This window comes from Geomicrobium sp. JSM 1781026, from assembly GCF_041949955.1.
GTDB lineage: Bacteria > Bacillota > Bacilli > Bacillales > Marinococcaceae > Geomicrobium_A.
In genome coordinates, this window is the sequence record NZ_JBHFQF010000004.1 from 230,364 (window position 1) to 345,706 (window position 115,343).

Below are 115,343 nucleotides of genomic sequence, written 5' to 3' on the forward strand. Positions count from 1 at the left end.
CTGATATAAATCGCGAGAGTCCAGTATACTCCAAGCACTACGTGTAGACGCTATGCGTCTCGGACAATTCTGGACTAACCGATACTTTAAACGTGTTAGGCGTGTGCTCAGTTAACAGTTTGTTGTTACTCTATTAGCATTTGAACCTTAGCTCGTCCTCCAGAGAAACACCGCCGTGTACGAGTTTATTCTTTTTTATGTCGCTGAACGAAGCGAGCCATTCTCTCCATCGCTGTCTGCAGGGCATCCATTGATGTCGCATAAGAGCAACGAACATGACCTTCTCCACCTTCACCGAACACAGAGCCTGGAACGACGGCTACTTTTTCTTCTCTTAACAATCGCTCTGCAAATTCGTGATCATCCATGCCTGTAATGTCTACAGATGGAAATGCGTAAAATGATCCGCCTGGCATCTCGCAAGATAACCCCAACTCATTTAATGAGTTAACGATATAGTTCCTTCGACCATGGTAGCTTTTCACCATCGTTTGTACGTCATTTTGTCCGTTACGCAAAGCTTCTAATGCACCGTGCTGCGCTTGTGTCGGTGCACACATAAGTGTATACTGATGAATCTTTAACATTGCGGCTGAAATGTCAGCAGGGGCGCAAACAAAGCCTAGTCGCCACCCTGTCATTGCAAAAGCTTTGGAAAAGCCAGAGATGAGAATCGTCCGATCTTTCATTTTTTCAAGTGCTGAAAAAGCAGTATGGTCTTGATCATAGCTCAACTCGGCATAGATTTCGTCTGAAAAGACGAGAAGATTATGCTGCTCTACAATGGACGCAATGTTCTCCAGCTCTTCACGACTCATCACCGCTCCTGTCGGATTGTTTGGAAACGATAGGATAACAGCTTTCGTCTTATCCGATATCGCAGCTTCTAACCGCTCGGGCGTCAGTTTAAAATCGGTCGATTTGTCCGTTAACACAGGAACAGCTGTGGCTCCTGCAAGCTCAATGAGTGGACTATAGGAAACAAAGGACGGTGTAACGACGAGCACTTCGTCACCGGGATCGATCGTCGCTCGGATCGCAAGATCAATCCCCTCACTCGCGCCGACAGTGACAATGATTTCTGAATGTGGTTGATAGCTTACCGAAAAAGATTGTTGCAAATACCCAGCGATTGCTGACCTTAATTCAATGAGACCCGCATTGGCCGTATAAGAAGTAAACCCTTGTTCTAAAGACGTCATACATGCCTCACGAACGTTCCACGGGGTAACAAAGTCAGGCTCACCTACACCTAATGAGATGCAATCGTCCATCGTTGAAGCAAGCTCGAAAAAACGGCGAATGCCTGAAGGCTCAATTCGAGTGACAGCTTTTGATAATCTTCCGGTTTGTTGCTGAACTTCCTGCACATCTTTCATGGAGAGACCACCATTCTATGGTCTTTTTCATCTTCACTAAAAACAACGCCGTCATGCTTATATTTTTTCAATCGAAAATGTGTTGTCGTTGATAACACTGCTTCGAGTGTTGATAACTTATCGGATACGAACCGAGCAATTTCTTCCATCGTTTGTCCTTCAACCATCACAGATAAATCGTAAGTTCCAGACATTAAGTATAGTGCACTCACTTCTGGAAAACGTTGGATGCGAGCAGCAACCTCATCGAAACCTACCCCACGCTGCGGAGCGACTTTCACATCGATCATTGCGGCCACATGGGCATCTTTTTCAATGCGGTTCCAATTCACAACCGCTCCATAACTAAGAATGATCTTGTCTTGCTCCAGACGCTTAATGGTTTTTTTGACGGTTTCTTCGTCTTCATTTAACATCTTCGCTAGTACTGATGTATCAATTCTGCCATTCTGCTCTAAAATACGTAATAATGCGGCTTCTTGCTCTTTACTCATCGTTCACTCCCCTTGTATCGTTAAGCTATCTTTAATTGTCATATTATCTTATCACAGTTCGTAAATGTCGTGTTTGGAGGGAATTATGAAACCACGTTTAGCACTGCTTATCATTGATATGATGAATGACTTCCAATTTGAAGAAGGGGATGAACTTGCTTCTTCTTCGGTCACGATCGCCAAAAAAATAGCTACTTTAAAAAAAGCAGCTAAAGAGCAAGCCATTCCTGTAATTTACGTGAATGATAATTACGGGAGGTGGCAAAGTGATTTCAATGAAGTAATCCAACATTGTAAAAATGCCAGCTCTTCTGCAGAGCAGATTATACAGTGGCTGCAGCCAGAAACTAGCGATTACTTTGTTTTAAAACCGCAGTTCTCTGGCTTTTTCTATACACCACTGGACCTATTACTACGGGAATTGGATGTCCGTTCTTTACTCATCACAGGTATTGCAGGAAACATGTGTGTGCAGTTCACAGCGAGTGACGCATACATGAGAGGGTTTGCACTGAATATTCCAGAAGACACGACCGCTTCGTCCACAGTTGACCAACATGAGCGCTCGATTGACATGTTTAAGGATGTGCTAGGGGCAGATACAACCGCTAGTGATCAATTAAATTTCATCCATCTGCTCAAACGAGCAGACGAGCACTATGCAAAAACGAATTAAAATAGCCCTGAAATAACACCGTCATCACTTAGATCAATCTGCTCGGCTGCCGGTTGTTTTGGTAAACCAGGCATGGTCATGACAGCCCCAGTAACGACGACAATAAATCCTGCACCTGCACTCAACTTCACATCTCGCACACTCACAGCAAACTGTTCCGGAGCTCCCGTTAGTGTGCGGTCATCACTAAATGAATATTGGGTTTTGGCAATGCAGACAGGTAGTTCACCAAAACCTGCGCTTTCAAATTGCTCAATCTTTTTCAAGACTTGTGCCGACCATTTTACGTCTTTGCCCCGATAAACACTCTCAACAATGGCCTGCACTTTTTCGGTCATCCGGTCTTCATTTTTGTATGTGTACGTCAGTTTCGACGTTTCTGTTTCCACAAGATTAATGACAGCTTGTGCCAATGGTTCTACACCTTTTCCTCCTTCTGCCCAACCATTTGATATTTCGACTGCGTACCCGTGATGCTTACAAAGACTGCTAACCTTCTCAAGCTCTTCATCCGTGTCGGTTGGAAAACGGTTGATTGAGACAACCGTAGGAATGCCATACACGTGCGTCATATTATCCAAATGGCGGAGAAGGTTTGGCATGCCTCGTTCAAGAGCAGAGACATCTTCTCGGTCTAAGTCAACCTTTTCTACTCCACCGTGCATCTTCAGGGCTCTGACTGTAGCGACAACCACTGCCGCTGCAGGTGTAATGCCAGACGTCCGACATTTAATATTCACAAATTTCTCTGCGCCAAGATCGGCACCAAACCCTGCTTCTGTCACCGCATAATCCCCGAGCTGCATCGCTGTCTTTGTAGCAATTACAGAGTTGCACCCATGTGCAATATTCGCAAACGGCCCTCCGTGAATAATGGCTGGGTTATTCTCAAGCGTTTGGACGAGGTTCGGTTTAAATGCATCCTTCAAAATTGCAGCCATTGCACCTGCAGCACGTAAATCACCTGCCGTCACCGGTTTACGGTCATAAGAAAAGCCAATTACAATACGTTCTAACCTCGTTTTTAAATCGTTTCGATCTGATGCTAAACAGAGAATCGCCATAATTTCTGATGCTACCGTAATTTCAAAACCGTCTTCTCTAGGGATACCATTCGTTCTGCCTTGCAACCCACTGACAACATGGCGTAGTTGCCGATCGTTCATATCTACACATCGTTTCCATGAAATTGATTGGGGTTGTATGTCCAATTCATTCCCTTGGTAAATGTGATTGTCAATCATGGCAGCGAGTAAATTGTTAGCTGCACCAATCGCATGTAAATCACCTGTAAAATGGAGATTAATATCTTCCATAGGAACCACTTGACTGTGCCCTCCGCCAGCTGCCCCACCTTTCATTCCAAAAACAGGACCAAACGATGGTTCTCTTAGCGTAATGACTGTTTTTTTGCCTAGACGATTCAGCGCATCACCTAGCCCAACTGTTGTCGTTGTTTTTCCTTCCCCTGCAGGTGTTGGCGTGAGCGCGCTGACAAGAATCAACTTGCCCGCTTTGCCTTTATGTACAAGACGATCATTAATCTTTGCTTTATGTTTTCCATATAACTCAATGTCTTCTTCTTGAAGCTGCAATTTTGCAGCAATGTTTAAAATGTTTTCCATCTTAGCATTGTAAGCGATTTCAATATCTGAGTTCCCCATCGTATCATCCTTTCTTATTGGTGTACCATTTTTAGTATAACGAAGCTGTCCTCGTTCTGAAAGGTGATTTTTCATATCGCAGTTTTCACCTTAAAGCATAATTCAGCTGCACATGGTAGGCATGCCAAAAGAAAAGACATGAAGTGAACACTTCATGTCTGCGAACTAAAATACCGTTTCTAATGTTTGACGATCTTGTTGTAACCAGTAATTCATCCACTTCTTCGCTTCGTCCAAGTCATGTAGCTTTGCTTGACCGCACTCCAGCTCCGTTGCAGCTGGAACGTAATCATATTCTAGACCCTTTTGAATCGTCTTCTCCAAAATATCAATGATTTCTGGCACCGTCGCTTTGCCGTCAACAATAAGATAAAAACCTGTCTGACAACCCATTGGTGACAAGTCAATGATCTCAATATGATCGTAGGGCTCTGCAAATTCGCGAATGTGGATAGCTAACAAATGTTCCAACGTGTGGATTTCTGGTGGATTGAGGTTGGTAATATTCGGTTGAGCGAAGCGAATATCAAATTTGTGAACAACACCATCGGTACCGACGTGCTGTACGCCTGCCTGACGGACATACGGCGCTTTCACTTTTGTATGATCAAGCTCAAAGCTTTCGACTCGTGAACTCATATTGATCATCCCTTCATAAAGTAATACGTCATTTTCATTCTACGTAACTGCACGGTCTTGCGCAATCATAAAACATTACCATAAAACAGAAGGAAGCTCTTCTTCAACTGCTAATTCTACACCGATGGCTCCGAGTACACTACCGAGTGCCTGTGTCCAAGCACCAAACGTATCCAAGCGTGACCCATCCCCACCTGCCAACTCTTTTTTTGAAGAAATAATTTGGATGACATTCCCCGTAATTTCAATTAATAAGCCGTAAAACACAAGAATGTCCGGTTTGGTTTTCTCTAAAGGCACAAGGTCAGTTAGTATAAGGCTACCGCCTAATGCTTGCAGACCATTACCTTGAATGTTGAAGACAAGATTATCTTCTTCAGACACGTCACGTAGCAATCCTTGAAGAATTGTCAAGTTCCCGATGGTTAACAGTGTCGATCCTACTTTTTCGGCCGGTTCATCTTCACTTATTAGTTCCACAGCGAGCGCATCTCCACCCGCTTGTAATGATACGCCCACCAATTCAAGTTGTTCGCGCCTCTCATCCGTTAAATCAAATCTTTCCGTACTTGCCACAGCTTCTATAATTGTACCAACTGCCACCGTCCACGCAGCAAAAACTTCAGACCTGCTAGACATTGCGAACCCCTTTTGAATCGTTTTGCCAATAGCCTATGCTCTGGACAGGATTTCCGGTGACGATTATTTCTTAAAATACTGCTGGTCTTGAATGATATTTTTGGCTAAAACGACATCGTCAGTAATGAGGCCATCCACATTTAAGTCGAGCATTTGTCGAATCGTCTTCTTTTGGTTCACCGTCCAAATGTATAATGGCACGTTGAGATGATGAAGCTTTTTAACGTAGCGATAGTGACTACATACTACATCTACATCGACTGTTTGAAGTTTCTTTATTCGCCTTCGATCTCGAAGCCAGTGCCGCTTACTCCCAACAATTAGACCGGTAGTCACCCGAGCACTAGCAAGCCTCACCTTCTTCAAAACGGATAACTGGAACGAGGATACTAGCGTGCTTTCCATCACGCCATGTGTAGCGAGCACATTGACTACCTCATGTTCCATTTTTGTTTCTTTTAATTCAAGGTTCAATCGAATTCGGCCTTTACAGAGCACAACGGTGTCTTCTAACGTCGGAACGTCAAAGCCCTCTTCCTTTGCCAATTTACGCAATGCTGAGTACGTAACGTGACGGATTTTCTTACCTTTAAATACCCGGTCATGAAAACATACCAAATGCCCGTCCGCAGTCATCTGTATATCTGTTTCGATATAATCCGCACCAACGACAATCGCTCGTTCGAATGCAAGAAGAGTATTTTCTTTAATTGTACCTTCACTGGCACCGCGATGAGCAATCACAATGGGACATTTTCCTTTCACCGATCGTGTCTCCCCTTCCATCCTTCTATAGCATACGTGTGAATTTCTTTATCGAGAAGAGTAATTCACAGTTTATACAAAAAAAGCTGTTGAATTTCAAGTAAAATCGTTGAGCAATATCTTTGACGCATTCAAAAATTAACGGTAATATTTAGATATACGAAATAAAGTGCAATCCCTCTGTTTTCTTCCTGATCGATTCTTCTTAACTCCTCACGAACGTGCACGGTTATTTTTTATGTACGACAAACGAAGGTGATCTCATTAAAACTGAAAAAAGAAATTTATTGATTATGTGGTTTGCCAACCTATTCGTTGGTGCCAGCATGACGATGGTTCTGCCATTTCTGTCTTTATACATTGATTCCTTTGGCGGATACACTCAAGAAGAGGTGCAACGTTGGGCTGGGCTTGTTTTTGGTGTCTCATTTCTTGTTGCTTTTTTAGTCTCTCCACTCTGGGGGAGGATTGGAGATCGATTTGGAAGAAAGAAGATTTTAATTGGTACAGGGTTCGGGATTGCTCTGTCAGTCTTTCTAATGGGGTATGTTCAGTCTGTTGAATCCCTCTTCATACTGCGCATCTTCATGGGGCTTGCGACTGGTTTTATTCCTGCCTCTATGGCGTTAATCTCTGCGCAAAGCGATAAGCGAACCGCTGGTCAAACGCTAGGCACACTCCAAACGGGTACTGTATCTGGCGGGTTGCTCGGCCCACTTATGGGTGGATTCATTGCCGATACTGTTGGAATGGAACTGACGTTTATTATTACTTCAACCGTACTCGCATTTGCAACATTGCTCGTCATTGTCGGTGTGAAGGAAGTTCTCTATCAGGAAAAAGGCGAATCGAACCGCAAGTACCATTGGAAAGAAGTGATTCGCCATATTAGTACGTCGCCGATGCTCATTGTCATTATGGTCGTTGCCCTGCTCGTTCAGCTCGTCAATTTTAGTGTGCAACCGCTTCTTGCCTTGTACGTTGATGCGCTAACCCAGACGGAGAACCTTGCTTTTATGGCAGGTATGGCTTTCTCTGTAACTGGCCTTGGTAACCTCGTCGCCACAAGAAAATGGGGACAAATTGGAGATCGTATTGGGCACGAAAAGATTATGTTGCTTCTCTTAATCTTATCGGGAATATTCTTCATTCCACAAGCTTTTGTTAGTGAACTATGGCATCTGATTGCGCTCCGTTTTCTCTTTGGTATTGCTGTTGGTGGCTTAATTCCTTGTACAACTGCTTACATTAGGCAAGTGTGTCCTCTTTCAATGCAAGGAGAAGTACTCGGATACAACCAAAGCTTCCGTTTTCTCGGTAACGTCATCGGCCCCGTGTCCGGTGGTTTTATCGCTGGTACCCTTGGCATTCCAGCAGTATTCATCATTACAGGCGCGCTGTTTTTCGTAGCCGCTCTTTGCTTAAAAGTTGTGCTTTCCCAAAACAAAAAATCTGTCGATATGAATGTGAAACCGTCCGGTCCAGAAAAAACGACGTAGACGCTTGCCGCACAACAGTGAAGAGCTCTCATTGTTGTGCGGCTTTTCGCCTCTCGATTGTTAACCTTTTATAAATGATGGTTGACAATTAACTTTCTACTCGCTAAGCTGAAAACAGAAAGGGAGGGTTGAGTATGCGCGCATATGACATGATTTTGGTCAGCATGTTTGTTGCCTTAATGAGCGTCGGTGCGAATATTACGAGTATGTTTCCATTTTTAGTCATATTTGGCGTTCCATTAACGTTTCAATCGTTCATTGCAATACTTACCGGTGCAATTCTAGGTAGCAAACGCGGCGCCTTAGCTATGGGCCTCTATGCACTTGTTGGACTTGCAGGCGCTCCAATATTCACACAATTCCACGGGGGGATCGGCATGCTCGTCCGCCCAACATTCGGGTTCGTACTATCCTTTATTGTGCTTGCATTTGTAGTTGGCAAGATAATTGAACGTAAGCAACATCCATCATTTCTTACATATCTCGTTGCGAGCATGGTTGGGCTTCTCATCAACTATATCATAGGAACAAACTGGATGTATGGGATGTATTCATTAGGCTTTCAAGCCCCGGACAACTTCACCTATTCCCTCGTTTGGTTATGGATGTTGTTGCCGTTTGTAAAAGACATTATTTTGACAATCATGGCCGCTTCAATTGCTTATAAGCTCGTAGCCATTCTTCCGCAAAGGACGGCATCAACCGCCAATTAATGTTTTTGATTTCCAACTTCTTTCTCATGTGTAGATGGGCATTGACTGTGTTATAATATGTAAATGCTCACCATCCAAACATTTACTTTGGCGGAGGCCGTCCATTTGTTTGAACTGGAGAAAGGACGTTGGCAAGAGTATGGAAATATTTATGAATTATCCTCTTTGGATGGCGATTTCTGCAATTGTGCTTGCACAGCTTGTTAAAGTCCCCATTGCCTTTATAGCCACTAGAAAAGTCGACCTCTCACTCATTACGAGTACGGGTGGCATGCCAAGTTCCCACTCCGCTGCCGTTACTGCACTGGCAACGACGATTGGGATTGAATATGGGTTTCATTCCAGCATGTTCGCACTATCAGCGATGTTTGCGATTATTGTGATGTACGATGCTACTGGTGTGAGACGACATGCAGGCTATCATGCCACGATGTTAAATCAACTCATGAATGACTTTAATAAACTGATCACCGAAGCAAAGAACTGGCAGAATAAAGAAGAAGTTGAGAAACGAGAAGAACTAAAAGAATTGCTCGGACACAAACCAATTGAAGTATTCTTTGGTGCCCTGCTCGGAATTATTTTAGCAATTACTGCATACAATTTCATAAATCCAACATTGTATTAAGAAAACACCCCGAAGCGAAAACCGCTTCGGGGTGTTTGTGTTAGATCGGGGGTGTGAAAACTTCTAATGCTCGATTTTCGTTAAGCGAATCAAACTCTTCTTCTGAAAGTGACCCTTCTCCGTATTGCATAATGTAGACATTAATGTCTTTTTTTCCCCACTCATTATAGACGTCATTAACGGTTTCATAATAAAGATCAATAATTTCTCCTTGGATCGCAGATCCTGTATCTGCGACAACTCCGTACCCATACCCTGGGACAAATAGAATCGTACCAATTGGAAACACATCCGGATCAGCAGCAATTGTAGAATAGACATCCCGCGAAACAGGAACACCAGAAAACGTAATGCCGTATGCCGGATGACCAGGCTCTTTTCCAGTCGATTCGCTACCTGCGGTATAGCCCGTTGCGGTTACGTTCACCGCTGGAAACTCGTCCAGGTCAATATTGGCTTCAATTTGTGCAGCTGCTTCTTGTACCGTAGCATCGTCATCAAGGACTTCAGCGGCTTGGACTTGAGATCGTATCGCCCATTGATGAATCTCATCGTCACTCGCATTCACCTGTTTTCCTTGCTCGTCTGTCCAATCTTTTGTGGATATGCCCGTTAATTGTGTATACGTTACATATAGCGCACACAATACGAGAAAGGCCATGAGAATCCTTTTTAACCCCGTAGCATACTTGGACATGCAATCACCTGCTTTCTACTTACGACAGCATGCCCAATCTAGTCTTTCGTTATTCGCTGCTTGAAACAAAAATGACCTCACGGTCTTTAAAAACCGTGAAGTCATTCCTTATCCATGCCATGATGTTTAATCTAAAACATTTGATAGCCTCGCACGCGTAACATACGGATCGCAACACCAGCAATAATGGCCCCGATAAAACCTGACAATAAAATCACGATATCAGCAATTCTAAGCGCTGCAAATTCAGCAGGAATTGCAGAAAATGACTGAATCGGAGCAGTGAAATACTCTGTAAATGTGGCAGAATTAACGATCCAAATGACAATCACCGGGTAGATGACCGCCATCATCCACGTGGATCTTAATACCATGTTTAATAGGAATCCAATTCCAAAAAACAGAATTAAAAACAACATCATGGAAATGATTAATTGCGGCAAGCTCGTTATGCCCAAGCCGCTCACCTCCAACCTTCTTTCTTAGTGTACAAAAGCCCTCGATGATCGTCAATTTGCACACTGCCTGTTCATAAATTGTGCACAAATTAGCCAAGAATAAATCCGGAAGAGATCAATTCTCCTCCGGATGAATGAGTCCTAGAATGGGTTTCTCCCTTTTGTAAGAACAAGACCGATGCCACCAAGTTTCATGAGGTAGCGATTGTCACTCATATGTTTCATGAAATAGGCAGACCTACCGTATAGTTTCTTCCCTTTTAGGAAGGAAACATTCACAGTGCCCATCGCTTCTTTTCCGCCTAATGATGCAAGTGTCCCGAGAATTTCTGGCTTGAATGCGGAAGCCGATCCTCCCTTAATGAGAGACAAAATGTTCTCGGCAACTGCACTACCTTGTTGCATAGCAATTTGAGCGGTTGGTGGGAATGGTCTTTCTGTTTCTTCGTTAATCATTAACGAGCAATCTCCAATAATAAAGACGCTTTCTTCACCAGGTGCACGAAGATCTGGGTCGACTTTCACACGACCTCTCATCGCTTCAAATCCAGCTTCTTCGATGAGTGGATTTCCACGAACTCCCGTTGCCCAAACGATCGTGCTTGCTGGGATTTCCTCACCATCTTTAAGGATGACGAGGCTATCTTTCACTTCAGAAATTGGTGTGTTAATCTTAAATTCCACGCCCCGGTGCTCAAGCAAGTTCATAGCGTATTCGACCAGCTCTGGATCAAACCCTGGAAGCGCTGTTGGTGCTGCTTCTATCACGTACATCTTAACTTTTTCACGAGGTACATCATAAAACTCACAAAGTTTTGGCACGCGCTCGCTTAATTCTCCGATAAATTCAATACCAGTAAACCCTGCACCTGCAACAACAAATGTGAGGTCTTTATCATGATGAATGGATTCGTTTCGATATTTAGAGAATTGGAACTCAATATGATCTTTGACTTCCCGTACACCATCAATTGTCCACTTGTGGTAAGAGTGATCAAACACGCCTTCAACACCAAACGTTTCGGCTTTGGCTCCAACCGCAATGACGAGATAGTCATAATCAAACACTTGACCATCTTGGAGTGTGACTTTCTTTGCTTCTTTATCAATGCTTGAAACTGTGCCTTGGACGAACGATGAACGATTCGAGTTTAACACCTTTTCAATTTCAATTCTTGCGTCATCTGGCTTCATTGTGCCTGCAGCCGGCTCATGCAACCACGTCGTTTGGTAATGATACTTATGCTTACTAATTAGCGTAATGTGCGCCTCTCCAGACCCCATCTTCTTCTGAAGCTGACTTACTGCCATCATTCCACCGTAACCTGCTCCGAGAACAACAATTTGTGGTTTTTTCGCCACGGTACTCACGTCTCCAATCCATTGGTATGTCCAGTTGTTTTTGAGTATGTGATTACTTTCACATACTCAAACAAATTAATGTCGTTAAACGTTCACATTTCTACACTCTTTATTATAGCCAGTTGCCGCACACATTTCAATACACAAATCACTTTTTTGCAGAACTTGTCGCAAATTGTCTCGTATGCTTTTATTTCCCGACACACCGATGCAATGTTATAATGGTAAAGTTGTTTCGTGTAATCATATTCTTGGAGGTGTACGCTCGTGGAAGACCATTCTGTCGAACTTTACGACATTACAATAATAGGCGGAGGCCCAGCAGGTCTTTTCGCTGCTTTTTACGGAGGTATGCGTCAAGCAAAAGTAAAGATCATTGAAAGCATGCCTCAGTTAGGCGGTCAACTGTCCGCATTGTATCCAGAAAAATACATCTATGATGTTGCCGGCTTTCCTAAAGTGGGTGCACAGGAATTAGTGGACAATTTGCTAGAACAAATGCAAATGTTTGATCAAACCATTGTGTTAGACCAAACGGTTAACATGGTCGACAAGCTAGCAGATGAATCATTTCGCATTGAAACCGACAAAGATGTCCATTACTCCAAAACCATAATCATTACCGGTGGTGTTGGTGCATTCCAACCGAGAAAACTTGCCGTTGAAGAAGCCACTCAGTATGAAGGTAGCAATTTGCACTATTTTGTGAACAATTTAAGTGCTTTTAAAGACAGAAACGTTTTAATCTGTGGGGGTGGAGATTCTGCTGTTGACTGGTCACTCATGCTTGAAAAACAAGCGAATGTGACCCTCACGCATAGACGAGATAAGTTCCGAGCACACGAACATAGTGTTTCTGAACTTCAAGACTCCAATGTAAATTTACTCACCCCTTTTGATATTCAAGAGTTGCGCGGTGATGGAAGGCGAATTGAGCAAGTCGTATTGCAAGAAGTCAAAGGTGAACGTCAAGAAATTATAGATGTAGATGATGTAATTGTTAATTACGGGTTTGTCTCTTCGCTTGGTCCAATTAAAAACTGGGGACTCGATATTACGAAAAACTCGATTCTTGTTAACACAAGAATGGAAACAAACATCCCAGGGATCTATGCTGCAGGTGACATTACTTCTTACGAAGGAAAAGTAAAGTTAATTGCCTCAGGTTTTGGTGAAGCTCCTACAGCCGTGAGCAATGCAAAAGCCTATATTGATCCAAAAGCAAGACTTCAACCTGGACATAGTTCACATATGTTTTAACAGCAAACGCCCTCGAAAATTATTTTCGAGGGCGTTTTTTCATGACAAAATACAAATTTCGGTTTATATTATTAGTACATTTGATCGATTCCTTAAGTCACCATAGATTGGAGGAGCTTCGCATCCAACACGATGATAACCATAAGCTAACATTTGTTCACACAGCACAAGCGTATTTACGTATTAGCTCAATTCAAGATGAACCGACTACGACAAGAGAAACTGTCATTTGGATTTCTTCGTTTAACTGGGACCGATTAGAATTCACCTCATCACTTCATCTTCCAGAAAGAAGTGATGTCCACTATGCCATCACCGTTCGTTTTATTGAATTGTTCACCCTGTTTGGCCATATTGAAAAGCGTTCCTTATCCAGCCCAACATACACATACACCTTTCAGTTAAAAGCCAGTACCTCACAAGCACTACTAACGAAACACCTATTAGATATTAAAAATGACCCTATCTTTAAAGCCGTTGGGTTCCACCCAGGAATTGATTGCATTGTTAACTGACCGTTTCATACCCAATACAAACAACGGCAAGATCATACCTTTTAACCTAGCATGTGGAATGAGGGGAGTACCGACAAACAGTTTCTATACATATAGTGCGCCAGCTCATTTGTTGCAAAAAAACTGTCCACACCACAATGTGTAAACAGTTTTTTTATCCTTCATTTTCGGTAATAATCTTCCGAATAAATTCCTCTTGTTCATCCTCTGTGTGCGACTCATCGAAAAAGGTCACCAAATAGCTATAACCATTAAGCGTCCATTGATAACTTCCGCGAGGATTCGTTGTACTTTCATACACTGTGTGATCAGCAATTGTATGTTCGATACGATCGGATTCATCTGACATTTGTACGTCTTGATTAAACACTTGAAGATCAATGATCGTATCGCCTTCATACGTACCGTAAATCGTCTCTGTTGCAAGCTCAATGCCCTCTTCTTCTGCTAAATCTTCAAGTTCCGTCGATGGTGTGTCCGATGTAGCAATTCCATAACTCATATATAGAATTTCTAAACCTTCAGATTCCTCTATATAAATCGATAGTAAGTCGTAGTCGTTATGCTCAGGAATTGTCATCGTAAAGGCTGTCTCGTCAAGACGTTCTTGGGCTTCACTTCCTCCACTATTAGAAGTGGAGGAGCAGCCCACTGCTAATAAACTCATCAATACAATAAGCAAAAATTTCATTTGTACACTCCTCAAAAAAAAGAGGCGAGTCACTCGCCTCTTTACATCGGTTTAGCAATTCTCTGGGTTGCCGGCATTTTGCGCCGTTCTAAACGAGGCTCCGCAACCGCAATTTGCAATCGCATTCGGATTATCAATCGTAAACCCGCCACCCATCATATTTTCTTTATAATCAATGAGTAAACCTTCGACAATCGGTTTGCTCTCTTCATCGACAATGACATCAATGCCAGATTGTTGGAAATGAACGTCGTCATCATTCGGATTAGCATCAAAACCAAGTCCGTACGAAAGACCACTACATCCGCCACCTTTTACTCCAACCCGCAGTAAAAGCCCTGGGTTTCCTTCTTCTTCTTTCATTGACTTAATTCTTGAAGCTGCCGCTTCTGTAATCGTGATCATGTGTCTTCCTCCTTCCAAGGCTCACAAATCATGAGATTACATGTATTGTAACAAAAGACGAGCATTCAATCCAAACAGACGTCTTCTCGATTAACATGTTACCCAATCGGAGCGACGTCGGGGTTGTCTGGTTTCGTCTTCATCATATTGGAATGACGTGTGTCTATTTGGCGGCTATAATGCATAACGAGAGGATGGGCAAGTCCATGCTGTTCGGCAGCAGTGACCATCTTCGCACGCAACATCTCCAGCTGTTCATAGTCGGCATGTTTCTCTTGAGCCATGCGATACTCCTTCCTGCTCAATCGCCTGAGCATATCCTTCTGTGAGATGCATTTTCTTTATTTCTTCATTCTACTAAAAAAGCTAGAGAGAAGCAAAACATTCCGCAAATCTTTCGAAAATTTTCATACATATAAATTTAGGGAGACACTGTCACTTTCCAATTCTTACTGCGGAATGTATAATAGATGAGGGAAACGACCGTATTTTTCCATCACCGCTGTTTTACGAAGGAGGTTTTTATATGGCTATACTGCTGAACGACCCAAAGCTATCTGCCATTAGTGAAAAAGTCAGAAACGGTGAACGATTGACAATTGAAGACGGCCTTACTTTATACAATACTCCCGACTTGTTATCTGTTGCCCAACTTGCCAATGAAGTAAATCAACAGAAAAATGGTGACAATGTATACTTCATCGAAAATATGTACATCAATCCAACGAACGTATGCGAAGCAAGCTGCTCCTTTTGTGGATTTAAGCGTAAACCTGGGGAAGAAGGCGCTTATACGATGGACTCAGATGAACTGCTTCGATACGTAAATGAACGTTGGAATGATAATATTAACGAATTTCACATCGTGGGTGGCCACAATGTGGATGTGCCTTTTGATTATTACTTAGACACCATTCGCACACTGAAGAAGAATTTCCCAAATACAACGGTAAAAGCCTACACAGGCGCAGAAATAGAGTTCTTTGCTCGTCATGCAGGTCTAACGATGCGTGAAGTGTTAGAAGAACTTATTAAAGCGGGTCTTGATACACTACCTGGTGGCGGTGCAGAAATTCTTACAGAGAGATATCGTGCGAAGATGAGCCCTGACAAAGCTTCAACAGATGAATGGCTAGAAGCTCATGAAATTGCACATGATCTTGGACTTCGCACGCATGCAACGATGCTTTATGGCTCGATCGACACTTATGAAGAACGACTCATTCATATGGATCGACTTCGTCAACTCCAAGATAAAACAAACGGGTTTATGGTATTCATTCCACTAGCCATGCAGCCCCGTAAGCAAAGTGCCGGTTTAACGAGGCGTACATCTGCATTTGATGATATGCGCACCATTGCAATCTCACGTCTTATGCTAGATAACTTTGATCACATTAAGGCGTATTGGATTAATATTGGACCTCAGCTTACTCAAATGGCGCTCACGTACGGCTCTAGTGATATCCACGGGACGTTAATTGAAGAAAGAATTTCACATTCAGTAGGTGCCTTAACATCCCAAGGCATTACGAGAAAAGAACTGATCCACATGATCAAGGGTGCAAACAAAACCCCTGTAGAGCGTGATACATTCTACAACGTCATCAAAACTTACTAATAATTGCTTTTCTAAACGACCGGGGAAATCTCGGTCGTTTATTATAATTGGCTTAACATCGAAAACAATGATATGATAAGGGGTAGCGACTTTACAGCCAACAACGTGTATACGTTTAGGATACATTCTACATTGAAAGGAAGATGACGCTTGATTACTTGTGAAAATGTCGGGCTAAGATACGGGGATAAGAAATTATTCCAAGAAGTAAACATCCAGTTCAACCCAGGCAATTGCTATGGTCTAATTGGCGCCAATGGCGCGGGGAAATCCACATTCCTCAAAATTCTCTCTGGAGAAATCGAATCCCAAGATGGGCATGTGCATTATGCGAAAGGCCAACGTCTTGCTGTACTAAAGCAAGACCACTTTGCCTATGAGGAATATGAAGTTTTAGAAACGGTCATTATGGGTCATAAACGCCTATACGAAATTATGAAAGAAAAAGATGCAATTTATATGAAGCCAGACTTTAATGATGAAGACGGCATGCGCGCTGCAGAGCTTGAAGGTGAATTTGCCGAGATGAATGGGTATGATGCTGATAATGAAGCAGCCCAACTTTTAAATGGTCTTGGCATTGGTGCAGAATATCATTATAAGAAAATGTCAGAGCTTGAAGGTGGAGAAAAGGTCAAAATTCTTCTCGCTCAAGCACTATTCGGCAGCCCTGACATTCTCCTTCTCGATGAGCCGACAAACCACTTGGACATTCAAGCGATTCATTGGCTTGAAGAATTCTTGATTAATTTCCAGAACACTGTCATTGTCGTATCTCACGATCGCCATTTCTTGAATAAAGTATGTACCCATATTGCTGACATTGATTACGGCAAGATCGAACTGTTTGTCGGAAACTATGATTTCTGGTATGAGTCTAGCCAGTTGGCAAGAAGAATGGCGAAGGATCAAAACCGTAAAAAAGAAGAGCAAGTGAAAGAACTGAAAGAATTTATTGCGCGCTTTAGCGCCAACGCTTCCAAATCAAAGCAAGCCACATCTCGAAAGAAAACGTTGGACAAAATTGAACTTAACGACATTAAACCGTCTTCCAGAAAAACACCATATGTCGCATTTAAGCCTGATCGCGACATTGGAAACGACTTGTTAACCGTTGAGAACTTGTCAAAGACGGTTGACGGGAAGAAAGTTTTGGATAATGTCAGCTTCACATTGCAGCCTAATGAGAAGGTCGCTTTTGTCGGAAGTGAAGAAACCGCAAAAACGACGCTGTTCCAAATTCTATCAGGTGAACTTGAACCGGATGAAGGAACGTACAAATGGGGTGTAACAACGAGCCAATCGTACTTCCCGAAAGACAACTCAGCGTTTTTTGAAGGTGTTGATCTAACACTTGTTGACTGGCTTCGGCAGTACTCGCCAGAAGATCAGACAGAGAGCTTTATTCGAAGCTTCCTCGGTCGCATGCTCTTTAGTGGTGAAGAAGCGTTGAAAAAAGCTAAAGTATTGTCAGGTGGAGAGAAAGTACGTTGTATGCTTTCAAAAATGATGCTTAGCGGGTCTAATGTTCTCATCTTAGATGAGCCAACGAACCACTTGGACCTTGAAGCGATCACAGCAGTGAACCACGCACTGATTGACTTCAAAGGATCCGTGCTGTTCTCCTCTCACGATCATCAGTTTATCCAAACTGTTGCAAACCGTATCATAGAGTTCACACCAAATGCGGTGCACGATAAGCAAATGTCTTACGATGAGTATTTGAAAGAAATGAACCTCATTGAACAATCCTAAAATGACGATAACGGCTGGCAAAGGGATAAAAAGCCCCTTCGCCAGTCGTTTTTTATTTCGATTTGCTAACTTTCTACGCTCGACGTAAAGAAGTTGACCTCCTTTTCCGTCCACCAATTGGCTTTACTTCACGAGAATACCGACTTAAAGCGACTGCCCACTTAAGGACGATCAGAGCATTTATGTGACAATGGCAATATTCCCCCACTCGGTCTTGCACGTAACTGGAAACAGATCTCCCACCTCTCCAGTACAGTAACCCTTCTTTATTACAATAATGTTACAAAATTAATATAAATGTAATATTTCGAGTTTATACATTTGGCTACCGGGTATAGATAAGTAAGGCCAGAAAGAAAAATCATTAGAAAGGGGCAATACTGATGAAACCGCTCATGCTTGTAGCAATGGGAGTAACGGCTTTTACACCGATTGCCGCTGATGACACTAACGAAGAGACGACACCATTCACTGCCGACACATTTGAAATGCAGCCTGAGGAGCTTGTCGAAGAATTATCTCTCGTTCAAGAACATACGATGGATATTCTAATGACAGATGATTACGCGTTCCCTAGATGGGAGCTTGAAAACTTCTATACACCTGAGCTTTCAGCAACGCTTCATCACCAATGGAATGAAGATGCTTATATTCAGCCGTTTCAATGGGAAGATTACACCATCGTTGACCAACTTCTTCATAATGATGTTGAAGAAGTAACTGTTACGACTCCACATTGGGTGGACGGAGAACAAGTTGCGACCGTTGACGTTACAACTTCGTCTATTGAAGATGGAGCAGGAAATCGCGCATATTTCGATGAAACGTATGAGTTTATTTATGACCAAACGACCGGGAACTTCCTTATTACTGACATTGTCATTGAACAAACGTGGTAACTAAACTTATTAAAACTAACACGATACGAAACGACCTGAACTTTATGTTCAGGTCGTTTTTACTTTTTTAACAGAGTGTTCAACATCTTATTACGAAATTTAAATCCCCTCCATTTGTACTCAACACTTGTTGTTTACAATGTAACTAGAAAACTTATTGGAGGGATGCAACGTGGTTACATTTTCAATCATTGGAGACTTACACTATTCAATTGGTGAAAGCGAATCAGAAGAAATGATGGAACTAAAGAATCGTTTTTTCCAACACTTCCTAACTGAATTTTTCTCCTTACAATCTGATTTTCACGTGTCTATTGGTGACCTCACACATCACGGGAAGCGAGAGGAAATACAAAGTATATACGCAAAAATCAATCATTTATCTGCTAGCTTTCAACATGTACTAGGAAATCATGATCTCTATGAGCTGACTAAGGATGAAATTGTACAGCTTACAGGTAAGCCACGCTATCATGCCTATTCTTGCAGTGAAGGGCGCGTTATCCGCTTGGACTCCACACGTGAGAAGCGCCCAGATAACTGGAGTGGTGTTATTGACAATGAGCAGTTTTATTGGCTGAAACAAGAAATAGACTCCCATCAAAATGAACCACTCATTATTTTCTCTCATCACCCTCTCTACAACACAACAACACGTTCAAGTGAGTTTAACGGTTCTATTATTAAAGAAGACCCCATCCACGAATTACTCCAAAATCATAAACCAGGCGGTTATTTTTTCTGTGGTCATTGCCATACCCACTCGATTTGTCGAGAAGATAATTGGTGCTACATTCAGACAGCTGCAGTTTATGATCACCCCGTTATCAGAACGGTCTCCATAAAAAATCGTACATTAAAAACCACACTCCATGAAATTGATGATATTGAACTGAAGAATAATGCTAAGAAAATACACGATAGCTTGTATGAAAAAAATACACCTTTTGATCCTTATGGGCATTTTACAGATCGTTCCCGTAAACTCGTACTCATTTAGGAGGCATCGCGCGATGGCAAAAATCACATTTCATAATATCACGAAAAAATTTGGGGATGAAACCGTCATCCCTACTATGAACATGGAGATAAAAGATGGCTCATTTACTGTGCTCGTTGGTCCTTCAGGTTGTGGAAAATCAACGACTTTACGTATGATTGCTGGTCTTGAAAAGCAGAGCAGCGGAGATATCTTCATTGGTGACCGCTGTGTAAATGATATCTCAGCAGGAAAACGAGACGTGGCCATGGTCTTTCAAAATTACGCGCTATATCCAACAATGACTGTTTGGGGAAATATAGAATTCGGATTAAAAAACAGAAAAATACCTAAATACGAAAGAAAACAACTGATTGAGGAAATCACCGAGATCGTTGGGCTGACTCCGTATTTACACAAAAAACCACAAAAATTATCTGGTGGACAACGTCAACGTGTTGCCCTTGCACGAGCGATGGTAAAAAAACCAGAAGTATTCATACTTGATGAGCCGCTTTCAAACTTAGATGCCAAACTCCGTCATCAAATGCGGGCTGAACTTGTCCAGTTACACAAGAGGCTAGGAACGACTTTCATCTATGTTACACACGATCAAGTTGAAGCGATGTCAATGGCAGACGAAATCGTTTTGCTCGATAAAGGTGAAGTCCAGCAGATTGCTGCCCCACTTACGATGTATGACTACCCTGAAAATTTATTTACCGCACAATTTATCGGTACACCCCCCATGAATATTATTGACACAACAATGCTGCCCGCAGCGACATGGAAGAAAAGCACACCTACTAAAATTGGGTTTCGGCCTGAAAAAATAATGCTTGCACCTCAACCGAGCCCTATGCACTTCTCACTGCCCTGCACCGTCCTTACTCGTGAAACACTGGGCACAGAAATCATTTACCAACTCGACACCTTTGCCGGCATCTTATTTGCAAAAACTTTTCAACAACCAATAATCAACTCGAAAAGCCTTTACTTAACTGTGAAAGAAGAAGATATTTACTCCTTCAAGAAAAACAATTCATGCATTGCACCCCCTAAAGGAGTCGATCGAGAAATAAAAGGAATCGTCCAATGAACCACTTATGGATGGCTCTCCGGCCGTATACGATGATCGCGCCCGCATTGATTGTTTTTTTGCTGTTTTTTATCTATCCAATTGGCTATATGGTATATCTAAGTTTTCATGATTGGAACTTCGTAAGTCCCGATAAAAACTTTGTAGGGATGAATAACTATCGTGAATTATACGATCATCCAGAATTTCTCCAATCTGTGGAGAACACCGTCATATTCACATTATTAAGTGTGGGGATCACTACGGTTATTGCACTTTTGCTTGCACTTTGGATCAACAAACCAACGAAGCTATATGGATTTGTACAAGGCGCAATTTTCAGCCCCCACATTATCTCTCTTGTCTCCATTGCTATGCTTTGGATGTGGTTAATGGACCCGCAATATGGGTTATTAAATTGGCTCCTTGACCTTTTTGGACTACCCCAATCAGAATGGTTAGCTTCCCCAGACACTGCACTGTATTCCTTAGTCATTGTGGCTATTTGGAAAAGCGTCGGATTTAATACACTTATTCTTATCGCCGGTCTTCAGAGCATACCTTCGTACCTTTACGAAGCTGCCGAACTTGACCAATCAAGTCCATTTACATCTTTTTTAAAGATCACATTGCCGTTAATTTCACCAACGCTCTTCTTTCTAGTAATTATTAATGTGATCAGCAGCTTTCAAGTGTTCGAAACGATCGACATTATGACGCAGGGCGGACCTTTAAATTCAACAAGCACCCTCGTTTACTTCATATATGAATATGGGTTTCGTTTCTTTCAGCTTGGCTATGCTTCTGCAGCTGGGGTCGTACTTCTTATCGTACTTTCAATCTTTACCGTTCTTTACTTCTTACTCGTTAGTCGTCGCGTTCATTATCAATAAAAGGCAGTGGTTGTCGTGAGAATCCATCAATTGTTTTTTAAACTGTTGAACGTCACTGGTCTCGTTTTGATTATTTTCATTTTCGCTACGCCCTTTGTTTGGATGGCTGTAACTTCGGTCAAGTCGCTGAGTGAAACGATTACGTTTCCACCCGTCTGGATTCCTGAAACCATTCGTTTTAAAAATTTTGCCCTAGCATGGGAGTCCGGCCCTTTTTTTAGATACTTAATCAACAGCTTAATCGTCACATTTTCCATCCTTATCCTACAATTTCTAACCATTGTCCCTGCGGCGTATGCGTTTGCTCGTTATCAATTCTTTGCAGATCGTACATTGTTCGCGCTAACAATGATTACACTTATGATTCCAACACAATTAATCTTTTTACCTGTGTATCTACAATTTAGCTCTTGGGGAATTTTAGATACTCACCTCGCACTGATTTTACCATTCGCAGCCAATGCTTTTGGAATTTTCATGCTACGGCAAAGCTTTAAACAAGTACCTGAAGAATTACTAGAAGCCGCAAGACTCGACCAAGCAAGTGAATGGAAGATTATTTATAAAATTATGGTCCCTATGGCAAAACCAACAATCATTACCCTCTTACTTTTCAGCTTCATTACGCATTGGAACGACTATTTCTGGCCACTTGTCATGACAACCTCAGATGCAAGTCGAACACTACCTGTAGGAATCTCAGCATTGACCAATGTAGAAGGGGGAGTTGCCTGGCATATTATGATGGCTGGAAATATGATTCTTGTCGTACCGATTCTAATCATGTTCTTCTTTGCTCAACGTCAAATTATTCGTGCGTTTGTCTATACGGGCGTCAAATAATACAAAAAAGGAGCTACCCTAATGTGGAAACCTAATTTTTATGTACTCGTCATTTCAATGTCAGCACTCATGCTTGCAGCTTGTGGAGAAAGCGAAGGTGATTCACCGGAGGCAACCGCATCGCTTTCAAATGATCCGATCGAGATAGAATATTGGTATGCGTTTGGCGATAAGATTGGTGAGAACAACGAAGCGCTTGTGGAACAATTTAACGAAGTCCAAGATGATATCATTGTCACTGCGCACTATCAAGGCAATTATGAAGACTTGCATTCCCAAACACAAGCAAGTATTGCAGCAGGAAATGCCCCACATGTCACCCTTAATGAAATTGCTTCAATGGGGGCCTTTGCAGAAGCTGGTATGACCGAAGACCTTACATCTTATATAGAAGAAGACAATATTGACCTTAACGACTTTGTAGAAGGATTAATGGGCAACTCTTATATTGGGGAAGGCATCTACGGGCTTCCTTATCTACGGAGTACACCAATTCTATATGTTAACAAAACGATGATGGAAGAAGCCGGACTCGACTCTTCAGGACCTGAAACGTGGGAAGAGTTTGAGGAGTATGCGCGTGCATTAACGAATGACGAAGGCGGTGTCGGAATGACCATGCCGGTAAACATTTGGTTTTACGAAGCCTTTGTCAAACAAAGCGGTGGATCGGTGTTAAATGATGATGAGACTGAAGCTACTTTCAATGAAGCTCCAGGGGTTGCAGCGGTTGAGTTTATCCAAAGAATGTACAATGAGGGTACCATTAAAGTTCCTACAGGAGACGAAGCAGGGCAAGTCGCTCTTCAAGATTTCACTAATCAAAACGCTGGCATGGTGTTCAGCTCTACAGCTGATTTAACAAACTACCTATCTATAGCTGAAGAAGCTGGCTTTGAAGTGAACACCGCGTTTATGCCTCAAAACGAACAATACGGCACACCGACAGGTGGCGCAAACCTTGTCATGGTCTCTGGACATCCTGACGAAGAAAAGAAGGCAGCTTGGGAATTTATTAAATGGATGACAGAGCCGGAACAGACGGTTACTGCTAGTACAAACACAGGTTATCTTCCAATGAGAGAGTCTGCAATTGAAAGTGAGGAAATGCAGTCCTTATACGAGCAAGTTCCTCAATATAAAGTAGCTGTTGACCAACTTGAGTATGCAGGTCCTCGTCCACTAAACGCGAATTACGCCGAAGCTCAAAATATATTGAACGATGCAATAACATCTGCATTAATTGAGGACAATCAAACACCACAAGAAGCGTTAGATGAAGCAGCAGAACGCATTAACAGCTTATTAAAGTAGGAAAAAAGGGATCATCAGCTGATGATCCCTTTTTCTACACTTTTGAACCCTTTACATCTTCATACGTTTTTCGATTGGCGACGTAGTTTTCTTCGAAGCATTTGATATCGATGAGCACGGTGCGATCTTGTTGAAGCGCTTTTTGAAAGGCCGGCAGAAACTCATCTTTCGATTTCACTTCCATGCCAATCGCGCCCATCCCTTCAGCCACTTTTGCAAAGTCTACTTCTCCTAACGCTGTACCAATCACCTTATCTGGGTAGTACATTTCTTGGTGCATGCGAATGGTTCCATAATTTTGGTTATCAAATAGCAAGATGATGATAGGAGCTTTATGCCTGACGGACGTTTCAATCTCTTGAATGGTCATCATGCCTCCACCGTCGCCGTTAAATGATACAACAGTTCGGTGTGGTTCTGCGATTTTTGCTCCAATCGCTGATGGGATGCCATAACCCATGGCTCCATTCGTTGGACCTAAAAACAGGTGTGAGTCTTTAATGACGAGTTGGTTGTGCAACCATGTGGCAAAGTTTCCAGCATCACATGTAATGACGGCATTGGGATCCAATTCCTCATTTAACGTCTCCATCACGTGGCTATAAATTGAATCATCCGTTTCTACAGCCATCAACTCACTATGAGACTTTCGACACACTTTTTGCCAATCACTCCAATCCCCCTCTACCACAACGTCAGTAAAGGCTTGCAGCGCATTGACAGCATGAGAAACAATGCCTAAATCAGGTGGATAAACTTTTCCAATTGTATTCTCGTCTATATCAATATGGATCAGCGTCTGGTCCCATCGTAACAACGTATAATCTTGAGAAGTCGCTTCTGAAAGCCTTGTTCCTATCGCAATGACAAGGTCCGCTTCTTTAAAATGATCCACAAGTGTTGGCGCTGCGGCAAGGCCCATATGGCCAATGTACGCCTCATGATCATTATCAATAATTCCTTGTCTACGAAAGCCAGCAATGAGTGGTAGTTTGAATTTCTCGACAAATTGACGTAATGCCAACTCGCCTTCTGATGAACTTACCCCACCACCTGCAATGACGATCGGCTTCTTAGCTGCTCCAAACAGGCGTTTGAATGTTTCGACTTCAATCGTTGAAGGAGAAGGAGCTGGAATGGATGTCGGGGGACCAAAATTCATCGTTGTCGTTTCTGTCAGCATATCTTCAGGTAACGAAACAATAACTGGACCTGGTCTACCTGTTTGCGCGACGCGAAAGGCTTTTTGAACGAGTTCAGGAACCCGGTGACTATCTCGAATTTCCGTCGTCCATTTGGCAATTTCATTGAAGTTATGATCAAAGTTCACTTCTTGAAATCCTTCACGGCCGAGAAATTCACGCTTTACTTGACCTAGAAAAACGACCATTGGTGTGGAATCTTGAAATGCAGTATGAACGGCGATGGATATATTCGCTGCCCCAACACCTCTTGTAGCCATAGCAACGCCGACCTTGCCTGTGGATCTTGCGTACCCTTCAGCCATAAAACCGGCACCGCCTTCATGCCTGTTCACGATCAATTCAATGCTCTCTTGTCCTTCAAGTGCATCAAGTACTGCCAAAAAACTTTCCCCAGGCACTGTAAATGCCCGTGAAACATTCTCAATCTTCATACACTCTACTACGGCTTCTCCTGCAGTCATTGTTTTTTGGTAACGCATGTGGGTTCCTCCTCTTAATAATCAAGAAAGGGGGTCACTGCACATGCATGACCCCCTTTAGATTAGAGCAATTCGTATTGCTTATGAAGATCTCTAACAGCCGCAACAAGCGCGTTCGCGGCCTTGCCTTTATAATACTCCTCGACGAGTTTCTCCGCTTCCTCTGGGCCTTCCCTAAGGCTAATCCCTTTAAGAAGGTCGTGGATGTATTGGCGGCCATGATCAGTCGCTAATGTACAAGAAGCTTCAAGGATCACGCCATACTTATAATCAACTTCCGCGGTAATGGTTAATGTGTCGAACACGCTTTTCGCTGCCATACCTTGTGGTAACTTTGCATGTCCTGCGATAAAACGAGTATGTTGAAATGCGATCGAGACCCTCTCCTTTGCGATTCGTCTACTGATCTAACGCCATTGTTGCCAATGTACGTACCATCACGCCAGTTCCACCTTTTGGCCCCATTGGCGTGACACGATCAAGGAATGATGTACCGGCAATATCCAAGTGAACCCATGGAGTGTCTTTTACAAATGATTGTATGAAAAGACCTGCCGTAATACTTCCTGCTAATCGACCTGGAGCATTATTCAAGTCAGCAACGTCTGTTTGCTTAAGCATCTCATAATAATGAGGATGTGTCGGAAAACGCCAGATCGCTTCTCCTGATTGTTTCGCTGCTGCTTCTGCTTGAGCATAAAAATCATCGTTATTCGATACCGAACCCGTAACGACGTCACCGAGGGCAACGACACATGCACCTGTAAGGGTTGCAACATCAACAATCTTCGCTGCACCGAGATGCTTTGCATAAGACACTCCGTCCGCTAGAGCAAGTCGACCTTCAGCATCGGTATTCGTCACCTCAATCGTTTGCCCATCAAAGGAGCCAATCACGTCACCGGGACGCATAGCCTGTCCATTTACCATGTTCTCTGTAGACGGGATGACGGCCATTACATTCACGTCTGGCTGAAGGTGACCCACGACTTCCATCGCACCAAGAACGGAAGCTGCACCACCCATGTCAGACTTCATCGTTTTCATACCATCCGCTGGTTTCAATGAATACCCGCCAGTATCATAAGTTAAACCTTTTCCGACAAAAGTGAGGGGTTCACTCCACGTTTCTTGCCCTTGATATCGAAGAACAATCATTTGTGCTGGCAGATCTGAACCTTTGTTCACTGAAAGTAACGCGTCCATACCCATTTCTTCAAGTTGTTCATTGCCCAACACATCAAATGAGAAATGGTCGAAACGGCTTGCCAATGCTCTTGCTTCACCAGCAAGCGCTACTGGCGTCAAATCATTGGCCGGAATGTTTACGAGTGTTCTCGCCAGATTTACCCCTTTCGCCGTCGCTGTACCAGCTACAATAGCCGCCTCATTCGCCTCACCATTCGTATAGAAAGTGATACTTTGATCTGGTTTTTCTTGTTTATTCGTTTTGTACGCATCAAAGGTGTATGTGGACACATGTCCCATCTCTGCAGCTGCCTGTGCAACATCGGTAGAATCCCAGCGATCATTCGTAAATGTATCGAGTAACACCGCTACTTTCGCATCGTCTGAAGCAGCTTGGAAACCTGCGCCTAATGCCTCTTTCAAAGATGAAATTTCCGTATCGTTCCCCTTGCCAACAAAAATTAGCGTCGTCCACTCACTTCCTGATGGGACCGTAAAGCTTGTCACTTTTCCTTTTTGCTTTTTTATGTGTGAATATTTCTTGTTAAGCAGATCATGTAAGTCCTTCGTTCCATGCGTTAATGCTTCTGGTAGCCCGGCATCTTCTGTGCCGACACCAATAATTACCGCTGATTCGCTTGTTTCTAACGACCATTCTTTTTTATACGTATACATGTTGTTTCGCCCCCAACTGAAAATTCTCTGTACGCATAAACATAAAAACAAACGAAGGCTACTCTTGCATGTTCTGCAACAGTTAGCCACGTTTGTTCAATTGCACAGAGCAAAAAGCCTCTGTCTATATGATACCCTCTTTTTTTAGATCATCAATCGTTTTTTGATCAAAATTAAACCATTCCGACAAAAATGACGTTGTATGCTCTCCGAGTGTGGGCGGTGCACTGTTGACATCTAACGCATTCCCATCAGAAAGAATCGGGTTTCTAACCCCTTTGTACATTCCAAGTGATGAATGAGAATGCTCAACGACCATGTCTCGATGTTTCACTTGGTCATGCTGGAATACTTGCTCAATGTTGTTTACTGGTCCACAAGGCACTTGATTTGCGGCCAATTTCTCCGCCCATGCATCTGCTCGTTCTGTCTTAAATACGGATTCAAGAATCGCTCTTAGTTCACCTCGATGAGCGATGCGGTCGGCATTCGTACGAAAACGGGGGTCCTCGGCTAATGACTCTTGACCAATGACGTTGCACAGTGCAGCAAACATCCGGTCGTTGCCTGCAGCGATCATGAGCGGCTTATCACGACAAAGAAAGGTTTCATATGGTGTAATATTCCCATGTGCATTTCCTGCCCGCTTTGACACATGTCCGTTCATTAAGTAGCTACTAGCGATGTTGGCTAGGGAACTCACTTGAACATCTAACAAAGAGAGATCAATGTGCTGCCCTTTTCCACTCTCGTCTCGTGAACGTAATGCCGCTAGAATGCTAATGCACACATAATGGGAAGTCATAATATCTACAACTGGTGTGCCGACACGTGTCGCCTCTCCATCTGCTTCGCCAGTGACATCCATAAGTCCAGCGACTGCTTGAATGACAGGGTCATACCCTGGCTGTTTATGATAAGGACCATCTTGACCGTACCCAGTCACAGAGCAGAGAATTATTTTCGAATTTATTGAAGTGAGATGCTCATAACTTAAGCCGAGTCGTGCGAGTGTTCCGGCTTTAAAGTTCTCAACGACCACATCGGCCTTTTGGACCATATCTTCAAACAAGCTCCGCCCTCGCTCACTTTTTAAGTTCAAAGTGATGGACTTTTTGTTGCGATTTGCCGACAAGTAGTACGTGCTTTCTTCCCCAGCGAACGGCCACCAGTGCCGAATGTCGTCACTTCCTCCAGGCTGCTCAACACGAACAACTTCTGCTCCTAAATCGGCAAGCAACATCGTGCCGAGCGGTCCTGCTAATACTCTAGAAAGATCGAGGACTTTCACACCTTTTAGTGCTCCTTGCATCATCTACCTCCTGTATGAGTTAGTCTTGTGCGACTGTTGACTTTTCAAAAGGCCACGCAGGTAACATCTTTCGGAGTGGTTTATCTTCTGTATACCCTAGCGCATATCGTGCTTGCATCAGTGTATGAATTTCACGCGTTCCTTCATAGATTACTGGAGCTTTTGAGTTACGTAAATACCGCTCAACAGGGTACTCATTGGAATAACCGTATGCTCCATGTATTTGAACAGCATCATTCGCTGCTTCGTTTGCAAAGTTACACGATTGCCATTTGGCAAGCGATGTTTCCCGAGTATTCCGAACACCTTCGTTTTTCAATTCCCCTGCCTTGAAAACGAGCAAGCGACTGATCTGTAGGTTGGCTTCCATGTTGGCAATCATCTGTTGGACGAGTTGATGCTTCCCAATCTCTGTACCAAATGTCTTTCGTTCATGGCAGTAAGACACAGATGCTTCAAGGCTTGCCATAATGAGACCACATGCGCCTGCAGCGACAGTGAAACGACCATTATCCAACGCCGACATTGCAATTTTGAACCCTTCTCCTTCTTCACCTAACAGATTTTCTTTTGGAATCTTTACGTTGTCAAAGAAGATTTCGCCTGTATTTCCTGCACGAATGCCAAGCTTGCCTTTAATCGCTTTCGAGCTGAAGCCTTCAAAATCACGTTCCACGATGAATGCCGATATGCTGGAATGCTTTTTGTCTTTCTCGCCGGTATACGCAAATACGATAAATGTGTCTGCTACATCACAAAGGGAAATCCATGTCTTTGACCCATTCAGCACATAGTGATCGCCATTTTTCTTCGCTGTTGTATTCATCGCAGCCACGTCAGAACCTGCATTCGGTTCTGTCAATCCGAACGCGCCAATCTTCTCGCCTTGCGCTAGTGGCGTTAAGTATTTTTGTTTTTGTTCTTCGTTCCCCCATTGTAAAATCGTCATGCTGTTGAGACCGATGTGTACAGACGCAGCCGTCCGAAACGCGGTATCCCCACGCTCCAACTCTTCACATACAATGGCAAGTGTGTTGTAATCCATACCGCTTCCACCATATTGCTCAGGAATACAAATGCCCATAAATCCAAGGGTGGACATTTGGTCAACCACACTGCGTTCAAAGTGCATGTTCTCATCCCACTCACCGATGTGCGGAATAATCTCTTTATCCACAAAATTGCGTACCGTTTTCTGAACCATTTTTTGTTCATCGCTTAATGTAAAATTCATCGTATACCCTCTCCATTCTCATTTGTAGACGCAAAAAAGCCAGTCTACTCCCATTAAAAGTAAACTGGCTGACAGTCTTAGAGATCACCATGGCTAGGCAGCATAAGACTTGAACAGTTCATCATTTGGTCACAATTATATGACTAGTTTGATCATTTGTCAATTCTTTCAGAATTATTCTGCGATCACATAGGCTTTTGCCATCAGCTCCAAAAACCGATGGATGCTGTCCTCCGTGTGAACCATGCTCTTTAGAATTTGATGGACTTCTTTTAAGTCTTCATCCGAAGCCATCAGAATTTCCCCGATAATATAATCGCTTTCCATCCAATGAAAAACCCCGTCTAAAAAAAACGTATAGACACGGGGCTCTTCAGGATATTGGCTGAAAAATCGCTGAATGTATGTTACATATTTCTCTCCATCCATGCTGCGTTGCCCCTTAGCTTTGATACTTTAAACTATGCAGCAACGAAGTAAGAGTGACGCCAAATGACTGGATTTCAAAAAGTTAATGAAGATCACTAGAAATAGAACTCTCCTGAACAGATGGTCGCGGCTTTTCCACGCATCCATACATGATCATTTTCACTCGACCACGTAATGTAAAGGTCTCCACCTGGCAAATGAACGGTTACTTCCTCGTCTTTCTTACTTTTCTCATTCAATACGGCCGCCACAACTGCAGCACATGCACCGGTGCCACAAGCTTGTGTGATGCCACTGCCCCTTTCCCATACAGCGAAATCAATCTCTTGTTCAGTTTTCATCTGAATAAATTCTACATTTGTTCCTTCTGGAAAGATTGTCGCTTGTTCAATGAGCGGACCGACGGTTTGCAAATGAGCCATGTCCAAATGGTCAGAGAAAAGAACCGCGTGTGGATTGCCCATTGATATCGCTGTGAGAGCGTGCACTTCCTCGCCAAAAGAAATACGTTCATTTATGACAAGTTCATCTTTGTTTCCTCGCATAGGAATTGCCGCGCGTTCGAGTGCAGGAATGCCCATGTCGACGGTCACTTCATCCACATGACCATTCTTTTTTGGATGCACTTGTGCAGTGACGATCCCTCCTAACGTTTCAATCGTGAATGTGTTTGACCGGACAATACTCGCTTCATATACATATTTGGAAACGCAGCGCAAACCATTCCCACAGTTTTTCGCCTCTGACCCATCATTATTGAACACGCGCATACGAACATCTGCCTTATTTGAAGGTAATATTAAAATCATTCCGTCTGAGCCAATGCCTGTATACGGATTGGCGACGCGAATCGCCGTGTTTTTTAATTGTTCTTCTTTAGGGATTTCATGATGAAACCCGTCTACATAAATATAACTATTGCCCAGTCCATGCATCTTCGTAAATTTCACAAGCAGTTCCTCATTTCCTTAAACGTTCCGTCGTCCAAAAATAGTCATCATCAGCATGCATGATCACCATAGAATAGTTGCAACATGGCAAAATCAATGTCGTTTTCACACCATCAAATGCATCGCGCAATTGTTTTTGTTTCATATAGGTTAACACATTCGGCTCATTGCACTTTGGGCACTCGTCAAAATAGACGTCCCCACCGATGCGATCATACGGCCACGTGTTCTGAAACGGAAGCAACTCCATTCTCTCATCTTCTCCCTTACATTATTCAAGCAATGTTTACGTAACATGAAGAGCATGTTGCACAAACTGCAGCAATGCTCGTTTTTGTTTGTCAATCTCTTCTTCTGGAGGAGCAGCGTGTAAATAAGCTTGTTCTGCACTGCTTTCAATAATCCCAATCACAAGCCTCGCACTACTGCTCGGCTCAACGTGTTCCCCGATCATCTCGTTTCTTTGTGCTTCTTCCAGCCGCAATGTCATCCATGCATAGAACGGCTCGTAAATCTCTTCCCACTCGCGCAAATGCTCGGTAGAAGCGAGCCCTGCGTAAACGAGGGCGTGAAGCTTCCGATATTCTCTTAGATTATCATAGACCGTTACGATAATATCTTCGAGCTGCTTCGCAAAACGCCCCTTTTTATCGACGTTTTTTTCGAGTTTCTTCACAAGTGTGTTGACCAACTCTTCCGCAATGGCTGGCATAACGGAGAGTTTAGAAGAAAAATACAAATAGTACGTGCCCTGTGCTATTCCTGCAGCTTTGACAATATCTGATACTTTCGTACGCTCAATCCCGTTCTCTTTGAACACGTCAATGGCAGCTTGTACGATACGCTCCTTTTTATCCAAACGGTTCACCTCTAAACAATTCATAATCCATCATTATGGCTATATCCAATCATTGTCTTCAAGTTCTTTATAGATCTTCTCAAGCAGCTCCTCTGCAGAGCTACCAGAAATTATTTTTCCTTCAACGATGGCGTAGTTTTTCTTGGCACAAAGGGTGCATTTCCCTAAACATCCATATTCTACCACATCTATATCTGCATCTCTTTCTAACGCCTCTAGTACGGGATGTGTACCTTCGGCAAGGTTGCTCATACAAAATTCTACAATAGGGATCAAACGTCTTCACCATCCTGCCTTTGTGTCATCGTATCCAATCCCTATAGCTACCGTCAATCTTTAGACTAGATCAACGGTTTTGAAACTACTTATAACAGTTGTTGTCAGGATTGAAGAGAATCGTTATACTTTAAGAGGTGCAATTCTTACGAAATGATTTTTACATAGATTCTGTTTTCAGCGAGCGATTTAACGAGAGCCGATCACGCGAATCGCTCAACCAGTGTCATTTTTCAACAAAAGGGGTCCTTCACTATGAAAAAACTTGTCATATTGGGCGGCGGTTACGGTGGCATGAAGATTATGCAACAGTTAAGCGCAAAAGACTTGCCTGAAGACTACGAGATTGTTCTCGTTGACAAACTTCCTTACCATTGTATAAAAACGGAGTATTATGCGCTAGCAGCAGGAACAGAATCAGATCACGATATTCGTGTTCCTTTCCCAAAACATGTGCGCAGACACTTTGGACACGTTCAACACATTGATGTTGAATCAAGAACGATAACGCTTTCTGGTGATCAGCACGACCCAGAGACTTTAAGCTATGACAAGCTCGTCATCGGTCTCGGTGCTGAAGACAAATACCACGGTGTTCCAGGGGCTAGCGAACATACACATAGCATTCAAAGCATGGAAAGCACAAGGAAAACTTACGAGGCCATTAGTAATTTACCACCTCGCGCTACCGTTTCGGTTGTCGGAGCCGGGCTTTCTGGCGTAGAATTGGCAGCTGAATTGCGTGAGAGTCGCCACGATTTGACAATTCATTTGTTTGATCGAGGAGAAACGATTCTCCCGATGTTCCCATTACGGTTAAGTACCTATGTTACTTCATGGTTTGAAAAACATGATGTCGATATCGTTAGCAACTCCAATATTACGAAAGTAAGTGACGGTGCGCTCTACAATCACGATGAACGTGTCGCGTCGGATGCCGTCATTTGGACTGCGGGCGTGCAGCCTGTTGAAGTCGTTCGGAATATGGAAGTTGAACAAGACCGTAAAGGACATATCATTTTGACAAAGCATCATCACATTCCAAATCACCCCGATGTATTCGTCGTTGGAGACTGTGCAAGTCTTCCGTATGCACCTAGTGGACAACTTGCTGAAAAACAAGGGGAGCAAATTGTGATGATCCTTAAAAAGCAATGGGCGGGAGAGCCATTACCTGACACAATGCCTGAAATGAAACTCAAGGGAACCCTCGGTTCTTTAGGAAAGAAAAAAGGCTTCGGTGTGATGGGCGACAAAGCTTCTGTAAAAGGACGTGTCGCGCGGATATTAAAAAGTGGCGTCCTCTGGATGTATAAATACCATAGCGGCGTGTAAAAAAGGAGACGGGGCAGCGTTGCCCGTCTCCTTTTTCTATACTGCTTCTCGGTTAATAATGTCGTCAACTGTACGATAAATAACTTTTAGCTTTGGATCTCCTTCAGCAACAATTTCTCCATTAATCGTCACAAGCGGATAAAACCGATCCTCTTCAATAATTTCTTCAGCCATTTGTTCATAGCCTTGTTTCGGTTGCCCAATATCAATGTACTCAAACTGAAACAGTTGTTCAGGATACTTCCGATGTAACAAGGCTTGGAGCCACTCCATCGTCTCTTTGGATGAAGGCAAGTTCACACAACTTGCGCATTTTTTTTCGGCGCCGTAAACCGCAACCTCAATTCCCACAAAGACCGTCCCCTTTCCAGTTGTGATTCCATTTTACAACGAATTAGAGAAAAAATAACCCTAAACATGGATTTTTACACCTTTGGGTATTATAATAGGTGGTAAAGAAAGGAGTGTTTATGATGACAGAAACAGTAGATATCACAGGTCAAGTACAAGAAGTGCTTGAGAAACTCCGCCCGTTCCTTCTTCGCGATGGTGGCGACGTTGAGCTCGTCGATATTGAGGATGGGATTGTGAAAGTTCGTCTCATGGGCGCTTGCGGTACTTGCCCTTCATCGACAATTACGCTAAAAGCAGGCATTGAGCGTGCGCTCGTTGAAGAAGTCCCAGGTGTAGTGGAGATTGAACAAGTATTCTAAATGCCTGTTTACAGGATTTCATACAAAAAACCACGATGAGAATCGTGGTTTTTTTGATTGATGGGTACATCACTTACGAAACTTTCTTCAAACAGAAACATAGGCGGCCTTGCTCCGTCTACAGCAACCGTGGGCCTAGCAATGTGTATTCCCCCTAGCCTAGCTATGACTGTATAAGCTTATAAACCTTCATTTGTGAAAAGGAGGGCGCTGAAAAAACGACTCACTCTCTACATTACTCGTGAACGGGACCGTCTACGTGGGGAGGTAACCTGTCTACGATATGGCTTTTGTGACGGATATTTTGGACGAGTTTCCTCCAATGATTAGATCATCATTTCTAGTGGTGAGAACTGGATCGTAGGAAATGTGTAGCCTTTGCAGTATTTGATGAAGGCGATGACATAGAAGAGCTCGTTAAGAGTTGGAGGCTAAATGAGGACGGTTAACTCTATTCATATCAAATCAAAAAACTATATAGAATAAACGTAAAATTCTCCCTTTTTTGCTGTAGGGTGTTGAATTTGAGGGGTAGCGCGGTGCTAGGTGCCATTGTGCGTGCTAGTTTGTCTAAATTAACGATGTTGGTGCTCATTCCGCTAAACTCCTGCACCGTTTCCAGGCTCAAGTGCCTACGAAACGTCTGCCACGGCTGGCATTGTACACGTGATCCGGTAATCTGTTACCGAGTTTGCTCAATCTGTTCCTTAGTTTATGCGCATGTACCGCTTTTCCTCAACTTGAGAACAGATCGATCGCAACTCGAGCACAGTTTCCACTTCACCATGCTTACCATTGCTCGAGAGATTAAAACTGCTACAAACAATGGTAAAACTCCTCAATTAGAATGGGATGTGTAGATATGATAAAAAAAAGTCTTTTAATTTCATCGATGATAATTTTGAGTGGTTGCTTTTTTCAGAGCGACCCTGTTAATGATCAACCAGACAGTATTCTTGTGAATATACAAATAGAAGACAATCATCCAACTGAAGAATATTTAGTGCGATTAGCAAGTGGATTTAAAAACGATTCTGAAATCGGCGGGCATTTAAGGTTTTTAAGAACTAGAGATAAGCAGGTGAGTTTTAGGGCGGATACTAACAAGACGTATACGGCATTTGTTTCAAAAACATCAAGATCAAATGAAAGCGACGAACTTTATGATGAGGAACAAGATTCATCGGTAGGAGAGATTCTTGCTGAGGATACTTTTGACCCAGAGGTTGATGAGGATACCTGGGTCATTGAGCTAAATGAAAACTAAATTGATAAATATATCCCCTCCTAAATCCAAAAAAGTAAAGGTATTTATGCCAGCACTTTATAATAGTTTAAATATTCATTGAACGACTCGGCACTCAAGTACCGAATTTTCTAGAAGCACATCTAGCCCGATCATGATTGGTGTTGAACAGCGGGCTTCGTTCATGGCTAGGTAATCCCCGCAGTTCCTGCGGTTCTTAGTTTTTCTTGGAAGATGTTTTTGGTAGCGTTGATGTCGCGATCGTTATAAGAAAAACAAAAAATCCGAATTGACAAATATAACGTGCAATAAGCATAAAAAAACATAAAGAATGAAATCCAATGAAAGAATTAAAAGCGTCACAACGATAAAGTTCCTTGTGACGCTTTTTTGTTATGCAAACATGAAAGGATTTTTCATGTTTGCGTGGGATCCCTGCAAAAAATGGCTCCTCATTTAAAAAAATCCCATCATAGACATCATCTATGTGAGATTTTCTACTTATAACAATCGAAACATTGTTATACGTTTTCAAATTCCCTTTTTCAGTGAGCACTTACCCACGAAATGCCACTTGCATTTATTTAGTTCCCCCACTTTAACTCCATCGATAATGTACAGCAATCTGATTGTGGGTTTTGAGCAGGTAAGAATAGCTGTACAGCAATTCCCGTTGGTGTATAACTCACGTTTGTTCGAGCCGTAAACCCGTGTATCGTGTGGATCAGGTGGTCCACATGTTCATCTTGCCCTTGTTGGGCAGCGTTAATGACTTGATATGAAAACTCTTGATTTTCAAAAGCGTGAAGTAACGTTTGACTTTGTTGGAGTAACAGTTGAATTTCCTGGACGGACTCCGTCAACATCGTTGGGTCTGCAGGCGGGTAATTTCGATAAGCAGGATTGTGCTGATAAAAATGGTACGGACGATACCATCTCTGCATCCATTTTCCCCCTTTTTTTCCATCGTATGTGCATTCCAATGATGATGTGCTAAAGATCGAATTTGAGCAGAAAGTGGCGAACCGCACAACTCCGTTCACATTCTTGATAATTTGGAGCCCCTCTATAAACGCCTAGTGAGTTGGGGTGGGCGGCGGCCATGAGAGTAACCCTTTAAAGTACGATTTTCAATGTTATGTAACGTCTACTACTGAAAATCGCACTATAAAAACTAAAAATCTTACCATAGATAAAGCTAGGTAAGATTCCTGCTAAATACGAGCTCATGTAATAGGAAACCCGCTCATCGATCGTCCATTTGGCACCCTTTACTCGTATACGTCTCATTGATGAGTCATGGACGTCGCACGCTTTTGACCACATTCACCGGTCGATACTTTACCCGTAGCATCCACACACATGCTGGGCACACGCTAAAAAGCACAAGAACGATGTGACTCGTTCTTATGCTCCTCGAGCTTCCCTCATGATGAAAGAGCGATGCTTAAAGAATTCAGTTCAACTACCGCACCTTGGGCACACGGCTTTGCCGCCGTCACTTCATACTGCGGATAATCCATTGCGATTTGTTCAGCGATTTCCACACCTTTTCCAAAAGGCGCTAGACCTAGAATTGTCGGCCCTGCACCGCTCAATGCCGCACCGTAGACACCGTATGACTTGACGTCTTCAAGCGCTTCTCCTAGCCCAGGAACGAGGCCAGTTCTATACGGATGATGGTAACGGTCTTGATTCATCATCGTCCCCGCCAGTTCGTAATCTTCAGCAAGAAGAGCGGCGACGAGCACATTGGCACATGCACTGCCCCGAATAGCTTCCTTGTAATCAAGCTGGTCTGGCAACACTTGCCGCGATTCTGACGTTAGTAATTCTTCAGAAGGAACCATAAGCACAAGGTCTAAACTTGGAATTTGCTGCAGTACGACTCGAGTAAATTGTTCAGTGTGCATGCCGACAGTCAATCCCCCGTACAAACATGCACCAACGTTATCGGGATGACCTTCAAGAACACTAGCAAACCGGAGCTTCTCTTCACTCGTCAGCTGCAAATCTGCCAACTGGTTGGCCAGTTCAATTGCAGCAATAATTGCTGCTGCTGAACTTCCCAATCCCCGGGCTAATGGAATATCTGAGTGCATATGCACGTGACAAGCTGGCAATTCTTTGCCTTTCGTAGCAGCAAGTGCTCGCGCCACTTTGTACACCATGTTCTTCTTGCCTTTAGGAATATCCGCCAAGTGGATCGATGAGGATGTAAATTGCCATTCCTCTGCCGCGTACACTTCCAAATGCAAAAACCGATTTACCGCCAACCCAATCGAATCAAACCCTGGACCGAGATTCGCAGAACTTGCTGGTACTGAAATTGTCATCAATGGTTTGGCTTCAGACGATGGCAAGGTCTTGTTCTTCCAAGACATTTAGAACCCCTCCTTCCACACGATAATGATTCATCACCTTTTCAACAACGTCGAGCTCATTCAATTCCTCGATCAACTGGTCAAATACCCCGCGTGTCGTCTCGTGCGTAACAATGACGACTTCGGCTATCTTTTCTTCCGCATCCAGTGGGCTTTGCATTAGCTTTTCAAAGCTAACTCCATGTGCTGTAAACTGTGAAGTAATCGTCTTGAACGCACCACGGACATCTTGTGCGTACAGCCGAACGTAAAACTTTGCCTCCACATCGTCAACTTCCTTGACAGTCGCTTGTTTCACAACATTCGTATCAATTCGTGATGAATCACGGGAAATGACATGCCGGGCAACGTTAACAAAATCGGAGGCAACAGCAGATGCAGTCGGCAACGAGCCCGCACCAGGTCCGTAGAACATTGTCTCCCCAACAGCTTCCCCATAAACATAAACCGCGTTATATTCATCGTTTACCGAAGCAAGTGGATGGTCATTGGGAACAAACACCGGCTCGACAGACACTTCCAGTTCACCTTCGCTACGACTTGCTAGACCGATCAGCTTCATCGTAAACCCTAGCTGTTTGCCGTAATCAATATCCTCAGGTGCAACACCAGTCATGCCCCTCACATACACACGGTCCAAATCAATGGATTCAGAAAAACCAAGGCGAGATAAAATAACCATTTTACGTGCAGCATCAAGGCCGCCGACGTCTGCGGTCGGGTCACTTTCTGCAAATCCCTTTTCCTGTGCTTCTTTCAACGCCTCGTCATACGTTAAATCCTCTTTTGACATTTTCGTAAGCATATAGTTTGTCGTTCCATTTACAATTCCGATCATTTTTGTAATGTGATCAGCGACAAGCCCTTCGTTTAACGTTCGCAAAATCGGGATGCCACCTGCTACACTCGCTTCATACAAGAGCAAGCAATTGTTCTCTTGTGCTTTCTTCAACAACTCTTCACCGTGTAGGGCAAGTAAATCTTTATTCGCCGTCACCACATGTTTCCCTTGATCAAGCGCCGTCTCAATTAAGCGTTTCGCTTCATCTATTCCACCCATTACTTCAATAATAATATCAATGTCAGGGTCAGTGACAACCTCTTGGCCGTCAGTCGTAAATTGCTCAATGGCAATGCGTTGATCTCTTTCTTTATGCGGATCACGAACCAGGACTTTGCGAACAATGATCTCTTCTGCCCCGGTTTTCGTTTGCAACTTCTCCTTGTGGTGAGTGAGGATGTGCATCATCCCACTACCTACTGTACCTAACCCTAGCAGTCCAACCACAATTTGTTTGCTACTCATCAATGTCCACCCCTGTTCCGATCACTTGACTACCTCTCTTGTTCACTAGAGAAAAACAAATGTCTATTTAATATGGACATTATAGACCGAATAGGAAGACTTTACAAGGGGTAAACTTACATTTTCATGCGAAATTTCTTCGAGTAAACCACGAACCCGCGGTTGTTGAGGGTAAATGTTCCATCAAACATTGTGCGGTGTAACGTAAATACCGTTCTTCTTGAGCAAGCTCCCTTTCAAAGTTTGTAATGTCTGCTGAACGGTTCTCCGCATGCGTGCCTTCATTCATGTAATGATTTTCAATCGTTTCGATATACGTAAGTGGAAGTAAAAGACGCGCACCGATGAGTGACCACGTTCCTTGAGAAAGCGTTCGACCATTTTGATACTCAGAAATAAAAGAATAGCCATCTTCAAATCGCCCCTCTCGATATTCTGCCCGTAAGCGTTCACCGAGATCTCTTGCTGGGTGATCATACACAAACTCTAACGGCAGCTTCACTTGAGTCGTCCGTTCGTTTGTAGCAAACCAAGACTGATTGGAGAACCTTGTATGATTAATTGAGCCGTCATATGATTGAAGCAACGGCTCTCTTCCTTCTTCAACGAGCCACTGCATCGCCGTCTCTGCTCTTCCTAAATAATATGGGAATGTGTACAAAAACTCCCGATCAAAATCATTTTTCTGTCGCCGTGCATCCACTTGCTGATGCCAACTTTCAACCTGACCCATCCTCCGCTCCCAAATGTCTAACCACTGCCCTAAATAGTTTAAGTCAGGGACATTTGGTACCCAACCATGGCTGACGTCGTGGATGTGGGCGAGTTGACCTCCTTCTGTGAGTAGTTCCCCAGCTCGTCGTTCATCAAATTGCGGCAGCATGAACACAAGTTGTTGCGCACCATCAATCTTTGCCACACTTCCCCCACCTACTGTATTTACAGGCTGGGCAATTTCTGCAATCCCTGCATTGTGCAACTGTTTTGCCCATTCAAATTGAATAAGCATGCTGTCTTCTTGTCGAGAATAGGGTGTGACGAGATAAGAGTGACCACCAGCATCAAACCCTTCATACGACCCAAGTTGCCACCGCTCATCACAATGAAAACCGTACTGATCGTATATATTTCTTTCAAACATCTGACCACCTCCGCATATTCTTATATTCTATGATGAGGTGCACAAAGTTATTGATGATCCCACACGTTTGTATTTCTCATATGAGGGTAAACATTACCATATTGTTTAAAGGGGCGTTTTACACGTGAAAACACTATCCATTGAATTAGCGATCGAGCGGTTAGAGTCTAGAGGGGTAACTGTTGACGATATCACAGATCTCGTCTTTGATTTACAAACCCCTTATGTGGAGAATTTAACGAAAGCGACATGCAAATATAATGTCGTTCGCGTATTGTCCAAACGGGAAGTGCAAAATGCACTGCTCACAGGAATAGAGCTTGACCAACTCGCCGAAGAAGGCAAATTACAACAACCGCTACAAGACATTGTGGCGTCCGATGAAGGGTTATATGGCATTGATGAGATCATCGCTTTAGCCATCGTTAATGTGTACGGTTCCATCGGACTCACAAACTTCGGCTATGTCGATAAAATTAAACCTGGCATCATCGCAAAACTGAATGACCATGCTGATGGAAAGTGCCATACATTTTTGGACGATATCGTCGGTGCGATCGCAGCCGCGGCGTCCAGTCGACTTGCCCACTCAGAAGAAGGTGCTGAAGTACCGGACTAACTCTCCCTCGGCACTATGATCACTTCTTCGACGTTTTCGCTGGCACCTACAGGTTATTCTTGCAACATATAAGAAACATACTTTGTGTAAAGGCATAGAAGAAGCGGACGTCCCATTAGAGGATATCCGCTTCTTTTATTCATGAGATATTCTAAATGGGTGGAGAAATCAATTCATATAGATATTAATGAACTGTTGCGCTAGAACGGCCTATGAATGAGTGAACTCGGTAACAGATTAACGGCTCACATGTACATCCTCGCTCTGGAGTATCCACATGATATCGGCGCGAGGCGTGTCGTTGGCACTTCAGCTAAAATCTGCGCTCCAGCTGGAACAGACTGCTCGCAAGATGGCACCCCGCACTGGTCTAACCCTCCCACACAACAGCGCAAATCTGGAAAATCTTACGTTCATTCTATATAGATCAGTTGAACGAAAGAAATGCACTAAACCCTGTGAACGAGATCAGTCTTTAAGGGCAAACGCCTAGCTAATAACTGATGAAGCCCATCTCACATCGACAATGTCGTTACCGATCGTTGTGATCACTGCAAGGGTTGCGGATAACACGAAAAACGTTTGCCGAATGGTAAAAAGTCATGACTAAGGTTCACCACCTGGCACAAGCATGTGATGACCTCTTACTTATGTGACAATCCAGATCCCAAACCGGGCACTTTCGGACCTCAACGGTCACTTATATCACGATTTGTGACCGTTGACTCCGTTTATGGGCGCATCCACGTTAAAAATGATGATTTTTCTTTCCCAAGTGTCACATATATGCATATATGGGGCATTTGGACTTCTTTCCTCACACCGAAGCGTTGAGGTGATGTCTCTCTTGTGCTCTGGAGTACATAGAAAACACGGGGGGCGTACTTTGACCACCGATGTTGCACTTGTAGTCTGGACTGCATAGAAAACACGGGGGGCGTACTTTGACCACCGATGTTGCACTTGTGCTCTGGAGTACAACCATCTGCCAGCAGCTGAAGGCACCAACAAACGGTGCACTTAAGAAACGGTTACGTTCATTCTATATAGATCGCTTTGCGCGATCTTTAGCTTCAACGGCGATATCGTTCTCTCATTTTTGGGGATTTCTAGGTGATTGGTGTTATAGACCGATGCAGAACACCAGCTTACCTGTTACTAGCTACTCTATGACTGTTCGCTTCTATACCGATTGTCAACATGAAGCACTAGCACCCATCGGCTGCTTGCTGCAAGTGATTGTTTCTGATTAGATGAAGTTTTGAGCAAATTATTCGTAATATGTAAGCGGTATCGTTATGCTAAAAGGGCATCACCCAAATACGAAGGAGGCGTTATCAATGAAGGATCGAGTAGTACTTATGACCGGAGGTGCGGGTGGCATCGGACAAGCTGTCGCTCACCGCTTCTTAGACGAGGGTGCAAAGGTTGTATTTGTTGATGTAAGTGCGGATTCATTGGCACGCGTTGAAGAAGGGCTCTCCGATACGAAAGACCGAATTCTTACGATTGAAGCCGATGTGACGAACGAGGAAGACGTGAAGCAGTATGTCAAACAAACCGTCGAAACGTTCGGAAAAATTGATGTGTTTTTTAACAATGCAGGCATCAATGGACCTTTTCAAAATATTACTGAACTCGAACTGAAAACCTTTAATCAGATTATGGATATTAATGTGAGCGGTGTATTCTTAGGGCTAAAGCACGTGTTGGCGCACATGTTTGAGCAAGGGCACGGTACAATTATTAATACGGCCTCTAACGCTGCATATATTGGCTCAGCAGGTATGGCAGGATACATTGCATCTAAACATGCTGTTGCTGGCCTCACAAAAACGGCTGCACTAGAAGCCGCCCCTCACGGTATTCGTGTGAATGCTGTTGCTCCCGCTGCAATTGATACACAGATGCTTAAAGATATCCAAAACAACATTAACCCTGGAAAACCTGAAGAATCATCAGAAGCGTTAAAAGCGGGTATTCCTTTTGGTCGCTTTGGCTCGCCGAAAGAAGTTGCTGAAGTGGTTTGGTTTCTAGCGTCTGATGCCGCTTCTTTTGTTACCGGTTCTATGTATAATGTGGACGGCGGTATGCAAGCAGACTAAATTTTGAAAGGACATTGAGCATTCGCTCTATGTCCTTTCTTTCATAATCGTTAAAAATTCAGTCGCTTCTTCTGTCTTCTGCCCGTGCACGATATACGTACACACGAGTGGCAACTCCAGTTCACCCAATTCCGCTTCCATCATTCTTCCTTCCGCAAGTTCTCTTCTTACAGATGATAATGGCAGAACAGAACATCCTAACCCTTCCTCAATAAAGCGCTTTGTTACATGAACTTGAGAAACACGCATTTGACGAAACGCGGGTACCCGTTGTTTAATTGCCCAGATGACGGTGTCCCAATAACCAGGGTGATTGTCTGTGATGAGCACGTGCCTTTCTAACGCTTCCTCGACTGTCACTGGAAGGCTTGTCTCTTCATCTCCCCCGTCGTGAGGCAATACAAACCGTAACCGTTCCTTTTGTACAGACTCACTTGTAATATGTAGAGAGCTATACGCTTGACGAGACAAACCAAGATCCACTTTTCCACTCTCCACTGCTTCGCCGATGTCGGCTGATTCATAAACGCTTACGATCACTTCTGTGTCGGGGTAGGCTCTTGTATACATCTTCACCCAATATGGCAAATAACTTGAAGCAATTTGCGGAGATACTGCGATGCGTAATTGACGATAGTAGCCTTGTCGCTCACGCTCCATGTCAACGAGACCTTCTTCAAAAGAAGCGAGTATTTGTTCTGCGTGTTTTACATATTTACGCCCGTACGGGGTGAGCGTGACCGCCCTCCCTGATTTCTGAAACAACGGAACCCCTAACAAATTTTCAAGTTGCCGAATATGTACGGTCACCGTAGGCTGTGATCGATAGAGGCGTTCCGCTGTTTGGTGAAAATTCTGAAGGTGTGCTGCTGTTACAAACGTTTCAATCCATTGTATGTTCATCATAAGCTCCCCTCGCTTATTGATTTAATATATTAATCGTTTTTTAATAAATGATTTAATTTTTATTATACACTGCTTCTTTTAAGATGAAAGGGAAAGGAGTGGATGAGAAATGAATAAAGGATTAGAAGGAATTGTTGTAGCGGAAACGATGATTAGTGATGTGGATGGTAAACAAGGAACGTTGTTGTACCGGGGAATACCTGTTGGCGAGTTGGCAACAGAACGTTCTTTTGAAGACGTTGTCTATTTGCTTTGGAATGGAGACCTTCCTTCGAAACAAGAAAGCGCAGCATTTTCCGAACAACTAAAAGCAGCTCGAGAAATTCCCGAATACGCAATCACAATCATTGAACAGATGCCGAAAGTTTCTACCACAATGGAGGTGTTGCGAACGGTCGTCTCCTCTATGTCCTCAACGTGGCCACCAACAATAGAAGACCAGATCAAGTTCGCTGCATGTTTCCCGACGATTATTGCCTACACACATCGCGATAAGCAGGAGTTGCCGCGGATACGACCGAACGCTCATTTAAATCATGTAGAGAATTACATGTATATGCTTACTGGTGAACGACCGGTCGCCACACAAGCGGATGCGTTAACCGCTTATCTGATTTTGACGATGGAGCATGGCATGAATGCGTCTACGTTTGCTGCTCGGGTCGTTGCTTCTACCGAATCAACACTCACGTCTGCAATCACCGGTGCGCTTGGTGCTATGAGCGGGCCATTGCACGGTGGAGCGCCAACTGAAGTATTGCAACTGATTGCTGACGTTCAGAACGGTGAAAGCATCGAGGAAGTGCTTCGAAACAAGCTCGAAAATGGTGAAAAGCTGATGGGCTTCGGTCACCGAGTTTACAAAACATCAGATCCAAGAGCAGAAGCACTAAAACGCCTGTTAGCGCGCCTACAAGACGATGATGATGCATTGGCGCAAGCTGTGCAGATAGAGCAAACGGCCACCGAACTTTTACACACTTATAAGCCGGGAAGAGACCTTCATGTGAATGTTGAGTTTTATGCTGCAGCACTCATGGATACGCTCGCCATTGACCATGACCTCCTCACCCCAACTTTTTGCGTGAGTCGAATCACTGGATGGTGCGCCCACGTCCAAGAACAATCGCAGAATAATCGGATCTTTCGCCCCGACCAAAAATATATCGGTTAAACGAGAGAACCAGCTGGACTGCACAAATTGTGCAGTTTTTTTGATTACATAAAAATCACTCTAGCTAACAAAACTTAACATTGGACATAATCCGAAGCTCAGTGTATAGTTGATTACACAACTAATCAACTATACATCCAATAAGAAAGGGAGCATGCTGTGAAGGCGGTTTTTGATGATTCCAAGCCAATTTTTTTGCAGATTGCTGATATGATTCTAGAAGATATTTTGGATGGGACGTTACAAGAAGAAGAACAAATTCCGTCCACAACAGAAATATCCTCATTTTATCAAGTAAACCGTGCGACCATTCAAAAAGGGCTCGCCATTCTAGTGGAAGCCGGATACGTTTACAAGCAACGAGGCGTCGGTATGTTTGTAGCCACTGGTGCAAATGAAAAACTGCAAGAACAACGAAAAACAGAATTTGACAAGATGTTTATCAAACCAATGATCGAGGAAGCTAGACGGCTTGAATTGAAAAAAGATGAGATTTGGAAATTGATTATGGAGGGATATGATGATTAACGTTCATGATGTTTCTTTCTCTTATGGAAAAGAAACGATTCTAAATAACGTTCACTACGTAGAAACTGAACCAGCCATTGTTGGACTTTGGGGGCGGAACGGCTCAGGAAAAACAACACTGATGAAACTTCTTGCTGGGCTTTTGCAACCACATTCGGGTTCTTTACATGTGAACAAACAGATTCCGTATAACAACAATAAAGCGATGAACGATGTCGCCTTTTTGCAAGAAAGCCACCCGTATTCGGATATATGGACGGTGAATGATGCGATGCACTTCGCCTCTTTGTTTAATGACAACTGGGACCAACAACTTGCCGACCAACTGCTTGAGCGATTTGAGTTGCCACGAAGGAAAAAGGTACGTTCATTTTCCACAGGAATGAAATCAATGCTCACAATTGTCATTGGGCTTTCGAGTAAATCTCCGGTGACAATTATGGACGAACCGACAAATGGCCTGGATGCCCACATGAGGAAAGTATTTTTTGATATGCTCATTGAGACTCATACTGAGCATCCACGTCAAATCATGTTATCCACACACCATATTGATGAAATCTTACCTCTTTGTGAAAAAATAGTTGTGCTACACGATCGAACGATCATTCGTAACGAGCCGGTAGAAGATCTTGATCAAAAAGGCGTATACGTCACCGGTAATGCGAATGACATTGAATCGTTCTCTTCAGGGTCTACCGTTTTAGAGAGAAAATCGTTAGGTAAACAACAACAAGTGATGTTGGACGCACTTTGGAGCGAACAACTGCAACAAGAGGCGAAAAAAGCCGGTCTACGGGTAGAGAAGGCCGCCCTTCAAGATTACCTCGTGAACCTCACAACTAAAGGGGTGACAAAAGTATGAAGCCAATGACTGGACCGCTCTTACTCATGAGAAAAGAAATGAACTTTACGTTTGTCATCAATATGATAATCACCGTTGTATTGTTCTTTAGTTTTGCGTGGATTGGCAGCATAGAGGCTGATGCGAGCTTCGTTTTATTCGGACCCATTTATGCGGTTTTTCTATTGTATCCTTGGGTGAATTTTAAAGGGTACTCCCTCATTTTGTCTCTCGGAGGCACTCGGCGACAATTTGTGATTTCCTTTTATCTCATAGCGATTGTTTTTATGATTTTAAGCGTCGCGATACTACACGGTCTGTATCTCATAAATGATCAACTTCTACAATGGACGACGTTTACTCAAACAGGAGAACTGCTCGGTTCTTCTCACCCACTTCTATATATTTGGGCAGATTTTATTTGGTTGTTTGCTCTATTCTCGATTAGCCTTTTTATTCGCAGCTTTTTGTTTAATTTTGGGTCAATCATGACGCTCAGTCTCGGTGCAGTGCTGCTCATCTTATTCACTTCTTGGTTCTTTTTAGGGGATATGAGTGCCGTCTTTGAGTTCATTTTAACGAACCACCTAGCATTTCTTCATATTATGCTCGGCATCTCGCTTCTTCTATCATTGGTGACATATTTATTAATGAGAAACGGGCCGTTAGAAAATGGAGGAAGAATCGCTTGGCGTTCATCGTAAACGAGGTATCACATCCACTCGTGAACCCCCCTGACCAAACAGAGGTAAAACTTTGTTTGGTCAGGTTTTTTTGTTTCATAAAGGTTTATGCATAGATTTCATACGTTTCTGCCACCATAATAATCCAACCTTAGAAAGAACAGGCGGAACGTGATATGACACTTTTTCTGAAGAAAAAATATAAAGGAGACGGTAATCAAGCCAACTTTTCACCAAGTCTTGAAGCAAATCTTGACGAGATTAAACAATCTGTTGGGCAAAGTGATGACCTTGTCATCCGCCGTTTTCGTTTAGGAAAAACGACGAAAATGCCTGCTGCCGTTGTTTATATTGACGGAATGGTTGATCAGTCTACCGTTGAACACTTGCTCAGTGAGTCGATATTGTTTGACGAAGATTTCTCCAATTTGCAAGAAGCATTACATCTATATTTTGATTCATTTGGTGATACGAAAGTTCTTTATGATCGTGACGCATTACTTACTTCCTTACTAAGTGGTCACGTGATCAGTTTTGTGAATGGCCATGTTCTTGCGTACAGTATTGACATGATTTTCTGGCAAACCCGTCAAGTGGATGCCCCTTCTAGTGAAAATGTCATCCGCGGGCCTAAAGAAGCGTTTGTGGAAGCATTTCGGGTTAATACAACACTCATTCGTCGAAGAATCAAAGACCCGAACTTACGTTTTGAGACTTATTTAATTGGCACTCGTTCAGAAACGACTGTTGTCGTGACCTACATTGCCGATATTGTGAATCCAAAAATATTAAAGGAATTACACGAGCGCATTGATCAAATCCATACAGATAGTATTCAAACGAGTGGTGAGCTTGAAGAGTTGATTCAAGATAATGCCAAAACCCCTTTTCCGAACGTATTCTCTTCGGAACGACCAGATACGATTTCCTCTCACGTCCTGGAAGGAAAAATCGCCATTATTGTAGATGGAAACCCTTTCGTCCTTGCTGTACCAGCGACATTCATTGATTTTATACATAGTGTTGAAGACTACACACAACGGGCGGATGTCGGTTCTCTTCTTCGAATTCTTCGGCTCGTTTGTGTCTTCATTTCTTTATACGTTCCAGCGCTTTACGTGGCGATCACGACGTATCATCAAGAATTGATCCCCTTTAATTTGATGGTCAGTTTAGCTGCTCAAAATGAAGGCACACCGTTTCCTACTGTATTGGAAGTACTCATTCTCGAAGTGCTATTTGAAATTATTCGCGAAGCAAGCATTCGCATGCCTGTACAAATTGGTACAGCCTTGTCCATCGTTGGTGCACTCGTTGTCGGTCAAGCGGTCGTGGAAGCAGGAATAATTTCTTCTTCGGTCGTCATCGTTGTCGCTGTGACTGCTATTGCTAGTTTTGTCTTTCCAATCTACAACATTAGCGTCCCTTTTCGCATTAACCGCTTTATCGTATTAGTGTTCGCTTCGCTTTTTGGCCTGTATGGGATTTTCTTATTTTCCATGCTCCTTCTCATTCATCTGAGCGGTCTGAAATCTTACGGTCTTCCGTACCTCGAGGGCTTAACGCCGTTTGTGAGACGTGATCAGCGGGATACAATTATTAGAATGCCAAAATGGATGTTAAATACCCGGCCTAGAATCGTTGCTAAAAACAACCGTACCCGTCAGCAAACACCCGCGCCCAAACCGGAAAAGAACAGCTAAGGAGGAAAAACGATGCTCACTAAAAACACATTCATTGTTTTGCTTCTGCTAGCTAGTGTTTTGCTCACAGGATGCTGGGATCAGTGGGAACTTCGCGATTTATCTGTCGTTACCGGACTTGCGATTGACAAAGGAGAAAATGATGAATTCATACTGACGATGCAAGTCATTAATCCAAGCGAGATCGCCGCTCAAGAAGAAGGCAGTGGATTTACGGCAGCTCAAAATTACGAAACGCGAGCATCGTCTATTCAAGAAGGATTTCGAAAGCTGACCCAACAAGCCCCTCGCCGTGGGTATTTTTCACATATTGCGGCACTGATCATTAGTGAGGAGGTCGCAAGCGAAGGTTTAAGTAATTTCCTTGATCACTTCTACCGTGATCATGAAATTCGCTCAGACTTCTTTCTTCTCATTGCTCGAGGAGAGTCAGCATCCGATATTCTTAGCTTGTTACCTCCCATTGAAGAACTTACGTCCGTAAACTTGAAGCATTCTCTTTTATATAGTGAAAACAGTTATACCGCCGTAAAAGGGGTTACGCTGGATGATCTTTTTGAAGACCTTGCAGCAAGAGGCATTGATCCTGTTATGGAAGGGGTGTCAACGAGCGGGGATGTCGCCACGGGAAAATCAATCGAAAATCGTGAGTCAGTGAAACCGAGTGCTTATTTGTATGTAGGTCACTCTGGTTTTTTCAAGGCCGATCGATTCGTAGGTTGGCTAGATGAAGATGAAGTGAAAGGATACAACTATGTGATGAGTGAAAATCAAGATACACCGGAGACCCTCTCCTGCCCAGATGATGGCACCTTTGTCCTGGAGACGCAAAGCATTGAACCCAATATTATTGTCCACTCAGGTAATTCCCCGAAAATTAACATTGATATCAAAATTCATAGTACACTTTCAGAGATGAATTGTGAAGGAATTGATGTTGAGAAGAAGGAGTCAAAACAACTGATGGAGGGCATTATGAACGACGAAGTCGAGGCGCTCGTCAATATAGCTATCCAAAAATCAAAAGAAGAACGTGTAGATATTTTTGGGTTAGGCCGAGAAGTCTATCGCCAAAAACCTCGTCTATGGGAAGAATTAAAGAGCGAGTGGTACACACATTTAGCTGAAATTCCTGTCCATGTGAACGTGAATACAGAGGTTGTAGGGTCAGGGGATGTGAATAATACGTTTAATGTTCGGGATTATATCGATGGCGATTAAAATAATTGGCGTGATCATAGGGGCAATCATACTGTACTTGGCACAAAGACAACAGCTTGTGAATAAAGAGGACCCTCGACTGCATCCTACTTTTATTGTGATGCTTAGTGTAACAACTGTTTTCGTTTTGCTCTATGTTGCTGACGTGAATATCCCGAGCTTTACACGTTTACTGAGCAACTTGGCGATTACTTGGTAGAAAGGATGTTGAAGATGACGACACCAACGATTAGTTCGAATCAATTCCGCTCCATTGTCATTTATACGACGTGTGGCACGGCTTTGTTGAGCTTACCGACCACACTTGCCAACATCGTTTCTCAAGATGCATGGTGGATTCCCCTCGTCTCACTACTATTAGGGTTTCCCTATGTTTTGCTCATCATTTTATTTGGACGTTGGTTCCCAAATGATACATTTGTCATAATGCTCACGAGGTTGTTCGGAACGTGGTTCGGTAAAATTGCAGGTGTGCTTTTTCTACTTCTACCATTTCTCTCTGCACCTCACCACCTCCATTTTTTCACTCAATTCATTATGACTCACTTTTTTCGTGACACCCCATCAATTATTCTTACAGCCTCTTTCATGGCGGTTGTCACCGTCGCTGTGTACCGTGACATTGAAGTTATCGGACGCGCAAGTGAGCTCACGATGTTTATCTTTATTTTTTCTGTGCTATTGTTTTCGGTGTTTGTTATTCAAGACGTGGATACTTCGTACTTAAAACCGATGTTTCAGAACGAACCACGAACATATGTAGAAACAATTTTATTTATGAATTCAAGAATTGTCGCTGTACATATGATCATTCTACTCGTTTTGTTTCCACGAAATATTCAAGATAAACGAAAAGCTGAACATGCTCTTATTAGCGGATATATTATCGCTTGTCTGCTTTTGTTTATGACTGTATTTTTGTCGATTACGATATTGGGACCTGAGCTAACTAAAATCCAACTGTACACCGGTTTCAAGCTCGGTCAACGTGTAGAAATCGCAGGAATAATTGAACGTTTGGAATCGTTTCTGTATGTCATCTTTTTCATTACGCTCTTCTTTAAACTAGCCATCTATTTATATGCAACGTCGTTTAGCTTTGCCAATATCATCGGTATACGCAACCATGAACCTTTAGCCATTCCATTTGGAATTCTAATTACAGTTCTATCCATGACCGAGTTTAAAAGTATGATCGATGATAGCGACTTTTACTTCTTAGGTTCGTTATACTTGATCGTACCGATTGTTTACGTAATCCCGGCGCTCATGCTTATCACGGGCATCATTAAGCGTGCGCGTGCTCATCAGCCGATTGTTCCTAAACACCCGTCTGGAGCAACCACACGTAATCATCATGACCTGTGATGAGTACGTGTGGCGCGTGATCATAAGCAACCCATTGAAAACGAAATACAAGCCCCGTTTCTGCCCCACCCCGGCTTGGAGAGTGTGTCCAGTATTCTGGCAAATTCGAGTAAGAAAAATGATAGAAAAACCGTTGCTCAACCCATCCATAAGGTCGTTGCCACTCATCCCGAGCGAGGAACACCGGGGGCGGTAACGATTGAATACCTGTCTCTTCAATACATTCCCTCACTGCGGCATCTAGGACCTCTTCACCGGACTCGACAGTTCCTTTTGGAACTTGTATACCCGCTTGAAGAGAATTCTGGGTGAACACGAGTAAATGCTGGCCTTTTGTTACGTAAGCATATACTTTTGGGATCTATAACGCCCCCTCTACGGATTTGTCGAGATCGTGCAAGCAGCCAAACTAGGTACAGCAAATGTTGGCGGGTCGTTTTTGTTCATTGCATCTGTCTGCAGGGTCACCCCCGTATCCACGTGAAGGGTGTCAATCTTCGCTCGAATACCTGCGAGAATATCGGTGTCATAGTTGTCCCCGACGAGCAACGTATCATTATACGTCGTCCCGAGCCGTTGAATCGCCTGAGCAACAATCCATGCCTCAGGCTTTCCAACAACGGTGGCTCGTTTTCCGCCTGCCGCTTCAATGGCCGCGAGAATCGATCCATTTCCAGGACTCATTCCTCGTTCAGTAGGGATGACCCGATCACCATTTGTAGCCAGAAGCATTGCTCCTTTTTGAATAGCAAATGACGCCGTTTCAAGCTTCTCGAAAGTAAACGTCCGGTCAATTCCGACAATCACCGCTTCCACATCCGTGTCGCTTTCTTCTACACCAGCCTGATGAATCGCTGTCTTCAGACCGTTCTCGCCAATGACAAACGCGCGTTTAATTTGTTTAGCAACTACATAGTCTGCCATCGCCATCGCACTCGTATATACCGTTTCGGGTTGGGCCGGCACCCCCATAGTCCTTAATTTCGCGACAACTTCATCGGTGGTTTTTGATGAATTATTCGTGAGAAACATGTACGGCTTACCGGCCTCTTCTAACTCTTGGACAAAAGCACGGGCTTCTGGAATAACCGTGTTGCCACGGTAGATCGTGCCATCAAGATCGAGAAGATACCCTCTGTATTTACAAATCATTCGCTTCCCTCATTGTCTGGCAAGAAGGCGCTAACAGGCCCTAGTTCACGATCAAGGTACTCCGTCACTCTTGAAGAGTACTCTTTTAACGCTTGCTGCTCACTTTGAATAACGGTATGCAATTTGCTGTGATCAATATTAAGATAGTCTTCGACTAGCACTTTTCGAAACACCAAAACTTTTTGCAAAGAAGCTGCCTCTTCACTAGAAATTACACGTTCATCTTCCAATATATCGAGTATGTCGCTATAACTTCCCGGGTCACGCATAATAAATCCATCGATCATCTGATTGCCAACATCTAGCATCGCTTCAATATATCCTTGCGTGATTCGTTCAAGAGCAAGCTCATCCACTGCCTCTGTCCACGATGGTTGGCTACGAAACGTTTCCATAAGTCGGTCCATATAGCGAAGTCTTCTGTAAATAAGTTTTCTGTCTACAAAATACATTTTTTTGCCTCCTGTTCACCCCTATTATAAAACAGCCGTTTCCGAGAAGAAAGCTGAATAAATCGAGACAAACGTGACCATGCTAACACGAAGGAGATGGTCAATTGTGGATGATAAAGAGCGAAAGTATGAAGACTTTGAAAGTGTTGAATCCATTGATCACGATATCATTCCAGAAGACTTACCAGAAGGACCTTACGGGGCACCTGTTGATAAGCCACTCGGAAAGACCGAGCCGTGGGAGCCAGGTCAGCATGCAAAGAGCGCCTTCACGTATGAAAACCGCGAACTGCATGCCGGTAGGGAGCGGAAAGACCCGAATGCCCATGATCCCCATTCAGAAAAAAGAGGAGACGAAGCCGATTAGGCTTCGTCTTTTGTCGTATTCAATAATTTCGCCGCACAGTGGCTGTTTTGAGAGGGTGAGATAAGTTAAACTTTTAATTTTCACGGAGTAACCTGACCAGACCATGCTATCGGCAACACACGTCATCCAAGTATACGAAGAAGTTTGGGGTTGGAGCTGCTCCCTACGTGATTGAAGGGGTAGCGCAGTGGTAGGCCCCATTTTGTGCGCAGTTTGTTGTTGCTTTCTACTGCAGGCGGATGGCTGTGCTCCAGAGCACAAGGGCAACTTCGGTGGCGAAACATCTGCCACCGTGTTTTCTATACAGTCCAGACTACAAGGACAACATCGGTTCACGTTTCTGCCTCCTGGCCACGGTGTGTGGAAAGAAGTCCAAATGCCCCATATATTCATATTTGTGACACTTGAGAAAGAAAAATCATGATTTTAAACCTGAATGCGCACATAAACGGTGTCAACTGTCACAAATCGTGCGATTTGTGACAGTTGCGTGCCGAAAGTGCCCGGTTTGAAGGCTGGATTGTCACATACGTGACCGACCATTACATGCTTGTGCCAGGTGGTGAGCCTCGGTCACGACTTTTTACCCTTCGTCAAACTTTTCTCATGTTGCCCGCAACCCTTGCAGTGACGAACAACGATCGGCAGCGAAGTTGTCGAAGTGCAACGAGATGAATGTCAACAGACAATATGCAAGCACTCACCCGCAAAGGCCCAACTCGGTCACCCTATTCAATGAATTTCTATCGTTCAACTTTTATAGATCGCTTTTCACGATTTTCTGCACCGGCGAATGACGTGCCTACTCACTTTTGGGAATTTTTAGGAGTTTGATGATCTAGATCACTTTTGAACACCACCGCAGACCTCTTAATGTAAGATCTATGAACGTTCATTTCTATATCGAACGTGAGCTCTGTTTATTCATGTAAAGACCTCACGAGCTAGCAACCATCATCGGCACCAGAGGTGCCGATGGCAACCCGAACAGTCTTCGGTACGGCTCGTGTTGACCTTTGTAACAGAACAGAGCGGTGGAATTTCTTACAGCAAACGAATGCAGAGGAAAGTTGATGCTGTTACAACCTTAGGGACAGTTCAACTTATTTCGATCGTTTTCGCTGCCTACGTCTCGCCTCGGCGTTCCATAAAATGAATTCCAAGTGCAGTAAATGTGCAACCGATAAACACGAGAATGGAGATGGGCAAGAGAAACTCATCAAAGCTCCAATCATAAAGTGTCACGCCATACAATAGTTCCATTCCATAGCGAACGGGTGAAAGATACGACAGTGCATACATAAAGTCCCCGGTCACATGCAAAGGCCAAAACGCCCCTCCAAGCATCCCACTTCCCATCGCAAAAAGCATCACTAACCCGCTTAGTTGTGTAAGATTATTAATTAAGCTACTCAGAAAGATCCCGACCGCCATCACGGCAAACAGATAGGGTATCACAGCAATATACGTTAACCAATACCCACCGTAAAATGGGAAATCGAATAGGTAATAAAAGATCGTTAAGGCGGTCATCACTTGAACGTAGCCAATAAGAAAGACAACGAGCAAATAAGAACTGTAGATGCCCCACTTCGAGCTCGGTGATAAGATAATGCGGTCCCAAATGCGACGACTTCTCAATTGTAATATGTCACTAACTGAAAACGCGATCGTGTAAATGACAAAAAATAATGCCCAACCAAACATATTTTTCACCGTATTATTAAATGGCTCGCTATTGTCTATTCCAATATAAGACGTTTCCACTTCAAACACGGAATCCAGCGCTTCCATCTTTTCAGCCGTCTCACCTGTCAGGCTAGTCATTATATAAAACTGATCCAATACTGGCACTACGCTCATTTCTGTCATGGAAGGTGTCGTGAACGGCTCCACAATATAATCATCTTCATACAACCCAAAGATCGCATCCACTGTCTGCCTCGTTCGAATAAGCTCTCGTTCTTCTTGGGACAAGATTTCAAAACTTACCTCATCAGTAAACGATTGCAATCGCTCGACTTTCGCCTGGAAAAGCTCTTCTTCCATCGACTCATTGTACACAAATGCAGAAGTACGTTCTGTTTCTTCTAGACCTGTAACCGTTGCAAACAGTACGGTCACAAATAACATTGCGAGTAGCGTCCACGGGTTTCGAACCGTTAACAGTGTTAACTGCCACAAGATCCCTCTCATCACCTCTGCTCCTTTCTTCGCATCAAGGCTGACGCAATTAGCGTACACACGATTCCAAAGAGCAATAAATATACGAAGGAAGCAACCATCGTCTGAATTGCAAAGCCTTGTTTTGCTTGTAGGAGAACGGTCAAGCCGCTTCCATTAGGCATGAACTGGCCGATTTGGGCGAAGATTGGAGCAATCATAGCTGTATCAAAAAAGTTCCCGCCTAGAAGCCCCATTGCTACAAAAACAAATGAACTAATTACAGAGATCGACTGCTCTGTTCCGTATGCTAGGGAAAGGGCTACAATCAGTGCACTTAATCCGCCAATGGCTAAACTAAACACACTCAACGCAAATATAAAAACCGGAAGGGATGCTACTTTAAATTCAAAAAACAAACCGGCAATCGTAAAAATGACGGTCAATTGTCCAAATGTTAGCATTGCTCCAGTCAATACACGGCTCCCAATAAATGACACGAGTGTCATGTTAGATACGACCATTCGATCCAATGTCAGATTCTGCTTATCTCGAATCGCAAAGTTTGCCATCGTTGATGCTACATAGAGACTAAAAAACACGGTGAACGATACGACAGAATACTCAAACATCGATATGCTTTCGTATTCCAATTCGGAGGTTTCTCCAGCTGGCATATAGTCCTCTACTGCACCGTCTTCACCAATTGCCACATGAAATTGAAAATAGAAAATAAACTGTTCGACCCACTCCGCAACCTCTGTTGCCCCTTCGTTCACTTCTACATTGACCATAATCTCTGGTTGACGAGCATCGGTTGTTTCATCAAAGAAAACCCGCTCCCACACCATTTCACGATAATCTTGTGGAAAAGAAATAATGAGTGCATAATTAGAAACATCGACCTCATTTAGGCGGGTGTACGTTTGAACATGGATCATTTCAGCAAGTTCATCTGTTTGAAAAAAACCATCCACCAAACTGTCTGGAAGAGAAAGGGAGTTCGCGGAAGTAAGTATCGCTTGGTCCACCTCTGGATGGCGTTCAGCAAACGATTCGAGTGCATCATCTAACTGACGTTCATCTACAACAGCAACGTTCATCGATTGAAGTTGCCAGCCGTCCTCATTGCTACCAATCATGTTAATAACGATGATGACGATGAGCGGAACGAGAAGTAACAGGACCCAGATGCTTCTCGTTGCTTTGAAGGAAAGGAATTCTTTTTGTACTAGTGCCCACATGATCGTACCCTCCTAATCCCTGAGCTTGCGCCCGGTCAGATGCAAAAACACATCTTCCAATGTGGATTCTTTTGCGAGCACTCCATGCACACGTATTTGATTCTCAGTAATTACACGCATCAAATCCTGAAACAAAGGGTCCCGATTGCTTGTCACAATGATTCCCTCGTCTGTTTTGACAAGATCTTTGATCTGCTTTTCTTGCTGGAGCAATTCGTACAACTTTTCTTTACCTTCTTGCACATGAACTTCATACGTACTGCCACTTCCAAGAATCTGCTTTATTTCTTCTAAATTTCCAGAAGCAATCACTTCCCCTCGGTCCATCACATACAAACGATCACAAATAAACTCCACTTCTTCCATATAATGACTCGTATACAATATCGCCATCCCTTGCTCTTGTTGCAACGTTTTCATTAAATCCAGCAAATGTCGTCTTGATTGAGGGTCTACACCGACCGTTGGCTCATCAAGGAATAAATATTCTGGCCGATGGACGAGTGCACACGCAAGGTTTAAACGGCGCTTCATTCCCCCTGAAAATGTCTCCACTTTTTCCTTTTTCTTTTCTTCCAGTCCAACATCTTGAATAAGCCGAGCGATTGTTTCTTTACTTTCTTGTTTGGACACCTTATGTATTTTTGCAAAAAAATTCAGATTTTCTTCAGCAGTCAATTCGGGAAACAGCGCGATATCTTGAGGAACGACACCAATTCGTGCGCGATATTTTTTCAGATTTTTCCTCACATCCGCCCCATTGATACACACTTGCCCTGTCGTTGTTTGAATGAGCGAAGCGAGCATAGAAATTGCCGTTGTTTTCCCTGCACCATTCGGTCCTAAAAGTCCAACGGCTTCACCTTCTTCTATATGAAAGTTCAACCCTTTGACCGCTTTCGTCTGCTTGTAGCTCTTCGTAGCTTCAATCATTTCAATCATGCTCATCACCTCTATCACGTACAATACACGATTTCACAGCAAATCAAGAGTACCTACAGTCATTTCTTGCAAGTGACCAGAGTCACTTTTTGTCAGTCCACCATAGTCAGAAAAGATAAATGTCCAAGCCATACTTGTTTTTGGAAGGACGTGAACATGAAAATGACCTTTCGCAATCGGTTTACTATCTTGAACAAAAGCGAGCATTTGTCGGATCCAAGGGGTCTGGTCTTCATTTTGAATGAGTGCAGAGACGAGCAGCTCACCTTTATGGTTTATGGCGACACGAAAAACAGTATATGGTTTTCGCGGTGTACAAGTAAACAGTTTTTCAACATGTTTGCGATCTTCGATCGAAATGGTCTTCTCCCATGCAGGATGCCAGTAGAGTGTTTGTTCCATCCAATCAACACCTCCTCTGACAACTAGTATATCAAAATATTATCCGCAGATAACTATTCTAAATATTCATCATAATCCGCATAATCTATTGACTTTTTAGATGCGGAGTACTATCTTTAAGGTGAATAATAATTTTAAAATGGGGGGCTTGAGATGAAATATATACACAGCTCATCAAAATGGTGGATGCTCGCATCCGCAGCATTACTGCTCGCTGCTTGTGGTGATGATACGGAGGAAGAGGCTACTGGCGGTGACGACTCAGATGACTCTGCTGAAAACGGCGGAGAAGATGGTGGGGAAATTTCAGGAGACCTTGAGATTCAATATTTCGTCGGTGGCTACGGAGATTCGTGGTGGAAAGAAATCATTAGTGATTTTGAGGCTGAATATCCAGATGTAACAGTCATTGAACACGCTGGACCAAACATTAATGACGAAATGAGAACGCGGTGGATTTCAGATGATCCGCCAGATGTTGTTTATATTGATGGGGCTGGTTCTAGTGAAACACAGATGATCGAGGATAACCAATTAATGGACCTTACGGATTGGCTAGATGATGTTGAACTTGAAGATGGATCTGCGCTCCTTGATAGCTTTATCGTAGAACCGAACCGTCATGACGGTCAAATTTACACGTTGCCGCTCGTCTTTGATACGTGGGGAACATGGTACAACGCTGGACATTTTGAAGCCGAAGGCTATGAAGTGCCTACAGATTTTGATCACTTTATGGAAGTGATGGGTGATGTTCAAGCAAATGAAGACATTTCTCCTTTCGTGACCACTGGTCAACATCCATACTATTTCTTGCGCGGGATGCTCTATCCAGCTTTTGCTTCTGTAGGTGGGGATGAACTCCTTGCCGATATTGTTACAGGTGCGGAAGGTGCATGGGAAACACCTGAAGTTGTCGAAATCATGGAAAATGTTGAACAGATGCAAACAGAAGGATTTTTCGATTCTGGGCTTGGCGCGTTTAACCATACTCAGTCGCAGATGAACTTTATTCTTGGCGACAATGCCTTCATCCCAGTTGGTTTCTGGTTGCCAAACGAAATGGCAAACGACACACCAGATGACTTTGAGTTTGGGTTCATTCCTTCACCAATGCAAGCCGCAGGTGAACCGTATCGCGTCGTGCCAGATTTACGTCCACTTGCTATTGCTGAAAATGCAGAGAATCCAGATGCAGCGAAAGCGTTCGTTGATTTCGCCTTTAATCGTGAATACGGTGAACTGTTCTCCGAGCATACCGGGGCGATGGTTAACATTACAGACATTGACTTAGATGGTAATGAAAATGTACCAGATTATCTCATATCCGCAAATGAAATGATTAATGACGAGTCACAAGTTCAAATTAACCAGCTTCCACACCCAATGAGTGCTGATTTGGAACAACCGATCAGTGACGCACTCGTCTCATTGATGACCGGAAACATTGGTGCTTCCGAGTTTATTGAAAGCGCAGAAGCAGCCGCCGCTAGTTACCGTTAATACAAACATCAAAAGGATGTAGTGATGACGATGCACTACATCCTTTTGTACATATCCGTACGATCTTTGAAAAGAGGTGATCACCATGGTGCAACCAAAAAGTCAGCGTTACTTATTTTTAGCCTTTTGTATCGTTCCAACGCTCGTTCTTTTTATGATCTTTACAATCTACCCGATGTTAAACGGGTTGTATCTCTCCTTCTTTGAATGGTCTGGTTCAGCAGGAGGTCGCACATTTATCGGTCTTGATAATTACGTGCAACTATTTAATGACAGCATTATTCCTCGCACCATCTGGCATGATTACTTTCTAGTGATTACAAAAGTATTCGGCATTATGATCCTGGCAACATTTTTTGCCGTTGCCCTTACTCAGTTAAGGCTACGGGAGGCTCCTTTTTACCGAGTCATTTTCTTCTTTCCAAATATTATGAGTGTTGTAGTCGTCGGGATTCTTTGGTCATTTATTTACAATCCGTCACTCGGGATCGTAAATTCTGGTTTGGAAGCCGTCGGTCTTGAAAATTGGACTCAACCTTGGCTTGGTAGCGAGACGTGGGCTCTTCCGAGCTTGGTTCTACCTTCTGTATGGGCAGGAATTGGTTTATTCATGCTCATGATGATGGCGGGTATTTTGAACGTACCGAAAAATACGTATGAAGCAGCGAGGATCGATGGTGCCAATGAATGGCAACAATTTTGGAAAGTGACGATGCCTCTTATTTGGCCACAAATCAAAAATTCCATTCTTTACATCGTCATTACCACACTGAACGGATCATTCATCCTCGTTCAAGTGATGACGCAAGGTGGACCGAACAATTCAACGCACGTGATGGGTTCGTACTTATACCAACAAGCCTTCAATCAGTATAACTTTGGATACGGAGCGACCATCGGCGTCATGATTCTCATTTTGTCTCTCATTACTATTATGATTCTACAATTCTTCTTACGTCGTGAGAAAGTCGAATACTAGGGGGGATCTCATGCAGACAGCGACAGAACAAAACAAGAAAACCAATCAAAGCTTCAAACATACACTCGCTCGTGCAGGCATTCGAATCCCACTCATTCTTTGGTCCATTGTTGTTCTTTATCCACTTGCCTGGATGATTGTTGGGGCATTCAAATCGAATGCAGAGATTTACGCTTCTCCTTGGGGGTTACCAGAGACGTGGAACATCCAAAACTTCGCAGATGCGTGGGTAAATTACGAAATAGGCAGTGCATTCTTAAATAGCTTTCTCGTCACTGGTGGTGGAACTTTACTTACAATCGCTCTTGCATTGCCTACATCTTACGCGCTAGAACGTCTGCGCTTTTATGGACGGATGCCACTGTATTACATGTATATTGCCGCTATGCTCATTCCTGTTGTACTCGGCTGGATTCCGTTATTTTTCATTCTTGGGAATTTAAATCTACTCGATAGTTTACTAGGGCTCACCATTGTGTACGCTGTGAGTCAAGTTCCGTTCAGTGTATTTATACTGACAGGTTTTATGAGTTCATTTCCTAAAGAATTGGAAGAATCGGCGGCGATTGATGGATTATCTCCGTACGGCACGTTATGGAAGGTCGTTACTCCTCTTACGATGTCGGGAATTATTACGGTGTCGATTATGAATGCGATTATTTTTTGGAATGAGTATTTCATGGCACTCATCTTTTTACAATCAAGTGAAAACTACACGCTCGGTCTTGCGATGGACTTGATGAATAGTGAAGCGCAATACACGAATGCGTGGGGAACGCTGTTTGCCGGACTCACCATTTCCATTATTCCAGTCATCATCTTATACAGTGTGTTCCAACGCAGAATCACTAAAGGGATGACAGAGGGCGCGGTTAAAGGGTAAAAGATGATGTCTAAACGAGAAAGGAGGCTTCTGGGTGTTGATGACGAGGCAATACGGCAATAACACAACGTAAATGGAAAGAAAAAGGGAGGATGAAATAATGAAAAAAGGAATGCGACAAATGGCGTCACTCGGTCTCATTGGAGCGCTTGTGCTTTCCAGTTGGGCTACACCTGCGACATCCAAAGCGAATGATGGAAAAAAAGACTTTGTTCTCTATGAAAATCTTGATGAAGCTACCATTGAAGTGACGGATCATGTTCAGTTAACAGGGATGAACGTCTATTCAGATGGCCACTTTACACTTGCCGACCCTGAAGATGTTCAATGGACATCCACAAACAGAAATGTGGCAACTGTTGATGACACTGGCCGGGTTGAGTGGACGGGACAACCGGGTCGCACATACATTCGAGCAACGAATGGCAATTATTCAGATCGCATTGCCGTACACAATCGCCCCAACCAAGACGTCCCAGATGTGATTAAATGGTCAGGTGGTGAACGTCATGATCTCGTCTCCCACGCCATTAATAACATGACGATGGAAGAAAAAGTTGGGCAAATGCTCATGCCAGACTTTAGAAACTATGACGGAGCCAATGTCACAGAAATGCTTCCTGAGATTGAGCAGTTGGTGCAAGAATACCACCTCGGTGGTGTGATTTTGTTTCGGGAAAACGTCGTGACCACGGAGCAAACCGCACGTCTCGTCGCTGATTATCAAGCGGCTTCTGACAAGTACGGACTGCTCATGACGATTGACCAAGAAGGCGGCATCGTTACTCGCCTCCAGTCAGGAACTGACATGCCAGGGAATATGGCGTTAGGTGCTGGACAAGATGTTGATACGACACGAGCCGTTGGACAAGCCATCGGGAATGAACTTGCTTCTTTAGGCGTGAACATGAACCTCGCTCCAACGTTAGATGTAAACAACAACCCAGACAACCCTGTAATTGGTGTTCGTTCATTTGGGGAAGACCCGAAACTCGTGTCTGAACACGGGGTAGCATACATTGAAGGTGTGCAAAATGCCGGTGTAGGCGTTTCAGCAAAACACTTCCCTGGACACGGGGATACCGATGTGGACTCGCACCTTGGCCTTCCTTCGGTCCCTCATGATCGTGAACGCTTGTTTGACGTCGAACTGGCACCATTCCAAGCAGCGATTGACCACGGTGTTGATTCGATTATGACCGCACATATGACATTGCCTGAAATCGATGATACGACGGTCATTTCCGAAAAAACGGGTGAAGAAATTACATTGCCAGCAACCCTTTCTTATGAAGTGTTAACCGGTCTTATCCGAGAAGAGATGGGTTATGATGGCATTGTTTATACTGATGCACTGAACATGAATGCGATTGCTGATCACTTCGGTCCGGTTGATGCATCGATCCGTGCAATTCAAGCAGGCTCAGACATTGTGCTAATGCCTGTCGGCCTGAGTGCTGTTGCTGAAGGGATCTATGAGGCTGTCAACGAAGGTGACATTAGCATCGAGCGCATTGAACAATCGGTGGAACGCATCCTTACGTTAAAGCTTGAGCGTGGCATCATTAAAGAAGAAGCGCCAGCGCCTATTGAAGATGTTATTGAAAACGCTGAGCGTGTCGTTGGCTCTGTTGAACACCAAAAAGTTCAAAAACAAGCCGCGGAAAAAAGCATTACAGTTGTGAAAAATGATGACAACATTTTGCCACTTCAACCTGAAAGCGACGAGCAAATCGCTGTTGTATCAAATAATTATCTCGAAGAACTCGAAGCTTCAATCTCTCCTCTTCACAGCAACGTCGATTACGTCGAGCTTGGTAGTGACGGGCTAACCGAAGAGAATTGGGAGACGATCAACGCAGCTGATTATGTAATTGCAGCGACCACATCGGCAACAAATGCAGATCGTGATGCCAATCACCCGCAAATTCAGATGGTGAATGAAATTCAAGAAAATGCTGATGCTTCGGTAATTGCACTTGGGGTCAGAAACCCATACGACATTATGGCTTATCCAGATGTAGATGCTTATGTTGCACAGTACAGCTTTAGAGATGCTAGCTTTACAGCTTCGGCTAGGGCGATCTTTGGACGATTGGGTCCGACAGGGAAACTGCCTGTTACGATCCCGACAATTGATGGAGATGATGTACTGTACGAAGCAGGTCACGGCCTTACGTATGATGAGGTTGAACAGCCTGAGGCTTTCCAACTTGGTGTTGACGCCTTACTTGACAACCTCGACGTTTTGGAAGATAAGCGTATCGGAATTGTGACGAACCCAACTGGTGTAACACAAGATTTAGACAACATCGTTGATGTTCTCGTTGCTGAAGAGGACTTAAACGTCACGTCATTGTACGGACCAGAACATGGGATTCGCGGCGATGCACAAGCAGGTGACTATGTTGAGTTTTACATCGATGAAGAAACTGGATTACCTGTGTATAGCTTGTACGGAGAAACACAAAAGCCAACACCGGAAATGCTCGAAGACGTTGATGTACTTCTCTTTGATATTCAAGATGTAGGTACTCGTTTCTATACGTATATTTATACGATGGCTTACCTTCTTGAAGCTGCACAAGAAAATGATAAAGAAGTGATCGTGCTTGATCGTCCGAATCCTATTAACGGTGTTGATGTTGAAGGACCGGTTCTTGAAGCACCAAAATACACTTCTTTTATTGGGAATTATCCAATTCCAACACGCCACGGTATGACCGTCGGTGAACTTGCTCATTACTTTAATGATGAACATGACATCGGTGCAGACCTTACGGTGATGGAGATGGAGAATTACGATCGCAGCTTGTATTTTGATGAAACTGAGCTGCATTGGGTCATGCCATCCCCTAACATGCCAACTGTTGAAACAGCGGTCGTTTATCCAGCCACTGGTATCATTGAAGGAACGAATCTGTCTGAAGGCCGAGGCACGACAAAACCGTTCCAGTTGCTCGGCGCACCTTATGTGAACAGCACTGAACTTGCGGCAGAGCTTAACAGCTTAGACTTAGATGGGGTACTTTTCAGAGCAGCATCATTCACACCGATGTTCTCTAAACATGCAGGCACTCTCTCACACGGTGTCGAAGTCCACATTACAGATCGTGATGCATACGAATCCGTCACAACGGGTCTTCACATTGTGAAAACTATTCATGACCTGTACCCTGACAGCTATCAATTCCAACCAGAAGGTGGAGACGGCATCTCTTTCTTTGACCGCTTACTCGGCAATGGCTGGATCCGTGACGCCATCCAAGATGGCACCACCGTTGAAGAAATGGAAAACGCTTGGCGAGAAGACTTAGAAACGTTTAAAGATACTCGCGAATCGTACTTGATTTATTAGTATTGTTGTAAATAATCAAAACGGCTAAGGAGGGCATGACCCTCCTTAGCCGTTTTGTTGCATGTTGACCTACAAGCTCCCACGCATAAGCGCGGAATTACCTAGTATCTTTTACAAACGCTTCAACGCATCTGCAATGTCGTCAGTTCCAGAAATCATGTCGAAATCTTTGCCGATCGTTCCCTCATCTTTTAATGAGGCGAGAATCGTTTCGGCAACGTCTTCACGAGGAATTTCTCCACGCTCAACCTCTTTCGCCACTTTTATTTGACCATTGCCACGATCATTTTTCAGTCCACCTGGACGAATAACCGTGTAGTCTAGACCGCTACGCATTAACCATTCATCTGCATAGTGTTTGGCTGCACTGTAGTACGGGGCTTTTGACATCCATTTGTTGCGATCATACACACCAATCGCACTAACGATAACGAATCGCTTCACACCTGCACGCTCTGCTGCTTCCATCGATTTGATCGCACCGTCCATGTCAATCATCATCGTCTTGTCAGCGCCAGTGTGCCCTCCAGAACCGGCGGCAAATACTACGGCATCTTTACCTTTAGCCGCTGCGGCTATGTCCTCCACCTGACCTTCAAGGTCTTGTAGCACCGTTTCAGCACCCATATCTTGAAATGCTTTAACTTGCTCTTCTTTTCGCACCATCGCTGTTGGCGTAAAGACGTCGTCGTTTACCATCTTCTCCACAGTTTGCTTTCCGATCTGTCCGTTTGCACCTACAATGAGTACTTTCATGTATGTGAACACTCCTTAATGTAATAATCATGTTCACTATGTAATGTACCCGCCCTTGTCTGTGGACAAACATGCGCTTAAAAGATGTTATTCTTCAATGCGAAAATCGCTAGCTGCGTTCGGTCTCTCAAATCCAATTTCGTGAGCAAATAACTAACGTTATTTTTGATTGTGCCAATACTTAGAAACATTTCTTCAGAAATTTCGCGATTGCTTTTCCCTTCTCCAATGAGCCTGAGTATCTCTACCTCTTTCGCACTTAACTGAGCTAGTTCTTTGGCGGGTACGCGTAATGATTCCCTTTCCAATAGTTTTGGCATCACAGAAGCCGCCACCTCACCATCAATGACGACCTGACCTGTTTGTGCTCCTTGAATGGCATCAATAAGCCGGTCTTCATTTGCATCTTTTAGAAGGTAACCAACGGCTCCATATTTGAGTGCTTCAATGGCGTACTCATCATCTGCAAACGTCGTCAACATGATAATTTTACTGCTCGGGTCTTGCTCTCGAATTCGTTTTGTTGCTTCCAAGCCCGTCATTTGAGGCATACGTATATCCATGAGCACAACATCAACCGACTGACTTTGGAATTGCTCGATCGCTTCAACACCATCTGCCGCTTCGATGACGGTATAGTCGGAATGAGTTTCAATCATCATCCGAATCCCTTTTCTTACGAGCGTCTGGTCCTCTGCAATGAGAATCACGCCCATGCCCTCTCCTCCGCTTCTACATTCGGAATTGTAAAGCTTCCTTCGATCACAAATTGGTCGTCATGATAGCCACTTAAGAAGGTTCCGCCAAGCGCCTCGAAACGTTCTCTCAATTGCCTCAACCCGAAACCTTCTGAAAACATCGAGTGATCTTTCGCACCGCTTTTCACACGTACTACATACCGACGCGCTCCGAGCACTTCAAAGGTGATATCCACCTGTTTTGTATAAGCATGACGCATCGCATTCGTAAGCCCCTCTTGTACAAATCGATAAATGGTGACCGATTGCTCTTCGCTAAGCGAAACCGATAACACACCGCCTTTTGTCGTAAAAGAAATCTTCATGAGCGACTCTGATTCTAGTTTTCGAATCAGCTGAATAATCATCCCTAATCCTTTTGGTTGATCGCTTTTTAATTCGTGTACAGATGCACGCATTTGCGATAAACTCTCTGAAGCCAACGCCGACGCTACGTACACTTCTTCCGGTGCCTCATCGCGCAGCTCAAGCATTTTCAATTGCATCATGAGCGCTGTTAAATTATGACCGACAGAGTCATGCATTTCCCGGGCAATTCGCGCACGCTCATCTTGCTTTACTGTGTTTTCAGCCTCAATGACTTGCCGTTTTTCCCGTCGGTATAAAACGAGCACATCTTGAAACCCTTCCTCCTTTTCTCTTAGCTTTTTCGTATGTAAAACGAGAAGCAAAAGCACGGTTGCATACAAACCATATAACAGGAAATTTATGGTAGATAATAAAACCGGAATGGTTATGAGTGACAAAAGAACCGCCATCGTTTTAACGGTTGCACCCGTGTGTAACGCATAGAACAATAGACCAGTGAGAGGGAATAGCCAGTACAGATCCGTTTCACCAGGAAGCCATTGCATAACAATAGCAGCCAAAAGCTGCACGGAAACAAATACACTTTTGGGCACGGGTAAATCCCATAAAATAAAGCTCGTCACTACCGCCGCACTTGCAAACCAAAACAGGGGCGACGTCACGACTTGAGGCTGATTAAGATAAATCGTTGCATAGATGAGAAGTGTCGCTACAAGCCGAATCCACATCATTTCACCACCTATGAAAAGAACTCATGCCTAAGATTGGCATGAGCAGTCTATTCACTTTTTTCTGGTTTCACTTTTTGTAAAATAAAGTATGGGCAATCAAAATTACAAAACTCATACAAATAATCATAAACGGTACTTACTTTCGTATCGAATGTCGCTTTTTTGTGGCGGTCATGGAAGAAACCTCGTAGCCGTAGCTGTTCGTGCCCCCAATCTCCGACAATAAAATCATATTTGTTTAGAACTTCACTGTAACGACTCAAGAAAGCTTCTTCGTCCCAGCCTTCTCTCGATTGTTCAATCAGTTCGAAATGTTGTTGATGCGCTTGAATCAACGATTCTCACCTCGCTTATCCGCCAAGCTGCGTTTGGTTCTGGTACTTGGCCGCTTCTTTCCACACTTGAGCTTTATCCACTTGTTCATCGGCATGATACGATGAGCGAACGAGTGGACCTGCCTCACAATGCTTGAATCCTTTTGACATGGCGAGTTCCTTGAACTCGGCAAATTCGTCCGGAGTATAATATTTAATGACGGGCAAATGCTTTTTCGTCGGTTGTAAGTATTGACCAATCGTCATAATATCTACGTCATTGGCCCGTAGATCATCCATAACTTCTTCAATTTCCTCAGCGGTTTCCCCAAGACCGATCATTAAACTTGATTTCGTAGGGATGTCTGGGTGCAGTTCTTTTGAATAGCGGAGAAATGTTAATGAACGGTCGTACTTCGCCCGGGCACGGACTTTCTTCGTCAACCTGCGAACGGTCTCGATATTGTGATTTAAAATATTCGGCCGCGCTTCCATTAACGTTTTCAAATTCTCCTCTAGACCCATCATATCAGATGGAAGCACCTCAATGGTACAAAGAGGGTTTCTTCTTCTTACCGCTCGTACCGTTTCAGCGAATACGTTTGAGCCTCCGTCTTTAAGATCGTCACGAGCGACGGCTGTAATGACTACGTGCTTTAGGCCCATCTGCTCGACAGAATCAGCGACACGCTCTGGCTCATCCCAATCCAGTTCGGTCGGGAGCCCTGTTTTCACCGCACAGAAACGACAGCCTCTCGTACACGTATCCCCAAGTATCATAAATGTTGCGGTTTTTCTGACAGCCCAGCATTCATGAATATTCGGACAGCGCGCTTCCTCGCATACCGTATGTAATTTCTTCTCCCGCATCATTTTCTTCAATCCTGTATATGACTCGTTCGTATTTAGTTTAATCTTTAACCAGTCTGGTTTACGAATGTGCTCTTCTTTTTTCGTCATCGTATCACACCCTTCTCCTGTAGTTTACCACGGCAATGCAACATGACCAAGATGTTGTTTTTCAGTATAAAAATGAAAAACTGTCCCATAGTAAAGAAAAGGATGAAATCAAAGCGAGAGGACGAATCGTCGGATGAAGAAAAAGACTGTATGTTTACTATTGGCTGTTTGCGCCTTTTTATTCAATACTATGCCTTCTGAAGCTGCCATTAGTGATCTTACTCAAGATGAGCGCGATATGGAACGGATGCAATTATACCGGGACATGGATACGATTACAGGTGTACCTTGGTATTGGCTTGCAGCTATTGATAGCTACGAAAGAGGGCTTAATGTTGCCCGTAATGATCGCAGCCCGAGCGAAGGTTTTATTTCCATTTATTTCTCACCCCGGGATTGGGTGGGCGCATTAAATCCAGATCTCGAAGATAAAAATGCGCTGAATATCGGAATCTTTGACGGCAGTGGACTGGATGGCAATGCGGATGGGGAAGCTGATCGGTTAAATGATTATGATGTGCTCTATACGATGACAAAGAAAATATCTACGTATGGATTTGATGATGAGAACATCCGCATCGCCCTTTGGGACCATTATCAACGAGACCAAGCTGTGCGCATCATTACCGGTCATGCAAACATTTATGCAAAGTATCAAACGGTCTCGTTACACGACAACGCCTTCCCTGTGCCTCTTCACTATAATTATAGTTATAAAAGCACGTGGGGAGCGAAACGTGGCTGGGGAGGCCGCCGCATTCATGAAGGAACAGATATATTTGCTGGATATAGTACTCCCGTCCGCGCAACCACCTATGGAATTGTCGAGTTAAAAGGTTGGAACGAATACGGTGGCTGGCGCATCGGAATTCGCGATCTCGATAACGTGTATCATTATTACGCGCACCTTCACGGGTTTGCAGAAGATATTGAAGAAGGAACGATTGTTACCCCTGGTACCGTCATTGGTAGCGTCGGCAGCTCAGGATACGGCAAGCCGGGTACACAAGGCAAATTCCCTCCACACTTGCACTACGGCGTGTATCGGGATAACGGCATTTCTGAATGGTCATTTGACCCGTACCCTAAATTGAGAATGTGGGAGCAAAAAGAACGACAAAAAAGCTAACCTTCCGATATACTCGTAGTGAAACGAGTAGAGGAGGCGATGTGCATGAAGGTATTACTTATCCGACACGGCAAAACCATTTTTAATACACAAGGCAAAGTGCAAGGTTGGTCAGACACGCCTTTAACCGAGGCTGGACGAGCGGGTGCAATAACGCTAGGGAAGAATTTGGCAGGAGGAACGATCGACGGGTGGTATGCAAGCGACAGTGGACGCGCTCGAGAAACGGCGTCCATTCTTCAAGCTTATAGTAACCATGCTCACCTGCCGCTTCACGAACACGAAGGGTTACGAGAATTGTACTTTGGGACGTTCGAAGGTGGCTTTAATTCAGCCATGCTTGAATCACTAAAAGAGGGATTATCGCCGAAATTCAAAGACGTCCATATGATGTGGGATGTCCCCGTCCCAGACGTTGTTGATACGCTATGTTCGATTGATAACGGCGAAGCGGAGTCTTGGGATGTGTATGAAAAACGAGTGACCGAGGCAATGAAAAACGTGGTGAAACACGCAAAAGAAGAGAATTGCGGACAAATCGCCATCGTCTCTCACGGCTTCACGATCCGTACTCTTATCCACGTTTACGGCTACGCAGGTGAGGTCACCGACATTGAAAACTGCAACGTGACAGAGATTGACGCAAGTGGAGAGTCATTTATCGTTAACAGTGTGAACACACACGGATAAAAATTTAGTAATTTCGGATTGCAAATAAATTGGCAACGTTTTGAGTCCTGCTGCCGGTTCAAGCGACCCGTCTACAAATTGCCTCGAACACACAAAAAGCGCCCTAGCCTCTCTTTTACTGAGAAAGGCTAGGGCGTTATCAGTAGTTAGCGCGTTTCGAGCTTTCGTTTATCTTTAAACTTCTGTGTTTCTTTTACGACAACACCAGACAATAGAAGAATGGCGATTAAGTTCGGAATGGCCATGAGCCCGTTAAAGATATCCCCAAAGTTCCAAACAACGTTTAATGGCAACGTTGCACCAATGAATACGGCAATCGTAAATACGAGACGGTACACATACGTTACGCGATCGCCAACGAGGTACTCTAAACATTTCTCACCGAAGTACGCCCACCCAATGATCGTAGAGAAAATAAAGAATAATAGAGTGATCGTAACGACGAGGCTTCCTCCTGCTGGTAAGATCGCTTCAAATGAAGCCGCTGTTAAAGCTGCACCATCTGGACCGGTCGTGTAAAGGTCGGCGATGACGAGCGCTAGACCTGTAATCGTACAAACAATGATCGTATCAATGAACACTTGCGTCATCGAAATGAGTGCTTGCCTGGCAGGCACATCGGTTCTTGCTGCAGCAGCGGCAATCCCGCCTGTACCTAGGCCGGCCTCGTTAGAGAATAAGCCTCGAGCAACACCCATTTGAATGACAGTACCTATTGCCCCGCCTGCCACGGCATGACCTGTAAAAGCGTCATAAAAGATGAGTCCGAAAGCAGCAGGCACTTCAGTGATGTTAAAGCCGATGACAAAGAATCCTGCAACCACATAAAAAACAATCATGACCGGAACGATAACACCACTTACACGCCCGATACTTTTAATCCCGCCAATAATGACGAGACCAACGAGAACGGTTAGAGCAACACCAGTTACCCAAGTGGGTACATTAAATGTTGAATTCACAATATCAGCAGCCGTATTGGCTTGCGTCATGTTTCCGATTCCGAAAATGGCTGCGAACACCGCGAAGAATGCAAACAGCATCCCCATCCATTTCCATTTCTTTCCTAACCCATGCTCGATGTAGTACATCGGTCCACCAGCCATTTCACCGCGGTGGTTTTGACCTCTGTATTTCACACCAAGAATCGCTTCAGCATACTTCGTCGCCATCCCGACAAGCGCTGTAATCCACATCCAAAACACAGCACCTGGGCCCCCGACAACGACGGCGGTTGCGACACCGGCCACGTTCCCTGTTCCTACGGTGGCCGCAAGTGAGGTCATTAATGCTTGAAAGTGTGAAATGTCTCCTTTAGCATCTTTATCTAAGTTCTTTTTAAAGACGAGCTTCAGCGCATAAGGTAACTGTGCGAACGTGTAGAACGTGAGGCGAAACGTAAGATAAACGCCTGTCCCTACAAGTAGAACAATGAGGGGTATTCCCCAAACAAAGCCAGCGATATCTCCACTTATTGTTTCTAACCAATCAACCATTGTCCTTCTCTCCTTACTCCATCATAGTTTTTAAGTATGTAGAAACGGCACCACTCGGTGCCGTTTCTCTCTTTAGTATCCAACTCCAAAAATGTTCAAAAGCAAAATACCAATAATCATGATTGGTGCTACAAAACGTAATAAGATAAGATATAGTTTCGCAAAGAATGGACTACGGAAGTCTGCTTCATCCAATGCATTGCGCTTCGTCCAACCCCAACCGACGAGTAAAACGACAATTAACCCGCCAATCGGAAGGAAGTAACTATCTGTTACGGTATCTACGAAGTCTAGGAATGGAAGGCCAAAGATTTCAAACCCTGATAACGGTCCACCTTGACTCAATGCAGACGGAATACCGAATAGTGTAATGAGTCCCCCCATAATGAGCACTGCTTTTTGACGACTAATCTTAAAGCGCTCGATTGCAGCTGAGATGCTGACTTCTGCAAGAGAAATCGCTGACGTTAAGGCTGCGATAAATACTAAGAAGAAGAAAGCAATTGCAAAGAGGGTTCCAGCTCCCGCCATTTGATTAAATATTTCCGGCAACACCATAAATACGAGTCCTGGACCAGAATCGGGCTCTGCTCCGATCGCATATACGATACCAAAGATGGCAACCGCGACGATAATTGCAAAGAGGGTGTCAAGAATAACGACGTTTCTCGCCGTCTTAGGTAAATCGGAACCGGTTTGCTTCGATAAATACCCACCGTACGTAATCATAATTCCCATCCCGAGAGATAGTGTAAAGAATGATTGCCCAATAGCTGCAAGGTATAACCTTGGATCTGATAGCGCACTCCAATCCGGAACGAACAAGAAACGCATACCTTCCATCGCTCCATCAAGTGTTACACTGTAGCCTGCCAGGATGATAAGAATCACTGCGAGCAACGGCATAAAGATCTTACTACTAAATTCAATGCCGCGCTTCACCCCGAAATAAAGAATTCCCATAATGATTGCCATGACGACAATTAACCAGAAGATCGGCAACCATGTCGATCCAATGACCCCGGTAAAATAATCCGGTGCCCCGCCAGTTTCTACTTGTTGAATCGAACCCGTTAAGTAGCCAAACATGAAGTGCAATACCCAACCGGTAATAACGGCATAGAATGAAACGATAAGAAAAGATGTAGCGACAGCTAACCAACCACCTATCACCCACGGTTTTGATGGTGCCGTTTTACGATAAGACCCAACCGCATCCAACTGTCCTCGCTTCCCGATAGAAAATTCTGCAATAATAACTGGTAAACCGATAAGTGCAATACAAAGTAAGTAAACGAGAAGAAATGAACCGCCGCCGTATTCACCAGTAATATATGGGAACCGCCAAATATTTCCCAAACCAACTGCTGAGCCGACCGCTGCGAGTATGAACCCCACTTTCGTACCCCAATGTTCACGTGCCAATATATATACCCCCTTTTTGTAATATTATAGAAAATTATAAATTAAATTGCTGAAATATGTCAAAATCTTTTTATAACTAATTACTCACGTCATTATTATTACCTTCCTCTGTCGGCGTTTCAGGACCTTGCATTTCCACACTCTCCTCCTCTCCACTCGGCATAATGGCAGGCACTGGCATGCCTCCACCTTGCCCGTAATAATCAGGAACATCTCCAGGAACAAATACCATACCGACAGGAACTGAATATTGTACGTGATCTTCTTCCGTCCCAAACGGTATGACAACACGCACATCCATATCAATCGCTACGCTAATGCGTAGCCACGTATTGTTAATCCCGACATTCTCAATCTGTTCTTCCATGTCTGCATGAATTTCTCCAATTACAGAAAAACTCACAGGTACACGAGGGCCTAAGTTTGCAAGTAGTGCATTTCCAGTCGCCATCCCTAACGGTATCGTATAAATTGCACCATCTTCTACATTTCCTACACCCGTATCTTCAAATTCTTCTTCCAACTCTCTAGGCATATCTCCTTGCGTAATGCCGCGCTGCACTTCTTGCAAGTAATCTTGAACGACCATTGTCGCATCGGAAAGAACGCGGTTGTAAACTTGTGCATTAAATGCGAGTGAAGAGATGTCTCCGTTTTCACTTCGTTCAATGAGAACAAGATCATCCATATCTTCTCCATCGGTCATCTCTTGAGATATTGCTTCTGTAACAGCGTGTTGCGCTATTCTTTTCGTCTCTACAACTGCGATGGACATGAGCGATGGCCGAATATGCTGGTCAACGAAATACAACCCATGGATGGTCATCACTAGAAAAATAGCAAGCGAGATCAGAAATACGTAACGAAACGGGAGTGGTCCGCCTCTTTTTGACTTTTGTGGTTTCACTATTTTTGAGCGTTTCAGTGCCATACAAAAACCCCTCCTGCAACCATGTATATGCAGAAGGGGACGGGTTCAAGCATGAAATTTTTCAGTTGCGCGTTTCACTTTTATTCGATTCATTCTTCTTGGATTTCCGCTCATAATTAAGCGCTTTTGATGAATGATTAACTCGTAAATTCGATATTCAAAAAATAAGAATCCGAGATGCTCAATGTGTGGCTCGCCGTTAGCTAAAACGATTTGAATGACTTCAGTTGCACTTGCAAACCCTTCGTCATTCACTTGCTTTACTTGGTCAACCGCCCGCTCAATCTCCCCATCATATGACGAAACTGGAACCGTTGATAATTGACCATTGTTCACGATACGAAGCTCTCCTACCTGCCTTGAAAACGTCTTCCAAGCAAGTAAGTGGCCTTCGTTTTTAGCTACTGGCTCAGCGTTTGACACCAGCTGAGACATGACCGATGTCTTAATGTTTTTCACATCAGAACGATCATAAATCTTGAAAGGAACAGAGTACGTATCATTAGGAACGTCTTGCAACCAAGCGAGTATCAATTTCCGGGCCGTTTCCCCTCCAGCCTCCCGGGTATGCCATACGTAAATCGGCACATGAGAAGGAATATCTTGAAGCTGCAGACGAAAACGATCATAAAGATTTAGCCGTTCGTATTCACTCTCCCTAGGATGAACACCAAATTTCTCTACAAGCCATTCGTGCCGATTTTCAATGCCCTTCCACGTTTCTAACTGTGCAACCGGACCGTACTGCAACTGGTCTGGAAACACTAGAACGGTTCGTTCACCTGCTAAGCCGATTTGTAATACGCCGGCATCTCCCTCACTTGTTGAAATGTGGACAGGGGAATCGGGCTTTGCCATCGTTTCGTGTTGTTGCAACATGCGGTTTAACTCACACACGATTTTGTGTACGTCACGAGGTGTAAGACTTGCCCCACCAGATGCCACTGTTGCCTGCCGATGATCGAATTGCTCCAACGATTGTCCTGCAACTCGCTCATACGCGTCCCAAGGAATCTCACGAGACGTTCCCTTATCTTCCATGAACTGAACAATTGTATAGTAAGAACTCGTATCTTTCGCTTCGAATACGTGCACATTGGAATCTGTGCCGTTTTTCATCATATATAGATAGGGGTAATTCATATGAAACTTCACGTGCGCATTCACTCCTCGTGTGTAAAGTGAAATCCTATCACGTCATCTTGTTCATTAAACGACACACTAACGAGTCGCTGCATATCTGTGACTTTTCCGTGAAAGTAAATGGTCTCAAATCCGTCTTCGAATTTCGTATTCACATAATCATATTGCAACACATTTCCATAACGCTCGTTCGCTGTTATCCACGCGTCTTCGATCAGTTCAGGAGAAATGTGCGCTTTTAAATCAACACTAATCTGCTCTGCTGCTTCTTTGAACTCACCTGACTGCATACGGTCAATAAACCTTTCAGCCTCTGAAAGATTGACACTGCCTTGCTCTTGGCAACCGGTCAGCAGTAAACTTGTCACAATGCCAATCAATACCCAATGTTTCATCGTTCTCCTCCGTTCATGAACCTTACACATTCATTTACGGTTCATAAACGGCTCACGTTTCAGCAGGAAAAATAATTTGATCAATTACCGTTTCTTTATCGAGCTCAATTTCCCAATGACTAGATGTTAAGAAAGTAACATGCGTACCTTCAAAATCAAACAGTCCATTCCATTGCCCCTCACTACGAATGGTTATTGAATCTTCAGACTCATTCATAACGATAACCGGACCCGCATCCCAATCGATGCCACCCACGCCAACATTGATCGCAGTTACATCTTCAAGTAACCGCCAGTCCATTGCCGCTTCCTTATCTTCTAGTGCATTCCAATCTGCTTCATTGAGACCTGGCCAACCGACCGATCCTGTAATCGTTCGCTGCACTTCGTCATCTGTATGACCTGAGGCGAGGTTGATGGAAAGCGCAATTTCCTCAGCTTGTAGTAGTGCATGATCGACACGATAATCCGCTTGGTCCTCTTGCATGTATGCTGACACTTGCATCAACATCGCTTCTACCTGCTCATACTCGAGTTCAGGCAAGGGTTCGGGGTACGGGTTATCCTCATGGTAATGGAGCTCGATTCCATACTCCTCTTCCAGCGGCGCTAGCTGTTGTTCGGCATCCGAACATGCGGCAACGAAGACAGCCAAAGTAATCAGATAAAGTCCATTCCATTTAGACATCGTCGTCCCCCTTTCATTCCCTAATGACATATTATCCTTTTCCCTCACCCTTTCCTCATAAAACCGCAAAAACTGCATCCATGAGATCAGGACGCAGTTTTGACGATGCCTTATTTTCGTTCATATTGTTTAAACGTATGAGCGTACCGATTTCGCTCATCAACCTGGCCTGCTTCTTCCCAAACAAGCTGCCAGTCTCCGTCTGTATACTCTGGGAAGTACCGATCCACATCAAACCGTTCTTCTATTTCAGTAATGTATAGCTTGTCCGCTCTTTCCATCGCCTGTTCATACACCGAGCTTCCTCCAAATATAAACACTTCGGAAACGCGTGCACAACGTTCAATGGCTTCATCTAACGAATGGACGACTTCCACACCATCAGGAGCGTAATCTGTTCGACTCGTAATGACGATGTTTCGCCGCTCTGGTAACGGCTTGCCAATGGATGCAAATGTTGAACGTCCCATGATGAGCGGATGGCCGGTTGTCACCTTTTTCAAGTAGCGAAAATCCGCTGGCAGATGCCAAGGCATCTCGTTATCTTTACCGATGCCTCGGTTCAAGTCGTGAGCGGCAATCATTGAAATCTTCATCCCCATCATCCTTATACCGCAATCGGCGCTCGAATCGCCGGGTGCGCTTCGTAATCTTTGAGCTTAATATCTTCAATGTCAAAATCAAACACCGAGCTTTCTAACGCTCGTGCTGACATTGTAAGTTCAGGCAAGGGGCACATATCCCTTTCAAGCTGTTCTTTCGCCTGCTCGATGTGATTGCTGTATAGATGAGCGTCACCAATCGTATGCACGAACTCACCAACATCCAACCCGCACTCTTTTGCGATTAAATGCGTAAGCAAAGCGTAACTCGCGATGTTAAACGGCACACCGAGAAAGATGTCTGCAGAGCGTTGGTACAACTGGCACGACAGCTTTCCATTTGCCACGTAAAACTGGAACATCGTATGACACGGCGGCAACGCCATCGTCGGTACATCTTCAGGATTCCACGCCGATACAATGAGTCGCCTTGAATCAGGATTCGTTTTAATCATACGGATTACATCAGCGATCTGATCGATCGTCTCACCGGCACTTGTTTTCCACGCTCGCCATTGTTTACCGTAAATGTCGCCGAGTTCTCCGTATTTTGTCGCAAACTGATCATCAGAGAGTACTTTTTGTTTGAAAGCTTCCATCTCTTGCTTGTACACATGTTGAAACTGCTCGTCTTTCGTTGCCCGCAGAGCGAAGTTAGTCATATCCGGGCCCGTGTAATCCTCGCTCTGTACGTAGCGCTCAAATGCCCATTCATTCCAAATGTTATTGTTGTGCTTCAATAAGTATTGAATGTTCGTCATTCCTTTTAGGAACCAAAGCAACTCACTTTTAATGAGTTTAAAAGGCAGCTTCTTTGTTGTGAGCATCGGAAATCCGTCACTCAAGTCGAAGCGCATTTGTCTACCAAATACTGAAAGCGTTCCGGTGCCTGTCCGATCAGACTTCTCATCTCCATGCGCCAATACGTCGCGGAGCAAATCCAAGTATTGTTGTTCACTCTGACTCATGTCAATTCTCTCCTCTTTACGCGCACCTACTCTTGGCAAGCAGGTGCGCCGTAAATCATTTCATTTTTAGCAACGCTTCTCTACCGGTCATTCCTTCATGAATGCCGAGTTTTTCCGCTGCGATTGTAATGGATTCTAATGGTGCATCTAAAAGTTGCTCAATGGAGCGAACGCCCACTGCACGCCCTGCAACGATCTCACGATCCGCAAGCTTTTCATTTAGAAGTCCAACATCAAGAGCTCCACACATGATATAGCCTACATCATTAGTAACTGCCATAAAGTTAGTTTTTGGAAGCTTCATAGACACTGCCTGAAACCATACACCGTCAATTTCAACGGGTCTCATTTCCATCATAACGATCCCACCTGTCACATTTAATCTCCATATTGTATGATCTTAGTCAAAGGTCGTTCGGGCCATGTTCATTGTTCATTCGTCTTTGATGTGAATGCCCACGCAATCACATCACGCAATAGTTCTGGCATAAAGTACTGTTTATTCGTGCTTGCTGCTACTTCTGGATAAAGTGTGCCAAACGTGAGCATGTCCGGAACCGCTACGTTGTATTCAAGCTCTGGCACAATCCGCTCACCTTGTTTCGTAATGTGTGTCACGTTGTATCCATTCACCTCATCAAACTCATACCCAACTTCCATACCAGCAAAAACCATAACACCTAACTGAATTCCTCGAAACCCATACCCTTTTAGCGGTAAGTGAATCATCCGCTCGGTAAATGATCGATGAACGGCTTCAATCAATTGCTGACCGCTTAGCGTTACGACCGCTGGATTAACCGGATGAGGGCAAATGTGGTGAAGATCTCTACGTGTAATTGATCCTTCCCTGAGAGAAGCGAGTAACAAGCCACTGTGCATCATCGCCATATCCACACCGCACCACTCACGCAAATGCTCAACAACGAAGGAGGAAAACGCAGACGGGTGTGTCCACGAAATCTCGAGCCGTTCATCTGACGTTCCAACCTCTTCGGCTAAGGTGTCTAAAGTTTCCGCTTGTAAGCGGGTATACGTCTGTAATGCTTTGTGAGAGTCTGCAGCCGATGCTGTAATCGGAATTAATGAGCCAGACGCACGGACGAGTTGCTTGTTCGAAAAGGAAAGCTCCACCTTGCCAACATCCGTACCGAGCTTACCGGTTTGTGTAATTAACGTACCCTTCATCGTTGGCGCAGGGTCGAGCCGATGATGCGTGTGTGCCCCGAGAATGACATCCACATCAAAGTCTTCCGCAATCTGTTCGTCCATAAAAAAACCGAGGTGAGAAAGTACGATAATCGTATCGGCTTGCTTTTGTAGCTTCGGTAATTCACGTTCTAGATTGGCTAGAGGATGTTCAATTGACCATCCGAGCTTTTCATAGAATGGATAAAATGCCGCCGTCAAACCGATAAACCCTAACCGCACTCCGTTATTTAACGTGTGAACTTGCGTTGGCTCCGCCCAGCTTGGTCGTTTGCCATCTTGGTCATACAGATTGCTCAAAATCACTTTGAACTTGGCTTGCTCGTACAATCGCTGCAAGCCTTCCTTTGAAAAGGTAATGCCTTCGTTGTTGCCGATCGTTGCATATTGGATTGGAGAATCGTTCAAAAGTTCGACGTTTCCCCTTCCCGACGTCGCTTCTGTCACCGGGTGCACTCGGTCGGCATGATCACCGAGATCAAAAAACAGTGCCTGCTCACGGTTAGAACTGTGGTACTGCTTTTGATGCTCTAAGTAGTGGACGATTTTTGGCCACTGGCTCAGGTGGCTATGCAAATCATTCGTATGATATAGATAGATGGTTTCCATCTGCTCACCGCTCTTCTTCAAAAAGGGACAGCTGTTTCGGGGCAAGCCCTTCGTAAGTTATTCCAGCCATGTCGAGAAACGTTCTGGCATTCCCCGCCGCATGACCTCCAGAATTGTTATTCCAAATCACGTACACATCGGTTGACGCCTCGTGCAGCTCTTCTACACGCGTCAGCCATTCTTGAATTTCTTTTTCGTTGTAATCATATAAGTATCGGACTTTGCGCCAGTCTTCACCAGCAGTTTCTTTTCGCCAGCCCGCTTTATTTCTTCCATGCAGTCTTACGAGGGTCTTTTCTTTATGCGTTGCTACCGGAACGATCGGAATCGAACCTTCCCCTGCTTGTGGCTCATCACAGACCGAATGAATGTAGTCATGTTCATGGAGAAAAGCCAATGTCTGTTCCCTAAATTGGTTCGAATACCAACTTTGGTGACGAAATTCAATCGCTACTGGAACATCCGAAAGCATCTCTCGTACATACCTGAGCTTCATTACATGTTCCTTCGTGCAATCAAACCATGGAGGAAACTGGCATAGAATCATCGCCAACTTGCCCGATTCAATGAGAGGGTTTAGTGAAGTGCGAAAAGCCTCAAACATTGTTAACTCATCTGGAAATGGCGGCTTTTCCATTAATTGGCCCGTCATTCCTGCATAAGCCTTCACGACGAAACGAAAATTATCGGGGGTATCACGGATCCACTTCTCCCAAACGGCTTCTGACTGCACCGCATAATACGTACTATCTACCTCTACCGTCGGAAAAAAACTGCTGTACGTTCCTAGCTTATCAGTGCCTCGGACTCCGTTCGTATACAAATCATAATGATCTCCCCAGCCTGTTAAACCTGTATAGATCATCCGGTATCCCTCGCATTCATTCAACTCTTTCTTTATGTTTATTTTATCATGTTTCGAGCTTCTACATCACCTATTCTAAACGAGTAGCCTCGGTGAATTTGTGAATGAAATATCTTCCTTATTCGTGTGAGAGTATGCAAATACGAAAGCATCTCCATCTCATATTGTAACAACGATAATCTATAAATCGAAGTTGTTTTTTAGCCATAATACTCGACAATAAAATGAGTTGCTTTGTCTGTTAATGACCTACAATATCCTCGCTACGTTATAGCCTTTATTATCTAATATTGTGGGGAGACTCGGTTCAAGAATCACATGAAAACAACCAACAAACAGAAAGTATCTCTTGTCTAGACCTGATCGTAGAACTTGATCAATCTTCTCTGCCATTTCTAGATTGCGTCGATCGTTGATCCCCTGAAAATATTCTTTATTAATTCCATCGTTCTCAAAATCGATTCGAGTATTTTTGAAAGATTGAATATCTCTATTTAACCAATTGTGAGCACTTTGCTCCGTTTCTTTTGGTAAATTACTGAAATTCCTTACTGTCCTTTCCAATGCTTGAATTTGTGTTTCTAAAGTAAAGCTGCTAAAAATTTCACTCTGTACACCTTCACTTTCAAGAGGTACGATTTCTTTACCCAATTTCTCTGCTCGATTCAACAGATACAGATCAACGCTTTTTTCTGAATCAACATTACTTTCTTTAGTAGCGAGGTCTACTAGTATTAAGTCCATTAACCAAGGCTGGAACATATGAAAATCTTTAATGTCCATATCGTACTTAAGCAACAATACAGATAATTCATGATATACACGTTTAGACAATACTTGGTCAAGTGTATTGCCGTCTTTAAACATGGCAAGCTTCATAAGCGTTTCTTGGTCCATAGATTTTTCATTCACGTTTATTTCTGGCATGACGATGTCCGCATTATCAAAAGCTTCTTCCACAATCGGGTCCAAAGGGTAGAAATCGTTCGTCCCTAAATGAATGGTTCCGAATAGAAACATATTTATTCCACCGTTGTTCACTTCCCATAAAAAACCACCCGTACCTTGCGCTGACCTTTGATGATCATTCGGCATAGTATTTCCTCCTAATGAATGAAATAGAAACGAACTGTCCATGCGTTTAAGTATCGCAGAGCATTACCATCATATCAGTTCTATATTATCGCTTTGCATCCTTCGAGATTAAATCATAGCCATAAGTCGAGTAAATAAACTCTTGCTTAGTATATATTGTTGTATATAATCGCGCCAGGCTGAGTAGAACGTCTACGAACGCGTCTCTTCACCTTTTCCTTGTTTGTTCAACAATCGCAATAGAAAAGTTTCAGAAAATCACTTGTTTTTGCTCGAAAGTAAAACCAGTCTCGTTACAAATTGTATAGAGCCAAAAAAACCAACGAAGCACAAAACGCTTCGTTGGTTCTCTAATCGTTATTAACCGATTGAACCTTCCATTTCGAAACGGATTAGGCGGTTCATTTCAACCGCATACTCCATTGGAAGTTCTTTCGTGAATGGCTCAATGAAGCCCATGACGATCATTTCTGTAGCTTCTTCTTCGTTCAATCCACGGCTCATCAAGTAGAAAAGTTGCTCTTCGGATACTTTTGAGACCGTTGCTTCGTGCTCAAGCATGATGTCATCGTTGTAAATCTCGTTGTAAGGAATCGTGTCAGACGTTGACTCGTTATCCATGATCAACGTGTCACACTCAATCTTCGACTTTGATCCTTGAGATTTACGTCCGAAGTGAGAGATTCCTCGGTAAGAAACTTTACCACCTTGTTTCGAAATCGACTTCGAAACAATCGTAGAAGAACAGTTTGGTGCTAGGTGATACGCTTTTGCACCCGCATCTTGGTGTTGGCCTTTACCTGCGATCGCGATGGAAAGGACATTTCCACGTGCACCTTCACCTGTCATGATAATGGAAGGATATTTCATCGTCAGTTTTGAACCGATGTTACCGTCAACCCATTCCATTGTTGCACCAGCGCCAGCTGTCGCACGCTTTGTAACGAGGTTGTAGATGTTTGGCGCCCAGTTTTGAATCGTCGTGTAACGGCAGTATGCATCTTTCTTCACGATGATCTCAACGACTGCACTGTGAAGTGAGTTCGTAGAATAAACAGGAGCTGTACAACCTTCGACATAGTGAACGGAGCTACCTTCATCAGCGATGATGAGCGTACGCTCAAATTGTCCCATGTTCTCAGAGTTAATACGGAAATACGCTTGAAGTGGTGACTCCGCTTTAACGCCTTTTGGCATGTAAATGAATGATCCACCAGACCAAACCGCAGAGTTCAACGCTGAAAACTTGTTGTCACTTGGCGGAATAACCGTCGCGAAATGCTCACGGAAAATATCTTCGTTTTCTTTCAAAGCAGTATCCGTATCCTTGAAAATAATTCCTTGTTCTTCAAGGTCTTCTTGCATATTATGATAAACCACTTCTGATTCGTACTGTGCTGACACACCAGCAAGGTACTTTTGCTCAGCTTCAGGAATACCAAGCTTATCAAACGTGTTCTTGATTTCTTCTGGCACTTCATCCCAAGACTTCTCTGAACGCTCAGATGGCTTTACGTAATACGTAATATCATCAAAATCGAGCTCAGAAAGGTCGCCGCCCCATTGTGGCATTGGCATCTTGTAGAATTGCTCCAATGATTTCAGACGGAAATCAAGCATCCACTCCGGTTCCTCTTTAATTTGCGAGATTTCCCGGACAACGTTTTCAGTTAGACCACGTTCAGAACGAAAGATTGACACGTCTTTGTCATGGAACCCATATTGGTATTCACCAATCTCAGGCATTTTCTTAGCCATTTAAATGACCTCCTTATAATGTCATCACTCTAGGAGTGATGGCTTCTATGCATCCAAGCCTTTCTCCATTGCTTTCCATGCAAGCGTTGCACATTTGATTCGTGCCGGGAACTTCGTGACGCCTTGGAGAGCTTCGATGTCTCCAAGATCAAATTTCTCGTCGTCATACTCTTTCCCTTGAACCATTTCCGAGAAGATGTTCGATAATTCAAGGGCTTCATCAATCCGTTTCCCCTTTACCGCATCCGTCATCATTGATGCTGAAGAGAGGCTGATGGAGCAGCCTTCTCCGGTGAATTTCGCATCTTTCACTTCGTCGCCTTCAACTTGTAGATGGAGTTGAATCCGATCACCACATGACGGATTGTTCATGTTCACAGTCAGTGTATCATCTTCAGGGAGCTCCCCGCGATTACGCGGGTTTTTGTAATGGTCCATAATTACTTGTCGATATAGCGTATCTAGATTACTCTGCATAGACATCTCCAAAGTACTCCTTTGCGGTTACAAGCGCATCGACAAATGCATCTACATCGCTTTCGGTATTATACAAATAAAAACTGGCTCGTGCGGTTGCTGTGCATTCCAGCCAATTCATTAACGGTCTCGCGCAATGATGTCCAGCACGGACGGCCACACCTTGCGAGTCCAGTACAGTAGCGACATCGTGCGGGTGTACGCCTTTTATATTAAATGTGAGGATGCCTGCACGTTCGTCTGCTGGAGGCCCGTATACGTCAACATCTTCATGTTCTCGCAGCCGCTCCATCGCATACCGAACGAGCATTTTTTCGTGAGCTTCAACGTTGTGTAGACCTAGCTCCTCTAAATAATCAATGGCTGCCGCCAAACCAATTGCTCCAGCAATAATCGGCGTTCCACCTTCGAATTTATAAGGAAGCTCTTTCCACGTTGATTCGTAGAGCCCGACTTCGTCAATCATCTCTCCGCCAAACTCAAACGGCTCCATCTCTTCTAGCAATTCTTTCTTGCCGTAAAGAGCACCGATGCCTGTAGGTCCGCACATCTTATGTGCAGAAAATGCAAAGAAATCACAGTTCAACTCTTGAACGTCTACTTTTTTGTGAGGCGCACTTTGTGCACCGTCTACAACCATAATCGCTCCATTTGCGTGTGCAATTTCACCGACTTCTTTTACCGGATTGATCGTTCCGAGTACGTTAGAAACATGCATCATGGAAACAATGCGTGTTCGCTCCGTAATCGTCGCTTCAACATCCGAAAGCGAGATCGTACCATCTGGCTGGAGTGGTATATATTTTAACACAGCTCCAGTCGCTTTTGCAGTTTGTTGCCACGGAATGATGTTACTGTGATGTTCCATTGGAGTGAGTACAATCTCATCCCCTTCGGAAAGATTCGCGCGTCCAAAGCTTGATGCAATCATATTCAAAGCGGTTGTCGTTCCTCTTGTGAAAATAATCTCCTCACGATGCTTCGCATTGATGAATGATTGGACGGTATCCCTTGCCCCTTCATATCCATCAGTTGCTCTCGAACCGAGCGTATGAACGCCACGATGGACGTTGGAATTGTAGCCTTTATAGTACGACTCCAACGCCTCAATGACGTGTACAGGTTTTTGTGAGGTGGCAGAATTGTCCAAGTAGACGAGCGGATGTCCATTGACTTCTTGGTGAAGGATCGGAAACTGCTCGCGCACCTTCTGAACATCGTACATTAGTATACTTTCCCTTCGATAACCTCTGTGAGTCTCGACTTCACAGATTCGATCGGCAATTCACCAACCACTGGCTCAAGGAAACCATGAATAATGAGACGCTCTGCTTCCACTTTAGACAACCCGCGGCTTTGCATATAGAACATTTGCATCGGATCAATCTTACCAACAGAGGCAGCGTGGCCTGCTGTTACATCGTCTTCATCAATCAAGAGAATTGGGTTCGCATCTCCTCTTGCTTTTGAAGAAAGCATCAATACACGCCCAGTCTGTTCACTGTGTGCTTTCGTTCCACCTTTTTCAATTTTGTTTATCCCGTTGAAAATGGCAGAAGAAGAGTCCTTCATAACACCGTGAGTCAAAATGTACCCTTCTGAATGCTTTCCATGACCGATCATGTTGCTTGTAAAGTTTTGGAGTTGTTCTCCTCGACCGACAACAACTGTTTTCGTATCACCGTATGAACCATCACCGAGCAAGTGAGTCGTATTATCAGAAATCGTGTTCCCTTCGTTCATTTGACCGAGGGCCCACTCAATTCGACCGTCTTTTTGAACGTGTGCACGACGCGTAATGTAGCTCGTAACACCACTCTCCAAGTTATCAACAGCCCCGAACTTCACTTCAGCACCTTGGCCAACGTACACTTCGGCAATAATGTTGGCTGCGGCTTCTTCTTTAGAGAAAGACACATAGTTCTCTACATAAGTGACGCGACTTTGGTCTTCAGCTACGATGATGACGTGGTTAAATAACCCTGTCTTCGTATCTTCTTGCCAGAAAATGCTTTGAAGAGGCACTTCCACTTCAACATTCTTAGGCACGTAGATGAATACACCACCGTTAACAAGCGCTGTATGGAGCGCCGTCAATTGGCTCTCTTCTGTCGGTACCGCTTCACCCATAAAGTACTTCTCAAGCAAATCACTATGCTCGACTGCTGCTGTTTTTAAATCAGTGAAAATGACACCTTGGTCTGCAAGTTCCTTCGCTGCTTGATGATAAACTGTTTCACCATCGCGTTGAATAAGCGCGCTCGTTACGCTGCTTTCTTCTCCTGCAAGACGCGTAATATCACTCGGTAAGTCACTGTACTCAGCAATGGCTCTTCCGCTCGCTTCAATTGTCTCAAACGTCGAGAAGTTCCATCTCGTTAACTTTGTTTTATCTGGATTTGGCATTGGTAATGATGCCGCTTGTGTGAGAGCTTCAAGTCGCTTCTCTGCCAACCAAGCTGGCTCATTCCGCTTCTCAGAAAAAGCTTTTACCGTTTCACGGTCAAATGCCCATTTCGTTTCAACAGCCATCTAGCTCCACCTCCGTCTCTTATGCTTCTTGCCCGACACGCTCGTCTTCGATGCCGAGTTCTTCTTTAATCCAGTCATAACCTTCTGCTTCAAGACGTTGTGCAAGGGAAGCATCCCCTGACTTAACGATACGTCCTTGCATCATTACGTGAACGTGATCTGGGGTGATGTAGTTCAAAAGGCGCTGATAGTGCGTGATGATCAAGCAACCGAAGCTTTCTCCACGAAGGTCGTTAATCCCTTTTGATACTACTTTAAGTGCGTCAATATCTAGACCCGAGTCAATCTCATCTAGGATCGCAATTTTTGGTTGAAGCATAAGCAATTGAAGAATTTCATTACGCTTCTTCTCTCCACCTGAGAAACCTTCGTTCAAGTAACGAGTAGAGAACGCCTCATTCATATCTAATGTTTCCATGTTTTTGTCCATTGTCTTAATGAACTTCATTAACGAAATTTCATCGCCTTCTTCACGATGAGCATTCATCGCTGTACGAAGGAAATCAGAAGTTGTAACGCCTGTTACTTCACTTGGGTATTGCATTGCAAGAAACATTCCTGCACGCGCACGCTCGTCCACTTCCATCTCAAGTACATCTTCGCCATCGAGGATGACTGACCCTTTCGTAATCTCATAGCTTGGGTGGCCCATAATTGCAGAGGCTAATGTTGATTTACCGGTACCGTTCGGTCCCATAATGGCGTGGATTTCACCACCAGAAATTTCTAGGTTAAAGCCTTTTACAATTTCTTTGCCTTCGATTTCAACGTGCAAATCTTTAATCGTCAACGTTGATGCTGTCATTTTCCTACCTCCATTTATTATAGCTACAGATCGTGTGTAGCGTATTCTCAATCTATTATCATTCTTATTTTATAACAAATTCAATCTTCCATCAAGGGGACGCACATTCAGCGCGGCGATTGAATGTTAACAAGAATTCTCCACTCATTATGACGTGTTGAGGACGAAGATTCAATCCTTCTCCCTTGATCACAAGAATAACCACGTGCATTCATGCCGTGGTTATTCGGAAGCTTCTTCTTTGTCTTGAGATTCAAATGTGTCCAGTGCATCTCTTATGAGCGTCGCTGCTTGGCTCATTGCAGGCGCAGGGCAAAATGCTGCTGCCACACTAACGGCCTCTAATATTTCGCTGTCGGTACAATTTTCATCAATACATGCTTTCGTATAAGATAAGATGCAATATTCATCCCGCAAGGCGACGCTAACGGCGAGTGCCATTAATTGCTTGTCTTTTACAGCCAGTTTTCCTTTAGTGAAACACGTATCTGTAAATGCTTGGTATTTCCTCATTAGCCGCGGCAGCTTTTGTGCGATGAATTGCGTTCCTTCTTCATAGTCAAGCATCGCATCTTCGACATATCCTTCTTCCTTCGGCACAGCATACCCTCCTTACCCGTCTATTATGCAAGAAAGGAGGGCAAACTATGCATAAATCTTCCAGTTATGGCTTTCGTATCAAACCTTGGTCTCTCGCAAGTCGTTTTGCGATCTTTGGTGCTTGCCAAATCGTCGGAAGCAGCAAGATCGATACCGGGACTGCGGTAACAACGATAAATGATTGAAGCGCATCAATACTACCTTCTCCAATAAAGATTAAGATGGCTGCTACTGTAGCCATAATCGCTGCCCAGAAAACACGCATCGGCTTTGGCGGGTTGCCTTCACCAGTCATGCTCATTGAAATGGAATACGTCATTGAGTCGGCTGTCGTAATGACAAACAAAATCGCCAATACTAAAAAGATAAACGGCATGACGACACTAAATGGCATTTGCCCTGCAACAGCGATGATCGCTGCAGGCAAACCACCTTCACCCAATGGCTGTGAGATAATGCCAGGTTGCTGTTGTTCATAATAGATGCCAGAGCCACCCACAACCGTAAACCAGAAGTTCGTGATGAGAGGAGAAATGACTGCCACCGCAAGAATAATCTCACGAATCGTTCTCCCTCTAGAGATACGTGCAATTAACATAATCATCATCGGGGCAAACCCAATGAACCATGCAAAGAAGAAGAGCATCCACGCACCGAGCCAATCATTGTCTCCTCGATACGTATGAAGTGTTATAAAATGATTCACATGATACCCGAATGAAGAAACAAACGTATCGATGATATAAGCGCCGGGTCCAAATATAAGGATAATCCCTGCAAGGATAAACACTAAAATAATGTTCCATTTACTTAACCATTGAATCCCTTTATGAACACCTGTAATGGCTGAAATCGTTACGATGAACAATAAAAAGCCAATAATGACTAGCTGGATACCGAAAATGTCAGGTAATCCAAATAAAGCGTTTAATCCGTAGCTTACTTGTAAACCTAATATTCCAATTGGACCAATGGTTCCAGCAGCCACAGCAATAATACAAAACGCGTCGATTACCGTTCCGAGTTTGTGCGTGGCAATTTTTTCACCAAAAAAGGGATACAACATTGACCTTGGCTTCATCGGCATTCCTTTATGATACACAGCATACATAAGGACAATTGCCCCCGTCGTACCGAGTGCAGCCCAAGCTGCCATCCCCCAGCTTACATAAGCTTGTGCCATCGCTGGAATAACGGCTTGTGGTGATCCTGGTTCAATCCCGTCGTGTACAGGGGGCACTTCCATGAAGTAATACATCGGTTCGGCAGCTGCCCAGAATACTCCACCTGCCCCTAGCAGTGAAATACATATGACAGATACCCATCGAAATGTGCTTAGCTCTTTTTCACTTTGTTCTCCTAAGCGTACATTCCCATATTTTGAAAATGCGAGGACGATTGAAACACCGAGCATGAGTAAAAGTAATACTTGCCAAAATGCACCGAAATAGTCAACGGACCAACCAAACAGCAAGTTAACAATGTCCCCGACAGCCTCCACATTAATGAAAGAAGCCAACACGAATAGGACAAGAGCCCCCCCACTCAGTACAAATACGGGCCAATCAATTTTCCCAACAAGCTTATCCATATATTTAATTATTCCTTCCTGCCCATCTCTTGGGGCGACAAACCATCGTGACGAAGTTGTGAACTAAATTAAACTTAAGCAACGAATTATAGCACACAATGATTCACGCGCAAATGCCAAATTTAGGGTCTTCTTTTCGCGAAAGGGCTTCCATTTGCACCTGTTCAACATTCCGCTGATATTTTTTTCTTTTCGGTGCAACTTAACACGAGAAGGAGGGATATCGGTGAGTGATTTATTGTCGACATCCGTAGAACTAAGCGTTGGTTTTCTTGCTCTTCTTATTATGACCAAACTTCTTGGAAAGACATCTCTAGCACAAGTAACACCCTTTGATTTTATCTCTGCTTTAATTCTCGGTGAACTGGTCGGAAATGCGATTTATGATGACGAAGTCCGTTTAGGGACAATTCTTTACTCTGTTGCTTTTTGGGGGCTTTTAGTCTTTCTTATTGAATTTTTGACACAGAAATTCAGAAAAACGAGAGGAATGCTTGAAGGAAATCCGTCCGTCGTCATCAGGAATGGGCGAATTGATCGAGAACAGATGAAAAAGAATAAAGTTGACCTCAACGAGCTACAAAACCTGCTCCGGCAACAATCGGTGTTTTCGATGCGAGAAGTCGCTTACGCCATTATTGAAACCGATGGCAGTGTAACTGTATTAAAAAAGTCACAATATGACCAACCGACGAACAAAGATTTGAATGTTCCTTCTAAAGCTGTGTACTTACCCATCACCCTCATTAGTGACGGTCAAATAGATGATGATAATCTTGAACAGGCAGGATTGAGTAGAGAGTGGTTACAACAACAGCTTCGGGAACGCAACATCTCCTCGCCAGAAGATGTGTTTTTCCTTGAATGGAAACTAGACGAAGGTGTGTACATTGACTTGATGGATAATGTAGGGACGAGCAACTAAGTAAATTGTTGAGTAGCAAAGAGGCTACCGTACTAAAATGACTTAGCCTAAGCGTGCAGGTCTGGTAACTGATGAAAGTAGACAGTTCCAATAAACTGAGCAACTTCATATGAAGTTGCTCTACTTTTTTTATAACCCTGACACTCAAGATGTCATGTATGATGACCTAAAGTGTACTGTATGGGGAGGCACCTATTTTGAAATTAGAACGATTACTCGGTATTACGACGGTGTTAATGACGAAAGGGCGCGTGACGGCAACAACGCTTGCCGACCGTTTTGAAGTTTCGATTAGAACAATATACCGGGATCTCGACCTCATCAATCAGTCTGGCATTCCGATCGTTTCTTTTCCTGGGACAGACGGCGGTTACGAAATTATGGATGGCTTTTATTTATCCAAACAGCATTTTTCATTAGAAGATATGAGAAGCGTTTACACTCTCCTGCAAAGTTTGGATGCATCACCTTTTCAAGCGATTTCCGAAAAGCTGGCATCTGTACAGCCATTGCTACTTACATCATCAGATAATCACTCCGTCATCTTTTCACTTAGTTCTTCTGAAGAAGAACGCACGTACATCCAAAAATGGACAGAAGCCATTCACCAAATGAAACAAGTCTCGTTTACGTATACGAGTGGAACTGGTGAGGTTACGACGCGTACAGTTGAACCGAGAAACCTACATTTTGATTACGGAACGTGGTACGCTGAAGCATTTTGTTTAACTCGCCAAGCTGATCGGTTGTTTCGACTTTCACGCATGAAATCACTCGTAGTTCTTCTGACGAGCTTCACGCCGAAACGTAAAAAAAGTGACCCTCATTCTATTGTTCCAACACCATTGCATCTACGCTTCTCGCGAGATGTTAAACAACGAGTGCTTGAGCAATTTCCTGAACAAACCGAAACATTTAATGACCAAATCTACGTTTATACAGAATATTATCATCCGACATATGCTTTATCGATTGTTCTTAGCTATGGATCAAATGTAGAAGTGATCTCCCCACTATCATTGCGAAAAGAAGTACTTCAAGAAATCAAGAAAATAACCGAAATCTACAATGAAGGAGACGAATGATGAATATTCTAGTTACAGGGGCTACTGGCACAGTAGGTCGACACGTAGTTCAGCAGCTGATAGATAAGGGGTTATCTGTTCGCGCAGTATCGAGAAATCCGAAAAACGCACAACTGCCCCACCGTGCAGAAGTAGTTTACGGGGATCTGATGCACCCGGAAACGATGCGTCAACCTCTTCACAACATCGATGCCATGTACTTGATTTTATCAAGCGATGTAGCGGGTGCCGATTTGGAAACCGATGCGCAGGTTATTACGCTTGCAGAGGAAGCAGGCGTTAAACACGTCTCGCTGCTCACTGTTTACGGAGATGGAGTGGTGGAGCAAGCGTTACGAAACAGCACGATGACTTCAACGTTTGTTCAACCCGTCGGATTTATGGCAAACTGCCTCGATGACTGGCAGGACATCATTCGTAAGGGTGAAGTGATTGAAGAGCTTGGCGGCCATATCAAGACAGCAATTATTCACGAAGGTGATATCGGAGCAGTGGTCGCAGAAACATTAGTAAATGAGGATCACTATGGACAATTTTACACACTCACAGGCCCTGAATTGAGATCAAAAAAAGAATGCGTCGATATGATTAGTCATGTGCTAGGAACATCGATTTCGTTTAAAGAGCTCTCTTTGGATGAAGCTAAGAAGCGCTGGAAAGACGCAGGGTATGACGATGAAAGCATCCAGTTTTTCGTGCAAATGGGCACTCAGCCACCTGAAATTGGTACCACCCTCTTACCAACCGTTGAAAAGGTTCTAAAACGACCGCCAAAAAGGTTCAGTCAATGGGTCAACGAAAATAAGAATCAATTTAGATAGACAGAAAGGGTGACAAGATGAGCAATATTGCAATTGAAGCAAAAGGTCTCGCGAAGAAATTTGGTGAGCAAAGGGCTGTTGATGGCATCGACCTTACGATACCAAAAGGAATGGTGTATGGATTCCTCGGTCCAAATGGCGCAGGGAAGACGACGACCATTCGCATGCTCGCTACGCTATTAAAACCAGACGGAGGAAGTGCAAAAGTTTTTGGTCACGACATTTCAAGCGAAACGAGTGCGGTTCGTTCAAGAATTAGTCTAACCGGACAATATGCCTCTTTAGACGAAGACTTGACCGGCAAGGAGAACCTTGTCATGATCTCGCGCCTGATGGGCTACTCAAAAAAGGAAGCGATAAACCGAGCCGACGAACTTCTTGTCGCCTTCCGTCTTGACGGCGCCGCCAAAAAACAAGTAAAGAACTACTCGGGCGGGATGCGAAGAAGAATGGACATCGCCGCTAGTATCGTCGTGACTCCCGACTTATTATTTCTTGATGAACCAACGACCGGACTTGACCCAGAAAGCCGCATCGAAGTGTGGGGAATTGTTCGTTCACTCGTCCGCGCAGGAACGACCGTATTGCTTACGACGCAATACCTAGAAGAAGCCGATCAATTAGCGGATCGAATTGCAGTCATTAATCAAGGAAAATTGATTGCAGAAGGCACGAGTGCAGAACTGAAAGCATCAATCGGACGAAACACTTTGCATGTTCAATTCGTTGATGAGAATGATTTATCTCGGGCAAAACAAATCATCGAAAGTAAATTAAACAATGTCGTTCAAATTATTGATGCTCATTCCCTCTCTATACAAGTCAATCAGCCTTCCAAGATTGCTGAAACATTTAGTGACCTCGCGAATGAACATATCCAAATGAGTAGCTTTTCTTTAGGTCAACCGAGTTTAGATGAAGTATTTCTTACGCTTACAGGTTCCAAAACACCAGATGAGGAGAAGATCAATGACGAAACAAATGAATGAAGAACGTCTTCATGATGCGATTGCTTCTGGGAAGCGCCCCCGTCGACCGAGTCCTTTATCTTCAACGCTCACCTTTGCATCACGTACACTTTTACGAATTAAGCATGTTCCGGAGCAAATGTTCGACGTAACGCTATTTCCGATTATCTTCTTACTCATGTTCACCTACTTGTTTGGCGGGGCAATCGCCGGTTCAACGACCGAGTATTTGCAATTTCTGTTGCCCGGTATTCTCGTCATGACTGTTGCTCAAATTACGATGTATACAGGTTTAGATCTAAATAATGATATTCGAAAAGGAATTTTTGACCGCTTCCGCACCTTGCCAATCTGGCTGCCATCCGCTTTGATTGGTGCGCTGCTCGTTGACGTTGTGAGATACTCATTAGCTTCTCTCATTATGATTGGTCTCGGTCTCATCTTAGGATTTCGACCGGAAGGGGGCGTATCCGGCGTCTTGGTTGCTCTCGTCCTCATCTTATTTTTCTCATTCAGCTTATCATGGCTATGGACAACGCTCGGTCTTATTATGCGCTCAGACAAATCGTTAATGATGGTCAGTATGATGATTCTGTTTCCACTAACATTTGTAAGTAATGTTTTCGTAGATCCAGACACGCTGCCAGGATGGCTTCAAGGTTTTGTAGAGGTAAACCCCATCTCCGTTTTAGCAAATGCCGTACGGAGTTGGATGCATGGAACTGGGACCTTTGAACAGATTGGCCTCGTTCTCCTGACATCGGCAATTTTCATCGTAATCTTCGCACCTTTAACGATGTATTTATACCGCAACAAAAAGTAAGAAAAACCTCAACAATATCAAAGAGGTATATTTTGGCGTTAACCCACATAATTGCTACTAGTGAGACAAGAAGCAACCACTGATCGAGCCAAAACAAGCACGGCTTAGATTCTATTGGCAGGCACCTTGCTATGCCTATACGCAACCTAAGGACGACACAACAAAACCCCTCCAAGCTGCCAAGCTTGGAGGGGTTTTCATTATTCAGCCGGAAGGACGGCACCTTCATACTGATCTTCAATAAATTGTTTCACATCATCAGATTGCAAAACGTCCACGAGTGTTTGAATGTTCTCGTCCTCTTGATTTTCAGCTTTCACAGCGATCACATTCACATACGGGTTATCTTCACCACTCTCGACGACAATGGAGTCATCGACAGGGTTTAGGTCGTTATCAATGGCGTAGTTAGAGTTAATGAACACGACGTCGCCCTCACCGACATCGAACGCTTGTGGAAGTAAAGCGGCTTCGTACGACGGATCAAAGTCAAAGTTATTCGGGTTTTCGTCAATATCATCAATCGTTGCATAGATTGGATCGATGCCATCAGCAATGGTAATTAAGCCTTCGGCTTCAAACAAACTTAATACGCGGCCGTGGTCAGCGACAGAGTCGCTCATAATAACATGTGCGTCTTCAGGAAGGTCTGCCAATGATCCGTACTCTTGGCTGTATCCCCCCATCGGTTCGATATGAACACCACCGACGTTCTCAAAATCGTATCCGTGTTCTTCAATTTGACTCTCTAAATACGGAATGTGTTGGAAGTAGTTGGCATCCAACTCGTCAAGGTCAAGGGCTTGGTTTGGCATTACATAGTCATTGAATGTCTGGATTTGTAATTCAATGCCTTCTTCTTCTAGTAGGTCTGTGGCGTATTCTAGGATTTCTGCATGAGGAACGTTTGATGCACCGACAACGAGTGACTGTGTTTCGCCATCTTGGGCTGCTTCATCATCGCCTTCATCCCCAGTTTCTTCCGTCTCTTCTGGTGCATCTCCTGCTGATTCGTCTGTTCCTTCTTCATCAGAAGTGCCACATGCCGTTAAGGCTAACGTTAACGATCCTGCTGCAATTGCGGTGTAAAACTTTTTCATCAAACTCTCCCCTATCTTTTATCTAATTTTCTAGTTAGAACGTCTCCAATACCTTGAAAGATGAAGACGATAACGAGTGTGATAATCGTTGCAATAAACGTTATTTCAGGGTTATTTCTTTGGAAACCATCTCGAAACGCAAGATCCCCTAAACCACCAGCACCGATCACTCCGGCCATCGCTGTATAACCAACAAGTGCGATGGATGTGACGGTAATCCCTGAGACGAGCGCTGGCATTGATTCTGGGAGTAACACTTTGAATATAATCTGGAACTGGTTACTGCCCATTGATCTTGCAGCTTCAATAACCCCTTTATCTACTTCACGCAAACCAATCTCAACGAGCCTTGCGTAAAAGGGAGCGGCTCCAATAATCAATGCCGGTAGTGCAGCTTGTGGCCCGAGCATCGTGTTGAGTACTGCAACCGTAAACGGTATGAGTAAGATAATTAAAATGATAAAAGGAATGGAACGAAACACATTGACAAACGCAGCGACAATCCAATTAATGATAGGGTTCGCCCATATCTGTTTCTTTGATGTCAAAAATAGCAATAAACCAAGGGCAATGCCGAGAATAAATGTAAAGAAAATAGCGATGACGCTCATGTAAACTGTTTCCCACGTGGCATCGAGCATATTATCCCAATTGACATTACTGAGGAATTCATCACCCATCATTCATCACCTCCGCCTGAACATGGTGCTTTTCAATATAGGCAAGTGCTTCTGTTACTGCGTCAGAGGTTCCTTCAAGGGAGATAAACAATGAACCATAACTCCCATCTTTCGTGCGTGCGATGTTCCCTTGTAAAATATTCACGTCAACGTTTACGTTGCGAATGAGATCAGACACAACAGGCTTCTCCGTTTCGTCACCTACAAAAGTCAACTTCACGACTGTACCTTTTTCATCGTGCAATTGATCCTCAATCACTTCTAATGAACCATCGGTTTCTGTAATTTGCTTCACGAACGCTTGAGTAATTTCTTTCTTAGGGTGTTTGAACACATCAAGCACTGCTCCTTGCTCGACGACTTCTCCATCTTCCATGACGGCAACTCGCCCACAAATCTTGTGAATGACGTGCATTTCATGAGTGATGAGCACAATCGTCAATCCTAGCTTCTGATTGATTTCATAAAGAAGCTCGAGAATCGAAGACGTCGTTTTTGGATCAAGTGCAGATGTCGCTTCATCGCATAGCAATACTTTTGGGTCATTCGCAAGTGCTCTAGCAATGCCAACGCGTTGCTTTTGTCCGCCACTCAGTTGCGAAGGGTATGCACCGCCTCGACCGTCCAAGCCGACAAGCGAAATGAGTTCGTCCACTCGTTCATTTCGTTTCTTTTTTGGTACACCGGCAATTTCTAGCGGGTACGCAATGTTTTCCCGAACCGTCCGCGACCAGAGGAGATTAAAGTGTTGAAAAATCATGCTAATCTCTTGCCTCGCCTTTCGTAGCGCACGTCCTTTTAAATTCAGCATGTCGTAATCGGCAATTTTCACCGTTCCCGATGAAGGCGCCTCTAAAAGGTTAAGAAGGCGTATAAGTGTACTTTTTCCAGCACCACTATAACCGATTATGCCAAAGATCTCTCCTGATTCTATCGTTAAGTTCACGTCTTTTACTGCATGAATGTGTGCCTCTTTCGTCACAAAAGACTTTGACACATTGTTCATTTGAATCAATTGATGCACCCCCTATCCATTCTATTCCAAGTATCCTTACCTATTCACTATATTTTAAGTTCGAAAAAAATAAACAAGCATACGTTTCGTTTGGATAAAACAAAAATAACCTTTTTGCTAGAAGATGAGCAGAAAGGTTAATCGTACGTTCCATCTCATCTCCCAAGGCATTTGCAACCTTGCAGGAATTGGCACCATTGCAATTGCTTGCCGGTTGCCGGGTTTCACAGGGCCAGTCCCTCCACCACTCCAGATAAGGATATTTAGTTGATGCTTGAATCTTAGCACCCTACAACTATGTTGTCAACTATTCTTTCAATGGCATAACTTAGGCAAAATCAACTCATCAATAATCTGATAAATATAATTCGCATCAACCATTTTCTTCGTTACAATCGTTCGGTAGTGAATCATTGATGGGCCGATATCTGCGACTAAATCAAGCTGTTCCAACGTGAGTGTTGGGGTTGGGTACATGTATGGGTCGAGTATTGCGAAGAAAGCAAGCCGAAACTTGTGATAATACCCTTGCTGTAACCCAAGTTCTAATTCTTGATTTTGTGAAGCTGCACTTCCAATCGCTGCATACGCACGTTGAATCGATTCATCTTCGATTCGAAAGCTAGACGCCATTAGATGAAACAATTGATCCCGTAAATCATTAAATTGCTCCACTTCTTGTAAGATCTCTTCAAACGGCTTCACGTCTGAAATGGCCTGAATAACGAGATGTGTCTTTGACGTCCACCTTCGATAGATCGTCGCTTTTCCTACGCCTGCGTGCTGAGCAATACGGTCCATCGATACACGTTCATATCCGTGTTCTCCAATGAGCTCTAGTGCCGACTGCATGATGATGCGATCCCGACTCTTGTCCAAAGGGCGTCCCTTCTTCTTTTCAATCGCACTCATGACAAGCCTCCTTCTTCCTATAGTCATTTCATCGTATCACCAGGATATACAGAGTGCAAATTTACGAAACGAAACTGTTTCGAAACGATTGCGTTTCGTAAATAATCATGGTACGATTCATCTTGCTGATTCAAGCCATATATATTTTTTAGGAGGGACGGCTATGGCACATGCACCAACAACTGCTGAAATAAAGGAAGACTTACCGAATGTAAAACCGATACCGATATTAGCCGTTCTTCTTTCAGGCGCCTTTGTTGCGATCCTGAATGAAACGATTCTTAACGTGGCTTTACAAGCCATTATGGGAGACTTGGGCGTGAACTCAAGTACAGCTCAATGGCTCGTGACTAGCTATATGCTCGTCATCGGAATCTTAATTCCAATTTCTGCATATTTCATTCAACGATTCACAACGAGACAACTATTTATTACGGCGATGACACTGTTTACGCTCGGTACAATTGTCGCCGGTTTTAGCCCAACCTTTGCCTTCCTTCTTATAGGACGTATTGTGCAAGCGGTCGGGACCGCGATCATGATTCCGTTACTCATGAATGTCATTCTTGCTGTCATTCCCCAAGAAAGGCGTGGGGCAGCAATGGGTATGATGGGACTTGTCATCATGTTTGCTCCAGCAATCGGGCCTACAGTCTCTGGGTTTATTATTGAAGGATTATCGTGGCGCTGGATCTTCTTTCTCGTGATTCCAATTGCCCTATTTTCTCTAGTATTCGGTTACTTCGTCTTAAAGAACGTCACGAAAACCTCAAAGCCAAAACTTGATCTCTTTTCATTCTTATTGTCTACGATCGGCTTTGGAGGAATTGTGTACGGATTTAGCACCGCTGGAAAAGGCGATTCCTCACTTGCAGACCCAATTGTCATCGCTTCACTTGCTGCAGGGTTTATCGGGCTGGCCGCATTCGCATTCCGCCAGATTAAAATGAAAGATCCGCTTCTGGATTTACGTGTATTCCGCTACCCGATGTTTGCCTTTGGTTTAATTATTGTCATGCTCGTCATGATGACGATGTTTGCACTCATGCTCGTTCTGCCGATTTATATGCAATCTGCGTTACTGTTCACAGCGATAGCTACCGGACTCATTATGTTGCCAGGTGGGATTATAAACGGGGCGATGTCTCCAATCATGGGGCGAATCTTTGATAAGGTTGGTCCGCGCCCGATCATTATTCCAGGAGCCATTTTACTCGTCATCACCGTATTCACGTATCGATTCTCCACCCCAGGTGTGGACGAGTGGATCCTTGCGATTCAGCACATTTTTGTGATGGTTTCTGTCGCGATGATTATGATGCCTGCGCAAACGAACGGGCTCAACCACTTACCACGGCATTTGTACCCGCACGGTACGGCGATCTTTAATACACTCATGCAAGTTTCTGGTGCGATCGGTGCTGCCATCTTTATTTCCATTATGGAAACAGGCAGAAGTAATGCACTCTCAGGTATTGAAGATCCGACTGCTACACAGCAAATTGAAGCCCTCACGATCGGCGCTCAACAAAGTTTTTCGTTCGGGTTTATCTTTGCGATTATTGCTCTCGTCATTGCGTTATTTATTCGTTCAAAAAAACCGAAAACGACAGAAAGTGAATAGTAAAACGCAAACACCCCTATATTGGGCGTGTTTGCGTTTTTTGCTTTGATATCTGCTGAGGGACAATATCCGTGAGATCTTTGGCGCTGAAAAATGCATCTCACTCTCTAAACTACTCGTCAAAGTGAACCAGCGGGTCCAGCTCGAGTGGGGATTTCAAGAACATGAAGCATTGCAATCGCAAATTATCCCATCATATACCCTTATCTATGGAATTTTCTATATATATCAAGCTAAACACTGTTACACGTATTTTAACTCCTCTTTTTCAGTGAACTGCTTACGACCTGTGGGGTCTCGTCTCGGTCCTTTTTCCACAAGCGTGATCTCCTTTCGTTCCAATCAACGATACTGAAAAAGCGACAGTGTTAACTAAGTTTGCTAAGTAATGACCATGAAAGCTATTCATACACTTTGAATGTCAATGGCAGTCATAGAAACCATTCATTGCTACGTCTATAGTGTACGATTATCTTTGATGATGTTGAACTTTAAAGCTCTATCGGTTGGTTTACCATAGGTTTATGAAGAAATTCTTTCGTTCAACTTACATAGATTATGTCCACACGCGTACGAAAAACAAATCTGACACCGATTTATGCAGCTACCCTTAAAATCTCATTAAAAATTACTTACATTTATAATGTGTATATTCCTTGATCAACCTACTCGCCTCTTATCTTTCTACACGCACTTGTGGCCAACGCTTGTCCCATTTTTTATGTTTGACCCGATGATTGTAAGCCGACTGCACGCTGGGGTGTTCTTTTGCCATCGGTGTTGGTTTTATTACACAGTTGACCAAGTCAGAGATGCCATGAGGGGCAGCGAGCTCAATTGCGCCAGCATTTGTCATTCTCACCATAACGGCAGTAGCGGTTTCAGGATATTGGCTGACAGCATCGAGCGATGATTCATATGGGTCTGTACCGTTAAGCGTATGCATACGCGCTTGATTTTTGACAGACCAAGGGACATCCGGACAGGCGGTGTGCAGTTTCTGTTCGATCTGCTTTTCAAACGACTCCGTGACGTGGTCGGGATCATAATAAATGACATCCACATCGTCCGTCTCTGTTCTTTTTGTGAATTGGTGCAAATGATCCCACACTTTTGCTCGAACAAAGCCTGCACTGATCCAACAATCAGGTAAGTTTAGCTTTCGGACTGTGCGTAAACATTTCACCATATATTCATCTTGACTAATAAGTTGTTCAATATCCTCTTTCTTCATTACACATTTCTCCATTCTCGAAAGCTCATAACAATGCCCGCGTTAAGAACAAACCTCAACACGGGCATGAGACTTTCTAGTCGTTTTTGTCACGGTCATAAAAGGATTCAAGGTTTTCTTCTGCTGATGTGGAATACGTGTCTTCTGACGCTTCCGGTTCGGACGACTCTTCTGCTTTCGCATCGGCTTCTGCCGCAGTTTCGTCTTTAGCAGCAGCAAACTGAGGTTGGCCTTCACGCACGGTATTGCCTACGCTAGAATTGCCACGAGCAACGAAACTTTCGAGCATCTCTTTTAAGTCCATTCCCGTTGCTTCTTTCAAACTTTCCTGCACACCGAGCATCGTTTGCGTTACATTGCCAGCAATTTTATGAGCACCACCTTTGGAGTCTGAGCCACCCATATCAATGACTTTGTAGCCGTCAATTTTGCTAAGTGGGGCAGCAACTTCTTTTGCAATGTCTGGTAGCGAGCGAATCATCATTTCCATTATAGCGGCTTCCCCGTACTTCTCCATTGCTTCGGCCATGAGTTCTTTCGCTTCGGCTTCTGCACGGCCTTTCTCACGGATGACTTCCGCTTGGGCCAAACCTTCGGCACGTTGAATGGAAGCTTCTGCTTCACCGTCAATTCTCGCTTTATCAGCTTCTGCTTCAGCTTTTGCTTTAATGTCATACGCATCTGCATCGGCTTGTGCCTTGCGTCGTTTTTGTTCCTCTTCTTCAAGTGAAACTTGGCGTTGGCGTTCGATATACTGCACTTGCATTTCTTCTTCTTTCACTTCTTGATTTAATCGGGCTTGTTCTAACTGATACGCTTGCTCAGATTGCGCTCGTGCCCGTTCAGTTTCTTGTTTGAATGTTGCATCTTTAATATCTTTGTTCTTTTGTGATTCAGCAATGGTCGTCGCACGTGTATTTTCTTCTTCTTTCGCTTCTTGATCGTTTTTCGCTTTGTACATTCTCGTTTCTTTTTCTGCATCTGACTCTGCCATGTCCGCTTTCTTACGAATTTCAGCAATGCGCGGACGACCGAGATTTTCTAAGTATCCGTTCTCTTCATCGGCGTCACGTAAATCATCAAGGCCGAATGATGTAATCGTAAAACCCATGTTATCGAGCTCAACTTGAGCGATGTCTTGAACTTGATGAGAGAAAGATTCACGATCATTGTTAATCGCTTCAACTGAGAGCTTTGATAAAATCGCACGAAGGTTCGTACCGAGTACTTTTGAAACTTCTTGCTCAATTTCTCCTTCTTTCTTACCGAGAAATTGTTCTGCATAGTTTGCAATACCGTGAAGAGAATCTGCAATCTTTACGGAAGCAATCGCATCTGCAACAACAGGTACCCCTTGGCTAGTGTACACTTTTGGTGTCGTCAGTTTAATTTGAAATGAATTTAAATCAACAGGCGTACTCGTTTGGAAAAACTTTAAACGTTGCCCACCACCACGAATAATTTTCATACTTCTTCCATTATCGTCTTGGAAAATGCGGTTGTCCTTTTCTGGGTCACCTAAATTCGGACCTGTAATAATAAGTGCTTCATTGGACGTCGCTGTTTTATAACGTCTCTTCACATAGATAAAACCGATAAGTCCAAAGATTAGGACAAGTGCAGCGACAACACCTAAAATAATGAAAATAAATACGATGTCCAAAATAATCACCTTCCTTTTTTATTCTTGTTACGTACTTTTCTACTGCAAGGTTTCGCATTTACTGAAAACTCTTACCAATTGTATCGAATTTCCACGTCTTTTGACAACATTCAACAATCAATTAATGTCGACCATTGCATCCATCCGCCAGTTCCTAGCGTACCAACAAACATGTCGTTCGTCTCCTTGCCATCCCGTTCAAAATGCTCGACCATTGCTTTAATCGGAGGCGTCACGCGTCGTGTTAGTAGTTGCTCAGATGTGAGCCAGTAGAGATCGCCTTCCTCACTCGATGTCGGGGTTCCAAGGGTCGACATCGTAAAAACATATTGCAAACGAATTTCATCATCAACGTACCGGACGAGCAAATATTTGTATTGTACATTGTGTAAATCTTTTTGCTCCAAACCAGTTTCTTCATATACTTCACGAAGGCACGCCTGTTTCACGTTTATCAGCTCTTCGGGCCGAATATGACCGCCGATCGGCACATAGAAACCGGCAAGAAAGTCGTGGTCATTCCTTTTTTTGAGAAACAAATATTCACCTTGTTGATTGTTGATGAGGGCGACCGCCATCTGTCTCGTTTTCAATCGTAAACGACTCCTTGATTTGTTCAGTTGTTTTTACACTCGCGAATTCATCTTTAAGTGTAGCAATTGTTAGCTTTTGAACCGTTTCCCCATCGTACTCTCCAATTGGAAAAGAAACCGTCGCATCTTCAATTATCACCGTTGAAAAGCCTAAATTCCCACTCATTCGCACTGTCGTTGAAACGCAATGAGGAGTCGTTAGTCCAATCACATACACCCTTTCCGGATGGTTATCGTTGAGCACCTGTTCAAGATCAGTGCCGATAAACGCACTGTTCGTCGGCTTCTGAATGCAAATTTCATCATTTTCCGGGACAAATCCATCCATAAAGTCGTGTCCTTCTTTACTCGGGTGAAATAAAGACGTTCGTTCTTTTGGAGTATGTTGGATATGAATCACACGGCTTTTGTTTTTTCGCCATAGCTTCAGTAAATCTCTCATATTTTCAACAGCACCCAAATCGTAAGGTGATCCCAGCTTCGGGTTGTGAAACCCTTTCTGAATATCAATTAGAAGCAATACATCATTTTTCGTTATCATGTCTTCGCCTCCCCCGTTCAACCTATGTACGTATAAATTTGAATATAACATACCTTCCTGAAAAATCCAGTGGACAGGCGAAGTAGAGGTACGATCTGCTAGCGTACATTCGTAGTTATCACGAAACACGTTCGACACGTCATTTGCAGGGAATATACTTACTTCCATTTCGTTTCACTCTATAACCACACATACTTGCCCTCAAGTACCCATATGATATCGGCGCGGCCCGCACCGAACCGAGTCCGATTTGGCTTCGGCCCCGCTGGGGCCGACGTGTCGTTGGCACTTCCGCCTGGAATCTGCGCTCCAGTGGAAGCAAACTGCGCAGGACTTTAGCGGAATGAGCGCCAAAATCGTTAAACAAGGCAAGCTTGCGCGCAGAACGTTCGTTCGTCTTGCCCGCATGTGCCCTCACCCCCTGCGGCAACGGGTTCAGAGAACCATCCTTTTCATTCCCAAGTAAAATCGGGCTCGGCCCCTTGGGGGCGACCGATTGCTCGCTTCTTAACATTAGATCTGCGCGCAAAAAGACACTCACCACCGCGCTACCCCCTCCACACAACAGTGCAAATAAAGAAAATGTTTAGCTCATTCCATATAGATCGTCAAGTATTTGGGAAAATCGACCTTTTTACCGTGATCTAGACCATTTTGGGCGTGATTTAGATCACCGATCTCCTAGAAAATACCAACACCAAGCATCCATTCAAAGTAAAGCACCGCACCGATGTTGCACTTGTAGTCTGGACTGTCAAGTAGACACAGCGAGCACAAGCGGAGCGCAGTGAGAGGTGATGTCGCACTTATGCTCTGGAGTGCATCCGCCTGCAGTGGAAAGCAACACCCAACAGTGCAAATCAGGAAAATCTTAAGTTCATCCTGTATAGTTCAGGTCGTAACGGAGGCTACCACAAATAATAGAGAGCCAAATGAATATGCTAAAAAGCGGATGACTCGCCATGAGTCATCCACTTTTTGTCGTATAAATGGGCGGCTAGGCTTTAGCTTTATTCCTCGATATCCTCTGCGCTCATGTATTCGTTTAAACGACTGTTTTCTTGGGTTCGGTGTGCTTGGTCGTTCATTTTTACTTCTTCATGCCCTGGATGTTCGGTTTCGTACTGCATTTCTTTTGGTCGATCTTTGTGATCTTCTCTTTTCTTATCATTCATACAGTATACCCTCCTTTAAATGAATTAAAGGCTAGTTTATGCGAAGTGAGCAAAGCTATACTAAACTTTTAGAAAGGGTTGCAACGTCAATGATGCGATGGTTCACTTCTTTCGCTTCGATTTTCTTTGTTACATAGTGGAGCTTTTCGTACAGGTGCATGTTTCGAGAAACAGAAGCTCGAACTCGACAGCGAATTTCTCCATAGCCAATCGATTGTGTATACGTTTCAAGTGCACGGATTAGCTGTTTGGCAACCCCTTTTCCTTGATGACTAGGGGGGACTGACAAGCGGTAGAAATAGATATGATCCTCAAACTCCCGAAATCGGATTACCCCTACGGCTTGTCCACTATCAACAGCAATCATGGCTTGTTCTCCAGCATCAAATCCTTCAGCAATTGTATGTGGTGTTTCTTTTAGAGCGCTTGATGGTGGGGTGGCGTTTCTATACTCAGCAAATGCTTCATGCATCAGTGTACATATCATATCGGCGTCGTTTCGTGTGGCATGAATCGTCTGCATTCCGGTCGTTCCTCCTAAGAAATGGTTTGCGTTTATGACCATTATTCTATACGATAATGAAATACAACAATAGGGGGATGAGAAATGTCCGAACAGAAAAATAACCGGGGAATGAATGTTTTCGCCTTAATTTTTGGCGTGATTATTTTTGCAACTATTCTGACTTACTTGATTCCAGCAGGTAGCTATGAAAGAGTAGAGCAAGATGGTCGAGAAGTGGTAGACCCTGGTTCATACACCGAAGTAGAAGCAAATCCAATACATCCGTTTCAGATTTTCACCTCTATACATACCGGTCTCGTCGAGGCCTCAGATATTATTTTCTTCATATTAATTATCGGCGGTACGTTTGGGATCTTGAATCGTACAGGTGCCATTGACCGACTCGTTACCGTCGCTTCTTTTAGACTAGTGAATCAAGAGAAGTGGTTTATCCCCATAACGATGCTCATCTTCGCCCTTGGAGGAACACTTATGGGTCTCGCCGAAGAAACATTGGCATACATCCCCATTCTTATTCCACTTGCCCTTGCATTACGTTTTGACGCAATCACAGGAACTGCAATTGTTCTAATTGGCAGTTCGATCGGGTTTACAACTGCGATTATGAACCCCTTCAACGTCGGTGTTGCCCAAGGAATTGCTGAGCTAGATATTTATTCTGGCATGTGGCTTCGTCTCATTCTCTTCATTTTAATGTATACGATTGCCGTCATCTTTGTTTATCGGTATGCAATGAAAGTAAAAAGAAATCCTGAACTCGGATATTACGGCAATTATGCTAGTAATACCGAACTGGGTGAGATGAAAACAGAGAAGTCATTAACCGGTACACATAAAGTTGTTTTAGGATTGTTTGGTGTAAACTTTATTGTTCTTGCTTTCGGTGTCATTCAATTTGAGTGGTTTATTACTGAGATCGCATCATTGTTCTTATTGCTCGGAGTCATCATTGGCATTGTTGCCCGCTTAGGTGTTCACAACGTTGTTGATAGCTTTCTAAAAGGTGCTTCTGGTGTACTCGCTGGTGCGCTAATCGTCGGTTTTGCTCGCGCCATCTTAGTTGTTCTAGAAGACGGTAACACGATTGATACAATGCTCTATTATGCCGTTGGTTTTTTGGAGAATATTCCTGCCGAATTAAATGCTGTTGGGATGATTTTCATCCAAGGAGCCATTAACTTCTTCATTCCGTCAGGCAGCGGTCAAGCAGCGCTCACGATGCCAATTATGATCCCACTTGCAGATTTGCTTGGCATCACGAGGCAAACGACTGTACTTGCCTTTACATTAGCTGACGGAATCGGAAACATTATTCTCCCGACATCAGGGTATTTCATGGCAGCACTCGCACTTGCAGGAATCCCGTGGACAAAATGGGTTCGTTTCATTTGGCCTTTTATCTTGATTCAACTTACAATCGCAGTCATCGCTGTCATGTTTGCCGCCTGGTTTGGATACGGACCGTTCTAGTAGGTGGTTGTAGCTTCAACCACATTCGTATCCGATTGTAATTTCACTTGTGCCTTCTATCCTAGAGACCGGCTCATTATAGAGCATTTTCTCCTCGGGCATAGAGACTAACAAAACAGATCGAATCATCAGTGTAGCCATGTGCTTAGTTCCTGTGCCACCTTAGAACCTTGCCGGTTCCGAGAAAAAATCAAACGACGGACGTTCGCTTGTGTTAAAAAGTGTCCATGCGTAGCCTGAACATACTGCGCAAAAAAGCGTACCGAACTCGGTACGCGTTTTTGCGTTATGCTATTCTTCCGTGACATCTTCTTCGTTTTCTGCTGGCGGATCTTCTTCGAGATCTTCTTCATCTATAATAAACTCTTCAATCTCTCCAAAATTATCGTCGATGGTTAGGTTGTTAAATTCGAGCACTTGCAAAATGTTTTCATCTGTATCAATAACCGTCGCTTCAATCTCATCACCTTCTTGGATGAAGACGGCATCGGATACACTGGTAATATCAAATTCGAGCACTCTCGTCTCCCCGGTCATGAGCGCTTGGATGTACTGGTTGTTGAACGTATCACTAATGCGATAGATCTCGCCCTCTACGGTTTCCTCATCATAGATATCAGTCGGAACATAGTCATCCGCGCCGAGACTAGAAGCTAAAAGCTGACGATACTCATTAAATGCCTCTTCGCGAGAGGATGCGTACGCAATATTACCCGTTTCAGCATGAACCATCGCCATTTCTCTCATGAGACCATTTTGGTCGACGACCGGGACGACCCACGTGTAATGATCATACACCGAATATAACACCGGTTGGGTTCCGCTCCATTGTTCACGCACAAATGATTTGTTCACGACTTCTCGCGCTCCTCTTGCATTTAAAAGACCTGAGGATCCGGTGTAATAAGTTGCTTCACCTGTTTGTGCATTGACCATTGTAAAGCCGACCATCGTGTTTGAATCTTGATTCGGACGCATATGGTCAATCATCCAATACATCTCATCGTCTGGTCCGAGGACGCCAATCATCTCTTCATTACTCGTCGGTTCGTGCACCCCTTCTTTTGCAAACCAGGCGTTCAGCAGTCCATTGCTGTATCGGCCAAACCAATCCGCATATTGAAGAGCAAGGCGATAATCAATAGCATTGTCAATAAAGTCAGGTTGGTCGCCGAGTGCAAATTTCTCCATCTCACCAGTGACCGCATCAATGACAATCACACCGTCTGCACGAGGCCCGGTTCGGTAATAGTCGTAATACGCATAAGAATAGGCATAGTACGGATGACCATCATCATCTGGCTCAAAAGAATAACCTACAAGAATGACATCTTCATATGCTTGCCTCACATGTCGCTCCAAATTGTCTCCAAAGAAAGCACTTGGCACATACGTCATCGCATGATCGCTCACAAGTTGCGCCTCTGCATTAGGATCTTCCGCACTCACCATAATGTAACCTGGCGCACTATCCGCTCGCCACCATCTCCAAAGGTTTGCGTACTCAATGGGGGACACCCAATACAGTTCGTCATTGATCTTTTGAATCGTTGATTCTCCAAGATCATAGAATGAAAAGTTGTCAATGTTCCCGAATACAATTTCTGATTTATAACGAGCATATGTATACGGAACTGCTCTTACCGCTTCTTCAGTAACAGATTCGATCTGCTCACTGCTCGTCTCAATATCTCCTAGTTCAGAGAGTTGTTCGGTCACTGTAAATGGAAACACGAAATTCATGAAAAGAAGACCGACAAGTAACGTTCCCCCAATTGCACTCGGTACGTTTTTAATTGCTTTCTTTGCTTGCAGCTGAGCTTCTTTACTGTTTTTAGGCACACGCGCAGCACCTAAAAACAATCCTGACAAAATTAAATTAATCGCTACAACAAACCCAAACGTGTTCAGAATTCCTGACCAAGATAGATCAAGCAATTGAAAATAAACAATATAAAAGCTAAGCACTAGCCCAAACACATAGCGCAACGCTTGGAACGCGAGCCATGCTTTCGTGTTTCGTTTCATTCCATGTTTCCAAGCCACTGGGTTTAACTCCACAGTCGTTAAACCTAGTATCAAAATCCAAATGTACATCATCTTTCGTTCCTCCTACACCGTTTCCTAACTCATACTTACGAAAAAACTACGAAAAAGATTCAAGAGATTTCTTCATCCATCATTTCCCGGGAAATACATGTCGAAATAAGGATGTGTTCTCTCTATGTAAAGATCAGCAAAACAAGCAGGGCAATCATACAAGCACCAACATCTCGTGTCGAATATTGTAGTAGGAACACAAGCTAAAGGAGGTCATCTTGTGTCGTATCGTTACCTTTATGACAATGATGGAAATTGCACGGGCATCGAGATTAACAACAATCTCATTAACGGACCTGGAATCGTTGGAACAGGTACGTTGCCAACCGTCCCTACAACACCTACTGTGCCTACTCTTCCAACGTTGCCTACGTTACCAACCGGTACAGTATAACAAAAAGGCTGCCACTTTGGGCAGCCTTTTTCATTTACTCTTGATTGATGAGTTCGTCATAGTCATCTGCTGAAAGAAGGTCATCAAGTTGAGCGCGATCTGTTGGTTCTACAACAATCATCCAAGCTTTCTCATAAGGGGAATCGTTGACGAGCTCTGGAGAATCTTCAAGCTCTTCATTGATTTCGACGACCTTACCACTAACCGGTGCATAAAGCTCTGAAACTGTTTTTACGGACTCAACACTGCCAAACGGTTCATTTACAGCAATTTCATCGCCGACTTCTGGCAATTCCACAAATACGATATCTCCTAGCTCATCTTGGGCAAAAGAAGTAATGCCAATTCGCAAGTTGCCCGTTTCTTCTTTAACCCACTCGTGTTCTTTTGAATATTTGAGTTCTTTTGGTGATCCCATTTTGTACTACCTCCCATTTTTAATTAAACGTTGTATAAGCAACCTTACCACTTACCTAGTATATCAGGTGATACATTCCCCAAGTACTGCTTCCAATACTTTTCAAATTCGTCTTCTTTAAATCCTACTGTTGCAGCATGACCATCGGTGACAATTGGCCGCTTAATCAACATGCCATCTGATGCTAGCCAATCAATAATGGTGTCCTCACTTGCATCTGGAAGCTTGTCCTTAAGCCCAAGTTCACGGTACTTCTTACCACTCGTATTGAACAACTTTTTCCACTCTAAACCACTCAGCGCTTTAATTTCTTGAAGCTCCTTGCGCGTAGGTGGGTCGTTAACAATATGTCGTTCTTGATATGAAATCTCGTTTGCATCCAGCCAGTTTTTCGCCTTTTTGCACGTTCCACACGGCGGATAACTAAAAAGTGTAAGCATGTTGCTTGTTTCCTCCTTCATGTGTACGAACATTCCCTTACATTATACGATAAAATCCTACTGTTTTATACAGGCCATCAATGATTATCCTCATCATTAGGGAAAAATAAAAAGAGGGGAAGATCCCCCTCTTTCATTAAACGATATACTTTTTCTCTTGTAGAACGCGCTCGGCAATTTCACGTTTTGTTTTAATAAGGTTTGCCGGTGTGCGACGCGTCAGTTTTCTTACCATAGATAGCATCGTGCGGAGGGTGTCGCCTTCTTCCATATGAATAAGGGACTCTTTCGCATCTGCTTCGATGTTTTGTAAGCCTTCTTCAACGATAACTTCTGTATAAAGTAGTTTCATCGTTTCTTTATCGGCGCCGTTTTTCTCGATGGCTTTCTCTGTTCTTGCAATGGCAGCTTCCATGTTGTAGATCTCGCTCACCATATCTGCCACATTCAATAGCAATTCTTGCTCGTCGTTCAATGCTTTGCCGTATTTTTGAACGGCAGCGCCAGCGCCCATGATGACGAGTTTCTTTGCGTTTTGTAGCATATACTTTTCTTTTTCTAATGGCGCATCGCCTGGCTCTTCCGGCATCATTGACATGAGTTCATCTTGCAGTCCCATTGCTTTATCTAGAAACGGTAGTTCACCTTTCATCGTTTTACGGATGAGTGTTCCAGGGACGAGCATCCGGTTGATCTCATTCGTACCTTCAAAAATTCGGTTGATTCTGGAGTCACGGTAAATGCGCTCAACTTCATATTCAGCCATAAAGCCGTACCCACCATGAATTTGTACAGCTTCATCTGCACAGTAATCCAACACTTCTGAACCGTAGAATTTGTTCAATGAACACTCAATTGCATATTCTGCAATGGCTTTTGCTACTTTCTCTCCATCTGCTTGCTCTTCGTCGGTTAGGTCACCAAGGTTCTTTTCGAACAAGCCACCTGTACGATAGATGGAACTTTCAAGTGAGAATGATTTCGTCGCCATTGAGCCGATCTTCTCTTGAATCGCTGTGAAGTTAGCGATCGGTGTTTTGAATTGCTTACGCTCATTCGCATACGTTGCTGCAAGCTCAATCGTACGTTTCACCCCACCGAGACAACCGACACCTAGCTTATAACGACCTACGTTTAAAATGTTAAACGCAATGATGTGCCCACGACCAATTTCTCCGAGCAAGTTTTCTTTTGGCACTTTCGCGTCTTCAAGGAGAAGGGTTCTTGTTGATGAACCTTTGATTCCCATCTTCTTTTCTTCAACGCCTGTGGATACGCCTTCATAGTCACGATCAACGATAAACGCTGTGAATTTATCACCGTCCACTTGTGCATAAACGACAAACACATCAGCAAACGCAGAGTTTGTAATCCACTGCTTCTCACCATTTAAAATGTAGTGCGTGCCTTCGTCATTAAGGACAGCCGTTGTTTTTGCGCCGAGTGCATCGGATCCTGAGCTCGGCTCTGTAAGTGCATAGGCCGCTATCAATTCACCAGATGAAAGCTTCGGAAGGTACTTCTTCTTCTGCTCATCGTTTCCGAAGAATACGATTGGAAGGGAACCGATCCCTACGTGTGCACCGTGGCTCAAGCCAAATCCACCTGCTACTGCCATACTTTCCGTAATGAGCGTAGAACTAATTTTGTCTAAGCCAAGACCTTCGTATTGCTCGGGTACGTCAGCACCGAGTAAACCTAGCTCTCCAGCTTTTTTCAATAGCTTCACAGAATAATCAAATTCATGATTTTCAATATTGTCAATGACTGGGTAAACTTCATTCAAGACGAAATCTTGAGTTGTTTTAGAAATCATTTTGTGTTCTGATGTGAAGTCTTCAGGTGTGAATACATCCGTTGTTTCCACATCTTCAAGTAAAAACCCGCCGCCTTTAATGCTTGTTTTTAACGTTTCTGTCATGATCATTTCCCCCTAAATTATAGTAGTTCGAATACGCCAGCAGCACCCATGCCGCCACCAATACACATCGTCACAATGCCGTACTGTTCGTTACGACGTTTCATTTCATGAATTAATGACAGCGTCAGTCTTGTTCCTGTGCAGCCAAGTGGATGGCCAAGGGCAATCGCTCCGCCGTTTACATTTACACGGTCGTAATCAAGGTCTAATGAGCGGATGACTTGTAGTGCTTGGGATGCGAACGCTTCATTTAATTCAAACAATCCGATGTCTTCTTTTTTCAGTCCGACGTTCTTTAAAACTTTAGGAATCGCTTCAACTGGGCCGATTCCCATGACTTCAGGTCTTACACCGGCAACGGCCATACCTAGAAACTTCGCCATAGGCTTAAGCCCGTCTGCTTCAGCTTTCTCACGATCCATAACGAGCACGGATGCAGCACCGTCACTCATTTGCGATGCGTTCCCGGCGGTTACACTTCCCTGAACGTTAAACGCAGGGCGAAGCTTGCCTAATGTTTCACTCGTCGTGCCTTCTCTTACCCCTTCATCCGTATCAAATGTAACGATTTTTTCTTGAAGTTTGTGCTTCGCGTCTACTGTGCGGTGAGTCACTTCAATCGGCACGATTTCATCTTTAAAACGTCCTTCTTGAATAGCCGCTGCTGCACGCTTGTGGCTTTCTACAGCAAAAGCATCTTGGTCTTCACGGCTCACACCAAATTCCTGTGCCACCTGTTCTGCTGTATGACCCATTCCCATATAATATTCCGGTGCGTTTTCAACAAGCTTCGCATTTGGGGCGATGACGTGCCCACCCATTGGGATGAGGCTCATTGATTCTGCCCCACCTGCAAGAATGGTATTTGCATGCCCTAGCATAATCTTCTCGCCTGCGTACGCGATGCTTTGCAAGCCAGAAGCGCAATACCTGTTCACTGTCACCGCTCCTGCTGTATTCGGAAGGCCTGCTAAGCCGGAAATGTTCCGCGCCATGTTCATGCCTTGCTCCGCTTCCGGCATGGCACATCCGATAATCACATCTTCAATTTCACTTGCGTCAAAGTCACCCGCACGCTTTAATGTTTCTTTAATGGTTTCTGCCGCGTAATCATCTGGGCGCATTTTTGCGAGCGTCCCTTTTTTCGCTTTTCCAACTGCTGTTCTCGCTCCTGATACGATAACTGCTTCTCTCACAGCTTTCCCTCCTCTAGTTACGTAATGGCTTTCCGGTTTTCAGCATGTGTTGCATGCGCATTTGTGTTTTTGGCTCAGCAATTAAGCTAAGGAATGCTTCACGCTCAAGATCAAGCAAGTACTGCTCATCAACTTCACTATTTTTCGCCACACGACCTCCGGCAAGGACAAATGCAAGTTTCTCTGCGATCTTTAGGTCATGGTCGCTAATTTGCCCCGACAGTTTAAGGGCTTTTGCTCCAAGAAGCATCGTTGCATATCCGGTTTCACCAACGACTGGTATTGGCTTGCGAACCGGTGGGGCATATCCTTTCTCGGAAAGCTCCATCGCTTTTCTTTTCGCGCTCCACGTCAAATGACGGTGGTTGGCAATAATGTCGTCACGCTCTCCTAAATACCCATTTTCAGCTGATTCTTGCGCAGACGTTCCGACTTTTGCCATTGCAATACGTTCAAAGACCTTATTCGCAATCGGTTGCAATTCTGTACCTTTAGGAACGTTTTCAATTTCACGTAGGTATAGTTCTTTGTTCCCACCCCCACCTGGAATGAGACCGACACCGACTTCTACAAGACCCATATACGTCTCTGCAGACGCTTGAATACTTGCTGATGGCATACAAATCTCTGCACCACCACCTAGAGACATTTGGAATGGTGCAGTTACAACTGGTTTACTGCTATAGCGAATTTTTGCTGTCATCTGTTGGAACTTACGAATAACAAGATCCAACTCATCGAAAGCAAAGTCTTGTGCTTCCATGAGCATCATCATTAAGTTCGCACCAACACAGAAGTTTTTACCTTTATTCGAGATGACTAGGCCGTTATAGTTTTCTTCCACTTCATCGATGGATTTCTCCACCATCTGAATAACGTCTAGACCAATCGAGTTGTTTGGTGATGTAAACGTTAGCCCGGCAATACCATCCCCTAAGTCAGTGAGAACCGCTCCGGCATTTTTCTTAATGACGTTTGTTTCGTTTTTAATGTGAACGCTAATGTCGATTTCCTTTTCGCTTTTCGGAATATTCACATACGTACCGTTATGATAGAAAGCACCCGCTTTATAAAACGACTCGTATCCGCTCTCAAGCATGTCTTTTACCCAAGTAGGAACGGTCTCACCATCGGCTTCCATCTTTTCAACAGACTTTCTTACACCGAGTGCATCCCATACTTCAAACGGTCCAAGATCCCATCCGAATCCCCATTTCATCGCATTGTCAACAGCGACGATGTCATTTGCAATCTCGGAAGTTTTCTCTGCGGAATATAGGAGGCTTGCTTTAAGCGTCTCCCACGTAAATGTTCCTGCTTTATCATCAGCGTAAGCAAGCGCTTGAATCTTCGCGGCTTTGCCTTTCGCTTGTTTCGCCATTTCAACGGATGGTGCTTTTAGTTTCTTACCTTCTCGGTACTCAAGGGTTTCAGGATCAAGTTCAAGAATTTGCTTATCTTTTCCTTTACCTTTCTTCAAATAAAACCCTTGGCCTGCTTTACTACCGATCCAACCTTTTTCAGCAATCTCTTTCATAAATTTCGGTGGATCAAAGATGTTCTTCTCTTCGCCATCCACTTGATCGTACACATTTTTTGCGACATGAAGGAATGTATCTAGCCCAACAACATCAAGTGTGCGGAAGGTGGCGCTCTTCGGACGACCAATTAACGGTCCAGTGATCGAAT

At 43.9% G+C, this 115,343-nt stretch carries 117 protein-coding genes, 1 pseudogene and 1 riboswitch (1 of these 119 only partly in view); of the genes and pseudogenes, 43 read left to right on the top strand and 75 right to left on the bottom strand.

The window, feature by feature from the left end:
* Nucleotides 1-185: 185 nt before the first annotated feature.
* Complete coding sequence (locus tag ACE1TF_RS08815; protein WP_042403150.1) at nucleotides 186-1,379, bottom strand: aminotransferase; 1,194 nt, start codon at nucleotides 1,377-1,379, stop codon at nucleotides 186-188.
* Nucleotides 1,376-1,873 carry an Lrp/AsnC family transcriptional regulator gene (locus ACE1TF_RS08820; RefSeq protein WP_042403148.1) on the bottom strand — a complete coding sequence of 166 codons (498 nt, stop codon included), beginning with the start codon at nucleotides 1,871-1,873 and terminating at the stop codon, nucleotides 1,376-1,378. Before ACE1TF_RS08820 ends, ACE1TF_RS08815 begins: the two co-directional genes overlap by 4 nt.
* A gap of 85 nt (nucleotides 1,874-1,958) precedes the next feature.
* Between ACE1TF_RS08820 and ACE1TF_RS08825 the strand changes: the two genes are divergently transcribed.
* Nucleotides 1,959-2,549 (top strand): cysteine hydrolase family protein, encoded by a 591-nt coding sequence (locus tag ACE1TF_RS08825; protein ID WP_375016022.1) that lies wholly within the window; start codon nucleotides 1,959-1,961, stop codon nucleotides 2,547-2,549.
* On the opposite strand, the gene ACE1TF_RS08830 is transcribed toward ACE1TF_RS08825, so the two are convergent.
* The 4 genes from ACE1TF_RS08830 to ACE1TF_RS08845 form a co-directional block, all read right to left on the bottom strand.
* On the bottom strand, nucleotides 2,546-4,288 hold the full coding sequence (locus ACE1TF_RS08830; protein ID WP_483867161.1) for a formate--tetrahydrofolate ligase: 1,743 nt from the start codon (nucleotides 4,286-4,288) through the stop codon (nucleotides 2,546-2,548). The genes ACE1TF_RS08825 and ACE1TF_RS08830 overlap by 4 nt on opposite strands.
* A gap of 90 nt (nucleotides 4,289-4,378) precedes the next feature.
* Nucleotides 4,379-4,861 (bottom strand): S-ribosylhomocysteine lyase, encoded by a 483-nt coding sequence (locus ACE1TF_RS08835; RefSeq protein ID WP_081829383.1) that lies wholly within the window; start codon nucleotides 4,859-4,861, stop codon nucleotides 4,379-4,381.
* 66 nt (nucleotides 4,862-4,927) lie between these two features.
* A complete protein-coding gene (locus ACE1TF_RS08840; protein WP_042403144.1) occupies nucleotides 4,928-5,491 on the bottom strand; it encodes a DUF6944 family repetitive protein in 564 nt (187 codons plus the stop codon).
* 63 nt (nucleotides 5,492-5,554) lie between these two features.
* Entirely contained in the window at nucleotides 5,555-6,256 is a 702-nt protein-coding gene (locus tag ACE1TF_RS08845) for a glycerophosphodiester phosphodiesterase (protein WP_375016025.1), read from the bottom strand.
* A 293-nt stretch (nucleotides 6,257-6,549) separates the two neighbouring features.
* Between ACE1TF_RS08845 and ACE1TF_RS08850 the strand changes: the two genes are divergently transcribed.
* The 3 genes from ACE1TF_RS08850 (at nucleotide 6,550) to ACE1TF_RS08860 (ending at nucleotide 9,096) form a co-directional block, all read left to right on the top strand.
* Nucleotides 6,550-7,755 carry an MFS transporter gene (locus tag ACE1TF_RS08850; RefSeq protein ID WP_042403168.1) on the top strand — a complete coding sequence of 402 codons (1,206 nt, stop codon included), beginning with the start codon at nucleotides 6,550-6,552 and terminating at the stop codon, nucleotides 7,753-7,755.
* Between the two features lie 134 nt (nucleotides 7,756-7,889).
* Complete coding sequence (locus ACE1TF_RS08855; RefSeq protein WP_375016027.1) at nucleotides 7,890-8,468, top strand: biotin transporter BioY; 579 nt, start codon at nucleotides 7,890-7,892, stop codon at nucleotides 8,466-8,468.
* 139 nt (nucleotides 8,469-8,607) lie between these two features.
* On the top strand, nucleotides 8,608-9,096 hold the full coding sequence (locus ACE1TF_RS08860; RefSeq protein ID WP_042403138.1) for a divergent PAP2 family protein: 489 nt from the start codon (nucleotides 8,608-8,610) through the stop codon (nucleotides 9,094-9,096).
* Between the two features lie 40 nt (nucleotides 9,097-9,136).
* Here ACE1TF_RS08860 and ACE1TF_RS08865 read toward each other — a convergent pair whose 3' ends face one another.
* The 3 genes from ACE1TF_RS08865 to ACE1TF_RS08875 form a co-directional block, all read right to left on the bottom strand.
* A complete protein-coding gene (locus tag ACE1TF_RS08865) occupies nucleotides 9,137-9,793 on the bottom strand; it encodes a 3D domain-containing protein (protein ID WP_375016029.1) in 657 nt (218 codons plus the stop codon).
* Between the two features lie 131 nt (nucleotides 9,794-9,924).
* The gene (locus tag ACE1TF_RS08870) at nucleotides 9,925-10,245 is read right to left on the bottom strand and encodes a YuiB family protein (RefSeq protein WP_255343686.1); all 321 of its coding nucleotides are present in this window, start codon (nucleotides 10,243-10,245) and stop codon (nucleotides 9,925-9,927) included.
* 147 nt (nucleotides 10,246-10,392) lie between these two features.
* Entirely contained in the window at nucleotides 10,393-11,613 is a 1,221-nt protein-coding gene (locus tag ACE1TF_RS08875) for an NAD(P)/FAD-dependent oxidoreductase (protein ID WP_152549116.1), read from the bottom strand.
* A 267-nt stretch (nucleotides 11,614-11,880) separates the two neighbouring features.
* Between ACE1TF_RS08875 and ACE1TF_RS08880 the strand changes: the two genes are divergently transcribed.
* Nucleotides 11,881-12,873 (top strand): NAD(P)/FAD-dependent oxidoreductase, encoded by a 993-nt coding sequence (locus ACE1TF_RS08880; RefSeq protein ID WP_042403135.1) that lies wholly within the window; start codon nucleotides 11,881-11,883, stop codon nucleotides 12,871-12,873.
* A gap of 41 nt (nucleotides 12,874-12,914) precedes the next feature.
* On the top strand, nucleotides 12,915-13,388 hold the full coding sequence (locus ACE1TF_RS08885; protein ID WP_042403133.1) for a hypothetical protein: 474 nt from the start codon (nucleotides 12,915-12,917) through the stop codon (nucleotides 13,386-13,388).
* 154 nt (nucleotides 13,389-13,542) lie between these two features.
* On the opposite strand, the gene ACE1TF_RS08890 is transcribed toward ACE1TF_RS08885, so the two are convergent.
* The 3 genes from ACE1TF_RS08890 to ACE1TF_RS08900 form a co-directional block, all read right to left on the bottom strand.
* Complete coding sequence (locus ACE1TF_RS08890) at nucleotides 13,543-14,079, bottom strand: hypothetical protein (protein ID WP_375016032.1); 537 nt, start codon at nucleotides 14,077-14,079, stop codon at nucleotides 13,543-13,545.
* 51 nt (nucleotides 14,080-14,130) lie between these two features.
* On the bottom strand, nucleotides 14,131-14,484 hold the full coding sequence (locus tag ACE1TF_RS08895; protein ID WP_375016034.1) for a HesB/IscA family protein: 354 nt from the start codon (nucleotides 14,482-14,484) through the stop codon (nucleotides 14,131-14,133).
* Nucleotides 14,485-14,582: 98 nt separating this feature from the next.
* Nucleotides 14,583-14,768: a Spo0E family sporulation regulatory protein-aspartic acid phosphatase gene (locus ACE1TF_RS08900; RefSeq protein WP_042403129.1), complete on the bottom strand. Its 186-nt coding sequence runs from the start codon at nucleotides 14,766-14,768 to the stop codon at nucleotides 14,583-14,585.
* A gap of 242 nt (nucleotides 14,769-15,010) precedes the next feature.
* Here ACE1TF_RS08900 and mqnE point away from each other — a divergent pair, with 242 nt between their 5' ends.
* The 8 genes from mqnE to ACE1TF_RS08940 all read left to right on the top strand — a co-directional run bounded on the left by mqnE (nucleotide 15,011) and on the right by ACE1TF_RS08940 (nucleotide 23,866).
* Nucleotides 15,011-16,105, top strand: coding sequence for an aminofutalosine synthase MqnE (gene mqnE, locus ACE1TF_RS08905; protein ID WP_375016036.1), 1,095 nt, complete (start codon nucleotides 15,011-15,013; stop codon nucleotides 16,103-16,105).
* Nucleotides 16,106-16,255: 150 nt separating this feature from the next.
* Nucleotides 16,256-17,860, top strand: coding sequence for an ABC-F family ATP-binding cassette domain-containing protein (locus ACE1TF_RS08910; protein WP_042403127.1), 1,605 nt, complete (start codon nucleotides 16,256-16,258; stop codon nucleotides 17,858-17,860).
* 383 nt (nucleotides 17,861-18,243) lie between these two features.
* Nucleotides 18,244-18,759 carry a hypothetical protein gene (locus tag ACE1TF_RS08915; RefSeq protein ID WP_375016039.1) on the top strand — a complete coding sequence of 172 codons (516 nt, stop codon included), beginning with the start codon at nucleotides 18,244-18,246 and terminating at the stop codon, nucleotides 18,757-18,759.
* A gap of 172 nt (nucleotides 18,760-18,931) precedes the next feature.
* A complete protein-coding gene (locus tag ACE1TF_RS08920) occupies nucleotides 18,932-19,759 on the top strand; it encodes a metallophosphoesterase family protein (RefSeq protein WP_375016041.1) in 828 nt (275 codons plus the stop codon).
* A gap of 13 nt (nucleotides 19,760-19,772) precedes the next feature.
* Nucleotides 19,773-20,837 (top strand): ABC transporter ATP-binding protein, encoded by a 1,065-nt coding sequence (locus tag ACE1TF_RS08925; RefSeq protein WP_042403121.1) that lies wholly within the window; start codon nucleotides 19,773-19,775, stop codon nucleotides 20,835-20,837.
* Nucleotides 20,834-21,709 carry a carbohydrate ABC transporter permease gene (locus ACE1TF_RS08930; protein ID WP_375016044.1) on the top strand — a complete coding sequence of 292 codons (876 nt, stop codon included), beginning with the start codon at nucleotides 20,834-20,836 and terminating at the stop codon, nucleotides 21,707-21,709. The genes ACE1TF_RS08925 and ACE1TF_RS08930 overlap by 4 nt, the downstream gene beginning before the upstream one ends.
* Nucleotides 21,710-21,730: 21 nt before the next feature.
* Nucleotides 21,731-22,552 (top strand): carbohydrate ABC transporter permease, encoded by an 822-nt coding sequence (locus ACE1TF_RS08935; protein ID WP_373901119.1) that lies wholly within the window; start codon nucleotides 21,731-21,733, stop codon nucleotides 22,550-22,552.
* A 21-nt stretch (nucleotides 22,553-22,573) separates the two neighbouring features.
* Nucleotides 22,574-23,866, top strand: coding sequence for an ABC transporter substrate-binding protein (locus ACE1TF_RS08940; RefSeq protein WP_375016046.1), 1,293 nt, complete (start codon nucleotides 22,574-22,576; stop codon nucleotides 23,864-23,866).
* Nucleotides 23,867-23,900: 34 nt separating this feature from the next.
* On the opposite strand, the gene ACE1TF_RS08945 is transcribed toward ACE1TF_RS08940, so the two are convergent.
* The 10 genes from ACE1TF_RS08945 to ACE1TF_RS08990 form a co-directional block, all read right to left on the bottom strand.
* Nucleotides 23,901-25,550, bottom strand: a complete 1,650-nt coding sequence (locus tag ACE1TF_RS08945) for a thiamine pyrophosphate-dependent enzyme (RefSeq protein ID WP_375016048.1) — start codon at nucleotides 25,548-25,550, stop codon at nucleotides 23,901-23,903.
* Nucleotides 25,551-25,612: 62 nt separating this feature from the next.
* Nucleotides 25,613-25,924 (bottom strand): DUF3870 domain-containing protein, encoded by a 312-nt coding sequence (locus tag ACE1TF_RS08950; protein ID WP_375016298.1) that lies wholly within the window; start codon nucleotides 25,922-25,924, stop codon nucleotides 25,613-25,615.
* Between the two features lie 25 nt (nucleotides 25,925-25,949).
* Nucleotides 25,950-27,413 carry a leucyl aminopeptidase gene (locus ACE1TF_RS08955; protein ID WP_375016050.1) on the bottom strand — a complete coding sequence of 488 codons (1,464 nt, stop codon included), beginning with the start codon at nucleotides 27,411-27,413 and terminating at the stop codon, nucleotides 25,950-25,952.
* A 124-nt stretch (nucleotides 27,414-27,537) separates the two neighbouring features.
* Complete coding sequence (locus ACE1TF_RS08960; RefSeq protein WP_375016052.1) at nucleotides 27,538-28,725, bottom strand: CaiB/BaiF CoA transferase family protein; 1,188 nt, start codon at nucleotides 28,723-28,725, stop codon at nucleotides 27,538-27,540.
* 19 nt (nucleotides 28,726-28,744) lie between these two features.
* Entirely contained in the window at nucleotides 28,745-29,959 is a 1,215-nt protein-coding gene (locus ACE1TF_RS08965) for an acyl-CoA dehydrogenase family protein (protein WP_042403111.1), read from the bottom strand.
* Between the two features lie 174 nt (nucleotides 29,960-30,133).
* Nucleotides 30,134-30,388, bottom strand: a complete 255-nt coding sequence (locus ACE1TF_RS08970) for a hypothetical protein (RefSeq protein WP_042429158.1) — start codon at nucleotides 30,386-30,388, stop codon at nucleotides 30,134-30,136.
* A gap of 95 nt (nucleotides 30,389-30,483) precedes the next feature.
* Nucleotides 30,484-31,323 (bottom strand): diaminopimelate epimerase, encoded by an 840-nt coding sequence (gene dapF / locus ACE1TF_RS08975; protein ID WP_375016300.1) that lies wholly within the window; start codon nucleotides 31,321-31,323, stop codon nucleotides 30,484-30,486.
* A gap of 25 nt (nucleotides 31,324-31,348) precedes the next feature.
* Nucleotides 31,349-31,588, bottom strand: a complete 240-nt coding sequence (locus ACE1TF_RS08980; protein WP_052398885.1) for a hypothetical protein — start codon at nucleotides 31,586-31,588, stop codon at nucleotides 31,349-31,351.
* 36 nt (nucleotides 31,589-31,624) lie between these two features.
* On the bottom strand, nucleotides 31,625-32,197 hold the full coding sequence (locus ACE1TF_RS08985; protein ID WP_375016056.1) for a TetR/AcrR family transcriptional regulator: 573 nt from the start codon (nucleotides 32,195-32,197) through the stop codon (nucleotides 31,625-31,627).
* Nucleotides 32,198-32,236: 39 nt separating this feature from the next.
* The gene (locus tag ACE1TF_RS08990; protein ID WP_375016059.1) at nucleotides 32,237-32,473 is read right to left on the bottom strand and encodes a DUF1450 domain-containing protein; all 237 of its coding nucleotides are present in this window, start codon (nucleotides 32,471-32,473) and stop codon (nucleotides 32,237-32,239) included.
* 255 nt (nucleotides 32,474-32,728) lie between these two features.
* Here ACE1TF_RS08990 and ACE1TF_RS08995 point away from each other — a divergent pair, with 255 nt between their 5' ends.
* Entirely contained in the window at nucleotides 32,729-33,808 is a 1,080-nt protein-coding gene (locus ACE1TF_RS08995) for an NAD(P)/FAD-dependent oxidoreductase (RefSeq protein WP_375016061.1), read from the top strand.
* Between the two features lie 36 nt (nucleotides 33,809-33,844).
* Here the strand turns inward: ACE1TF_RS08995 and ACE1TF_RS09000 are convergent, their stop codons facing one another.
* Nucleotides 33,845-34,159, bottom strand: coding sequence for a YuzD family protein (locus ACE1TF_RS09000; protein WP_042403104.1), 315 nt, complete (start codon nucleotides 34,157-34,159; stop codon nucleotides 33,845-33,847).
* A 119-nt stretch (nucleotides 34,160-34,278) separates the two neighbouring features.
* Between ACE1TF_RS09000 and ACE1TF_RS09005 the strand changes: the two genes are divergently transcribed.
* Both ACE1TF_RS09005 and ACE1TF_RS09010 read left to right on the top strand, forming a co-directional pair.
* Nucleotides 34,279-34,521 carry a NifU family protein gene (locus tag ACE1TF_RS09005; protein ID WP_238554380.1) on the top strand — a complete coding sequence of 81 codons (243 nt, stop codon included), beginning with the start codon at nucleotides 34,279-34,281 and terminating at the stop codon, nucleotides 34,519-34,521.
* An 862-nt stretch (nucleotides 34,522-35,383) separates the two neighbouring features.
* Nucleotides 35,384-35,788 (top strand): hypothetical protein, encoded by a 405-nt coding sequence (locus ACE1TF_RS09010; RefSeq protein ID WP_375016064.1) that lies wholly within the window; start codon nucleotides 35,384-35,386, stop codon nucleotides 35,786-35,788.
* 563 nt (nucleotides 35,789-36,351) lie between these two features.
* On the opposite strand, the gene ACE1TF_RS09015 is transcribed toward ACE1TF_RS09010, so the two are convergent.
* The 4 genes from ACE1TF_RS09015 to yutH form a co-directional block, all read right to left on the bottom strand.
* Nucleotides 36,352-36,711, bottom strand: coding sequence for a YuzC family spore coat inner layer protein (locus tag ACE1TF_RS09015; protein WP_375016066.1), 360 nt, complete (start codon nucleotides 36,709-36,711; stop codon nucleotides 36,352-36,354).
* Between the two features lie 483 nt (nucleotides 36,712-37,194).
* Complete coding sequence (thrB, locus tag ACE1TF_RS09020; protein ID WP_375016068.1) at nucleotides 37,195-38,151, bottom strand: homoserine kinase; 957 nt, start codon at nucleotides 38,149-38,151, stop codon at nucleotides 37,195-37,197.
* Nucleotides 38,117-39,457, bottom strand: a complete 1,341-nt coding sequence (locus ACE1TF_RS09025) for a homoserine dehydrogenase (RefSeq protein ID WP_375016070.1) — start codon at nucleotides 39,455-39,457, stop codon at nucleotides 38,117-38,119. Before ACE1TF_RS09025 ends, thrB begins: the two co-directional genes overlap by 35 nt.
* A gap of 124 nt (nucleotides 39,458-39,581) precedes the next feature.
* The gene (gene yutH, locus ACE1TF_RS09030) at nucleotides 39,582-40,598 is read right to left on the bottom strand and encodes a spore coat putative kinase YutH (protein ID WP_375016072.1); all 1,017 of its coding nucleotides are present in this window, start codon (nucleotides 40,596-40,598) and stop codon (nucleotides 39,582-39,584) included.
* A gap of 124 nt (nucleotides 40,599-40,722) precedes the next feature.
* Here yutH and ACE1TF_RS09035 point away from each other — a divergent pair, with 124 nt between their 5' ends.
* Nucleotides 40,723-41,217, top strand: a complete 495-nt coding sequence (locus tag ACE1TF_RS09035; RefSeq protein ID WP_042403093.1) for a phosphatidylglycerophosphatase A family protein — start codon at nucleotides 40,723-40,725, stop codon at nucleotides 41,215-41,217.
* Between the two features lie 1,340 nt (nucleotides 41,218-42,557).
* Nucleotides 42,558-43,322, top strand: coding sequence for an SDR family NAD(P)-dependent oxidoreductase (locus ACE1TF_RS09040; RefSeq protein WP_042401305.1), 765 nt, complete (start codon nucleotides 42,558-42,560; stop codon nucleotides 43,320-43,322).
* A gap of 27 nt (nucleotides 43,323-43,349) precedes the next feature.
* Here the strand turns inward: ACE1TF_RS09040 and ACE1TF_RS09045 are convergent, their stop codons facing one another.
* Nucleotides 43,350-44,225 (bottom strand): LysR family transcriptional regulator, encoded by an 876-nt coding sequence (locus ACE1TF_RS09045; protein WP_375016075.1) that lies wholly within the window; start codon nucleotides 44,223-44,225, stop codon nucleotides 43,350-43,352.
* 112 nt (nucleotides 44,226-44,337) lie between these two features.
* Between ACE1TF_RS09045 and ACE1TF_RS09050 the strand changes: the two genes are divergently transcribed.
* From ACE1TF_RS09050 to ACE1TF_RS09085, 8 genes are all read left to right on the top strand, one after another.
* Nucleotides 44,338-45,402, top strand: coding sequence for a citrate/2-methylcitrate synthase (locus ACE1TF_RS09050; protein WP_375016077.1), 1,065 nt, complete (start codon nucleotides 44,338-44,340; stop codon nucleotides 45,400-45,402).
* A 159-nt stretch (nucleotides 45,403-45,561) separates the two neighbouring features.
* Nucleotides 45,562-45,930 carry a GntR family transcriptional regulator gene (locus ACE1TF_RS09055; RefSeq protein ID WP_375016078.1) on the top strand — a complete coding sequence of 123 codons (369 nt, stop codon included), beginning with the start codon at nucleotides 45,562-45,564 and terminating at the stop codon, nucleotides 45,928-45,930.
* Complete coding sequence (locus ACE1TF_RS09060; RefSeq protein WP_375016079.1) at nucleotides 45,923-46,795, top strand: ATP-binding cassette domain-containing protein; 873 nt, start codon at nucleotides 45,923-45,925, stop codon at nucleotides 46,793-46,795. The genes ACE1TF_RS09055 and ACE1TF_RS09060 overlap by 8 nt, the downstream gene beginning before the upstream one ends.
* Nucleotides 46,792-47,478, top strand: a complete 687-nt coding sequence (locus ACE1TF_RS09065; RefSeq protein ID WP_375016080.1) for a hypothetical protein — start codon at nucleotides 46,792-46,794, stop codon at nucleotides 47,476-47,478. Before ACE1TF_RS09060 ends, ACE1TF_RS09065 begins: the two co-directional genes overlap by 4 nt.
* 155 nt (nucleotides 47,479-47,633) lie before the next feature.
* Complete coding sequence (locus ACE1TF_RS09070; protein ID WP_375016082.1) at nucleotides 47,634-49,160, top strand: spore germination protein; 1,527 nt, start codon at nucleotides 47,634-47,636, stop codon at nucleotides 49,158-49,160.
* 12 nt (nucleotides 49,161-49,172) lie between these two features.
* On the top strand, nucleotides 49,173-50,381 hold the full coding sequence (locus ACE1TF_RS09075; RefSeq protein ID WP_375016084.1) for a Ger(x)C family spore germination protein: 1,209 nt from the start codon (nucleotides 49,173-49,175) through the stop codon (nucleotides 50,379-50,381).
* Nucleotides 50,371-50,580, top strand: coding sequence for a hypothetical protein (locus ACE1TF_RS09080; protein ID WP_375016086.1), 210 nt, complete (start codon nucleotides 50,371-50,373; stop codon nucleotides 50,578-50,580). Before ACE1TF_RS09075 ends, ACE1TF_RS09080 begins: the two co-directional genes overlap by 11 nt.
* 14 nt (nucleotides 50,581-50,594) lie before the next feature.
* Nucleotides 50,595-51,749, top strand: a complete 1,155-nt coding sequence (locus ACE1TF_RS09085) for a GerAB/ArcD/ProY family transporter (RefSeq protein ID WP_375016088.1) — start codon at nucleotides 50,595-50,597, stop codon at nucleotides 51,747-51,749.
* Here ACE1TF_RS09085 and ACE1TF_RS09090 read toward each other — a convergent pair.
* From ACE1TF_RS09090 to hepT, 3 genes are read right to left on the bottom strand one after another with little or no spacing between them, the layout of a single operon-like run.
* The gene (locus ACE1TF_RS09090) at nucleotides 51,703-52,110 is read right to left on the bottom strand and encodes an NUDIX hydrolase (RefSeq protein WP_375016302.1); all 408 of its coding nucleotides are present in this window, start codon (nucleotides 52,108-52,110) and stop codon (nucleotides 51,703-51,705) included. The genes ACE1TF_RS09085 and ACE1TF_RS09090 overlap by 47 nt on opposite strands.
* 14 nt (nucleotides 52,111-52,124) lie before the next feature.
* Nucleotides 52,125-52,901 (bottom strand): TIGR01457 family HAD-type hydrolase, encoded by a 777-nt coding sequence (locus ACE1TF_RS09095; RefSeq protein ID WP_375016090.1) that lies wholly within the window; start codon nucleotides 52,899-52,901, stop codon nucleotides 52,125-52,127.
* Complete coding sequence (hepT, locus tag ACE1TF_RS09100; protein WP_042401271.1) at nucleotides 52,898-53,353, bottom strand: type VII toxin-antitoxin system HepT family RNase toxin; 456 nt, start codon at nucleotides 53,351-53,353, stop codon at nucleotides 52,898-52,900. Before hepT ends, ACE1TF_RS09095 begins: the two co-directional genes overlap by 4 nt.
* Before the next feature lie 106 nt (nucleotides 53,354-53,459).
* Here hepT and ACE1TF_RS09105 point away from each other — a divergent pair, with 106 nt between their 5' ends.
* Nucleotides 53,460-53,720, top strand: coding sequence for a hypothetical protein (locus tag ACE1TF_RS09105; protein ID WP_042401269.1), 261 nt, complete (start codon nucleotides 53,460-53,462; stop codon nucleotides 53,718-53,720).
* Nucleotides 53,721-54,845: 1,125 nt separating this feature from the next.
* Here the strand turns inward: ACE1TF_RS09105 and ACE1TF_RS09110 are convergent.
* Genes ACE1TF_RS09110 through ACE1TF_RS09125 form a run of 4 tightly spaced genes read right to left on the bottom strand, consistent with a single transcriptional unit; the run spans nucleotide 54,846 to nucleotide 58,471 of the window.
* Nucleotides 54,846-55,916 carry an ABC transporter permease gene (locus ACE1TF_RS09110; RefSeq protein ID WP_375016093.1) on the bottom strand — a complete coding sequence of 357 codons (1,071 nt, stop codon included), beginning with the start codon at nucleotides 55,914-55,916 and terminating at the stop codon, nucleotides 54,846-54,848.
* Complete coding sequence (locus ACE1TF_RS09115; RefSeq protein WP_375016095.1) at nucleotides 55,916-57,127, bottom strand: ABC transporter permease; 1,212 nt, start codon at nucleotides 57,125-57,127, stop codon at nucleotides 55,916-55,918. Before ACE1TF_RS09115 ends, ACE1TF_RS09110 begins: the two co-directional genes overlap by 1 nt.
* Nucleotides 57,128-57,139: 12 nt before the next feature.
* On the bottom strand, nucleotides 57,140-58,069 hold the full coding sequence (locus ACE1TF_RS09120; protein ID WP_375016097.1) for an ABC transporter ATP-binding protein: 930 nt from the start codon (nucleotides 58,067-58,069) through the stop codon (nucleotides 57,140-57,142).
* 33 nt (nucleotides 58,070-58,102) lie between these two features.
* Nucleotides 58,103-58,471, bottom strand: coding sequence for a hypothetical protein (locus tag ACE1TF_RS09125; protein WP_042401264.1), 369 nt, complete (start codon nucleotides 58,469-58,471; stop codon nucleotides 58,103-58,105).
* A 153-nt stretch (nucleotides 58,472-58,624) separates the two neighbouring features.
* Between ACE1TF_RS09125 and ACE1TF_RS09130 the strand changes: the two genes are divergently transcribed.
* The 5 genes and pseudogenes from ACE1TF_RS09130 (at nucleotide 58,625) to ACE1TF_RS09150 (ending at nucleotide 65,194) form a co-directional block, all read left to right on the top strand.
* Nucleotides 58,625-59,974, top strand: coding sequence for an ABC transporter substrate-binding protein (locus tag ACE1TF_RS09130; protein ID WP_042401262.1), 1,350 nt, complete (start codon nucleotides 58,625-58,627; stop codon nucleotides 59,972-59,974).
* An 85-nt stretch (nucleotides 59,975-60,059) separates the two neighbouring features.
* Nucleotides 60,060-60,953 carry a carbohydrate ABC transporter permease gene (locus ACE1TF_RS09135; RefSeq protein ID WP_042401258.1) on the top strand — a complete coding sequence of 298 codons (894 nt, stop codon included), beginning with the start codon at nucleotides 60,060-60,062 and terminating at the stop codon, nucleotides 60,951-60,953.
* A gap of 10 nt (nucleotides 60,954-60,963) precedes the next feature.
* Entirely contained in the window at nucleotides 60,964-61,836 is an 873-nt protein-coding gene (locus ACE1TF_RS09140) for a carbohydrate ABC transporter permease (RefSeq protein WP_042401256.1), read from the top strand.
* 544 nt (nucleotides 61,837-62,380) lie between these two features.
* Nucleotides 62,381-63,370: pseudogene (locus ACE1TF_RS09145) on the top strand (glycoside hydrolase family 3 N-terminal domain-containing protein); the annotation flags it as partial.
* Between the two features lie 147 nt (nucleotides 63,371-63,517).
* Complete coding sequence (locus tag ACE1TF_RS09150; RefSeq protein ID WP_375016304.1) at nucleotides 63,518-65,194, top strand: exo-beta-N-acetylmuramidase NamZ domain-containing protein; 1,677 nt, start codon at nucleotides 63,518-63,520, stop codon at nucleotides 65,192-65,194.
* Nucleotides 65,195-65,305: 111 nt separating this feature from the next.
* Here the strand turns inward: ACE1TF_RS09150 and ACE1TF_RS09155 are convergent, their stop codons facing one another.
* The 5 genes from ACE1TF_RS09155 to lipA all read right to left on the bottom strand — a co-directional run bounded on the left by ACE1TF_RS09155 (nucleotide 65,306) and on the right by lipA (nucleotide 69,022).
* A complete protein-coding gene (locus ACE1TF_RS09155; RefSeq protein ID WP_375016101.1) occupies nucleotides 65,306-65,950 on the bottom strand; it encodes an SDR family oxidoreductase in 645 nt (214 codons plus the stop codon).
* A 77-nt stretch (nucleotides 65,951-66,027) separates the two neighbouring features.
* Nucleotides 66,028-66,666: a response regulator gene (locus tag ACE1TF_RS09160; RefSeq protein ID WP_375016103.1), complete on the bottom strand. Its 639-nt coding sequence runs from the start codon at nucleotides 66,664-66,666 to the stop codon at nucleotides 66,028-66,030.
* Nucleotides 66,657-67,745: a sensor histidine kinase gene (locus ACE1TF_RS09165; protein ID WP_375016105.1), complete on the bottom strand. Its 1,089-nt coding sequence runs from the start codon at nucleotides 67,743-67,745 to the stop codon at nucleotides 66,657-66,659. Before ACE1TF_RS09165 ends, ACE1TF_RS09160 begins: the two co-directional genes overlap by 10 nt.
* A 50-nt stretch (nucleotides 67,746-67,795) precedes the next feature.
* On the bottom strand, nucleotides 67,796-68,083 hold the full coding sequence (locus ACE1TF_RS09170) for a YutD family protein (RefSeq protein ID WP_042401250.1): 288 nt from the start codon (nucleotides 68,081-68,083) through the stop codon (nucleotides 67,796-67,798).
* Nucleotides 68,084-68,098: 15 nt separating this feature from the next.
* Nucleotides 68,099-69,022: a lipoyl synthase gene (gene lipA / locus ACE1TF_RS09175; protein ID WP_375016108.1), complete on the bottom strand. Its 924-nt coding sequence runs from the start codon at nucleotides 69,020-69,022 to the stop codon at nucleotides 68,099-68,101.
* 133 nt (nucleotides 69,023-69,155) lie between these two features.
* On the opposite strand from lipA, the gene ACE1TF_RS09180 reads away from it, so the two are divergent.
* Both ACE1TF_RS09180 and ACE1TF_RS09185 read left to right on the top strand, forming a co-directional pair.
* Nucleotides 69,156-70,151, top strand: a complete 996-nt coding sequence (locus tag ACE1TF_RS09180) for a M23 family metallopeptidase (protein ID WP_375016110.1) — start codon at nucleotides 69,156-69,158, stop codon at nucleotides 70,149-70,151.
* Between the two features lie 45 nt (nucleotides 70,152-70,196).
* The gene (locus ACE1TF_RS09185; RefSeq protein WP_042401247.1) at nucleotides 70,197-70,841 is read left to right on the top strand and encodes a histidine phosphatase family protein; all 645 of its coding nucleotides are present in this window, start codon (nucleotides 70,197-70,199) and stop codon (nucleotides 70,839-70,841) included.
* A 146-nt stretch (nucleotides 70,842-70,987) separates the two neighbouring features.
* Here the strand turns inward: ACE1TF_RS09185 and ACE1TF_RS09190 are convergent, their stop codons facing one another.
* The 19 genes from ACE1TF_RS09190 to ACE1TF_RS09280 form a co-directional block, all read right to left on the bottom strand.
* Nucleotides 70,988-72,337, bottom strand: coding sequence for an alanine/glycine:cation symporter family protein (locus ACE1TF_RS09190; RefSeq protein ID WP_375016112.1), 1,350 nt, complete (start codon nucleotides 72,335-72,337; stop codon nucleotides 70,988-70,990).
* 72 nt (nucleotides 72,338-72,409) lie between these two features.
* On the bottom strand, nucleotides 72,410-73,762 hold the full coding sequence (locus ACE1TF_RS09195; protein WP_042401245.1) for a sodium-dependent transporter: 1,353 nt from the start codon (nucleotides 73,760-73,762) through the stop codon (nucleotides 72,410-72,412).
* Between the two features lie 76 nt (nucleotides 73,763-73,838).
* Entirely contained in the window at nucleotides 73,839-74,693 is an 855-nt protein-coding gene (gene yunB, locus ACE1TF_RS09200) for a sporulation protein YunB (RefSeq protein ID WP_052398910.1), read from the bottom strand.
* A 45-nt stretch (nucleotides 74,694-74,738) separates the two neighbouring features.
* Nucleotides 74,739-75,848 (bottom strand): DUF1835 domain-containing protein, encoded by a 1,110-nt coding sequence (locus tag ACE1TF_RS09205; protein ID WP_375016115.1) that lies wholly within the window; start codon nucleotides 75,846-75,848, stop codon nucleotides 74,739-74,741.
* A gap of 8 nt (nucleotides 75,849-75,856) precedes the next feature.
* Complete coding sequence (locus ACE1TF_RS09210; protein ID WP_375016117.1) at nucleotides 75,857-76,231, bottom strand: DUF3887 domain-containing protein; 375 nt, start codon at nucleotides 76,229-76,231, stop codon at nucleotides 75,857-75,859.
* 52 nt (nucleotides 76,232-76,283) lie between these two features.
* On the bottom strand, nucleotides 76,284-76,919 hold the full coding sequence (locus ACE1TF_RS09215) for a hypothetical protein (protein WP_375016119.1): 636 nt from the start codon (nucleotides 76,917-76,919) through the stop codon (nucleotides 76,284-76,286).
* A gap of 110 nt (nucleotides 76,920-77,029) precedes the next feature.
* Nucleotides 77,030-77,515, bottom strand: coding sequence for a dihydrofolate reductase (locus ACE1TF_RS09220; RefSeq protein ID WP_375016121.1), 486 nt, complete (start codon nucleotides 77,513-77,515; stop codon nucleotides 77,030-77,032).
* Nucleotides 77,516-77,526: 11 nt separating this feature from the next.
* Nucleotides 77,527-78,489 (bottom strand): thymidylate synthase, encoded by a 963-nt coding sequence (locus ACE1TF_RS09225; protein WP_375016123.1) that lies wholly within the window; start codon nucleotides 78,487-78,489, stop codon nucleotides 77,527-77,529.
* A gap of 55 nt (nucleotides 78,490-78,544) precedes the next feature.
* A complete protein-coding gene (locus ACE1TF_RS09230; RefSeq protein ID WP_042401315.1) occupies nucleotides 78,545-78,847 on the bottom strand; it encodes a YunC family protein in 303 nt (100 codons plus the stop codon).
* Nucleotides 78,848-78,915: 68 nt separating this feature from the next.
* Nucleotides 78,916-80,307 (bottom strand): bifunctional metallophosphatase/5'-nucleotidase, encoded by a 1,392-nt coding sequence (locus ACE1TF_RS09235; RefSeq protein ID WP_375016125.1) that lies wholly within the window; start codon nucleotides 80,305-80,307, stop codon nucleotides 78,916-78,918.
* 4 nt (nucleotides 80,308-80,311) lie between these two features.
* Nucleotides 80,312-81,172, bottom strand: coding sequence for a DUF72 domain-containing protein (locus ACE1TF_RS09240; protein ID WP_375016127.1), 861 nt, complete (start codon nucleotides 81,170-81,172; stop codon nucleotides 80,312-80,314).
* Nucleotides 81,173-81,421: 249 nt separating this feature from the next.
* Nucleotides 81,422-82,267, bottom strand: coding sequence for a TraB/GumN family protein (locus ACE1TF_RS09245; protein WP_375016129.1), 846 nt, complete (start codon nucleotides 82,265-82,267; stop codon nucleotides 81,422-81,424).
* Between the two features lie 360 nt (nucleotides 82,268-82,627).
* Entirely contained in the window at nucleotides 82,628-84,025 is a 1,398-nt protein-coding gene (gene sufB, locus ACE1TF_RS09250) for a Fe-S cluster assembly protein SufB (RefSeq protein ID WP_042401224.1), read from the bottom strand.
* Between the two features lie 45 nt (nucleotides 84,026-84,070).
* Nucleotides 84,071-84,502: a Fe-S cluster assembly sulfur transfer protein SufU gene (sufU, locus tag ACE1TF_RS09255; RefSeq protein ID WP_081829279.1), complete on the bottom strand. Its 432-nt coding sequence runs from the start codon at nucleotides 84,500-84,502 to the stop codon at nucleotides 84,071-84,073.
* On the bottom strand, nucleotides 84,492-85,727 hold the full coding sequence (locus tag ACE1TF_RS09260; RefSeq protein WP_375016132.1) for a cysteine desulfurase: 1,236 nt from the start codon (nucleotides 85,725-85,727) through the stop codon (nucleotides 84,492-84,494). The genes sufU and ACE1TF_RS09260 overlap by 11 nt, the downstream gene beginning before the upstream one ends.
* On the bottom strand, nucleotides 85,727-87,034 hold the full coding sequence (gene sufD, locus ACE1TF_RS09265; RefSeq protein ID WP_042401217.1) for a Fe-S cluster assembly protein SufD: 1,308 nt from the start codon (nucleotides 87,032-87,034) through the stop codon (nucleotides 85,727-85,729). The genes ACE1TF_RS09260 and sufD overlap by 1 nt, the downstream gene beginning before the upstream one ends.
* Before the next feature lie 19 nt (nucleotides 87,035-87,053).
* The gene (sufC, locus tag ACE1TF_RS09270; RefSeq protein ID WP_042401215.1) at nucleotides 87,054-87,839 is read right to left on the bottom strand and encodes a Fe-S cluster assembly ATPase SufC; all 786 of its coding nucleotides are present in this window, start codon (nucleotides 87,837-87,839) and stop codon (nucleotides 87,054-87,056) included.
* Nucleotides 87,840-88,061: 222 nt separating this feature from the next.
* A complete protein-coding gene (locus ACE1TF_RS09275) occupies nucleotides 88,062-88,439 on the bottom strand; it encodes a carboxymuconolactone decarboxylase family protein (protein ID WP_375016135.1) in 378 nt (125 codons plus the stop codon).
* 64 nt (nucleotides 88,440-88,503) lie between these two features.
* Nucleotides 88,504-90,030, bottom strand: a complete 1,527-nt coding sequence (locus tag ACE1TF_RS09280; protein ID WP_375016137.1) for a BCCT family transporter — start codon at nucleotides 90,028-90,030, stop codon at nucleotides 88,504-88,506.
* Nucleotides 90,031-90,256: 226 nt separating this feature from the next.
* Between ACE1TF_RS09280 and ACE1TF_RS09285 the strand changes: the two genes are divergently transcribed.
* The 5 genes from ACE1TF_RS09285 to ACE1TF_RS09305 all read left to right on the top strand — a co-directional run bounded on the left by ACE1TF_RS09285 (nucleotide 90,257) and on the right by ACE1TF_RS09305 (nucleotide 94,652).
* Complete coding sequence (locus tag ACE1TF_RS09285) at nucleotides 90,257-90,955, top strand: YetF domain-containing protein (RefSeq protein WP_375016139.1); 699 nt, start codon at nucleotides 90,257-90,259, stop codon at nucleotides 90,953-90,955.
* A 197-nt stretch (nucleotides 90,956-91,152) separates the two neighbouring features.
* Nucleotides 91,153-92,040: a helix-turn-helix transcriptional regulator gene (locus ACE1TF_RS09290; protein WP_375016141.1), complete on the top strand. Its 888-nt coding sequence runs from the start codon at nucleotides 91,153-91,155 to the stop codon at nucleotides 92,038-92,040.
* Nucleotides 92,040-92,861 (top strand): SDR family oxidoreductase, encoded by an 822-nt coding sequence (locus tag ACE1TF_RS09295; protein ID WP_375016143.1) that lies wholly within the window; start codon nucleotides 92,040-92,042, stop codon nucleotides 92,859-92,861. Before ACE1TF_RS09290 ends, ACE1TF_RS09295 begins: the two co-directional genes overlap by 1 nt.
* Nucleotides 92,862-92,878: 17 nt before the next feature.
* Nucleotides 92,879-93,850, top strand: a complete 972-nt coding sequence (locus ACE1TF_RS09300) for an ATP-binding cassette domain-containing protein (protein ID WP_375016145.1) — start codon at nucleotides 92,879-92,881, stop codon at nucleotides 93,848-93,850.
* Nucleotides 93,831-94,652: an ABC transporter permease gene (locus ACE1TF_RS09305; protein WP_375016147.1), complete on the top strand. Its 822-nt coding sequence runs from the start codon at nucleotides 93,831-93,833 to the stop codon at nucleotides 94,650-94,652. Before ACE1TF_RS09300 ends, ACE1TF_RS09305 begins: the two co-directional genes overlap by 20 nt.
* A 200-nt stretch (nucleotides 94,653-94,852) precedes the next feature.
* Here the strand turns inward: ACE1TF_RS09305 and ACE1TF_RS09310 are convergent, their stop codons facing one another.
* The 4 genes from ACE1TF_RS09310 to ACE1TF_RS09325 all read right to left on the bottom strand — a co-directional run bounded on the left by ACE1TF_RS09310 (nucleotide 94,853) and on the right by ACE1TF_RS09325 (nucleotide 98,359).
* Nucleotides 94,853-95,752, bottom strand: a complete 900-nt coding sequence (locus ACE1TF_RS09310) for a MetQ/NlpA family ABC transporter substrate-binding protein (protein ID WP_042401207.1) — start codon at nucleotides 95,750-95,752, stop codon at nucleotides 94,853-94,855.
* Nucleotides 95,753-95,763: 11 nt separating this feature from the next.
* Complete coding sequence (locus ACE1TF_RS09315; protein WP_375016150.1) at nucleotides 95,764-96,432, bottom strand: methionine ABC transporter permease; 669 nt, start codon at nucleotides 96,430-96,432, stop codon at nucleotides 95,764-95,766.
* The gene (locus tag ACE1TF_RS09320) at nucleotides 96,425-97,447 is read right to left on the bottom strand and encodes a methionine ABC transporter ATP-binding protein (RefSeq protein ID WP_375016152.1); all 1,023 of its coding nucleotides are present in this window, start codon (nucleotides 97,445-97,447) and stop codon (nucleotides 96,425-96,427) included. The genes ACE1TF_RS09315 and ACE1TF_RS09320 overlap by 8 nt, the downstream gene beginning before the upstream one ends.
* Nucleotides 97,448-97,599: 152 nt before the next feature.
* Nucleotides 97,600-97,707: riboswitch (SAM riboswitch) on the bottom strand.
* 55 nt (nucleotides 97,708-97,762) lie between these two features.
* Nucleotides 97,763-98,359, bottom strand: coding sequence for a TetR/AcrR family transcriptional regulator (locus ACE1TF_RS09325; RefSeq protein WP_375016154.1), 597 nt, complete (start codon nucleotides 98,357-98,359; stop codon nucleotides 97,763-97,765).
* A gap of 163 nt (nucleotides 98,360-98,522) precedes the next feature.
* On the opposite strand from ACE1TF_RS09325, the gene ACE1TF_RS09330 reads away from it, so the two are divergent.
* Nucleotides 98,523-99,983 carry an MDR family MFS transporter gene (locus ACE1TF_RS09330; RefSeq protein ID WP_375016156.1) on the top strand — a complete coding sequence of 487 codons (1,461 nt, stop codon included), beginning with the start codon at nucleotides 98,523-98,525 and terminating at the stop codon, nucleotides 99,981-99,983.
* Nucleotides 99,984-100,659: 676 nt separating this feature from the next.
* Here the strand turns inward: ACE1TF_RS09330 and ACE1TF_RS09335 are convergent.
* From ACE1TF_RS09335 to ACE1TF_RS09360, 6 genes are all read right to left on the bottom strand, one after another.
* A complete protein-coding gene (locus ACE1TF_RS09335; RefSeq protein WP_375016158.1) occupies nucleotides 100,660-101,217 on the bottom strand; it encodes a nucleotidyltransferase family protein in 558 nt (185 codons plus the stop codon).
* A 76-nt stretch (nucleotides 101,218-101,293) separates the two neighbouring features.
* Nucleotides 101,294-102,880, bottom strand: a complete 1,587-nt coding sequence (locus tag ACE1TF_RS09340; RefSeq protein WP_375016160.1) for a flotillin family protein — start codon at nucleotides 102,878-102,880, stop codon at nucleotides 101,294-101,296.
* Between the two features lie 110 nt (nucleotides 102,881-102,990).
* The gene (locus tag ACE1TF_RS09345) at nucleotides 102,991-103,473 is read right to left on the bottom strand and encodes an NUDIX domain-containing protein (RefSeq protein ID WP_152549043.1); all 483 of its coding nucleotides are present in this window, start codon (nucleotides 103,471-103,473) and stop codon (nucleotides 102,991-102,993) included.
* Nucleotides 103,424-104,014, bottom strand: coding sequence for a cysteine hydrolase family protein (locus tag ACE1TF_RS09350; RefSeq protein WP_042401198.1), 591 nt, complete (start codon nucleotides 104,012-104,014; stop codon nucleotides 103,424-103,426). Before ACE1TF_RS09350 ends, ACE1TF_RS09345 begins: the two co-directional genes overlap by 50 nt.
* A 1,010-nt stretch (nucleotides 104,015-105,024) precedes the next feature.
* The gene (locus ACE1TF_RS09355) at nucleotides 105,025-105,189 is read right to left on the bottom strand and encodes a hypothetical protein (protein WP_193744748.1); all 165 of its coding nucleotides are present in this window, start codon (nucleotides 105,187-105,189) and stop codon (nucleotides 105,025-105,027) included.
* A 55-nt stretch (nucleotides 105,190-105,244) separates the two neighbouring features.
* Nucleotides 105,245-105,712, bottom strand: a complete 468-nt coding sequence (locus tag ACE1TF_RS09360; RefSeq protein WP_042401195.1) for a GNAT family N-acetyltransferase — start codon at nucleotides 105,710-105,712, stop codon at nucleotides 105,245-105,247.
* Nucleotides 105,713-105,796: 84 nt separating this feature from the next.
* On the opposite strand from ACE1TF_RS09360, the gene ACE1TF_RS09365 reads away from it, so the two are divergent.
* A complete protein-coding gene (locus ACE1TF_RS09365) occupies nucleotides 105,797-107,185 on the top strand; it encodes a YfcC family protein (RefSeq protein WP_375016163.1) in 1,389 nt (462 codons plus the stop codon).
* Nucleotides 107,186-107,476: 291 nt separating this feature from the next.
* Here the strand turns inward: ACE1TF_RS09365 and ACE1TF_RS09370 are convergent, their stop codons facing one another.
* Nucleotides 107,477-109,285, bottom strand: a complete 1,809-nt coding sequence (locus tag ACE1TF_RS09370) for a hypothetical protein (RefSeq protein ID WP_375016165.1) — start codon at nucleotides 109,283-109,285, stop codon at nucleotides 107,477-107,479.
* A 220-nt stretch (nucleotides 109,286-109,505) separates the two neighbouring features.
* Between ACE1TF_RS09370 and ACE1TF_RS09375 the strand changes: the two genes are divergently transcribed.
* The gene (locus ACE1TF_RS09375) at nucleotides 109,506-109,679 is read left to right on the top strand and encodes a hypothetical protein (RefSeq protein WP_193744290.1); all 174 of its coding nucleotides are present in this window, start codon (nucleotides 109,506-109,508) and stop codon (nucleotides 109,677-109,679) included.
* Nucleotides 109,680-109,713: 34 nt separating this feature from the next.
* On the opposite strand, the gene gcvH is transcribed toward ACE1TF_RS09375, so the two are convergent.
* The 5 genes from gcvH to ACE1TF_RS09400 form a co-directional block, all read right to left on the bottom strand.
* On the bottom strand, nucleotides 109,714-110,097 hold the full coding sequence (gene gcvH, locus ACE1TF_RS09380) for a glycine cleavage system protein GcvH (protein WP_375016167.1): 384 nt from the start codon (nucleotides 110,095-110,097) through the stop codon (nucleotides 109,714-109,716).
* A 44-nt stretch (nucleotides 110,098-110,141) separates the two neighbouring features.
* Nucleotides 110,142-110,537, bottom strand: a complete 396-nt coding sequence (locus ACE1TF_RS09385) for an arsenate reductase family protein (protein ID WP_042401185.1) — start codon at nucleotides 110,535-110,537, stop codon at nucleotides 110,142-110,144.
* Nucleotides 110,538-110,673: 136 nt separating this feature from the next.
* The gene (locus ACE1TF_RS09390) at nucleotides 110,674-112,458 is read right to left on the bottom strand and encodes an acyl-CoA dehydrogenase family protein (RefSeq protein ID WP_375016169.1); all 1,785 of its coding nucleotides are present in this window, start codon (nucleotides 112,456-112,458) and stop codon (nucleotides 110,674-110,676) included.
* Between the two features lie 17 nt (nucleotides 112,459-112,475).
* Nucleotides 112,476-113,654 carry an acetyl-CoA C-acetyltransferase gene (locus ACE1TF_RS09395; protein ID WP_375016171.1) on the bottom strand — a complete coding sequence of 393 codons (1,179 nt, stop codon included), beginning with the start codon at nucleotides 113,652-113,654 and terminating at the stop codon, nucleotides 112,476-112,478.
* A 13-nt stretch (nucleotides 113,655-113,667) separates the two neighbouring features.
* Nucleotides 113,668-115,343: the 3' portion of a 3-hydroxyacyl-CoA dehydrogenase/enoyl-CoA hydratase family protein gene (locus ACE1TF_RS09400; RefSeq protein WP_375016173.1), read on the bottom strand. It continues 706 nt past the right edge of the window; the window shows 1,676 of its 2,382 coding nt (coding positions 707-2,382); its start codon lies beyond the right edge, outside the window; it ends in the stop codon at nucleotides 113,668-113,670.

Coding starts and splice junctions, on each gene's coding strand:
- ACE1TF_RS08850 (WP_042403168.1), top strand. CDS start 6,550: ATGTGGTTTGCCAACCTATTCGTTGGTGCCAGCATGACGATGGTTCTG.
- sufD (WP_042401217.1), bottom strand. CDS start 87,034: ATGGCTGTTGAAACGAAATGGGCATTTGACCGTGAAACGGTAAAAGCT.
- ACE1TF_RS08960 (WP_375016052.1), bottom strand. CDS start 28,725: ATGCAAGGAGCACTAAAAGGTGTGAAAGTCCTCGATCTTTCTAGAGTA.
- ACE1TF_RS09310 (WP_042401207.1), bottom strand. CDS start 95,752: ATGAAAAAGTTTTACACCGCAATTGCAGCAGGATCGTTAACGTTAGCC.
- ACE1TF_RS09050 (WP_375016077.1), top strand. CDS start 44,338: ATGAATAAAGGATTAGAAGGAATTGTTGTAGCGGAAACGATGATTAGT.
- ACE1TF_RS08970 (WP_042429158.1), bottom strand. CDS start 30,388: ATGGATGGAGAGAAATATGTAACATACATTCAGCGATTTTTCAGCCAA.
- ACE1TF_RS09190 (WP_375016112.1), bottom strand. CDS start 72,337: ATGGTTGATTGGTTAGAAACAATAAGTGGAGATATCGCTGGCTTTGTT.
- ACE1TF_RS09060 (WP_375016079.1), top strand. CDS start 45,923: ATGATTAACGTTCATGATGTTTCTTTCTCTTATGGAAAAGAAACGATT.
- ACE1TF_RS09240 (WP_375016127.1), bottom strand. CDS start 81,172: ATGATCTATACAGGTTTAACAGGCTGGGGAGATCATTATGATTTGTAT.
- ACE1TF_RS09330 (WP_375016156.1), top strand. CDS start 98,523: ATGGCACATGCACCAACAACTGCTGAAATAAAGGAAGACTTACCGAAT.
- ACE1TF_RS09260 (WP_375016132.1), bottom strand. CDS start 85,727: ATGTACGATGTTCAGAAGGTGCGCGAGCAGTTTCCGATCCTTCACCAA.
- ACE1TF_RS09110 (WP_375016093.1), bottom strand. CDS start 55,916: ATGAGAGGGATCTTGTGGCAGTTAACACTGTTAACGGTTCGAAACCCG.
- ACE1TF_RS09305 (WP_375016147.1), top strand. CDS start 93,831: ATGACGAAACAAATGAATGAAGAACGTCTTCATGATGCGATTGCTTCT.
- ACE1TF_RS09140 (WP_042401256.1), top strand. CDS start 60,964: ATGCAGACAGCGACAGAACAAAACAAGAAAACCAATCAAAGCTTCAAA.
- ACE1TF_RS08890 (WP_375016032.1), bottom strand. CDS start 14,079: ATGAAATTTTTGCTTATTGTATTGATGAGTTTATTAGCAGTGGGCTGC.
- ACE1TF_RS09215 (WP_375016119.1), bottom strand. CDS start 76,919: ATGTCTAAATGGAATGGACTTTATCTGATTACTTTGGCTGTCTTCGTT.
- hepT (WP_042401271.1), bottom strand. CDS start 53,353: ATGTATTTTGTAGACAGAAAACTTATTTACAGAAGACTTCGCTATATG.
- thrB (WP_375016068.1), bottom strand. CDS start 38,151: ATGTCTTGGAAGAACAAGACCTTGCCATCGTCTGAAGCCAAACCATTG.
- ACE1TF_RS09160 (WP_375016103.1), bottom strand. CDS start 66,666: ATGGGCGTGATTCTCATTGCAGAGGACCAGACGCTCGTAAGAAAAGGG.
- ACE1TF_RS09315 (WP_375016150.1), bottom strand. CDS start 96,432: ATGGGTGATGAATTCCTCAGTAATGTCAATTGGGATAATATGCTCGAT.
- ACE1TF_RS08830 (WP_483867161.1), bottom strand. CDS start 4,288: ATGAAAAATCACCTTTCAGAACGAGGACAGCTTCGTTATACTAAAAAT.
- ACE1TF_RS08860 (WP_042403138.1), top strand. CDS start 8,608: ATGGAAATATTTATGAATTATCCTCTTTGGATGGCGATTTCTGCAATT.
- dapF (WP_375016300.1), bottom strand. CDS start 31,323: ATGCATGGACTGGGCAATAGTTATATTTATGTAGACGGGTTTCATCAT.
- ACE1TF_RS09235 (WP_375016125.1), bottom strand. CDS start 80,307: ATGGAAACCATCTATCTATATCATACGAATGATTTGCATAGCCACCTG.
- ACE1TF_RS08955 (WP_375016050.1), bottom strand. CDS start 27,413: ATGTATACGTATAAAAAAGAATGGTCGTTAGAAACAAGCGAATCAGCG.
- ACE1TF_RS09280 (WP_375016137.1), bottom strand. CDS start 90,030: ATGGATAAGCTTGTTGGGAAAATTGATTGGCCCGTATTTGTACTGAGT.
- sufC (WP_042401215.1), bottom strand. CDS start 87,839: ATGACAGCATCAACGTTGACGATTAAAGATTTGCACGTTGAAATCGAA.
- ACE1TF_RS09165 (WP_375016105.1), bottom strand. CDS start 67,745: ATGTGGATTCGGCTTGTAGCGACACTTCTCATCTATGCAACGATTTAT.
- ACE1TF_RS09015 (WP_375016066.1), bottom strand. CDS start 36,711: ATGCAGAGATGGTATCGTCCGTACCATTTTTATCAGCACAATCCTGCT.
- ACE1TF_RS08825 (WP_375016022.1), top strand. CDS start 1,959: ATGAAACCACGTTTAGCACTGCTTATCATTGATATGATGAATGACTTC.
- ACE1TF_RS09210 (WP_375016117.1), bottom strand. CDS start 76,231: ATGAAACATTGGGTATTGATTGGCATTGTGACAAGTTTACTGCTGACC.
- ACE1TF_RS08980 (WP_052398885.1), bottom strand. CDS start 31,588: ATGGAGTTGCTTCCGTTTCAGAACACGTGGCCGTATGATCGCATCGGT.
- ACE1TF_RS09120 (WP_375016097.1), bottom strand. CDS start 58,069: ATGATTGAAATGATTGAAGCTACGAAGAGCTACAAGCAGACGAAAGCG.
- yutH (WP_375016072.1), bottom strand. CDS start 40,598: ATGTTTGAAAGAAATATATACGATCAGTACGGTTTTCATTGTGATGAG.
- ACE1TF_RS09180 (WP_375016110.1), top strand. CDS start 69,156: ATGAAGAAAAAGACTGTATGTTTACTATTGGCTGTTTGCGCCTTTTTA.
- ACE1TF_RS09295 (WP_375016143.1), top strand. CDS start 92,040: ATGAATATTCTAGTTACAGGGGCTACTGGCACAGTAGGTCGACACGTA.
- ACE1TF_RS09045 (WP_375016075.1), bottom strand. CDS start 44,225: ATGAACATACAATGGATTGAAACGTTTGTAACAGCAGCACACCTTCAG.
- ACE1TF_RS08995 (WP_375016061.1), top strand. CDS start 32,729: ATGAAAAAACTTGTCATATTGGGCGGCGGTTACGGTGGCATGAAGATT.
- ACE1TF_RS09070 (WP_375016082.1), top strand. CDS start 47,634: ATGACACTTTTTCTGAAGAAAAAATATAAAGGAGACGGTAATCAAGCC.
- ACE1TF_RS09360 (WP_042401195.1), bottom strand. CDS start 105,712: ATGCAGACGATTCATGCCACACGAAACGACGCCGATATGATATGTACA.
- ACE1TF_RS09355 (WP_193744748.1), bottom strand. CDS start 105,189: ATGAATGATAAGAAAAGAGAAGATCACAAAGATCGACCAAAAGAAATG.
- ACE1TF_RS09075 (WP_375016084.1), top strand. CDS start 49,173: ATGCTCACTAAAAACACATTCATTGTTTTGCTTCTGCTAGCTAGTGTT.
- ACE1TF_RS09130 (WP_042401262.1), top strand. CDS start 58,625: ATGAAATATATACACAGCTCATCAAAATGGTGGATGCTCGCATCCGCA.
- ACE1TF_RS09125 (WP_042401264.1), bottom strand. CDS start 58,471: ATGGAACAAACACTCTACTGGCATCCTGCATGGGAGAAGACCATTTCG.
- ACE1TF_RS08900 (WP_042403129.1), bottom strand. CDS start 14,768: ATGGCTCAAGAGAAACATGCCGACTATGAACAGCTGGAGATGTTGCGT.
- ACE1TF_RS09335 (WP_375016158.1), bottom strand. CDS start 101,217: ATGAAGAAAGAGGATATTGAACAACTTATTAGTCAAGATGAATATATG.
- ACE1TF_RS08885 (WP_042403133.1), top strand. CDS start 12,915: ATGACAAAATACAAATTTCGGTTTATATTATTAGTACATTTGATCGAT.
- ACE1TF_RS09245 (WP_375016129.1), bottom strand. CDS start 82,267: ATGCCGAATGATCATCAAAGGTCAGCGCAAGGTACGGGTGGTTTTTTA.
- ACE1TF_RS08930 (WP_375016044.1), top strand. CDS start 20,834: ATGAACCACTTATGGATGGCTCTCCGGCCGTATACGATGATCGCGCCC.
- ACE1TF_RS08840 (WP_042403144.1), bottom strand. CDS start 5,491: ATGTCTAGCAGGTCTGAAGTTTTTGCTGCGTGGACGGTGGCAGTTGGT.
- sufU (WP_081829279.1), bottom strand. CDS start 84,502: ATGCAGAGTAATCTAGATACGCTATATCGACAAGTAATTATGGACCAT.
- ACE1TF_RS09185 (WP_042401247.1), top strand. CDS start 70,197: ATGAAGGTATTACTTATCCGACACGGCAAAACCATTTTTAATACACAA.
- ACE1TF_RS09370 (WP_375016165.1), bottom strand. CDS start 109,285: ATGATGTACATTTGGATTTTGATACTAGGTTTAACGACTGTGGAGTTA.
- ACE1TF_RS09005 (WP_238554380.1), top strand. CDS start 34,279: ATGATGACAGAAACAGTAGATATCACAGGTCAAGTACAAGAAGTGCTT.
- ACE1TF_RS09040 (WP_042401305.1), top strand. CDS start 42,558: ATGAAGGATCGAGTAGTACTTATGACCGGAGGTGCGGGTGGCATCGGA.
- ACE1TF_RS08945 (WP_375016048.1), bottom strand. CDS start 25,550: ATGCGTTACCAAAAAACAATGACTGCAGGAGAAGCCGTAGTAGAGTGT.
- ACE1TF_RS09135 (WP_042401258.1), top strand. CDS start 60,060: ATGGTGCAACCAAAAAGTCAGCGTTACTTATTTTTAGCCTTTTGTATC.
- yunB (WP_052398910.1), bottom strand. CDS start 74,693: ATGGCACTGAAACGCTCAAAAATAGTGAAACCACAAAAGTCAAAAAGA.
- ACE1TF_RS09155 (WP_375016101.1), bottom strand. CDS start 65,950: ATGAAAGTACTCATTGTAGGTGCAAACGGACAGATCGGAAAGCAAACT.
- ACE1TF_RS09010 (WP_375016064.1), top strand. CDS start 35,384: ATGATAAAAAAAAGTCTTTTAATTTCATCGATGATAATTTTGAGTGGT.
- ACE1TF_RS08865 (WP_375016029.1), bottom strand. CDS start 9,793: ATGTCCAAGTATGCTACGGGGTTAAAAAGGATTCTCATGGCCTTTCTC.
- ACE1TF_RS09025 (WP_375016070.1), bottom strand. CDS start 39,457: ATGAGTAGCAAACAAATTGTGGTTGGACTGCTAGGGTTAGGTACAGTA.
- ACE1TF_RS08820 (WP_042403148.1), bottom strand. CDS start 1,873: ATGAGTAAAGAGCAAGAAGCCGCATTATTACGTATTTTAGAGCAGAAT.
- ACE1TF_RS08940 (WP_375016046.1), top strand. CDS start 22,574: ATGTGGAAACCTAATTTTTATGTACTCGTCATTTCAATGTCAGCACTC.
- ACE1TF_RS09390 (WP_375016169.1), bottom strand. CDS start 112,458: ATGACAGAAACGTTAAAAACAAGCATTAAAGGCGGCGGGTTTTTACTT.
- ACE1TF_RS08925 (WP_042403121.1), top strand. CDS start 19,773: ATGGCAAAAATCACATTTCATAATATCACGAAAAAATTTGGGGATGAA.
- ACE1TF_RS09220 (WP_375016121.1), bottom strand. CDS start 77,515: ATGAAGATTTCAATGATTGCCGCTCACGACTTGAACCGAGGCATCGGT.
- ACE1TF_RS09365 (WP_375016163.1), top strand. CDS start 105,797: ATGTCCGAACAGAAAAATAACCGGGGAATGAATGTTTTCGCCTTAATT.
- ACE1TF_RS08835 (WP_081829383.1), bottom strand. CDS start 4,861: ATGATCAATATGAGTTCACGAGTCGAAAGCTTTGAGCTTGATCATACA.
- lipA (WP_375016108.1), bottom strand. CDS start 69,022: ATGACGAAAAAAGAAGAGCACATTCGTAAACCAGACTGGTTAAAGATT.
- ACE1TF_RS08895 (WP_375016034.1), bottom strand. CDS start 14,484: ATGATCACGATTACAGAAGCGGCAGCTTCAAGAATTAAGTCAATGAAA.
- ACE1TF_RS09095 (WP_375016090.1), bottom strand. CDS start 52,901: ATGATTTGTAAATACAGAGGGTATCTTCTCGATCTTGATGGCACGATC.
- ACE1TF_RS09080 (WP_375016086.1), top strand. CDS start 50,371: ATGGCGATTAAAATAATTGGCGTGATCATAGGGGCAATCATACTGTAC.
- ACE1TF_RS08915 (WP_375016039.1), top strand. CDS start 18,244: ATGAAACCGCTCATGCTTGTAGCAATGGGAGTAACGGCTTTTACACCG.
- ACE1TF_RS09065 (WP_375016080.1), top strand. CDS start 46,792: ATGAAGCCAATGACTGGACCGCTCTTACTCATGAGAAAAGAAATGAAC.
- ACE1TF_RS08965 (WP_042403111.1), bottom strand. CDS start 29,959: ATGAATTTTACATTAAGCGATGAACAAAAAATGGTTCAGAAAACGGTA.
- ACE1TF_RS09325 (WP_375016154.1), bottom strand. CDS start 98,359: ATGAGTGCGATTGAAAAGAAGAAGGGACGCCCTTTGGACAAGAGTCGG.
- ACE1TF_RS09230 (WP_042401315.1), bottom strand. CDS start 78,847: ATGATGGAAATGAGACCCGTTGAAATTGACGGTGTATGGTTTCAGGCA.
- ACE1TF_RS09385 (WP_042401185.1), bottom strand. CDS start 110,537: ATGCTTACACTTTTTAGTTATCCGCCGTGTGGAACGTGCAAAAAGGCG.
- ACE1TF_RS08815 (WP_042403150.1), bottom strand. CDS start 1,379: ATGAAAGATGTGCAGGAAGTTCAGCAACAAACCGGAAGATTATCAAAA.
- sufB (WP_042401224.1), bottom strand. CDS start 84,025: ATGGCTAAGAAAATGCCTGAGATTGGTGAATACCAATATGGGTTCCAT.
- ACE1TF_RS09225 (WP_375016123.1), bottom strand. CDS start 78,489: ATGAGTCAGAGTGAACAACAATACTTGGATTTGCTCCGCGACGTATTG.
- mqnE (WP_375016036.1), top strand. CDS start 15,011: ATGGCTATACTGCTGAACGACCCAAAGCTATCTGCCATTAGTGAAAAA.
- ACE1TF_RS09300 (WP_375016145.1), top strand. CDS start 92,879: ATGAGCAATATTGCAATTGAAGCAAAAGGTCTCGCGAAGAAATTTGGT.
- ACE1TF_RS09085 (WP_375016088.1), top strand. CDS start 50,595: ATGACGACACCAACGATTAGTTCGAATCAATTCCGCTCCATTGTCATT.
- ACE1TF_RS09350 (WP_042401198.1), bottom strand. CDS start 104,014: ATGATAACGAAAAATGATGTATTGCTTCTAATTGATATTCAGAAAGGG.
- gcvH (WP_375016167.1), bottom strand. CDS start 110,097: ATGGGATCACCAAAAGAACTCAAATATTCAAAAGAACACGAGTGGGTT.
- ACE1TF_RS08855 (WP_375016027.1), top strand. CDS start 7,890: ATGCGCGCATATGACATGATTTTGGTCAGCATGTTTGTTGCCTTAATG.
- ACE1TF_RS09115 (WP_375016095.1), bottom strand. CDS start 57,127: ATGTGGGCACTAGTACAAAAAGAATTCCTTTCCTTCAAAGCAACGAGA.